The organism is Kosakonia sp. MUSA4, from assembly GCF_013085925.1.
Lineage (GTDB): Bacteria > Pseudomonadota > Gammaproteobacteria > Enterobacterales > Enterobacteriaceae > Kosakonia > Kosakonia sacchari_B.
The window spans coordinates 4,512,401-4,619,295 of sequence record NZ_CP025697.1; the positions used below are offsets into that span (position 1 = coordinate 4,512,401).

A 106,895-nucleotide genomic window follows, 5' to 3' on the forward strand; every position below is an offset into this window, starting at 1 on the left:
TTCCACGCCGCTTCTTTGGCCTGTTCCACGCCGCTTCTTTGGCCTGACCGGCTTCTTTCGCATCCCACTGCGCATAGATTTCAGACGGGATTTCAAACGGCGCGTATTTCCAGCCGAGCGCTTCGCGGGTCAGCGCGATTTCAGCATCGCCCAGCGGCGCGCCGTGGGAATCGTGGGTACCGGCTTTGTTCGGCGAACCGAAACCGATGATGGTTTTGCACATCAGCAGCGACGGTTTATCAGTAACAGCACGCGCTTCTTCCACCGCACGTTTGATGGCGTCCGCGTCGTGGCCGTCAATGCCGCGTACCACGTGCCAGCCGTAAGCTTCAAAGCGTTTCGCGGTGTCATCGGTGAACCAGCCTTCAACATGGCCGTCAATGGAGATGCCGTTGTCNTCGTAGAACGCCACCAGTTTGCCCAGTTTCAGCGTACCGGCCAGNGAGCAGACTTCATGGGAAATGCCTTCCATCATGCAGCCNTCGCCCATAAAGGCGTAGGTGAAGTGGTCAACAATGTCGTGTCCCGGACGGTTGAACTGNGCCGCAAGGGTTTTCTCNGCAATCGCCATGCCCACGGCGTTGGCAATACCCTGCCCCAGCGGNCCGGTGGTGGTTTCCACACCGGCGGTGTANCCCACTTCCGGGTGGCCCGGNGTTTTCGAGTGCAGCTGACGGAAGTTCTGCAGTTCGGACATCGGCAGGTCATAGCCGGTGAGGTGCAGCAGGCTGTAAATCAGCATCGAACCGTGGCCGTTGGACAGCACAAAGCGGTCGCGATCGGCCCAGGCCGGATTCGTCGGGTTGTGGTTCAGAAAATCACGCCACAGGACCTCGGCGATGTCCGCCATACCCATCGGGGCTCCCGGGTGACCGGATTTGGCTTTCTGTACCGCGTCCATGCTCAGCGCACGAATAGCATTGGCAAGCTCTTTACGTGAGGACATTTTGACTCCAGATCGGACTGTTAAGGGCTGTTCCCGTAACGACTTGACGACAGCGCGTTTTGGGCTACGCCGGAAAAAAGTGCCAACAATGTAACCCAAGCGGCATGCCATGTACATGGAGCATCCTTTTGCCGATTCAGAAATCTCTGGAAGCCGCTCGCATGTTGCGCAATCTACTCGCCTGGCGCTCTGACTCTTCCTTATACTGACAATCTGCAGGTTCGTCTTGAGCCGGCGTAGTTAGCAGCATATTGACTCAACCATTACGGAAAATAACAAATGAAAATTCGCCCGCTTCTCTTTGCTCTGGGAATAACAACCGTCCTTGCCGGTTGCCAGAATATGGACTCAAATGCTTTTCTCAGCTCCGGCGCGGAGGCTTTTCAGGCCTACACGCTGAGCGATGCGCAAGTAAAAGCATTAAGTGATGACGCCTGTAAACAGATGGACAGCAAAGCAACCATCGCGCCCGCCAGCAGCACCTATAGCCAGCGCCTGACGAAAATTGCTGCCGCGCTCGGCGATAACATCAACGGCCAACCGGTCAACTACAAGGTTTATGTGGCAAAAGACGTGAATGCTTTTGCCATGGCAAACGGCTGCATCCGCGTCTACAGCGCGCTGATGGATATGATGACCGACAACGAAGTCGAAGCGGTGATCGGCCACGAAATGGGCCACGTTGCGCTGGGCCATGTGAAAAAAGGGATGCAGGTGGCGCTGGGCACCAATGCGGTTCGCGCAGCCGCAGCATCGGCAGGCGGTATCGTCGGCAGCCTGTCGCAGTCGCAGCTCGGCGCGCTGGGCGAACAACTGGTAAATTCACAGTTCTCTCAGCGCCAGGAATCCGAAGCGGATGACTACTCCTACGATCTGTTGCGCAAACGCGGCATCAACCCGGCAGGGCTGGCGACCAGCTTTGAGAAACTGGCAAAAATGGAAGAGGGTCGGCAGAGTTCGATGTTTGACGATCACCCGGCATCGGCGGAGCGCGCGCAGCATATTCGCGATCGCATGGCCGCAGACGGAATTAAATAATCCCTCTGGGAGGCAATATCCGCTCAACGTATTCTGATAAAAAAACCCTTCCGCGCCTGCTGGCGGGGAAGGGTTATATTTCATCGTAGCGCGATTGCTGCGTTATTCATCTTCCAGATAGGTGTAACCGTACAGGCCCGATTCGAACTCTTCGAGGAACTGCTGTTGCAAAGCCTCATCCAGACCGGTCTGTTTCACCTGATCGCGGAACTGCGTCAGTAGCGTGTTCGGATCGAGCTGCACATACTGCAACATATCCGCCACCGTATCCCCTTCATCTGACAGTTCAACTTCCACACTGCCATCCGGGAAGACAAACACGTCAACCGCTTCGGTATCACCAAACAGGTTATGCATGTTGCCGAGGATCTCCTGGTACGCGCCCACCATAAAGAAGCCCAGCATTGGCGGGTTCTCCGGATCGTACTCCGGCATCGGCATGGTGGTCGCGATACCGTCGCCATCCACGTAATGATCAATGGCGCCGTCGGAATCACAGGTAATATCGAGCAACACCGCGCGACGTTCCGGCGCATGGTTCAGCCCTTCCAGCGGCAGCACCGGGAACAGTTGATCGATACCCCAGGCATCCGGCATCGACTGGAACAGCGAGAAGTTGACGTACATTTTGTCCGCCATACGTTCCTGCAATTCGTCAATAATCGGGCGATGCGCGCGGTTGCTCGGATCGAGCTGCTTCTGCACTTCATGGCACATATTCAGATAGAGCTGCTCGGCCCAGGCACGTTCTTGCAGGCTGAAAGTGCCAGAGGAATAGCCGACATGAATATCATGCAGATCCATCTGGCTGTCATGCAGCCATTCACGCAGAGAACGGCGAGTGCCAGGCTCGTGCATCTCCTGCCAGGTTTCCCACATGCTTAGCAGCGCACGCGGCGCATCTTCCGCTGGTGGAGTCGCTTGCGTGTACTCGTTACGTTCAACGCCAATAATGTTAGAAACCAGCACGGTGTGATGCGCCGTCACCGCGCGGCCGGATTCGGTGATCACTGTCGGATGCGGCAGACCATTTTCTTCGCAAGCATCGCCAATCGCCCAAATGATGTTGTTGGCATACTCGTTCAGACCATAGTTTACCGAGCAGTCGGACTGCGAGCGTGTACCTTCATAATCCACGCCCAGACCGCCGCCGACGTCGAAGCACTGGATATTGACGCCCAGCTTATGCAGCTCGACGTAGAAACGCGCGGATTCACGCACGCCCGTCGCGATATCGCGGATGTTGGCCATCTGCGAACCAAGGTGGAAGTGCAGCAACTGAATGCTGTCCAGACGCCCGCGCTCGCGCAGGATCTCCACCAGTTGCAACACCTGCGTTGCCGCAAGGCCAAATTTCGATTTCTCGCCGCCGGAGGATTGCCATTTGCCGGAACCTTGCGATGCCAGACGCGCGCGTACGCCGAGGCGCGGCACCACGTTCAGGCGTTCAGCTTCTTCCAGTACGATGGCGATTTCGGTCATTTTCTCAATCACCAGATAGACCTTGTGGCCCATCTTTTCGCCAATCAGCGCAAGACGAATGTATTCACGATCTTTATAACCGTTACAGACAATCACCGAACGGGTCATGCCAGCATGTGCCAGCACGGCCATCAATTCCGCTTTAGAACCGGCTTCCAGCCCCAGCGGTTCGCCGGAATGGATCAGGGATTCAATAACACGGCGATGCTGGTTCACCTTAATCGGATAAACCAGGAAGTAATCGCCGTTGTAGCCGTAGGACTCACGCGCGCGTTTGAACGCGGCATTAATCGAGCGCAGACGGTGTTGCAGGATCTGCGGGAAGCAGAACAATGCGGGCAAACGTTGCCCCTGTGCTTCACGTGCTTTTACCAGCTGTGCCAGGTCGACACGGGCTTCCGGGACGTCCGGATCCGGGCAAACGCTGATATGGCCCAGCTCATTGACGTCGTAGTAGTTATTGCCCCACCAGGCAATGTTATAAGTACGAAGCATCTTGCTGGCTTCCTGGGAGCTCATCGCAACCTCCTGCATGGAACGTAGTACACCCTGTTCGCCTGCTGACGAAGGCGAAAACGAAGACATGTCGTCAGACATAGCGAACCTCAATCTATAAAAGTGTATACCCTGCGCACATCACGCTGAGCAATTGCCGAAGCGCGAAGAGACACGGGTGTAAAATAGTTGACTACTATCGCAGTGACACATAGCGATAACAACCCATAAACAGCCTGGCTTAGCCTGATTTCAGCCCAACGCCACGCCTGTGCGACCGGTTTCTTTTTCATATTATTGTAAAACACGCATCCGAACGTCTGTATGACAGCCCGGCGAAACCACGAGAAAACCCCTGTATTAGCAGGAGAGCCCTTGTTCAGGTATCACAACGCCTTACCGGCCCTGGAGTCCTGGGAAGCGCCGAAATGGGTATAACATCGGCAGGTTTGCAGATTAGAAATGCAGGTTGCGGGGAATAAACGCACGCCAGAACGGCGCGACAGATTCTGCGGAAAACAACGGTTCATTATCTCTTATCACCTCCAACGCAAGCCATAGCGACCCGCGACAAGCCAAAGCCCTGAATCAACTGCTTAACCCGGCTGGAAGTGGCGACACGGCGTTTTGGCCGTGCGCTTTTTTTTAAGAGCCGCGCGCCGCGTTTTATACCGACAACGGGGTGAAAATGCAAAATAAAAAAGCTGTGTTTGCCGCATTGTCAGGAAAAATTTCCGTCACTATTTGTGTCAGGATGAGGCAGGGATCAAAAAAAGGCTGGAAATGGGTTCAACAAGTAACCTAAAATAGCCGTCCAGATGTTAATCCATCCAGATTGATTAACTCTCAGACTTCTTGTGCCATCATCTGCAATCTGCGCCGCCAGGCGTGAAAACATCCGGGCACAGAATTCGAGCTAACCGTATTACTCCAGGGTGAAAACTTACTATGGCAAAACACCTTTTTACGTCCGAGTCCGTTTCTGAAGGGCATCCTGACAAAATTGCTGACCAAATTTCAGACGCCGTGCTGGATGCCATCCTCGAACAGGATCCGAAAGCGCGCGTCGCATGCGAAACCTATGTCAAAACCGGTATGGTGCTGGTTGGCGGTGAAATCACTACCAGCGCATGGGTTGATATCGAAGAGATCACCCGTAACACCGTACGCGAAATCGGCTATGTGCACTCCGACATGGGCTTTGATGCCAACTCTTGCGCCGTACTGAGCGCCATTGGTAAGCAATCCCCGGACATCAACCAGGGTGTTGACCGTGCCGATCCGCTGGAACAGGGCGCAGGCGACCAGGGTCTGATGTTTGGTTACGCGACCAATGAAACTGACGTATTGATGCCAGCACCGATCACCTACGCCCACCGTCTGGTAGAGCGTCAGGCTGAAGTGCGTAAAAACGGCACCCTGCCGTGGCTGCGTCCGGACGCAAAAAGCCAGGTCACTTTCCAGTATGATGACGGCAAAATCGCCGGCATCGATGCTGTCGTTCTGTCTACGCAGCACGCTGAAGACATTGACCAGAAATCGCTGCAGGAAGCGGTTATGGAAGAGATCATCAAGCCGATCCTGCCAGCCGAGTGGCTGAACGCCTCCACCAAATTCTTTATCAACCCGACCGGCCGTTTCGTTATCGGTGGCCCAATGGGCGATTGCGGTCTGACCGGCCGTAAAATCATCGTTGATACCTACGGCGGTATGGCTCGTCACGGTGGCGGCGCGTTCTCCGGTAAAGATCCGTCGAAAGTGGACCGTTCCGCAGCTTATGCCGCCCGTTACGTGGCGAAAAACATCGTTGCTGCGGGTCTGGCCGATCGTTGTGAAATTCAGGTTTCCTACGCTATCGGTATCGCAGAACCGACGTCCATCATGGTGGAAACGTTCGGTACTGAGAAAGTGCCGACCGAACAACTGACGCTGCTGGTTCGTGAATTCTTCGACCTGCGTCCGTATGGTCTGATCCAGATGCTGGATCTGCTGCACCCGATCTACAAACAAACCGCTGCATACGGTCACTTTGGTCGTGAAACTTTCCCATGGGAAAAAACCGACAAAGCCGCTCTGCTGCGTGAAGCTGCCGGCCTGTAATAATCCGTTGACAGTTTTCCTCTAAAGGCCAGCCTCGCGCTGGCCTTTTGCATTTCCCGCCCGTTTATTTTCGCTATCTATACTGTTTACGCCTGTCTGGCATTTTTCTGAAAGCGATTACACCTCACCGCTTCGCTGATTTTTTTCAGAGTTTTCCTTTTGAAAAAGGAGCGAAGCAGAGTTGTTACATTACGTTTCGGCTTAGTCTGAAACTACACCTTTGCACTCACCTTTCAACGTAAACAATCCTATAATATTTAACACTTTTATTTACATTACCGGCCTTATCGGAATGTAACCGATTACACTCATGTGATGTAAATCACGTAATTTTGCCGGTAACTGGCCTACTTTTGTCACCGGAAAACCAATACATCAATGGAGGGCATCATGCCTGACAATAAAAAACAGGGGCATTCAAATAAGGCGATGACCTTTTTTGTTTGTTTCCTCGCTGCACTGGCAGGATTACTTTTTGGTCTGGATATTGGGGTTATTGCAGGTGCGCTGCCCTTTATCACCAAAGATTTTCAAATTAGCTCACATACACAGGAGTGGGTGGTCAGTTCAATGATGTTCGGCGCCGCCGTCGGCGCTGTCGGTAGCGGCTGGCTCTCCTGGCGCCTGGGGCGTAAAAAAAGCTTGATGATTGGCGCCGTACTGTTTGTCGTGGGTTCGCTGTGCTCTGCTGCCGCGCCGAATGTGGAAGTGTTGATTATTTCCCGTGTGCTGCTTGGCCTGGCTGTCGGGATCGCCTCCTATACCGCGCCGCTCTACCTTTCCGAGATCGCACCGGAAAAAATTCGCGGCAGCATGATCTCGATGTATCAGTTGATGATCACCATCGGTATTCTCGGCGCGTACCTCTCGGACACGGCCTTCAGCTACAGCGGCGAATGGCGCTGGATGCTGGGCGTGATCATCATTCCGGCGATTTTGCTGCTGATTGGCGTTTTTTTCCTGCCGGACAGCCCGCGTTGGTTTGCCGCCAAGCGCCGTTTCCACGATGCAGAACGGGTGCTATTACGCCTGCGTGACACCAGCGCAGAAGCGAAAAACGAGCTGGAAGAGATCCGCGAAAGCCTGCAAGTGAAACAGACCGGCTGGTCGCTGTTTAAAGAGAACAGCAATTTCCGCCGCGCGGTGTTCCTCGGCGTGCTGTTACAAATCATGCAGCAGTTCACCGGTATGAACGTCATCATGTACTACGCGCCGAAAATCTTTGAACTGGCGGGTTACAGCAACACCAACGAGCAGATGTGGGGCACCGTTATCGTTGGTCTGACCAACGTGCTGGCAACCTTTATCGCTATCGGCCTGGTAGACCGCTGGGGACGTAAACCGACGCTGGTGCTCGGCTTCCTGGTGATGGCTGTCGGAATGGGGATCCTCGGAACCATGCTGCATATCGGCATCCATTCGCCGTCAGCGCAGTACTTTGCCGTCGCCATGTTGCTGATGTTCATCGTGGGTTTTGCCATGAGCGCCGGTCCGCTGATCTGGGTGCTGTGCTCCGAAATCCAGCCGCTGAAAGGCCGCGACTTCGGTATTACCTGCTCCACCGCCACTAACTGGATTGCCAATATGATCGTCGGTGCAACCTTCCTGACGATGCTGAATTCGCTGGGCAATGCCAATACCTTCTGGGTTTACGGCGCGCTGAACCTGCTGTTCATCGTACTGACCCTGTGGCTGGTGCCGGAAACCAAACATGTTTCGCTGGAGCATATCGAGCGTAACCTGATGCGCGGCCGTCCGCTGCGCGAGATCGGTTCCCACAATTAACTCTTCAGGCTTCCTCTGCGGAGGAAGCCTCTGTTTTGCCTGTTGCACTCGCGCTTCGCCGATCCTATTCTCTGCAACTATGAAAACTCCCCGTCTTCCCATCGCCATCCAGCAAGCCGTCATGCAGAGCCTGCGGGATAAACTTGCCCTTGCGAACCAGAAACTGGGGCGCAGCTATCCCGAACCTAAAGTGGTGTATCAACAGCGAGGCACGGCTGCGGGCACCGCCTGGCTGGCGGATTACGAAATTCGTCTCAACCCCGTGCTGCTGCTGGAAAACCAGCAGGCATTTGTTGAAGAAGTGGTTCCGCATGAGCTGGCGCATCTGCTGGTGTGGAAACACTTCGGCCGCGTTGCGCCACACGGCAAAGAGTGGAAATGGATGATGGAGAGCGTGCTTGGCGTTCCTGCCCGCCGCACGCACCAGTTCAAACTGGAATCGCTACGACGCAATACTTTCCCATACCATTGTCGATGCCAGCAGCACCAGCTTACGGTACGCCGACACAACCGCGTGCTGCGCGGCGAGGCCGTTTACCGCTGTGTACGCTGTGGCGAACCGCTCATTGCCGACGCGACTAACTGAATCCATTAAGAAATTTTCTGCTCTTACTGATTGCATCAGACAACGCCTTCCGCTACGTTGCGAACTCGTTTCACAGGGAGTTCGCTATGTTTCGTCTTGTCTCACTTTTCATCACACTGATCGCCGTTCCCGCTTTCGCAGCGGATGGCATAAACAGCTTTGCCCAGGCAAAAGCGGCGGGAGCCAAAATTAACGCCGACGCACCGGGCGACTTCTACTGCGGCTGCAAAATTAACTGGCAGGGTAAAAAAGGCGTGGTTGACCTCGCTTCCTGCGGTTACACGGTGCGAAAAAATGAAAACCGCGCCAGCCGCATTGAATGGGAGCATGTGATGCCTGCGTGGCAGTTCGGCCATCTGCGCCAGTGCTGGCAGGATGGCGGCCGGAAAAACTGCGCCAAAGATCCGGTCTACCGCAAAATTGAAAGCGATATGCACAACCTGCAACCCGCCGTCGGTGAAGTGAATGGCGATCGCGGCAACTTTATGTATAGCCAGTGGAATGGCGGCGACGGCCAATACGGCCAGTGCGGTATGAAGATTGATTTCAAAGCGAAGCTCGCTGAGCCGCCAGCCCGCGCCCGCGGTGCAATTGCCCGTACCTACTTCTATATGCGCGATCAATATCAGCTCAGCCTTTCACGCCAGCAAACGCAACTGTTTACCGCGTGGGATAAGCAGTATCCGGTGACGGACTGGGAATGCACGCGCGATGCGCGCATTGCCGAGGTGCAGGGCAACCACAACCCTTACGTGCAGCGCGCTTGCATGGCGCGAAAGAGCTAACCTACACTAGCGACAACTGATTATTGACAGGTGCAGCGGCGCACTTTCTACCCATGAGCCGCTGCATCGCCTGACAGACGGAATTTCAAAATATGCGTATTCCCCGCATCCATCACCCTGAACCTCTTCAGCCGGGCCATGAAATCGCGCTGAGCGAAGATGCCGCAAACCACGTTGGCCGCGTGCTGCGTATGGGACCGGGCCAGGCTATTCAACTGTTCGACGGCTCCAATCAGGTGTTCGACGCCGAAATTGTTCGCGCGGATAAGAAAAGCGTGATGGTCAACATTTTGCGTAGCGAAGTGGACGACCGAGAATCCCCGCTGCATATCCATCTGGGCCAGGTGATGTCGCGCGGCGAAAAGATGGAATTCACTATTCAGAAGTCGATAGAGCTGGGCGTAAGCCTCATTACGCCACTTTTTTCTGAGCGCTGCGGGGTTAAACTGGACGCCGAACGCCTGAACAAAAAGCTCCAGCAGTGGCAGAAAATCGCCATTGCCGCCTGCGAACAGTGCGGTCGTAACCGTATTCCGGAAATTCGCCCGGCGATGGATCTGGAAGCGTGGTGCGCCGAAGAAGATGCCGGTCTGAAACTGAACCTGCATCCACGCGCCAGCCAGAGCATCAACACGCTTCCGCTGCCGGTTGAGCGCATTCGATTGCTGATAGGCCCGGAAGGCGGCCTCTCTGCCGATGAGATAGCCATGACCGCGCGCTATCAGTTTACGGACATTTTGTTAGGGCCACGCGTACTGCGTACAGAAACTACGGCACTTACCGCCATCACCGCGCTTCAGGTCCGCTTTGGCGACCTGGGTTGAAAGGAGAAGCAGAATGATCAAGCTTGGCATCGTGATGGATCCCATCGCGGACATTAACATCAAAAAAGACACCAGCTTCGCCATGCTGCTGGAAGCACAGCGCCGCGGCTATGAGCTGCACTATATGGAGATGGCGGATCTTTACCTGATCAATGGTGAAGCCCGCGCCCGCGCCCGCACGCTTTCCGTCGAACAGAACTACGACAAATGGTACGAATTCGGCAGCGAGCAGGATATTGCGCTGGCCGATCTGGACACCATCCTGATGCGTAAAGATCCGCCGTTCGACACCGAATATATCTATGCGACCTACATTCTTGAGCGTGCGGAAGAGAAAGGCACGCTGATCGTTAACAAGCCGCAGAGCCTGCGCGACTGTAATGAAAAACTGTTCACCGCCTGGTTCCCGGATCTGACGCCGGAAACGCTGGTTACGCGCAACAAAGCGCAGTTGAAAGCGTTCTGGCAAAAACACACTGACATCATCCTTAAACCGCTGGACGGCATGGGCGGCACGTCGATCTTCCGCGTCAAAGAGAGCGATCCGAACCTGTCGGTGATTACTGAAACGCTGACTGAACTGGGTAGCCGTTACTGCATGGCGCAAAACTATCTGCCGGCGATCAAAGACGGCGACAAGCGCGTGCTGGTGGTTGACGGTGAACCGGTGCCTTACTGCCTGGCGCGCATTCCGCAAGGCGGCGAAACCCGCGGCAACCTGGCGGCGGGCGGCCGCGGCGAACCGCGTCCGTTAAGCGAAAGCGACTGGGCGATTGCGCGCAAAGTTGCGCCAGTGTTGAAAGCCAAAGGGCTGATTTTTGTTGGCCTGGATATTATCGGCGACCGTCTGACCGAAATTAACGTGACCAGCCCGACCTGCGTGCGTGAAATTGAGGCTGAATTCCCGATCTCCATCACCGGCATGCTGATGGATGCTATCGAAAAACGTCTGGGCAAATAATCTCAGCGTACAGGGCGGGAAGGATCCCGCCCATGACAGCATTGCCAGGTGACAGCTTTGCGCTTTCCCCCCATACTAAGCTGTCGCTTTTTTGAACCAGGAAACAGAACCTCTGACAATGAATTTACAGCATCACTTTCTTATTGCCATGCCTGCCCTTCAGGATCCTCTCTTTCGGCGCTCGGTAGTCTATATCTGCGAGTACAACGACGAAGGCGCAATGGGGCTGATTATTAATAAGCCGCTGGAAAACCTGAAAGTTGACGGTGTCCTGGAAAAACTCAAAATCCAGCCAGAAGCGCGGGATCCGGCCATCCGCCTGGACAAACCGGTGCTGCTGGGCGGCCCGCTGGCGGAAGATCGTGGTTTTATCCTGCATACGCCGCCCGCCACATTCGCTTCCAGCATTCGCGTTTCGGATAACACCGTAGTTACCACCTCACGCGATGTGCTGGAAACCCTTGGAACGGCCGAACAGCCGAGCGAAGTACTGGTCGCGCTGGGGTACGCCTCGTGGGAAAAAGGGCAACTGGAACAAGAGATTATGGATAACGCCTGGCTCACCGCCCCGGCCGATCTCAACATTCTGTTCAAAACGCCGATCGCCGACCGCTGGCGCGAAGCGGCAAAACTTATCGGTATCGATATCTCCACCATGCCTGGCGTAGCGGGGCATGCCTGATGAGCGGAACCTTGCTGGCCTTTGATTTTGGCACCAAAAGTATTGGCGTCGCCATTGGGCAACGCATCACCGGCACGGCGCGTCCGCTCACCGCGCTGAAAGCGCAGGACGGCACGCCAGACTGGAAGCTTATCGAAAAACTACTGAAAGAGTGGCAGCCGGAAACGGTCATCGTCGGTTTGCCGCTCAATATGGATGGCACCGAACAGCCGCTGACGGCGCGCGCACGCAATTTCGCCAATAAAGTGCACGGCCGTTTTGGCGTAAAAGTTACGCTGCATGATGAGCGGTTAAGCACCGTAGAAGCGCGTGCCGGTTTGTTCGAACGCGGCGGTTTTCGCGCGCTCGACAAGGGCAGCGTTGATTCCGCTTCCGCGGTGATCATCCTCGAAAGCTATTTCGAGCAGCACGCCTGATCTCCGCCTCAATTCGGTTTCGTAACAATCTCACCTGAATAAAGCCGCGCGTCGACCGCGGCTTTTTGCCGATCGTTTTCACAGTTTCTGACCGCCCTTTTTGCATTTCCATTACTGTTTCTATAAAAGAAACATAACAGAGCGGTAAATCTGTCAGGCCTTTTCCGTCAGATGGCTGGCCAGCGTATGAAGCGCCTGCAAGCGGGTTTCGACCTCAACGTCTTCGATGTTCCACATCCCGGCAAAGGCCAGCGCCGCAGAGTGCGCGCCGAGGGGTTTGGCCATCGACACTTCGCCATCGTCATGATGCCAGACCACATGACCATGCTGACGCTGCAGAGCAACGTGTGGGCCAAGCTGCCGCCACTGCTCGTCGGTAAAGCGTTTTTGCAGTTCGTCATCGCTTTCCGCCGCCAGCAGCGCCATGCCGATGACGGATTGCCAGGCGGGCAGCATATGAAAACCGGCCAGCGCCTGGCTAACCTGGCTACCGGGTTCGGAGTGATAGATATAGATGACCTGATCCTCCCACAGCACGCCCATCGCCACCACGATGTCTTTCGGGGCGTAGCGTTCAAGCAAAGGAAGTGCCTGGGAGAAAAGCGCCGAGCCGCGAATCGCCTGCGCCGCCAGCGCATGAATGCCAGGCCCTGGCAGATAGCGTCGCTGAGCATCCTGCATGGTCAGGCCGATCGACGCCATGGTCATCAGCAACCGGTTGACGCGCGTGGTGTTAATGCCCATCAGACGAGCCAGCTCGCGGCAACCAATGGCGCGACCACTGGAAACCAGGTACTGCAGGCAGCGGATACCGTCAATCAGGCTTTGGTTAGGTTGTGAGGACATTCAGGATTCGCTTATCAGGTTGCTCAAAATTCGATTTTACCGTCAGTAAAGAAGGATACAAGGTTATGAAGATCTTTCCCCATAGCGAAGCGAGAACCTTTCCGACGCAGCATCTGCTCTGCGATTTGTTGGTCGCAGGCGGCGGCCTTGCCGGCCTTTGCGCCGCTCTTGCGGCTGCCCGCGACGGCTTACAAGTGGTGCTGATTCAGGACAGGCCAGTGCTTGGCGGGAATGCCTCCAGCGAAGTAAGACTGTGGGCGAATGGTGCCACGTCGCATATGGGGAACAATAACCGCTGGGCGCGCGAAGGCGGCATCATGGGCGAAATCATGGAAGAGAACCTCTGGCGCAACAAAGAGGGCAACCCGGTAATGTTCGATCTGGTCCTGCTGGATCTGGCGAAAAGCCAGCCGGGGTTAACGCTTTTACTGAATACTGCCGTTTATGAAGTGGAAAAAGAGCAGCAGCGCATTACCCAGGTCAAAGCCTTCAACCCGATCAACGAAACCTTTTACAGCGTAAATGCAGCACAGTTTTGCGACGCCACCGGCGATGGCGTGCTGGGTTTTCTGGCGGGCGCTGAATATCGCGAGGGCGCAGAAGACGCACAAGAGCTGGGCGAGAAAATGGCACCGGGGGATCATTTCGGCCATAAGCTGGGTCATTCGATCTACTTCTATACCAAGCAAACCGATGGACCGGTCAACTTTGTACCGCCCTCTTTTGCGCTGCAAGATATTACTGAAATCCCGCGCTACAAGCGGCTGACATCAACGCTGAACGGTTGCGATCTGTGGTGGCTGGAGTGGGGAGGCCGTCTGGATACCGTGCATGAAAGCGAAGAAATCAAATGGGAGCTGTGGAAAATCGTCTGGGGCGTCTGGGATCATATTAAAAACTCCGGCAACTTCCCGGAAGCCGCGAATATGACCATCGAATGGGTGGGCGCAATTCCTGGCAAGCGCGAGAGCCGCCGCTTCCTCGGCGATCATTTACTGTGCCAGCAGGATATTATCGAACAACGCGATCACTACGACGCCGTGGCCTACGGCGGCTGGTCGATCGACCTGCATCCGGCGGATGGCGTTTACAGCACACACGACGGCTGCCGCCAGTTTCACAGCAAAGGCACCTATACCATTCCATTTCGCTGCCTTTATAGCCGCTCGCTGGACAATCTGTTCCTCACCGGCAGGCTGATTTCCGCCTCCCATGTCGCGTTTGGCAGCGCCCGCGTGATGTGCACCTGCGGTCTGCTGGGCGAAGTGGTGGGACGCGCCGCAGCACTGTGTAAAACAGAGCGCCTTACCCCGCGCGAACTGGCGGAACCTGCACACATCGGCTTACTGCAACAGCAGTTACAGGCTAACGGCTGCCATATTCCACGACGCTGGCTGAACGATCCGGCGGCCGGAGCGGAAGTCAGCGCCAGCAGCGAATACCAACTGACTGAACTTCCCGCCAGTAGTCGCTGGCACGCATTAACCGGGCGGATGGCGCTACTGCTGCCGATACAGGCTGGCGCAAAATTGCCGGATATCACGCTGTTTCTGCGGGCCAAAACGCCGCAAACGCTGGCAGTATCCCTGCTCGGTAGCGCGCGAGCCGGAAATTTTACCCCGGATTATCAATACGCCGAGTCTGTATTACAGGTTTCCGGCGAAGGCTGGCACACCTTGTCATTCCGCTGGCAGAGCGAGCGCGACCAGTATCTGTTTATCGCCTTCGACGCGCAGGATGCGATCGAGATCGCCCTGACTGATACACATCTGCCCGGCATGATGACGGTATTTAACAGCCTGAATGCACGCGTAGCGAAACACACTCGCCAGGTTGTCGATGGCGATTATGGCGTTGACGAGTTCGACTTCTGGCTGCCGCGCCGTCATCCGCAACAAATTATGCCTGCCCTGCGCTTCAGCCAGCCGTTAACTGCCTGGAGCGTACAGAGTGTGCTCAACGGACGCCTGCGCCCGGAGCAGCAGATCAACGGCTGGACGCCGAATGCTAACGACCCAACACCGGAGATCGTCTGGCGTTGGGCCGCGCCGCGCCAGATCCGGCATATGACGCTGGTGCAGGACAACGACTTTGATAACGCCATGGAGTCGGTGCAAATGGGCCATCACTACGCTGTGACGCCACACTGTATTACGCACTACCGCCTGTGGGCGGACGATAAACTCCTGGCTGAAGTGCGGGATAATCACCACTCCGTCTGCCAGCACCGGTTCCCCGAACCGCTGACAGCATTGAGCGTTCGGCTGGAAATCCTCGCGACTGCGGGCGCCCTGCCTGCGGTTTATTCGCTAAACGTGCGTTAAAGCCAGCCCTGCTGAACGCGCTGCTGATGGCTTTGCGCAAAGGTCTGCATGCCCGCCTGCTGCCCGGTCTGCATCACACCGGGCAACTGGTGTGTTTTGCCTTCGCGGATCAGATTCGCGACCGCCGGAGAATTAATCAGCAGTTCAAACAGCGCGATCCGCCCTCCCCGTGTGTCTGCTTCCAGTCTCTGCGCCAGCACCGCTTGCAGGCTTCCGGCCAGTTGGCTGCGCACCGGATCTTTCTCCTGCGCCGGAAACGTATCCACCAGACGTTCCACCGCCTGCGCTGCCCCACGCGTATGCAGCGTGGCCAGCACCAGATGCCCGGTCTCTGCGGCGGTCAAAGCCAGACGGATAGTTTCGCTGTCGCGCAGCTCGCCCAGCAGGATCACATCCGGATCTTCACGCAGCGCCGCACGCAAACCGGCAGCGAATGAGCGACAGTGCTGGCCGATCTCCCGCTGCTGGATCAAGCACCGCTTGCTGGTATGGACAAATTCGATCGGATCTTCCAGCGTCAAAATATGTCCGTCATGATGTTGGTTGAGGTGATCAACCATCGCCGCCAGCGTTGTGGATTTGCCGCTGCCGGTGGCGCCGGTAACCAGAATAAGCCCGTTATCCCGCTCCAGCAGTGTGTTCAGCGCGGCGGGCGCATCCAGTTCTGCGAGTAATGGGTTGCTTTGCGCCAGCAGTCGCAGCGCCAGCGAGACGCCCTGATGATGGCTGAACGCGCCCGCACGCAAGCGCTGTCCGCGCGCGGTGGTAAGGGCGAAATCAACCTGCCCCTGTTCCCGCCATTGCTGCTGCAGCGCGCTGCTCAGATGCGCATTGATAACCCCGCTGACATCAGGCGTGGGAAAAGGCGCAGGCACCAGCCTTCCCTGCTGTCGCCAGCGCGGTGGACAATGACTGCACAGGTGTAGATCCGAGACATTATGCTTTACACTAAGCTCCACTATTTCATCTATATCCATAACGCTATCCTGGAAACATGAACGATATTGCGCACAACCTGGCACAGGTCCGGGACAAAATCTCCGCTGCCGCAACACAATGCGGCCGTGCTCCAGCAGAAGTTACTTTACTTGCAGTGAGCAAAACTAAGCCTGCGAGCGCTGTCGCAGAAGCCATCGACGCCGGACAGCGCGCGTTTGGGGAAAACTATGTTCAGGAAGGGGTCGATAAGATCCTTCACTTTCGTGAGGCGGGCGTGGAAGGCCTGCAATGGCACTTTATCGGGCCGTTGCAGTCCAACAAAAGCCGTCTGGTAGCCGAACATTTCGACTGGTGCCACACCATCGATCGTTTGCGGATCGCCAGCCGCTTAAGCGAACAGCGTCCCGCCGACCTGCCGCCGCTGAATGTGCTGATTCAAGTCAACATCAGCGACGAGCAGAGCAAATCGGGCATTGCCCTCAGCGAGCTGGATGCGCTGGCGGCACAGGTCGTTGAATTACCGGGCATTTGCCTGCGAGGTTTGATGGCGATCCCCGCACCGGAAACGGAGTACGCGCGGCAGTTTGCCGTAGCACGGCAAATGGCTGTAGCATTTGAAGCGCTCAAAACACGTTATCCAACGGTGGATACCCTGTCGCTGGGCATGACGGACGACATGACCGCCGCCATTGCGGCTGGCAGCACGATGGTGCGCATCGGGACAGCTATTTTTGGTGCGCGCGATTACACAAAAAATTAAGGAATACTGAGGAACGCCATGAAGACGTTGACTTTCCTGCTCTCGACAGTGCTTGAACTTTATACAATGGTTCTGCTGTTGCGCGTCTGGATGCAGTGGGCACGCTGCGATTTTTACAACCCGTTTTCGCAGTTTGTAGTGAAAGCGACACAGCCGATTGTCGGGCCGCTGCGCCGTGTCATTCCGCCGCTGGGGCCGCTGGATAGCGCCTCGCTGTTGATCGCTTTTATACTCAGTCTTATCAAAGCGATCGTGCTGTTTATGGTGATCACGTTCCAGCCGATCATCTGGATTTCCGCGCTGCTGATTTTACTGAAAACCATCGGTCTGATGATTTTCTGGGTACTGCTGGTCATGGCAATCATGAGTTGGGTTAGCCAGGGCCGTAGCCCGGTCGAGTACGTTTTAATACAGTTGACGGAACCGCTGCTGCGCCCAATCCGCAATCTGCTGCCAGCGATGGGCGGCATCGACTTCTCGCCGATGATTCTGGTGCTGCTGCTGTACGTCATCAATATGGGGATTGCGGAGCTGCTGCAATCCACCGGCGATATTCTTCTGCCGGGGTTGTGGATGGCACTATGAGTGCCGTTTCGACCTGTGAAGAGGGGCTGGTTTTGCGGCTGTACATTCAGCCGAAAGCCAGCCGCGACAGCATTGTTGGGTTGCATGGCGACGAACTGAAGGTCGCCATTACCGCTCCGCCTGTAGACGGCCAGGCAAATGCACACCTGGTCAAATACCTCGCAAAGCAGTTTCGCGTGGCAAAAAACCAGGTGGTGATTGAAAAAGGCGAGCTGGGCCGCCATAAGCAGATTAAAATTACCCACCCGCAACAGATCCCGACGGAAGTCGCGGCGCTAATCGATTAGGATCCACTATGCAGAAAGTTGTCCTCGCGACCGGTAATGCCGGTAAAGTGCGCGAGCTTGCCTCGCTATTGAATGATTTCGGCCTCGACGTGGTCGCACAAACTGAACTGGGCGTTGAGTCCGCAGAAGAGACCGGGCTGACGTTTATTGAGAACGCCATCCTCAAAGCCCGCCACGCGGCGCAGGTTACCGGTTTGCCCGCCATCGCTGACGATTCCGGCCTGGCGGTTGATGTATTGCAGGGCGCTCCGGGGATCTATTCGGCGCGCTATTCCGGCGTGGATGCGACCGATCAACAGAATCTGGAAAAGCTGCTCGATGCGCTGAAATCAGTCCCGGATGAACACCGTACCGCACAGTTCCACTGTGTGCTGGTTTATATGCGTCATGCGGACGATCCGACGCCGCTGGTGTGCCACGGTTGCTGGCCCGGCGTGATCGCGCAGCAGCCGGCTGGCAGCGGCGGTTTTGGTTACGATCCGATTTTCTTTGTTCCTTCCGAGGGTAAAACCGCGGCGGAACTGACCCGCGAAGAGAAAAGCGCCATTTCCCATCGCGGCCAGGCGTTAAAATTATTACTGGAAGCACTGCGTAATGGCTGATTTGCCACCTCTGAGCCTTTATATCCATATTCCCTGGTGCGTGCAGAAATGCCCGTACTGCGACTTCAACTCGCACGCGCTGAAGGGAGAAGTGCCGCACGACGATTACGTTCAGCATCTGCTGAACGATCTCGATGCTGACGCGCCCTGGGCGCAGGGACGCGAAATAAAGACCATCTTTATTGGTGGCGGCACACCGAGCCTGCTGTCCGGCCCGGCGATGCAAACGCTGCTGGATGGCGTGCGCGCCCGGCTGCCGCTGGCGGCCGATGCGGAAATCACCATGGAAGCCAATCCAGGCACCGTGGAAGCGGACCGTTTTATCGATTACCAGCGCGCGGGCGTGAACCGTATCTCCATCGGCGTGCAAAGCTTCAGTGAAACCAAGCTTCAACGGCTCGGGCGAATTCACGGCCCGGAGGAAGCAAAACGAGCAGCGAAGCTGGCAAGCGGGCTGGGGCTGCGCAGCTTTAACCTTGATTTGATGCACGGCCTGCCGGATCAGTCGCTGGAAGAGGCGCTGGACGATCTGCGCCAGGCGATCGAACTTAACCCGCCGCACCTGTCGTGGTATCAACTGACCATCGAACCCAATACGCTGTTTGGCTCGCGCCCGCCGGTGCTGCCGGATGACGATGCGCTGTGGGATATTTTCGAGCAGGGGCACCAGATCCTTACCGCGGCTGGCTATCAGCAGTATGAAACCTCAGCCTACGCGAAACCGGGTTATCAGTGTCAGCATAACCTCAACTACTGGCGCTTTGGTGATTACCTGGGGATTGGTTGCGGCGCGCACGGTAAAGTGACCTTCCCGGATGGGCGCATTCTGCGTACGGCGAAAACCCGCCATCCGCGTGGGTATATGCAGGGAAAATACCTTGATAAGCAGCACGATGTTGAAGCGCAGGATAAACCGTTCGAATTCTTTATGAATCGCTTTCGCCTGCTGGAGCCTGCGCCGCGCGCTGAATTCACCCGCTACACCGGGCTGGATGAAAGTACGATACGCTCGCAGATCGAGCAGGCGCTGGCGTTAAATTATTTGCGTGAATGCGACACATACTGGCAAATAACCGAACACGGTAAGCTGTTTCTCAATTCTCTGCTTGAGTTGTTTCTGGCTGAATAAAAACTTTGGCCCTCTGCACGGAACGCAGAGGGCTGAAAGCGCTACAGATATATTAATGGTTCCGCTGATATAACGCCTGGCGCACTAATACCACCGCGCTGGCAATAACCCCACCACACAACGCGGCTAAAATAGTAAGTAAAACCCGGCGCGGCCCATCCTTTTTGGTAGGAAGCGATGGAGAAAGCTGATATTTAAACGGCGTGAAGGTGATATCTTTAATATCCAGTTTGTCCAGTTCCGCCAGGCGATGTTCACGATAACGGAAATCCGCATTAAGCCGGGTAACATCGGCAATCGACTGTTCGATTTTAAGTTTTTCAGCAATGCCATCAGCACCCAGAGCAATCGAATAATCCGGGTCATCCTGTACGGATTGCCCATTACTGTAAACCGGACGTTTAATACCGGCAGCATTGGCCACTTCCAGCGAGTAATTTAGTCGCCTCAACTTGGTGTCATGGAGCATATTCATCCGCTCACGCTCCATCGCCAGCGACTCCCTCTCCGTATCCTTTTTTAAATCCACTTCTTCACGCAGATAATTTAATGTTTCTTTAACAACCAAAGCAGAAATATAACTGATGTAGCTATTAAGAATTTCCTTAGCCTCGCCAGCCGTCGGGGCGGTGAAGCTTAACGTCCAGGACTGGTAAGGCATGTTATCAGCGCTTTTCCCCGGCGTGTTATTGACCGCCTTGATCTTCCCGGACAGCAGTACAATGCCGCGGCGCAACTCTTCGGCATCAGGATTAGAGGCCATCAGCTTACCGACCACCAGCGGAGACGATGCCAGGAACTCTTCGCGCAGCGATTCAGAATTAAACTTTTTCAGGAACAGGTTAAATACTTCTACCTTATTAAGGGAAGGTTTAACATCGAGAACCTGCAAAGTAGAAAGCGCCTTTTGCAACTGGCTCCATTGCGGTTTTTCTGCTGGCGTGATTTCTGCCTGGCTGGTCCATTTTGGCGTTAATAACGCAGTAATAAAGAATCCGGCCAGAGAAAATATCAGAATAGTTGAGATAATTGTGCGTTTATTTTCCCATAACGTGCTAATTAGCCCGAGCAAATCAAGCTCAGTATTTTCGTATTGTTTAGGAAAATCCTCATAAATTGAGGCGTCATTCTTCGATTGAATGTGTAATGATGTCATACAGGTAAGCATCGAGTCCATGATTTGAAAGGCGATAATATCATCAATAAGAGAGTTCTTAAAGAAAATTAATTGTCGGGATTTCAATCACATTAATATGTTCCCCTGTCAACCTACCTTAATTAATATAGCCAGGAATTTTAAACGTATTCCATGCATATAATATACCACTCAGAATAGTAAGCCCGACTAATACTAATATAGCCGGGCTTTATTTGATTATTCTGAAAATAAAAAACTATAACAGCGGATCACTTTAATCCGGCGGTTAACGCTTTGCGGTTTTCTTCCAGCGAAACGACGCGCTTACAAACGTCTTTGCCAAACTGCTGGAAATCCGCTTCCTGGTTTTTCCACTCATCCTGAATGGCCGTCTGCAAACCGCCGAGGCTCCCCAGCACGCTCTGTAGTGGATTACCACCGCTCTTCAGCACGGCTTTAGCACCCATTTCGTTGATGCTGTCCTGCAAAATGCCGCCCATTGCCTGGTTCACCAGTTGCTGACCATTGGCGCGCACTTCATCAATCGCTTTGTAGTGGAATGTCAGGCCATCGTTGCGATGTTCAATAATGCGGTTCATCTGATCTTTCAGCTGCGCATCCAGCTTGGTCAGACGGTTGCGCATGCTGCTGTTCTCTCCCACCTGTTTGACGATGATCGTATCCAGCGCTGCGCGGCTTTTCTCCACGCGGCTGCGCGCGCCATCGTCAATCCATGGCAGAGCGCTGCGCAATTCGGCCTGGTAATCCTTCGCCTGCTCGCGCTGCGCAGCGGTTAGCGAAGGCTGTTTGCCATTAAACATGACATTGCCGTCCGGGGTGATCACCAGGTTACCGTTCTCACCTTTCACCTGCACGGTTTGCGGGCTGATGATTACATCGTCACGCGGCGTCACGCCACATTGATAATCAGCCTGAGCCGCAAATGCGGTAACCGTAAGAGCCGCCGCCAACAGCGTTTTGCGCATCATAAAAAACTCCTGTAGAGACAAAACGGGCCAGCTAATGCTGGCCCCTTATGCTTTATTAGTCCCACCAAACGTCGAAAAGTTCGCTGACGCGTACCTCGCTCAGTTTACGGTCTTCCAGCCACTTACGCACAATGGCCTGATGTTCTTCGGTACATTTACCGATTTCCTGCAAACAAATCAGACCGTCCCAGGCCAGATAACCACTGCCGTCAAACGCCAGCTTATTCGGCTCGATCACTTCCTGAATAAAGTCATCAACGGTTTTATCGATCTGCTCTTCGCTGGTGCCTTCCGGAAAACGCCATGCAACGGAAAAACCCAGTTCCTGGAACTCGTCGATATGCATTTTTTTACGCAAGCGACGACTGCGGTTTGTTGCCATTATTTCACCCTCTCGAACATTAAGTCCCATACGCCGTGGCCAAGACGGTGGCCACGCTGTTCAAATTTAGTCACTGGACGCGAATCCGGACGCGGCACAAAGTCATTCGTCGCCGACAGGTTTTTATAACCGTCGATAGAGGACATCACTTCAAGCATATGTTGCGCATAGGCTTCCCAGTCAGTCGCCATATGGAACACGCCGCCCAGCTTGAGCTTGCTTTTCACCAGTTCAGCAAACGGTACCTGAACGATGCGGCGTTTATTATGACGCGCTTTATGCCACGGGTCAGGGAAAAACAGCTGCACCATATTTAAAGAATTGTCAGGAATCATTTTATGCAGCACTTCGACCGCGTCATGGCACATCACGCGCAGGTTCTCAACGCCCTCTTCATGCGCAGAAGAGAGGCAAGCGCCGACGCCCGGCGAGTGCACTTCAATGCCAAGAAAGTTCTGTTCCGGACGCATTTTCGCCATCTCCACCAGCGAAGCGCCCATGCCGAAGCCAATTTCCAGCGTAACCGGCGCCGTGCGGCCAAACAGCGCAACGAGATCCAGCGGCTGTTCGCTGAACTCAACGCCCATCACCGGCCAGTAATTTTCCAGCGCGTGCTGCTGCCCCTTGGTCAGGCGGCCCTGGCGACGGACAAAGCTACGAATCCGGCGCAATGGGCGGCCGTTTTCATCAAATTCCGGTGAAATGACGTCGTTATTCATAAAGTGATCTGCTCGTGAGAGTGTTCAGGAAACGGGCATTATCCAAAGTTAATCGCATGATGCAAGCACCGGAAAGTTCCGGTTTACAGGCCAACGCCTCTGTGCTGCAATCTTTGCCCCTGACAACGCGATTCTGGTGACCATGCAAGCGTCTCAATTTTCAGCCCAGGTTCTGGACTGGTACGATAAATACGGGCGAAAAACCCTGCCCTGGCAAATTGAAAAAACGCCTTACAAAGTATGGCTGTCGGAAGTGATGTTGCAACAGACGCAGGTTGCAACCGTTATTCCTTATTTCCAGCGTTTTATGGCCCGTTTCCCGACGGTGACCGATCTGGCAAACGCTCCGCTGGATGAAGTGCTGCATCTGTGGACCGGGCTCGGTTACTACGCCCGCGCCCGCAATCTGCATAAAGCCGCGCAGCAGGTGGCGAACCTGCACGGCGGTCGTTTCCCGGAAACCTTTGATGAAGTGGCCGCGCTTCCAGGCGTTGGCCGCTCCACTGCAGGCGCGATCCTCTCGCTGTCGCTGGGTAAACATTTTCCCATCCTCGACGGTAACGTTAAACGCGTGCTGGCACGCTGCTACGCCGTTGCGGGCTGGCCGGGTAAAAAAGAGGTGGAAAAGCGGCTGTGGGATATCAGCAGTGAAGTCACACCGGCGAAAGGCGTGGAGCGCTTTAACCAGGCGATGATGGATCTTGGCGCTATCGTCTGTACCCGTTCCAGACCGAAGTGCGAATTGTGCCCGTTGCAAACCGGCTGCGAAGCAAAAGCGGCGCAGTCATGGGCACAATATCCCGGCAAAAAACCCAAACAGACGCTGCCTGAACGCACGGGCTATTTCCTGCTGATGCAGCATAAAGGCGAGGTTTATCTCAAACAGCGTCCGCCCAGCGGGCTGTGGGGCGGTCTGTTCTGTTTCCCGCAGTTCAGCGATGAAGCGGGGCTGCGCGACTGGCTGGCGCAGAGGAACATTAGCGCCGATAATCTCAGCCAGCTTGTGGCGTTCCGCCATACTTTCAGCCATTTCCATCTGGATATTGTGCCTATGTGGCTTGGCGTGTCCTCGTTCTCATCCTGCATGGATGATGGCGCGGGTCTCTGGTATAACTTGGCGCAACCGCCATCCGTCGGTCTGGCGGCTCCCGTGGAACGCCTGATACAGCAATTACGCGCCGAAGCGAAGTAGCGCGGCGCGCAAGTAGAGAGGATTTTTTATGAGCAGAACCATTTTTTGTACCTTCCTGCAACGCGAAGCAGAGGGGCAAGACTTCCAGCTCTATCCGGGCGATCTGGGTAAACGCATTTATAACGAGATCTCGAAGGAGGCCTGGAAGCAGTGGCAGCAAAAGCAAACCATGCTGATTAACGAGAAAAAGCTCAACATGATGAATACCGAGCACCGCAAGCTGCTGGAACAGGAGATGGTGAATTTCCTGTTTGAAGGTAAAGACGTGCATATCGAAGGCTATACGCCGCAAGAGAAAAAATAAGCAGCTGAACACCTGCACGGCTGGCAATGTCGCGAAACAGGGAGATATTGCCAGCGCCCGGGCGTCACAGGCGCGTTTCCCCCAACCCAACTGCATCCGGAATGATGAAAAAATTTTTAGCGCTAGTGATGATCGCGCCGTTACTGATTTCTTGTTCCAGCTCTAACAAATCGGGCGAAGCCTATAACGAAGCCTGGATTAAAGACACTAACGGTTTTGATATTTTGATGGGGCAGTTCGCCCACAACATTGAGAATCTTTGGGGATTTAACGAAGTCCTGATCGCCGGGCCGAAGGACTACGTCAAATACACCGACCAGTACCAGACGCGCAGCCACATCAACTTTGATGAAGGTACCATCACCGTCGAAACAATCTCCGGCACCGATCCGGCTGCACATCTGCGCCAGGCGATTATCAAAACCCTGCTGATGGGTGACGATCCGGGATCTATCGACCTCTATTCCGACACCGATGATATCCCGATCTCCAAAGAACCGTTCCTCTATGGCCAGGTGCTGGATAACAACGGCGAAGCGATCCGCTGGGAGTGGCGCGCGGCGCGCTTTGCGGATTACCTGCTGCAAACCCGGCTGAAAAGCCGCAGCAACGGCTTACGCGTTATCTATAGCGTGACGCTCAACCTTGTGCCGAACCATCTGGACAAACGTGCGCATAAATATATCGGCATGGTGCGCCAGGCCTCGCGGAAATACGGCGTCGATGAGTCGCTAATTCTGGCGATTATGCAGACTGAGTCGTCGTTTAACCCGTACGCGGTTAGCCGCTCTGACGCGCTGGGCCTGATGCAGGTGGTACAGCACAGCGCCGGGAAAGATGTCTTCCGCGCGCAGGGCAGATCCGGTACGCCGGATCGCAGCTATCTGTTCGATCCGCAGAGCAATATTGATACCGGCACCGCGTATCTGGCGATGCTAAATAATGTTTATCTCTCCGGTATCAGTAATCCGACATCCCGGCGTTATGCGGTGATCACCGCCTATAACGGCGGTGCGGGCAGCGTACTTCGCGTCTTTTCCAGCGATAAGATGCAGGCCGCCAATATCATCAACACCATGACTCCAGGCGATGTTTACCAAACCCTGGCCACCCGCCATCCGTCGGCGGAATCCCGTCGCTACCTCTATAAAGTCAATTCGGCGCAGAAGACCTGGCGTCGCAACTGATCCTGTGCCTCTTTCGTGCGTTTGTGCGAAAGAGGCATAAGGTATTCGTCTGCGTGATGCAAACGGTTGCGCTAAAGTGTGATATCCGTCACCATATGTAAATGCAATCAGAGGAAGTTTGCATTTTTATGTCGGGCATAACAAATTCACTGCCCAGGTGATGATAGAATCCTGACACATAACAATATTAATTGTGCCCATTCCAACATCTGTCCGTCTCCTTTGTGAGGAAATTAGCATGAATCTTAAGCTGCAGCTGAAAGTCATTATCTTTCTGCAGTTCTGCCTGTGGGGAAGCTGGCTGACGACGCTTGGCTCGTATATGTTCGTCACGCTGAAATTTGATGGTGCATCTATTGGTGCGGTGTATAGTTCGCTGGGCATTGCCTCGCTGCTGATGCCGCCGCTACTCGGTATCATTGCCGACAAATGGCTGAGCGCGAAATGGGTTTATGCTCTGTGCCACCTGGTCGGTGCGATCACTCTGTTTATTGCCGCAGGCGTTACCACGCCGGGCGCGATGTTTGCCATTATTCTGCTTAACTCGCTGGCCTATATGCCAACGCTGAGCCTGGTAAATACTATCTCTTACTTCCGCCTGAAATCCGCCGGGCACGATATTATTACCGATTTCCCGCCAATCCGTATCTGGGGCACCATTGGCTTTATCCTGGCAATGTGGGCGGTGAGCTTCTCCGGCTTCGAACTGAGCCATATGCAGCTCTATATCGGTGCCGCGCTGTCGCTGGTGCTGAGCCTGTTCTCCCTGACGCTGCCGCACATGCCGGTGGCGAAAAGCACCGAGAAACAGACCTGGGTGGAAATGCTGGGCCTGAACGCTTTCGCGCTGTTTAAAAACAAGCGCATGGCGATCTTCTTCATCTTCTCGATGATGCTGGGCGCCGAGTTGCAGATCACTAATATGTTCGGCAACACCTTCCTGCACAGCTTCGATGCCAACCCGCTGTTTGCTAATAGCTTCATCGTGACCCATGCGTCGGTGATGATGTCTATTTCGCAGATCTCCGAAACGGCCTTCATCCTCGCGATTCCGTTCTTTATGAGCCGCTACGGCATCAAGAACGTAATGATGATCAGTATCATCGCCTGGGTGCTGCGTTTTGGTCTGTTCGCCTATGGCGACCCGACACCGTTCGGCACCGTGCTATTGGTGCTGTCGATGATTGTCTACGGCTGCGCGTTCGACTTCTTCAACATCTCCGGTTCGGTGTTCGTTGAGAAAGAGGTTAACCCGGCGATCCGCGCCAGTGCGCAGGGTATGCTGCTGATGATGACCAACGGCTTCGGCTGTATCCTCGGCGGTATGGCCAGCGGCAAAGTGGTAGAGATCTACACCACCGCAGGCGTTACCGACTGGAAAACCGTATGGCTGATTTTTGCCGGTTATTCGCTGGTGCTGGCTTTTGCCTTCGTGACACTGTTTAAATACAAACATGTGCGCGAACCTGCGGCAGTCGCGCAGAAAGCGTAAGACAAAAAACCCGGCCTGAGCGCCGGGTTTTTTATGCCTTTTTCCACACCCTCAGCCTGTTCCTACCGGGTAAATCCACAGACCGGGTAATCCAGCGCCATCCGGCAATGGTTGCAGCCGCTATCCCAACCGACTTATCTGGCCCAGATACATAACACCACCCGATATTGCGTTATGGAAGTTGCGCCAACACGTACGCGACCGCCAGTAAATCGGCGCTGCCGCCGGGGCTCAAGCGTCGGGACATCAGCGCCCTGTCCATTTCAGACAACGCATCGTTATCCCAGCCCGCCGCCAGTAAAGTCGCCGCATAATCCTGCACGTAGCGTAGACCCGCAATGCCGCCGCGCGACACCAGATTGCTGTCCGGGTTTGCCGCCATCAGGCGCAATAACGCATTCTGCAACCGCCGTTCGCCCTGCTCGTGATGCCAGAACGGCAGCACCGCGCGGCGCACCGTGGCAAAACCTTGTTCAGCCTCACCACGCGCGCCGGTAAGACCATACTCCAGAAACTGTCTCTCACCTGCCGTCACGGCCTGCGGCCGGGCGGCCAGTTCACGCGCCACCAGCCCGCGGCAGATTTCACTGACCTGCCGGCACAACGTTTCAGCCTGTAGCGGCCGGCGTTGTCCCTGCAATCGTCCGGCGGCAAAACAGAGCAGACCCAGCGAAAAAATCCCGCCTTTGTGGGTATTCACCCCGCCGGTGGCAGCAAACATCGCCTGTTCGCACGCAATGCCAGCCGGTCGCAGCAGGCGCAACTGGGCTCCTGCCGCCTTGTGGGCATGTTCGCGCCCGGCCTGTTCAAAGACGGAAAACCATGGCGTGATGGCCGCAATGCTGCGTAAAAACAGCGCATGATCCATATCCTGGTGCGAGCCGTTGTTCGCCCGGTCCACCAGCCCCGGTTTCGGCGTGAGATCCAGTTCGAGGCGCAGCGCCCGGGCAGCAAGCTCCGGTACGCTGATAACCGCGGATTTAGTCGCGAGCAAACCAGCCATCAATCAGTTTCTCCACGCGGGCCACCACTTCATCCACCGGGTGGCGGCGCGAACGCGCGCAGCCGTGCGCCGGCTCATCGCACACCAGGCAACGGCGGGTGGTCAGATCCAGTGAATGCCGCCCGACCTGTCCTGCCTGCGGACACAGCACGTCAAAGTCCCACAGACGGCCCAGCGGATGCGTCTGTTCCATCTCAACGCACTGCGCCTTGATTTCCACCGCCGGATGCGCAACGCACCACAGGGCTTCTGCACCGGTCGGCAGCCACAGCACCTGTCGGTCCAGCACCTGCCAGCGGTTCTGCCACAGCAGTTGATCGCAGGCCTGTAACGCCACTCCCATGGTATTGCGATAGCGAATACTGTCTTTTACTGCGCCAGGCGTCACCAGCGTCAGTGAAATGACCGGTTGTTGATAGTGAGCGAGCCAGTCAGCCTGACGCGCTGCACGGCTGTCTTTCGCCGCCAGCAGCGCTTCAAGGCTGACGCCCGGTCGGACGGGCGTCAGTGTTGTCATGCATTTTCCTCTTTAACCTGATGGACAACGTCAATGACGGTGCCATCACGGTAGCGGATCACCCCGACAATACGGTCAGTAAAGGCGATCGGTTTAGGTTCACCGGTCAGCGAGATGGCGCGTTGATACAGTGCTTCGATATCAACAATTTTCAGCCCCGCCGCCAGCAGGCGTTCGCGGATTTCCGGACGCGCCGGGTTCACCGCAATCCCGTGGTCAGTCACCAGAACATCGATGCTTTCCCCGGGCGTCAGCAGCGTGGTCACGCGTTTCACCACCGTCGGAATACGGCTGCGCAGTAACGGCGCCACGACAATGGTCAGATTTGCCGCGGCCGCCACATCGCAGTGACCGCCGGATGCACCGCGCATCACGCCGTCTGAGCCGGTAATCACATTGACGTTAAACTCCGTGTCGATCTCCAGCGCGCTGAGGATCACCACGTCCAGTTGGTCGCAGCTGGCAGCTTTGCCGCCGGGATTGGCATAGACGTCAGTTGAGATCTCAACGTGGTTCGGATTACGGCGCAGCGATGCCGCCGCTTCGCCATCAAAACACTGCGTATCCAGCAGTTTGCCGATCAGCCCTTTCTCATGCAGATCCACCAGGCCGCCGGTGATACCGCCGAGCGCGAAACTGGCTTTCACCCCATGGCGTTCCATTTTCTCTTCCATAAAGCGGGTCGCCGCCGTCGCCGCAGCGCCAGAGCCGGTCTGCATGGAAAAGCCATCTTTGAAATAGCCGGAGTGCTCGATCACATCCGCCGCATAGCGCGCGATCATCAGTTCACGTGGGTTGCTGGTGACACGCGCCGCGCCGACGCTGATTTTTGCCGGATCGCCCACGCTCTCCACCTGCACAATCAGATCCACCTGATCCTGGCCAAGGCTGGCGGGCATATTCGGGAACGGCACCAGCGCTTCCGTCAGCAGCACCACTTTGCGCGCAAACTTCGCATCCACCATCGCATAGCCCAGCGAACCACAGCAGGATTTCCCCTGTGTGCCGTTGGCGTTGCCAAACTCATCGCTGCAGGGTACGCCAAGAAAGGCGACGTCAATCTTCAGTTCGCCATCCTGCAACAGTTTGACGCGCCCGCCGTGGGAGTGAATTTGTACCGGTTCCGCCATCAAACCGTGAGAGATGGCATCTGCCAGCTTGCCGCGCATGCCGGAGGTGTAAATGCGGGTAATCACGCCGCTCTCAATGTGTTCGATCAGCGCATCGTTGCAGGTCATCAGCGAGCTGGAAGCCAGCGTCAGATTTTTGAACCCCAGACGCGCCAGCGTGGCGACAACATGGTTAATCACCCGGTCGCCTTCGCGAAAAGCGTGGTGGAACGAGATGGTCATCCCGTCTTTCAGCCCGCTGCGGGCGATGGCGTCTTCCAGCGTGGCGCAGAGTTTGCGCGTGTGTTTGCTGTTAACGTCCGCCAGCCACGGCGTGGCGGCATGAGCGCTGTCGAAGGGTTTTAATTCACGCAGATGGGGAAAATTAACGTGAAGAAGCTCTGTCTGATTCATTGTTCTGTCCTTACCGACGCACGCCGGACGCGGCCGCACGTTCCAGCACCATCTGCGCGTGATTAATAATCGGGGCGTCGATCATTTTGCCGTTCAGCGAGACGACGCCAAGCCCGTTGCGTTCACCCTCTTCCGCCGCTTCAATAACCCGCTGCGCGTGGTCAACTTCCTGCTGCGTTGGCGCATAGGCGTTATGCAGCAGATCGATTTGCCGCGGGTTGATCAGCGATTTGCCGTTAAAGCCCATTTTGCGAATCAACTCGACTTCGCGCAGGAATCCAGCTTCGTCGTTAACGTCTGACCACACCACGTCGAAAGCGTCGATACCGGCGGCTCGCGCGGCGTGCAGCACGGCGCAGCGGGCATAAAACAGTTCGGTGCCATCGCCGCGTTCGGTCTGCATATCCATCACATAGTCAAAAGCGGCCAGCGCGATGCCGATCAGGCGCTGAGAGCTGCGGGCAATCGCGACGGCATTAATCACGCCGATCGCGGATTCGATGGCTGCCATCACGCGGGTCGATCCCACTTCACGTCCGCAGGCCAGCTCGATACGTTCGAGGTGACGTTCCAGTTCGTAGATATCTTCCGGGGTATCTGTTTTCGGTAAGCGCACCACATCCACACCGGCACGAACGACCGCTTCCAGATCCGGCAGGCCAAACGGCGTGTTCAGCGGGTTGATACGCACCACGGTTTCGATGTCCTGGTACATCGGGTGTTGCAGGGCATGCAATACCAGCAGGCGCGCGGTGTCTTTTTCACGCAGAGCGACAGCATCTTCCAGATCGAACATGATCGAATCCGGACGATAAATAAACGCGGTGGAGAGCATGGCGGCGTTAGCGCCCGGCAGAAACAGCATGCTACGACGGAGTTTTTTCACAGCAGTTTCCCCCAGTCGATCTCGGTTCCTTCCGATGCGCGCAGTACCGCACTCTGTAAACGTGCGCGGATAACGCAGTCCAGCGCGCCTTTGTCTTCAATGATGATCAAGCCCTGGTGAACCGACATTGCCCGCAGTGTGTCGTTCACCACCTTGCGGATCTGATCGCCAAACTGCTTGATAACCTCGCTGTGAACAACGACTTCCAGCTCGCCTTCGGCGGGGGCTATTTTCACCATCAGGTCGCTGGACTCCATGGTTCCGGCCAGCGCCTCCCTCACAATTTTCATATTTAGATTCCTGATTTTTAAACAGCTTCCGCGCTGTAGTGGGATTCGAGATGCGCGAAAGTGGTATCCGGTACAATTTCCCGAATACGGGAAAACTGATGTGTTTGCAGTAAACGGCGCACTTCAGACGCGGAGATGGCATTGCCAGTCGCTTTAATGCGCGGAATCTCCACCACCTCCACCGCCCCTGCCAGCAACTGATGCATGGTCTGGTTGTACTGGCGGGTGATGTCGCAAAAGGGTTCGCTACCGATAAAGCGGTGGGTGATCCCCAGCGCTGGCGCGATGTAATTGCGGAAAATCAGCAGGTCGATTTCGCTCCACGCCTGCTGTACTTTGCCGGTCTCTTTCAGGAAATAAGCCGGGAAAGTGGCGCGGGAAATAATGTACTGAGAGCCTTCGTGAACGATGACATTCGGCAGATGCGCCACGCCCGCTTTCACCATCTTCAGCCGTGCGGCAAAGGGGAAGAACGAAGCGTCTTCGCGTACCACGAACAGGTGCAGCCAGTCGCAGGCGCGTGCGGCCTGCTCCACCAGGTGGCGGTGCCCCAGCGTAAAGGGATTGGCATTCATCACAATCGCGCCGATGCGTTTGCCCGGCATGCGATCAACCTGCAACGTGCGGCAGTAACGCTGGATCCCCGACGGGGTATTCTCCATCAGCACCGCGTTGTTGCCGCTTTGCGCCACCGGCCAGAAGCCGCTGTGGCGAAAACGTTCCAGGTTGCAGGGGCGCGTGCAGAGGAACAGATGAAAATGCCCCCGCGCCAGCGCCAGATGGGAAACCTCCGCCAGCAGGCGCGCACTGAGATTCTCGCCGCGCAGCTGTTCATCCACTGCAACACACTTGATGACGTTGGCGGCCAGGCCCGCACAACCCACCAGCCGGTTTCCCGACCAGGCTTCAACGAAGGTGGTGATGTCACTGTCCATGCCTAATCCGCTGTCTGCGAGCAACGTGCGGATTGAAGCCAGCCGTTGAGTATTGCCGTTGACTTCCGCCACGCGGAAGTCGATGGAGGGTCGTGCCTGCATGGTGTTGCCTTCGTCCTTAGTGTGCCGCCGTCAGCGAATGGGCTGGCGCTGGCGCATCAATAATCACATTACTGAGGTGACCGATATTCTCGATCTCCACTTCGATGCGATCGCCCGCTTTCATAAACAGCGGCGGGTTGCGTTTTTTGCCGACGCCGCCCGGCGAGCCGGTGATGATGACATCGCCCGGCGTCAGGCTGGTGAAGGTACTGATGTACTCGATAAGCTCGGCGACCTTATGGATCATGCTGGCGGTGTTATCGTCCTGCACCATGCGGCCATTCAGCCAGGTGCGGATCGCCAGTTGATGCGGATCAGGGATCTCATCCGCCGTCGTCATCCATGGGCCGAAAGCGCCGGTTTGCCGCCAGTTTTTCCCGGCGGTAAACCAGGTGTGCTGCCAGTCGCGCGCCGAACCATCCATGTAGCAGCTGTAGCCTGCAACGTGGCTTAACGCCGCCTCACGGGAGATGTCTTCTCCGCCTTTGCCGATAATCACTGCCAGCTCGCCTTCATAGTCGAATTCACTGGAGTGACGCGGCTTCAGTACCGGCGCGTTATGGCCGGTTTGCGAATCCGCAAAGCGAACGAAGAGCGTCGGCGCCGGGTTATGCTGGTCGAATTCTTTGCGCTTTTCGGCGTAGTTCATGCCGACGCAGAGAATTTTGGCCGGGTTATCGATGACCGGCAAAAATTGCAGATCGTCGAAGCGGATATCCGGCGTTTCACCGTTCAGTTGTTGCGCTTCATTCAGCGCGTTGGCAGCGAGCAGTGATTTCAAATCACCGTAGCGATCGCCCAGACGCTGCCCCAGATTGATCACGCCATCAGCCTTGACGATGCCGTAACTCCGGATCCCCTGATGGACAAAGCTTGCGAGTTTCATATCAGTTCCTGTAACACTTGAATCAAACGAGGAAATTGCCGAGCACCAACAGCGATACCGAGACGTTGATCGCGCCGCCGATACGGGTAGCGATCTGCGCGAACGGCATCAGGCTCATGCGGTTACCCGCTGTCAGGATGGCAACATCCCCTGTACCGCCCTGGCCGCTCTGGCAGCAGGAAACGATGGCTACATCAATCGGATGCATGCCGATCTTTTTGCCCACGAAAAAGCCGGTGGCAACCAGTGCGGAAACGGTACTTACGATCACCAGCAGGTTGTCGATGGTGAACGCGTGAACCAGCTCTTCCCATGGCGTGATAGCCACACCGACGGCGAAGAGGATGGGATAGGTAACAGAGGTCTGGAAGAATTTGTAGACCACCTGAGAGCCTTCCAGCAGGCGCGGAGAGACGCCGTGCGCCAGCTTGATCAGAACGGCAACGAACAGCATACCGACCGGCGCAGGCAGGCCAATCAGCTTGTGGCCGAGCATACCGATCATATACAGCAGCACAGCCAACAGCGCGCCAGCCGCGATTGTGGTGACATCGGTTTTACCGGAGAAAGCCGGTGCAGCCGGAGCCGGTTCATCACCGTTGCTGCGGTTCGGCATTAACTGCCCTTCGCCGGTCAGGTGCGGGAAGCGTTTACCCAACTGATTCAGACAGCCAGAGATGATGATGGCTGTCAGGCCGCCGAGCATAACCATCGGCAATACGCGACCGAGCGCAACGCCCTGATCCATATGCAGCAGCGTCGCGTAACCGATGGAGAGCGGGATCGCGCCTTCACCGACACCACCCGCCATGATCGGCAGAATGATAAAGAAGAAGATCTGGAACGGCTCCATACCGAGCGCCAGGCCCACACCCATCCCCACCAGCATGCCGACGATTTCACCGCACAGCATCGGGAAGAAGATACGCAGGAAACCCTGGATCAGCGTGGTGCGGTTCATGCTCATGATGCTGCCAACGATGATGCAGCAGATGTAGAGATAAAGAATGTTGGTGGATTTGTAGAACTTGGTGGTGGATTCCACGACCACATCCGGCAGCAGGCCGTAGTAAACCATCGCCGACGGAATAAAGGTGGCGCAAATGGCCGCCGCGCCCAGTTTGCCGACGATCGGCAGACGTTTGCCGAACTCACCGCAGGCAAAACCGAAGAATGCCAGCGTGGCGACCATCACCACGATATCGCTCGGTAACTTACCGCCCAGGCAGTCAACGGCAATTAATGCACCGGCTAACAGGAATAATGGCAGCGGAATAATCCCAATTTTCCAGGTATCCATAATGTGCCACCATTTTTCTTTCAGTGGTTTCTTTTGAATCTCAAGCGATTCAGAGGTAACAGAAAATGAATCGTCAGTTGTGCTCATAATTAAGCCCCTTGGTTATTTTGTGCGTACAGAGTAAAGGGCTAAAAACGCACTTTATGTGAGGGAATGCATAATAAAATCGTTGTTTTAATGGCACCTATGGTTTTTATGGTTTCTTTTATTTTGTGTGATTCATCGCTTATTTATTACTGTGGTTTTTATGGTTTTTATATATATAAATACAACTTAATAACATTTCCAAAAAAGAATATTTAACAGGGCATTTTTAAGCACCAGACCACGCTGTGCAAGGGATCACAAGTTTCCAGTAAACTCCGCACGCATGTTAAAAAAGATGCTACATTGGCGCATGGTTGGCTGCTGTGCGTGATGTCATGAAAGTCTCTTTCCAAATCAAACTTTTTATTTCACTGGTGCTTTTCTTCTCCGGCCTCTTCGTTTTATTAGGCGTTTATTATTACAAGGACGTTGGTCGACAGCTATACCAGGAGATGAGCGCAAGAGCCAAAATACAGGCGGAAGAAATAGCGATCATTCCGAATTTACGCCAGTCGGTTGCTGATAAAGATATTCGAGCCATCGCGCAATTTATGCATAAAGTAGTGGCGCACAGCGATGCAAGCTTTATTGTTATCGGCGATGACAAAGGGCTGCATCTATTTCACTCAGTGCATTCTGATGTCGTCGGAAAAACGTTGATTGGCGGCGACAATGCCGAGGTACTACAGGGAAAAAGTACAACGACCATTCGCAAAGGAGGGCTGGGGATTTCACTACGCAGCAAAGCGCCAATATTTGATGATACCGGGCATGTGGTGGGGATTGTTTCCGTCGGCTACCTGACCAGCTATCTCGACACGATCACGCTGGGTAAAGTGATCAACATTTTTATCGCCGCAGTGCTGTTACTGGTAGCGCTGTTTGTTTTTTCCTGGTTTTTTACCCGCAGCATCAAAAAGCAGATCTTCTCACTGGAGCCGCGCGAAATTGGTCTGCTGGTGCGCCAGCAGAAAGCGATGATGGAGTCGATCTACGAAGGGGTGATCGCCATTGATAGCGAATTGCGTATTGAGGTGATTAACCAGGCGGCGCGTAAACTGCTGGGTTTAAGCCAGCCGACGCGTGCACTGCGCGAGCAAACCATCGCCGAAGTCATTGCGCCAGTGCCCTTTTTCGCCCGCGAGGTGATGCTGGAGAATGACACGCACGATGAGATTTGCCGGTTCAACCAGCTGACGGTCATTGCCAGCCGGGTGCGCATTATGCTGGAGAATAAGTTGCAGGGCTGGGTGATCACCTTCCGCGACCGCAATGAGATCGACAGCCTCAGCGCGCAACTGAGCCAGGTAAAACGCTATGTCGATAACCTGCGCATTATGCGACATGAGCAACTCAACCGCATGGCCACGCTGTCGGGGCTGCTGCACATGGAGCGTTACGACGACGCCATTCGCTATATTCAGGCGCAGTCGGAGCATGCGCAGGAGCTGCTGGACTTTATCTCATCGCACTTTAGTTCGCCGACATTGTGCGGCCTGTTGTTGGGTAAAGCGGCGCGCGCCCGCGAAAAAGGCGTCGAACTGGCGTTTGATCCGTCGTGCCGGATGGATCGCCCCTGCCGCACGCTGGGCGAGGCGGAGTTGATTTCGATCATCGGCAATCTGCTGGATAACGCCATTGAAGCGACACAGCGCGCAGAGTTGCCGCACGAGCCGGTAGAGGTGCTGATCCTGCAGCATGAACACGAGTTGATTATTGAGGTGGCGGATCGCGGCGTGGGGATCGCGCCGGAAATCCGTGAGCACATTTTTGAGCGCGGGATAACTACCAAACGCCGTGGCGATCATGGCATCGGGCTGTACCTGATCGCCAACTATGTCGCGCATGTCGGTGGTTCGATTGAGGTCTCGGCCAACGAACCGCGCGGCACCATTTTCTCTTTGTTTATTCCTGAAACGGGCAACGTACTGCGTCCCGTACCGACCCTGGAAGATCAGAATTATGCAACATGAACTGATAGACGTGCTGATAGTGGAAGATGAACACGCCCTTGCGCAGCTTCATGCGGAGCTTATCGGCAAACATCCGCGCTTGCGGCTGGTGGGGATCGCCTCGTCGCTGGCTGAAGCAAAAGCCATGCTGGACAGCATGCAACCGCAGTTGGTTCTGCTGGATAACTATCTGCCGGATGGCAAAGGCATTACGCTGATTAGCGATACGCAAATTATCCGCGCCAACTGCTCAGTCATTTTTATTACCGCTGCCAGCGATATGGATACCTGTAGCCAGGCGATCCGCAATGGCGCGTTCGACTATATCCTCAAACCGGTGTCGTGGAAGCGGTTGAGCCAGTCGCTGGAGCGCTTTGTACAGTTTGCCGATCAGCAGCGGGTGTGGAAAATCGTCGATCAGCAAAACGTCGATTCACTCTATCAATTGCAGGCCAAAAACTACCGCCAGGACAATGGCAGTAAGGGCATTGAGGAGAACACGCTGGCGCTGGTGCAAAAGCTGTTTGCCGACGAAGCCGAACGCTGCTTTTCCGTTGATGAAGTGGTCAGTGAAACGGGATTAAGTAAAACCACCACCCGTCGCTACCTTGAACACTGCGTGGAAGCGGGTTTTCTGGTGGTCGAGATGCAGTACGGAAAAATCGGCCACCCGCGCCGGATGTATCGCCGGGTGGCCGCGTAATGCTGTCCTTTACCGGACAAGGGAGCGAGGTTACTTCAGCACATAGCCGTACAGGCGTTTGATCCCGTCGGCATCGGTTTCGGAATAGACGCCCTGCAACTCCGGTGAAAAGCCCGGTAGCAGATTGACGCCCTCTTCCAGCGCCAGGAAGTAGCGCTGGACGGCCCCGCCCCACACTTCACCCGGCACCACGCACAGCACGCCCGGCGGGTAAGGCAGCGCGCCTTCAGCGGCGATGCGCCCTTCTGCCTCGCTGATACGCACCAGTTCAACGTTGCCGCGAATAAACTCGCTGTTAGCGTCCTGAGGATTCATCACCACCGCTGGCAGGCTCTCTTTGCGGAACATCGCTTTTTGCAGATCCTTCACATCAAAGCTGACATACAGATCGTGCATCTCCTGGCACAGCTCACGCAGAGTGTAATCGCGGTAGCGCACCGGATATTTGTTAAAGATGGTCGGCAGCACATCGGCGAGCGGCGTGTCATCCTCAATATGCTGTTCAAACTGGCCAAGCATCGCCACCAGTTGCGCCATCTTCTCTGCGCTCTCGGCTGGCGTCAGCAGGAACAGGATCGAGTTGAGATCGCACTTCTCCGGTACGATGCCGTTCTCGCGCAGGAAGTGCGCCAGAATAGTCGCCGGAATACCAAAATCGGCGTATTCCCCGGTTTCCGCATCGATGCCTGGCGTGGTCAGCAGCAACTTGCAGGGATCGACAAAGTACTGTTCGCGCGCATAGCCCTCAAAGCCGTGCCATTTGTCACCCGGCTCAAAGCTGAAGAAGCGGCGTTCGCGGGCAATCACCTCGGTGGGATGATCCTGCCACGGGCGACCGGCGATCTCTGGCGGCACGAAAGGTTTGATCATTTTGCAGTTGGCAATGATCGCCTTGCGCGCTTCGATCCCCAGCACCACACACTCGGCCCACAGGCGGCGTCCGCTCTCGCCCTGATGGATTTTGGCGTTCACATCCAGCGCGGCGAACAACGGATAGAAAGGGCTGGTAGAGGCATGCAGCATAAAGGCGTTGTTCAGCCGCTTATGCGGGCAGAATCGCGCCTGGCCGCGCAGATGGTTATCCTTCTTATGGATCTGCGAGGTTTGCGAGAAACCGGCCTGCTGTTTGTGCACCGACTGAGTGACAAAAATGCCCGGATCGTTTTCGTTCAGATCCAGCAGCAGCGGCGAGCAGTCCGCCATCATCGGGATAAACTGCTCGTACCCGACCCACGCCGAGTCAAACAGAATGTAATCACACAGGCTACCAATCTTGTCGATCACCTGACGGGCGTTGTAGATAGTGCCGTCGTAAGTCCCAAGCTGGATCACCGCCAGACGAAACGGGCGTGGATGATCGACCTTATGCGGTGCGACATCGCGGATCAGATCGCGCAGGTATTTCTCATCGAAACAGTGATCGTCGATGCCGCCGATAAAACCAAACGGGTTGCGTGCCGCTTCCAGATAAACCGGCGTGGCTCCGGCCTGGATCAGTGCGCCGTGGTGATTGGATTTATGGTTATTGCGATCGAACAGCACCAGATCGCCGCGGGTCAGCAGCGCGTTGGTCACCACCTTATTAGCAGCGGATGTGCCGTTGAGGACGAAATAGGTTTTGTCAGCGTTAAACACTTTCGCCGCGAATTTCTGCGCATGCTTTGCCGATCCTTCGTGGATCAACAGATCGCCCAGTTTGACGTCGGCGTTACACATGTCGGCGCGAAAAACGTTCTCGCCGAAAAATTCATAGAACTGGCGTCCTGCCGGATGCTTTTTGAAAAATTCACCGTGCTGATGACCCGGACAGGCAAAGGTACTGTTGTCCATTTCGACATACTGGCGCAGCGTATCGAAAAACGGCGGCAGTAAATTGTCTTCATAATCGACGGCTGCGGCTTCCAGCTCCAGCCACTCCTGATCTTTGCCAGCGATAACCGCCGTAATGCCTTCCGGCATATCGACCGGCTCAGCGGAGAACAAGAATACCGGCACGTTAAAACCTGTCCGTTTGAGCAGCGCCAGAATGCCGCTACGACTCTCCGCCACTGTTATGACGACTGCCGCCACATCCGTAAAGTCGGTACTCTCCAGCGTCACCACTTCGCGGTGGGTGGAAAGCAGGGATACCAGCTCGCAGCTGACGGCAATTTTCATCGATTTCATAAGCACGAATACCCGTTTCAGGGGAGTAAAAGGCCCCGGACGAAGCTGCTGCTTCGCCCAACGAACGTGTCTGACTGGAACCAGCTCCAACCGCCAGACATCAGTAAAAGCAGAACGTCTCTGATCTTACTGTTGTCCTACAGTGAGCGTGCGTTACCCTCACCGCATGGTGAGTGAAGTAGGCGATAAAATGAGACGGGTGCCCGTTTGCGCAGGCGCGCAATCTCGCTGGCTAACGGCTGAATGGTGCGTCATCAGGCGGCCCCGTAAGGTGGAAGAAAATTCGCGCAATCATGGCACCTTTCCCCCACTGGCGCAACCAACGCAGCCTCAACCGCGCATAAAAATGCTATTCTGGGCCGCATATTATTCAGTTATATGAAACACAGGAGTGATGGCGTGTTAACAGGACCTTTTATCAATGCCGCCGCCGTATTGATCGGCGGAACAATTGGCGCCTTGCTCAGCCACCGGCTGCCGGAGCGAGTGCGTAATTCAATGCCGTCGATTTTTGGCCTGGCCTCGTTAGGTATCGGCATCCTGCTGGTCATTAAGTGCGTGAACCTGCCGGTGATGGTGCTGGCGACGCTGGTGGGTACGCTTATCGGCGAGCTTTGCTATGTCGAGCGTGGGATCAGCGGCGGCGTCAACGCGCTGCGCAATCTGGTGCAAAAACGCAAAGACGGTGAAGCCAGCAGCGCGCATGAATCTTTTATTCAGAGCCTGGTGGCTATTATTATTCTGTTCTGCGCCAGCGGCACCGGGATTTTTGGCGCCATGCGTGAAGGGATGACCGGCGATCCGAGCATTTTGATCGCCAAAGCGTTTCTCGATTTCTTTACGGCAGTAATCTTCGCTACCTCACTGGGTTTTGCCGTCGCGGTGATTTCCGTGCCGATGCTGATTATTCAACTGACGCTCGCCACCTGCGCAACGCTGATCCTGCCGCTAACCACACCTGCGATGATGGGCGATTTCACCGCCGTGGGCGGTGTTTTACTGCTGGCGACCGGGCTACGTATTTGCGGCATCAAGATGTTTGCGGTGGCGAATATGCTGCCTGCACTGGTGATTGCGATGCCTATATCCGCGCTGTGGACGGCATTTTTTGCCTGAGCCAACGAGCAGTATCAACAAAGTGGTGATAGATTGTGCAGTCCGCTGCGAATTAAAGAAATTTCGTTGACGGAGCGTGGGGAATCAGGTTTAATGCGCCCCGTTGCCCGGATAGCTCAGTCGGTAGAGCAGGGGATTGAAAATCCCCGTGTCCCTGGTTCGATTCCGGGTTCGGGCACCACTCTTCAGAGCCTGTTCGTTAAGGGATGAGATCCTTAACGGGCATGACAGAGTCCCTAATCGTCATCGTGCAGGATGAGGTGAGATCGTTCTGCACCTGAGGGTTAAGGGATTAAGAATCCGGATGATGGTTGGAACATCATCCGGATTTCTCACATCCCAATAATTTCAGTTACAGTTATTTACCTTCTCATCGCTGCTCTGTCAACGATCTGTAAAGGAAAACCCGCCATTTTTTCCCATTTATATATCAAACTCTTATAAATTTGACTTAGGATTACTCCTAAGCTGCATACGCGGCTTCAAGGTTGCGCCTCAGGTTATCCATGTTTGCTTCGACATATTCCAGGGTCACTGCAACGCTGGAATGACCGAGCAGCATCTGTACATCATTCAGGCTTCTCTCTGGCCGTTTCATCAGGTCAGTGGCTATGGTATGTCTGAACCGATGCGGGCTCACATCACACTGGCACTCCCTGGAGAGCCTTCTGAAAAAAGCCCTCATCGGGAGGTGATCCATGTTTTTTGCCCGGATAATTCTTTTCTTTTTCGGTGTAAACCGGTTGATGTTGAATAACTGCTCCCCTTTTTTGGCTCCCTTCTGTACAGACATAAGATACAGATGTTCAAGCCTCGGTCTCAGCCGGGCGGTAATCGGCACACGATGCTCCCGGTGATTTTTAGAGCCTTCCGCCTGTAATTCAATGACGCCCAGCTTCAGATCCACATCACACAGCCGTATGTGCAGCAGCTGATTCTGGCGCATACCGGTGAACTTAAGTGTCTCAATGACGGTCATCCAGAACCAGGCGGGTTCAAGGGCATTTGGCCGGGGATCGTGAACACCCATCTGCTCAAGTTCAATTTTCCTTTCCATGATTAAATCAATTTTCTTCATCTGTTCACCGGAGAGTGTTTTTTTTCGTTTAATATCGGGTTTAACAATCACCCGGTTAAACGGATTCTCTCTGGCTGAAATAAGTTTATTTGTGATGGCATGATTAAATACTGCCCGCATATGAGCAACCTTGTTATTCCATGTCCGCTTGCTGGACATCTGTTCATTCAGAACATGCCGTCGCCATTTCAGAACATCCATCCGCGTTACATTTTCCGGAAGAATATCTTCACCGTAAAATTCCAGGAACGTTCTCACAACCTTTTTGTAGCTCCATTCAGTTGCACGACGAAGAACTTTATTGAAAAAATAGTCATCGAGAATTTTTTCAAACGTCATAATGTCTGCCATAATGACCTCGTAATATTAAATCAACCTCAGCAAATTATTTCTTCGCTGAAAGCCATATACTGTCCGCAGGACAGCTCCCTTTTTTAAAAATAATGTCAGCGTTAATCATGTAGCCTGACACTTTGGTAAAACGACCGCCTTTATCCGGCGTGTCGTATTGATGGTAATGGAATAACCCCTTACCACTTCGTGAATGGTGTACGTTCAGTGCCTCAAAATTTTTCTGCAGCCTGTCCTTATCTGCCCCGTCACCTCCCGCTGTTGAGTTGTAACGGTAAAAACAGACCGGTGAAACGAGGAATACAAACTGTGCCAGAACGTGCAGGATACTGTCCTTTTCATTAACGCTGAGCGTGCCGTCCTCAACGCTGTCCCGAACCCACTCCAGAAATAACTCACCGTCCTGCTTTCCCGGGGCAGTCTTCTCTTCAGAGGGAGGGGCCATTTCATCCGGGGGAAATGCAGCTGGCTTGTTGTCCGCAGGTGCATTTTCCGTTGCCTGAAGCACTTTCCCTTCTGCCATCAGGTCCAGCATTGACAGGAGGTTCTCAGTGGATACCTGCGTCTCACCATCTCCGCCGGTACTGACATCATTTTCTTCAGAATGCAGCAGTACCTCAGAAGAGAGAGCAGACTCCAGCGCCAGAGAAGGAAACGGCTGTAGTGTATCGACTGGCGAGTTCTCCCCGTCCTGACTCTCACTGTAGGTCAGGTCTCCGGTTTTAATTGGTACAGAAGGGTCCGGGGAATTATCGAGACTGGACAATGAGCCAGTATCAGCTTCATATAATTTAGGGGGGGTATGACCAGTTGCAGGCTCTGCCGGCACCAGAGGGATCTGACCGGAAGTCAGGCCGGACATAATGACCGTATCAGAGATGCCACAGCTGCGCAGCGCATCGTTCACAATACTGTTCAGTATCCCGGCTTCGGCACGGCGCCCCGACAGAAACAGCAGCAGCATATCTGACAGAGCAGGCCAGCGCTGCAGCCACAGCAGGGCGGCCTCAGGCAGGAGCCTGAACGCCACAAATACGCTGCTCATCTCACCTGATGGCTCACTGGCCGGCCTGACGCGCCATGATTCTCCGGGCACACTCAGCCCCGGATACCAGACCCGCCCGCTTTTCAGTGCCCCCTCCACCCGCATCAGCCAGGGCAGGTGATGGAACAGCCCCGCCCAGTACGCGGCACAGACCCACCCGGGCGTCTGCTCCGCCTGCTCTTCAGGCGTGGCCCCTGGTGGCAGCATCATGCCGCGAACCAGCCTCACTGCACGCGTGGCCACGTTCAGACTTTGTCCGGTAAACCCTCCCGGACCAGAGAACGGACCAGCCCAGGCCGCCGGGCACGCCTGCACCCGCGCCGCCATTTCCTCAAGCGGGCGCAACCACCAGGCTTCCGTGACCTGCTGTGACAGCGGACTGTTTTCTGTCAGCACCCGGATAAGGCGGAGGTGTTCTTCTGTCTGCAGCAGGGACCTCCCTGTCTGCACGGGACGCCAGCCATCGTCCGCAACAGCCCGGGGCGGTGTAACGCTCTGCGACAGACTCTCTTCGACCCGGCTTTCCTGCCTGCCCCGTCCTGTTAACCAGTTAAGTCCACGCACCGTTACCTCCGCCAGAATAAACCTGCTGAAAATGACGCTACGCTAAAAGCCCCCCCGATAATTTCAACCTAAAACCCTGAAACGCCCCTGACAGAAATCCTGCTTGAGAAAATATTCAGAAGTGGTTTCAGATTTTTGAGGTGCCGGGATAACAGCATGGTGCTCTCCTGCATGCCTCAGTTTCCACCGCTACCGGGAGTCTCTCCATGCAGCAAGCCTTTGTTTTCTCTGTTCTCCTTCTCTGGATTGCTCTCTCAGGGGCAATGAGCCTGAGTTTTACCGCTGGCAGCCCCCACATCAGGTTTTATCTGGTCTGGGCGCTGCTGTTCTGTCTTCCTTTCCTGCTGCGTCCGTTTGCCCGGGCAGAGCGACAGTTCAGGCCGGCGATGACGCTGATCAGCCACCGCCGCAGACGGGCATGGGTGCATCTTGCACCCTGGCAGCCCACCACAGACCTCACACCAGAGCGGGTCCATCAGTTCTGGCAGAGCGTGAACGCATCAACCCGGCAAGCACTGGAAAAACACCGCACCGTTATCATTTCCTCGCACCTTCTGACCGGCATTCGTGCCCGTCGGGTGCTGCTCTGTATCGCAGAAAGTGGAATAACCGTCCACAGCCGGACTTACTGCACTCACTTCACACCGGCAAAGAGAGCGCTGATGCAACTGGAAATCCTTTTCAGGCAGTGGCGCTGGCGCACGGACTTCCGCAGTGACTGGCCCGTACTGGTTCTGCGGCGTAAATCTTCCTGACCGGGAAAATAATTTCCACTGTCGCAGGCTGCCGCGGCGTTTCACACTGGATACATGCGTGTATTCGATCTGAACGATCGATTTTCTCCGTTATACACACGCCACTCAGCCAGGTAACGTAATCACAGCGGCTACAAAAGAGCGTGACTTAAGTCAAATCATGGCATTAGCCAGCACCAGGGAACTTATGAAACGAAAGAATATAACAACGCTCCTTTCCCGCATTGCGCTGGAGCAGGATGAGGAAATGGAGTCGCTGGTCAGTCAGTTTGCGACCGGTAAAAAAACGGCGGGCGCACCGGTAGCCATCCGTTTCCGGCCGGTCGTACGCGAGTTCATCACCCGGGTGTCGCAGAGGCTCGGTATTTCAACTGCCGAACTGGTCAATATTCTGATTGAAGGGGTGATGCTTGACACTCTCGCTCCCCGGCAGGCGGTGGTAACGCGCCTCTATGAGCGCTTCTGGCTGTTAATGGATGCGCACCGGCTGAGCATGGTCAACGTGGCTATGCTGCTGGCCGGCATGAATATGGGGCTCAGCGTGCTGGAAAGCCGCGATCGCACGCTGGATTATCTGACGGCCCCTGTTATCAGTCAGCTGGCAGAGTGGTTCGGCGTGTCCCCTGACTGGCTTGACGGTTCGGTGGAGCAGCCTGTCATGCCGGTGACGTTCACCAGCTGGCGGGATGTGGCAGACCGCATCTTCCCTGCGGTCAGAGCCGGAACAGCGCTACCTGCCATTACGCTTGTTCGCCGGGACAGCAGCACTGACAGTATCTGCGGTAAAAATGACACGGTCGTCTGTATTCGTCAGCTGAAACAGATTAACGGAATAACCCTGCGGGTCGTGGCCTGCAGTGGCATTATCCCGCATGCAGCGGCAGGGAATAACGAGACAAACGCTTTTCTGACTTTCTGCGAAATAATGAAAAGAGCGTCCCGACTGGGAGATATTGAAGCAGTATCAGCACCTGAACATATTTTTACGCAGTTTGTCCGTGGAAATGAACTGCCTGCTTCCATTCTTTCAATCCTCAGCACTTATCTCTCCGAACAAAAAGAGAGAGGAGTTAAATCTCTCTGGAGTGGCAATGAAATAAAAAGCATTGCTGACAGCGAAAGTCACCTTTCGCCTGAATGGAAGATTTATGCGGGGGAGATAATTAAAAACAGAACATGAACAACTGGTACGTCATACATTTTTAAATAAACCGTCACAGGGCCTCACCCTTATTTATTGATGCGTCAGCATCAGGGATTCGTTTTACCCAAAAAATACAACTGATGAAAGGAAATAAATGATGAAAGTATCAATGATTACACGCAGCATCGTACTGGCACTGGTCACCACGGCTATTCCTTCTGTCCATGCCGCGTCCACCTGGACAGAGGCGCGCAATGACGCAATGGGCGGAACCGGCGTGGCCTCATCCGGCTACGCGGCAGCGGCGCTGGTTAACCCCGCCCTGATGACGCGCCATGATGCCAGCGATGAGATCGGCATTATCCTCCCGAGTATCGGCGCGCAGGTCAGCGATCCGGATAATCTGCAGGACGGATTTGACCGCGTTAAAGACAGCTGGGATCGCCTGAGTGACTCTGCCGGCAGCGGAAACAGCGCAGCGCAGGCAGCAGAGTTGAAGAAAGCCCTGCAGGGCGTTTCGGGGAACAGCGGCCGGGCCAGCGCAGGTGTGTCGGCAGTTATTGCCATTCCGAATGACACACTGCCCTTTGCTCTGGTGGTTAAAGGCTGGGGGCAGGCAAAAGCCCGCGCGGTTGTCACTGACCACGATCTGGCCTGGCTCGATGCCGCACAGTCCGGCATTTTTTCGCCCTCCCGTGACGACCTCAGCCAACTGACCTCCCGTGCCGAAGGCGTGGCGGCGCTGGTCAGTGAATACGGACTCGCAATGGCCCATCAGTTCACGCTGGCCGGCGTGCCGGTATCGGCAGGGGTTACGCCCAAACTCCAGCGCGTGGATACCTGGAACTACAACGTATCTATCAATAACTACAGCACCTCTGACTTTCACAGTGGTGAGTGGAAACGCTCCGAAACTGGCGGCAACGTGGATATCGGCTTCGCCGCACAGCTGACGCCGGAATGGACGCTGGGGCTGACCGGGCAGAACCTGGTCTCCCGGAATGTGGAGACCCGCGAGATCAACGGTCTGAAAGACACCTTCCAGATCCGTCCGCAGGCCACAGCAGGTACATCCTGGAGTAACGGCTTCATCACTCTGGCGACTGATATTGATCTGACCCCTGCCAGCGGCTTTGCCTCCGATGAAAAAGCGCAGTACGCCGGTGTGGGTGCCGAACTCAACGCATGGGACTGGGCACAGCTGCGCGCGGGATATCGGGCAGACATACGCAACAGCGACAACAACGTGTTTACCGCAGGCATCGGCATTTCACCCTTCAACGTCGTCCATTTCGATCTGACCGGCATGGCCGGCACCGACCGCAGTTACGGCGCAGCAGCACAGCTCACCTTCACTTTCTGATAATCACGGGCTGTCTGTGCAGCCCTCAATTTTAAGGGTAATACCATGAAAAAAATGCTCTCCTTTACGACAATTCTGTTAACGCTGACAGGCTGCAGCGGCAATAACCTCTCAGGCTATCTCAGCCCCGGCAGTCTGAATTCGCTGATCAACCCAGCAAGTCAGCAGCCTGTAACTGACAACGCAGAGCCGGCACCACGTAATTCTGTGGTCTGGACGTCCGGAGCTATTTCAGTTCCTGTGGATACTGCCGCCATGCGCCTTAAACAGCATTACGGGTTTGTTTCGGACGACGATGTCTCCGCCGCGCGCAACAGCGGTCAGGGAAACGCAGGTTGGTCAGCATCAGCAATTTCAGAGGGAACCAGTTGGGAGGCTCAGCCGGGCAGTTACTATCGCATGAGCCGTAACTGGGCAGGTAATGACCGCCTGACACTTGAAATTCGTGGGAATAATAAACAGAGCGGTATCACGGCGACCTATATTTCCTCCAACCCAGAGCACCTTAAGAAAGCGTGGACATCACGCCTGTGGGAACAAATCCCGGATGTTGCTAGCGGTAATCTGCAATAATGTTCACAATCAGGGGGCTAATGGTCAGAGGGATAGATTCTTGTGTCCACTTGCATATCTTCCAACCCGCTGCGCCTTATAGGTGCTTGGACGGCCAGCATGTGTGAGCAAATCTTAATCGTTACCCAAAAGGCGAGTAAAATCGTGTATTGATGATGAAACGGGAAAGTGTCACATTAATTTTGTTAATGGAATGTATGTAAAACTTCCAGATAAACAATCAAGGATGTCCTTCCCACGTTGGCGTACCCTTCAATGTCATTGCCTCTATAATAATTATCTTATTGAAAAATAAAGATTTAAATAAATCTTGCATTTACAATATCTATACAAAGATTGTCTTTTCTGCGTATATGAATATGATGTTTGTTATCAAGGGATTGTGAGGTGGTTTAAAGCAAATTCACTTAGCAATCAGAGCGAGATGACGACGTTCCCGCAACCAGATTTTACATGTATAAGTGAAGGAAAGATGAAGAAAGTTAGTGCTATTGACCTTTTCTGCGGCGTGGGTGGATTAACTCATGGGCTAATCCGTTCAGGTATTAAGGTTCATGCAGGCATTGATTTAGACCCTGATTGCAAATGGGCATACGAGACCAACAACTCTTCGTCATACATTCACGCTGACATTAGCACAGTGTCTGGTAAAGATCTTTTAAGACTTTGGGAAAGAGATGCTATTAAACTTTTGGCAGGTTGCGCCCCCTGCCAACCTTTTTCATCCTATCAAAAGGGAAGAAAAAGTGTTGATAACAATAAATGGAAGCTACTTAATGAGTTTAGCCGATTAATCACTGAGACACAACCAGAACTGATAACTATGGAGAATGTTCCGCAACTCCAGGGCCATTCAGTATTTTTGAATTTTAAAAATACATTAAAGAAAAATGGTTATTTTATTTGGTCTAATGTTGTCAATTGTTTAGATTATGGTATTCCACAAAAAAGACAAAGGTTAGTTCTATTAGCATCAAAGTTGGGCGAAATTAAATTAGACGAGCCAACTCATGCTAACTCATATTTATCTGTGCGTGATGCTATTGGGCACCTTGCCCCTCTACGCGCAGGAGAGAGAGACGGAAATGATTATCTACACGCATGTGCTAATCTATCACCACTGAATCTAGAGAGAATCAAACAATCTAAACCAGGTGGCACATGGAAGGACTGGGATCCCGAAATAGTTGCAAATTGCCACAAGAAAGATTCCGGAAAAACCTACCAAAGTGTGTATGGAAGAATGAGCTGGAATGAACCTGCTCCAACAATGACTACTCTATGTTTTGGTTATGGAAATGGTAGATTTGGACATCCTACTCAAAATAGAGCCATATCATTGCGTGAAGCGGCTATTTTTCAGAGTTTCCCTGAACATTATGAATTTATTCCGGAAAATGGAAAGATACACTTTAGTAAACTAGGACGAATGATAGGGAATGCCGTTCCTGTAAGATTAGGTGAAGTGGTAGGTCAGAGTTTTTTGATGCATGTGAAGGATAAAATTGACGGGAGTGGAAATGGAAAAAGAAATAATTCGTCTTGAGGAAAACGAAAGCCCCCATAAATATACAATGCAAGTAGGGCTGAGCGTTCTAGGACATCTTGGTATAAATCTCTATAGCAATGTTGCAGCTGTTCTTACTGAGGCGGTTGCAAATTCTTGGGATGCTGATGCAACCAAAGTTGAGATATCCTTAGACGAAAACGAAATAACAATAAGTGATAATGGTTTTGGTATGTCTGTTGATGACATGAACCAGCGTTATCTATATGTCGGTTGGCGGAAGCGAAATCAGCCCGATTTAAGGTTAACTCCAGCGGGTAGAAAACCGATGGGAAGAAAAGGAATTGGTAAGCTTTCATTATTTTCCATCGCTAATACTGTTGAAGTTAGATCTATTAAAGATGGTCAACCTCATGGGTTAGTAATGCAAGCTGATAAAATTCAACAGGAAATCGACAGGGGAGGAACGAATTATTATCCTAGCCCGTTAGACCCCGAAGGATTAACTATAATCTCAGGGACGCAGATAATACTTCGTGACCTTAAGAAAAAAAGACTTTCTTTGACCGCAAGCGCTTTACGTAAAAAGATCGCACGTCGCTTTTCAGTTATTGGCGGTGATCAATTTAAAGTTCTTATTGATGGTGTGGAAATAACTGTCAAAGATAGAGATGACCTCTCAAACTTGCAATTTTTTTGGGACATGGAATCAGGAATTGATTACAAAAAAGTATGTCCAGAATTAAAGAATAGTACTCAGTTGTCAACTAATTTAGAAAAGGCTCCAAATCCTGCGTGGGTTGTAAAAGGTTGGATAGGAAGTGTTAAGAGTTCAGGACAGTTAAAATCCCCTGAAGGAAATCTAAATAATATCATAGTGTTATCAAGGGGGCGTTTATTTCAAGAGAACATACTTGAAGATATCAATGATGGCGGCCTTTATACGAAATATCTTACCGGACAACTTGAAGCTGATTTCCTTGATAGTGATGAAGAAGAAGATATCGCAACTAGCGATCGTCAAAGGGTCGTGGAAGACGACGAGCGTTATCAGTATTTATTGGCATTTCTAAAACAGACGATGAGAAAAATTGCCGGGCAGTGGTCCGCATGGCGTGAGGATACAGGCGTGGAAGATGCAACCGATGCGAATCCAATTTTATCAAATTGGCTTGATTCTTTAACTAGTGGCTCTCAACCACACGCTAAAAAATTACTTGCCCGAATTGAGTCATTACCTTTAGAGGATGAAAAGAAAAAAAGAGAACTATTCAAACATGCTATTTATGCTTTCGAAAGGTTGCGAATCCAAGAGATGAGTAATGAACTTGCCGATGATATGGTTCTAGATGCTTCCAGATTGCTACCTCTACTAGCAAAACAAGACGACCTTGAAGCAACATTGTATTATGAAATAGCTAAAAGTCGCGTTGATGTTATCAAGCAATTTGAAAACCTTGTTGATAAAAACGAAAAAGAAAAGGTTTTGCAAAAATATTTATTTACTCACCTATGGTTATTAGACCCTTCTTGGGAACGGGCTTCAGGTACTGAAAGGATGGAGTCAATAGTTCAAAAAGAATGGGATAATATTGATGCTGGGCTATCTGCAGAAGAAAAAAAAGGTCGTCTTGACATTAAGTATAGAAACGCAGCAGGTGTGCACTTAATCATTGAATTAAAAAGGGCAAGCGTAAAAACAACAGCTCATGCACTTGCTGGACAAGGCGGGAAGTATAAGCAAGCTGTTGAAAAATGCGCCAGGATTGCCGAGCCAGGAAAAGAACCACATGTTCAGGTCATATTTGTTCTTGGAGAAGAAGTCAGCGATATGGATCGTGGTCATAAATGGGTAGAGTCAATGATGGATGGGGTAAATGGCCGGATTGTATATTTTGAGACTTTAATAAATGGGGCGCTCAGTTCTTATAATGACTATTTAATTAAGCAAGAAAAAATAACTAAAATTGTTGAGTTGGTTAGTAAATTGTAATTCATTAATGGGGGCGTCATATTTATGTGTAACTTTTCATCCCTCTTTGAATAGAATGAGATATGTTTTTAAACGCGTAAAAGCAGACCTGTATCAGGTCTGCTTTACAACGTAAAATTGTTGTGTAATTGACCTTATATTCTACGATAAGACACGGTGTTACAGCCTCCTTGACCACCCTGCCCAGTAATGGGTTGGCGTTCTGAGTACCCGGCGGTGCTCGTCGCTCAGAGCGTTTCCGATTACTACTTCGCCAGCAACCCCACACAGTGACAGCTGTATGTACGCCATCCCTGCTGCCAGCGGATCGATGTCAGTTGCAGACACCCACAAATATCGATGAGGAGAATAGCCTGCTTCACGCAAAACTGAGGCAAAGGCCAGCGCCATACAGCCGGCGCCACAAGCTGGTTCGGAAAGCGTGATAAACGGCTTGTCTCTGAAATTTTCTTCGACTTTGCCAAGCTGCATTCTGGCCATCATCACACCGACGTTCCAGGGTGTAAAAAACTGACCACGGTATTTATCGCCCATCTCAAGCTGCATAAAGACCCGGCCAAGAAAATCACCCGGTTCCTCCTCAAGCCCGTTTACCACATGGGCCAGCAGATGCGCCAAGTTCTCCACGTCGGGCTTTTCATACCGGGACACGATGCGCAGATACTTCTGCTCGCGCTTTTCGCAGAACTGAAGGCGATTTTCCAGTGCGATGACGCTGCAACTGATGAAATCTTCAAACACCTGGTGCCGGCGGTGGTAACGTGCCGTCTGGCTGAAAAGTGAAAGAAAGGCCTTTTCGTGGTTTATGACTTGTTTCATGCGTGCTTCCTCTGGCGAAGAGAACACGCTCCCGGAGGGAAACGGTGTTCCCTTCAGGGTGAAAAAACGGCCACAGCTTTCGCTGCGGCCGGTCAGTGAAGCCGGTAAACCGGCTTTGGATCATTGTTATGCGCGAATACTGCCGTAGTGCACTGCGGTTGCAGCGGGTACAGCAGCCGTTTCCGGCGTCACCAGGTACATACGGGCCCCGTCGCCGGATGCTGACTGCAGCAGTTCTTCTGTCGGGTACGGGCCGCTGTCAACGTGGTCGCCCCGGTCAAAGCAGTTGTAGCCCGACGTGCCTGCGTCAGGTGAAATCCAGTAGTGCCGGATTTCACAGTCGAACAGCTGCGACATCTCGCCCATGACCTCACCTGACGGCGGATACCAGGGAGACGCAAAGCTCAGCGTAAGTGAACCCACCTCATCACGGCTCCAGCTGGCCTGATGGCCTGCCGGGAACTCAATGCCAAAGAGCTGCATGTAAAGTTCGGATGACGTGTTCAGCCCGGAGAACAGACCACTTTGACCATTGAGCTCCGTGGCCAGACGTGACGGCATCACCATCAGCATGTCGCAGGTACAGGTCGTCTCCGGCATTATGCTGAACCACTCCCAGCGCTCCTGCGGGTCAAACTGACCACCGGCACCGGCAGCGCCAAACCAGTCGGCATAGTGCACGGCCATCAGATGCGCCATTATCTGCCGCGACTGAAAGGGAATGGCTTCCCATTTCAGCGCATCGATGCCGGACTGCAGCCAGATTTTTTCCATGCGGGAGACTGTTTTGGTATCAAGCCACGCATCCTGCTCCAGCAGTTCGATAAAGTGCTGGAACGCCTGGTTGGGCGAGGTCTGTGCACCTGTACCAGATGCAGTCAGCATCGGATACGGTGCGTACTCCACCGCCCGGACGGGCTTCAGTATGCCGGCACAGCCGGCAAGAAACAGCTTTATCGCCTGCCGGATGGCGTGCCGGTAAAGCGGTTTTTCCGTGCCGGCAATCCAGGGCTGCATCACATCGAGGCAGACGGATTTACCGGTGATTTCCAGACGGTTATGGCACCATGAAAACATTGTGAAACTCCTCTTGTCGGTTGAAACAAAAAGAGGGCATCTCCCTGAGGAAGATGCCCTCAGGGGGATGATGGCGGCCGGAGCCGCCAGGTCAGGTTATGCCGCCTGTTCCGTATTCCGGTTCAGGGGCTCAAGTAAATATTCCGAGGCTTCCCGGGCGAAACGGCAGGCACGGAAAATCGCTCTTTTGTCTTCACGAAGGACTCTCAGCCAGCCGGCCAGATAGCTTTCGTGTTGCACGTCGCCGGTGATACCGAGCTCTGCGCAGAGAAAAGCACTGCCGGTTTCCGCTATCAGCTCCTCGAAAGCGTACACCGGATCACCGAACTGCCGTGATGACGAGGTAATACCTTCCCGGTTCAGGCGGCTGCCGTGGCCGGTGGCATGAACCAGTTCGTGCAGCAGCGTGGACCAGTAGTCCGCCTCCGTCCGGAACTGTGATACCGTCGGCATCACGATGCGATCGGCACCGGTCCGGTAAAACGCGCGGTCCTGCCGGCGATGGTCGCAGACGACGCCAGTGGCGCTGAGTATCTGCTGTACCTGCTGCAACTGCGTCGCGCTGAGTATGGTCGGCTGTGCAGCCGGAACAGCATCAGCGGCTTCCCCTCTGACAGATTCAGCCAGCCCTTCACACTGGGCAACGTTGAACAGCTGCAGATGCTTCAGTACGGCCAGCTGCTCCATGACCGGTTCACCGTCCCGGAACAGCAGGTTATCACTGCTGTCACGGGCCTGTTTCTCGAACGGTTTGTAAATGATGGCCAGCGCGCTGGTCTCATTCTTCCTGACGTAACCTCCGGCGGCTTTCGCCTGCCGGAAGGTCAGCCAGCGGTCGGACGTATACCCGTGTTCTTCTGCGGCCATCCACAGCAGCGGTACGTTAATGCCACTGTAAGCGCGGCCGGTGACGGCATTGACCGGCAGGCTGCTGCCGTGCACGTTCTGAGCTGCACGCCACGGAGGCCGCCAGGGCGGCACGCCGTTTTCGAGCGCAAGAATGATTTTATCGGTGACCTGCTGATACAGGTCGGAAGTATGCACTGCCGCCGCTCTACGCCGGCCGGTGGTTGTCTTCATGGGATGCTGCCTCTGTGTGCGGGACGCATCCCACCCGGTGGCGGACGATGCGCCACCGGTGAGTGGAAAAAATCAGTAATAACGTAAGGACCCGTCGGACATCACCGAACGGATACGGTCACGTACGCTCTCGACCGCCCGGTCAAACCTCTCCCGGTCGGCGGGTTTTGCCCGTTTTGAGTCCAGACGTATCACCTGGTCCAGAACATGCAATGCCTGTGAACGCCAGCTGAGGCGTTCAACATCACCCACACAGGCATGGAAGTGACGTAACGACTGCTCATAAAGCCACTGTATCCGGTAACGATATTCGCCCACCGGCACATACACCTTCTGGGGTGGTCTCGTTTCCTTGTGAAGCGTCAGCGCGTTATTCAGATTACTGATAACAGGCTTCATGAGCAGGTCATGATGGTCATTCAGCACGGCATCAAACATGCTCTGCGCCATAAAGGTCTGAAAGGAAAACTCATGTTCGGGTATGAGAGTGTCGACCAGTGTGAACCAGTCTGCATCTTTTGACGGATTGCAGCCTGCAGCCCAGGCTTTCAGCCACTCCCCCGGACGTCTGTCATCCGGTACACGAAGATAAATCCCCAGTTTCTTTTCAAGTATCAGCGGGCGCTGCATACCCAGATTCTGTGTAAACAGCGGACGAAGTTCATCAGAAGTAAAGCGGATCATATTTCCTCCGAGGAAAAAAAAGGAGGAAGCCTCCCCGGGAGGGAAGGCCCCTCCGGGAAGTGTTAATCAGTAAACGATGATTCAGTCGAAACGGTAACGCAGCCCGGCCATCTGCTGCGCCATCTGCCAACCCGCCCGTAAAGCCTTACGTGCGGAGGCAAACTGACCGGCACTGGCCAGTTGCTGATACTGCCAGTCATGCGAACTGTAGCCCGTTCTGCGTGAAATGATGGCGGTAAATCCCCCTTCAAACTGAACGACCTCGGCGCGGAAACTGCTGTGACCGCTGCGGTTGGTGAACCATTCGGCCTGCTGCTGCCGCATTGCCTCTGAAATGCGGCTGAGGACACGCGTGGTACGGGTGATAAATAACAGTATTATACTGCTCATGGTTTTCTCCTTAGTTAATGCGGAGAAAACCGTCACCGCAGATGCAGGGAGGTTTATCCCCGCATGGGTTGGTACATCAGTGATAAGCTGGCTTTAATCAGAAAGCAGCTTCGCTGTTTTCCATCATAATAAGCCACTCTTCGTCCTCAACCGCCCGGTCGTAAAAGTACGTCCAGACGGCTTCATTAAGTTTCCGCCCCCTCTCACAGAGACGGTCAAACATCTCCTGCCATGAAGGCGGAACCTCGCCGCGCACCGACAGCTCTGCGAGCTGCGCTGCCACATCGCCCAGTTTCCAGTCTGTGTTCCGGAAACTGTCATCGTCCGATTCGTCAACAAGTCCAAGACGCTGAAGGGCATCGATCATCATGAGATTACCTTCCGCTCTGGCCAGCTCAATGCGATGAGAAGTCCGCTCGTTTGCTAAAATGTGGAACAGTTCTTCTTTGGTATATGAGTCTTTCATGGTGGATTCCTTTGAGAATGACGGAACCCATCCCCCGGCGGGAACTGAGTTCCCCTGAGGGTGAAAAGCAAATTTCGTATCAGTCTTACGCAAACAGGTTGAAGTCGAACTGAAAGACGACCTTCAGTCCATCCAGCGTTCTTCGTTAATCAGGCTCTCTTCATCTGTGACTGCGCGCCCGAAAAAATACGTCCAGGCAGCTTCATCAATCTCTCTGGCCATATTGCAGAGGCCTTCAAAGAAAGAGTGCCAGGCTTCAGGGATAAGATTGCGTACAGACAACGTAGCAAGACCTTGTGCAACAGCAGCCATATCCCAGACGTAAAACGGAAACCCGTCTTCATCTGTCCCGGTATTAAGGTCAAGGCGGCGAAGCGCTGCGATACCCAGCAGCTCACCTTCTGCCTTTGCCAGCGTGATTTTGTGAGCGATCTGCTCGCTGGCATGGTGAGATTCGTAATAATCAGACAATGAGTGTGATGAATGCATGATCGGGTTCCTGTGAAGGAAACCCGCCCCGGAGGGAGCAAGTCCCCGTCGGGTGAGGTGAATGCCTGACTCAGTCAGACGTAATCAAAGGTTGATGAGCAGGGTACGAACGTACCTGCCTGGGACTTCCGCGCTTCCAGGAAACCGTTATGGCATCCTTCCTGCCACCGGGTGGCATCAAGCTCCAGTCCGGTTCTGGTTAAATACGTGAGTAATACACGGGGCCAGCGTTTCCTCATACCGTGATACTGACGGTCTCCGAAGAAATAAGCGGCATCGTAAACGCTGCACTCAGTGAACATCTTTGCTTCCGCTTCATCTTCAAGCAGAATAAAGGCTCTGGCACGCTTCAGCTGATCAGCAATAAGGCACAACGCCTCTGCGTCAACTCTGAACCAGTAAAACCACTCTGACAGTTGCGAGCGGGGTGCACATGAACGCAGTGTGCGTTCAGCAACGATGGAAAAATAATGAATTAAACCGAGTAAACGCATGGTTGCCTCTCCGGGATGCAGGGAAACAACCACCCGATACGGGAAGCGTTGTCCCGTGGGATGAAAATTCAGAAGATGAGTTGAATGGACCTTAACCTGATATCAGGTCCCTGTTTGCAAAGGTTAACAGGTTTGAACCGCCCGAAAGCGCCATCTCTCAGGTTGTGATGGCATTGGCATGTGATTACCCTAAGGCGTCCCTCTCAAATCACCGGAACATTGGCAGTTGTCACAGGGACAACGGTTAGCAAATTTATCGTACTTCAGGTTTTTACTTTCTTCAAGAGTATTGCTTAAGGAACCACCACAGAAAGTCGCATTCATGATTTTCATGGCACCAGAACGCATAGTCGGACAAAACATATCGCGCGTTTGTGACGCCTGTTGCCCGGGCCTGATTACACCAGTCATCGCTGGTGATCGTACTGAACAGATGAAAAAGGTCATCAAGATATTTAATCCTTTAATCAGGAATAAGTCCTAACTCCTCAGCCTCAGACATCCGTTCGGTCATGAGAAAGACATAACGCTGAATATAATATTCAGTGTCCCTCAAATAGTTCTCAGGGTAAGGCAAACCATATTCCATGAAAATGGAATCCAGTAATAATTTACTCCTGACTGACTGTAACTCACCTTCGATACCTGAAATGAGCTTAATGAAATGAAAGGCTGAAATGTCGCTTGCGGAAACAACCAGGTATTTTATGTCATGCGGTTTTAAAGTGTAGATCATTATTCACTATCCTGATGGTTACGGTAATATACCTGTCTGATATAACGGCCACGACCATCCCCATGACCAAGATCCATCGAGATCATTGCCATGACTTCATTTTCATTGAATCCCTGTTTTTTATGAAAAGATGAAAGCTCGCGGGCGAAATTATATCGCATACTGTGCGGCGCTTTTTCACCTGTCAGTCCGACTTTACGGACAAAATACCGATAACGATTAATTGCCTGATGAATTCCTGGTTTATCAATAAAGCGTCCATTACGCTCCCTGGCTTCCTTTTCAGCGTAAATTATTGCGCGACGTGCTTCATCGCGATCAATAATTGTGGTATCTCTGGGGCGTCCTCCTTTGGTTCCAAATACAACACGTATCGATTTATCACCATTTTCAATCGCTCGTTTCCATGTGGATATTGATTTACAGGCCTCAACAGCTTCTTTGGTTCTTAACCCGAAAACGAAGGCAAGCCTCATCGTTGCAGCTACGCCGCGATCCTGTTTTTCAATTTCATTAAATGCTTTCGAAAACTCTTCGCGTGTCAAAGCTGTTTTAGTGCCATCCCGGTTAACCCCCGAAATACCGAGCGCTTTATTACTCAGTCTTTCATTATCCGGGTCAGCAAGCCGGTGTTTCCCTGCTGCACTGAAAATTCCCCGGAATACAGACATTTCATTCTGGAGTGTACGATGGCTGATGTTTTGCGTTTTACGATATGCAATATAACTTTCGACGTAACGAACCTTCAGCGCGTCAACGCTGCGAAGTTTGATACCGGTGTCTTTAAGGTGATTAAGAAAGTAGCGGGCAACCCTCTGACGATCAGCGATGGTCGCATATCCTCCGGCCCCTTTCCTGGCAAGAGAAATAAAGTCCTTTCTGAATCCTTCGATCTTTGAACGCGTGCTTTTCTGCTTCATCGGGTCTCCATATCACTTTTCCCGGGTCTTTCTGACGCGAGCAACCCGCAGGCAGCTCCCGGCAGAAAGGCCCTCAACCATGACCAGTGCGTTGGTCAGACGTCCATGCGTGTCGGTTAATTTGCCCTCCTGGCCATCAGGTACTGTGTAGCATGGCGAGGCTGAGTTGAGTTGTTGCAGGAGCCCGTTAAGCACTCTGTGCGACGGTTGTTATGCTCCCCGTTCACCCGGTTCCGGTGAACGCCTCAGTACCTGGACGATTTCCTCCTGATTTCATGTAGTTAAGACTTAAAAAAGTCATTGGTTACGATTTGCGTTTTGCGGCCGTCCGTGAAAACGGACGCAAAACAGAGACGTATTACAAAGATGCGATTTGGTGATTCCCGTGAAAACACCTTTCAAATCGCCTGTGAAGGCACGTATTACGTGGTTTTGACGTATGCCGCTTTGCGGCGTCACTTGGTACTCGTTTCACTCGAACGCAAGTGACGCCGCGCTCCTCTGCTCTCAATGCAGTCGTGGAAGATGCCCAAATGTTCCAAATGGTCATACCCACGCCGCAAAGTTTGCAACGGATGCAGTCGTCAAAAATCGAGACGAAACGAAGAAAACAGACAGATGAGTCTGCAGGAAGGCTGTCAGAGACAGCTTGTTTGTGAAGGAATATCCTTTATCGCTGTAAACGCGATCCCCATTTTCAAAGGCTGACGGGTTTACCGCCCGAAGGCTCCGTCTCTCAGGTCATGACGGTTTTGGCATGCAATCACCCGAAGGCGTCCCTCTCAGATTGCGGGGGACATTGGCATGTTGCTTTACGCAACGGTACAACGGTGCAGATAGTAGATCGGGTCGGGATCACTTTTCAAGAGTGATCATCAAGACCGGGAAGCTCATCGTAGTTTCAGATGTGAAAAATGACTCAGCATGTTACAGTGAGAATATAAGGGTTTAATATCTGCGCAGTGGAATTTTAGCGAAGGGCGTATTATCAATGTGTTACATACTTAATAAAATCAGTCCGCACTCCGTGCATTGAACCTTAAAGATTATCAGATCTTAGCCCTAAACGTTTTGGAAAAATATTGAATGCCTATTTCAGACCCTGTTAAATCACTTTCTCCTTTTCGCTTACTTGGAAAAAGACTGGCTCACCTGGAAGATGAATACGGAAATGTTATCGTTATTGAAAATTGCACCCATTTAATTTTAACCTTTGATGAAATTTATGAACAAAGCAAAATGATGAAGGTGTCGCCATCCATGCCAGTTCATCATTACATCAGGGCGATGTTAATGTCGCTCTCTTTTACCCCTGTTGAAAAGGCGCTTGTTTTAGGACTCGGAGGTGGCTGCCTGGTTCGTGCTATTAACGCCAGTAATAATAAAATCGTACAGGACGTAGTGGAACTTCGTGAGACGGTGATGCGCATTGCAGAAAAATATTTTTCATTACCTGATGGCTCGAGAACGCATTACCATATTCAGGATGCGAATGATTTCATGACCCGAAAAAGTGCAGGAAAATATAATATTATATTTTCTGACCTTTATTCAGAAGATGCTATGAACCCACTTCAATCAAAACGGAGTTTTTTAGTTTCCTGTGCAGACCGTCTTGACGACAACGGATGGCTGGTCATAAATTACCACATCCCTCCTGACGTTCACTCGCTTTTTTCATATACATTACATTCGCTTTTTAAAACTGTTCTTTATTGTACTGTATCCAGTGGTAACGTCATTATTTATGCCAGCAAAAAAGATATTCAAATCCCTCTTTCAAAGTACCAGGAGTGGGGTAATACTGTCGGTAAGATGTTCGGCTGTGACGTCAGTACATTATCCCGAAGGTTATCATTCTGGCCAAAACCATTTTAATATATTATCAACATGAATTCTTACAACGTGGAATACGATTAGACATTATATGAGTGCTGTTTTGGATTCATATTTTAGAGTTCCGTTTGGGAAGCGTAAAGTATTGTACTTTGGGGTTGTTTTTGTACTGACTGACATCAACAGGTCGTAAATGGCGATACTTACCATCTGTCATTTTCTTATTGTTTCGCGAGATATAGTCTCGTGTCAGATTAATGTGCTCCCAGCCCAGAGGGGACAAGTGTGATAGAAATTACTCATTGAAATATAGTCCTTTATTTTTTAGGAGGTTAATAGCATTTTCTATATATACGGTATTCCATAATGTGACCGATGCAGTGAGCAGCGTAAGTCCACTGGCACGGTAAATCTGGTTTTCCAGACCACGATCCCTTATTTCTCCCAGACGATGCATGAAGATTGCTCTGACAAGGGGCATTCCGGGCTTTCCTTTGTTCAGGCCGTCCTGAACCCTGAGACGCAGCCCAGGATCGCGGAACCAGTCCAGCATAAACAGTATTCGGTCAATGTGGCTAATTTCCCTCAGTGCTTTAGCCAACCCATTGTGCTTCGGGTAGCTTTTCAGCATCAGAGAAGTGGTAACCGTTCCCTGTTTGATTGAGGTTGTCAACGCCAAGATTGTTGACCTTACCGTCTTACATCACAATTCACCGGATCGGGCCGGTAGGAATACCGTGTATATGGATAGAGCAGTCAATGCCCTGAAACTTAAAGGACTAAAGATCAATGTACAACTGCTGTCGCATTTGCCAACGCCAGGTTGGGAGCACATTAATCTGACAGGTGATTATATCTGAAAAAGCAACCAAATACAGCTTTCTGGTAAGTTCCGTCGACTGAGACCAGCTAAAGTCGGAAGATCAAAAAAAAGCCTTAACGTAGGGTTTTAAGGGCCTATGGAACCAAAACGTACTATAATTTTTAACATCCAAACTGCTCCCTCTATTCAACTCAGTGACAGACTTAGAGCGAAAGTTTAGTGAAAGTAGTAAAAATGGCATCCGTATTGCGTTCTTATGCTGTCACTATGCATATGGAGATGCCAATAAGATGTTGATAATATGAACATTCCAGGATAGAAATGTTCACATGCGAGTTTTAGGATTGATTTCGTGAAAGGACCCAGCAGAGAACTAAAAAGCGAATACCTTTCATCCTTATACGTTAAATAAAGTGGATATTCTGTAGCCAAAGAAAGAAGGTATAAGAAATTTTTAGTGGTACGTTTAACAAATATATGTTTAGTAATTAGGGGTAATGTAAAAATGTGTAATATAAATAATGAAATAATTTATGAGATTAGCGAAGATTCAGCCGCTGAATATACAATGCCAATTGAAGAAGGGCTCAATGATTTCAACGATTTAATCACAGGGATTAGTGATCGTAAGCCACTGAATATATTAATAAAATCCAATAAAACAGGTAAGGTCATTGGAGGTATGCAAGGGCGAACCTCACTTGGATTACTTTTTGTTGATCTTTTTTATCTTCCTCCCGAACTTCGTAGAAATGGTATTGGCACAGAAATCCTCCGAAGGTTTGAAGATGAAGGGAGAAAAAGAGGATGCTCAGCTGCTTTTTTGTATACAATAAGTTTCCAAGCGCCTGACTTCTACAAAAAGCACGGATGGGTGGAGTTTGGTCGTATTGAATGCATCCCAACAGGGACAAGTAGAATATTTATGAAAAAAACGCTGTGATAGTTATCCAGAAGTAGTTGAATTAAAATTGAAAAAAATAAATTGCTTTTTTAAGAGTACTACTGTTAAGGGGGGGCAAACTCAATAACAACCCGGTTGATTAAGTAAAATAAATATAGTTTTTTACCCAGCACTAAAATGCAAGGAGGCAGATTCTTTTAGTGTCGGAACGAGAATCCTTACTGACATTACCAGAGGGTGAGGTAACGCTGACCCGAAAGACGTATTTCAGTGAGAAGGATCTGGCACTTATTAATGCTCACCGTAAACCTGCCAACCGGTTTGGTTTCTCCGACCTTCTCGGTTACCTGAAAACTGGAAACACTGGACTATTAGAGAAAGGTATGAATTGTAAAACAACACTGAAAACAGATAGCACAATAGCCTGAAGACCTAAGGGGAAAAACGGGAGCGACTGATTATAAGCACTTGTATTTTTTAAAAAATGAAAGATTGAACTCACATCCTGAATATGACAATTTATTTATAGCAAAGAGTGCAAAGAACGGACAGAAAATATCGCATAAATATTAATGACAAACCATTACAATGAAAGGATAATTGTTTATGTTCAAGTCATCTCTGTTATCAAAAGATGAGATCGTAAAAAAATCATTGAGTGATATGGAAGAACATTTAAATGTCAGAGAATGGGACATCCGCCAGAAACTGGCGTTGACTTGCAGGATATTATTCATGATGGGTCATGACTCGGGTCTCGCGGGTCAGATAACAGCACGAGGGGCCGAACCCGGCACCTGGTACACCCAGCAACTGGGGTTAGGTTTTAATGAAATCAAGGCAAGTAATCTATTACTGGTTAATGACGATTTAGAGGTCATTGAAGGAGATGGGATGCCAAATCCTGCAAACAGATTCCATTCATGGCTATACAATAAGCGGAAAGATATTAATTGCATTATACATACACATCCCTTTAACTCGTCAACACTTTCAATGCTGGGTGTACCCCTAATCATATCACATATGGATGTATGTCCACTTTATGACGACTGCGCTTTTCTTGAGAAATGGCCAGGCATCCCGGTTGGAAATGAAGAGGGCAAGATAATATCTGAAACCCTGGGGTCGAAGAAAACAATTCTTTTGGCTCATCATGGCCAACTGTCAACGGGTGAAAATATTGAAGAAGCATGTAACCTCGCAATACTGTTTGAGCGGGCAGCTAAAATGCAACTAAAAGCCATGTCAGCAGGAATAATAAAAGAGCTGGATGAATGCCTGGCCAGCGAAGCAAGAAAATGGATAGCCAGACCTGTCAGACACAAGGCAGCTTTTGCATACTACTGCCGAAGATTTATGGAAGAACACGCTGACTGCATTAATTAAAGGGATCAAACCGCATTCTGAACCGGATGCGGTCTTCAATAACTTCAGCTATGTGAAGTGCCTTCAAATCATCTCCGTGACGACATACTATCTGGAAAGAAAGGGGCATACCGTTTGAATTTATCCCCATTGGAATCGAAATAGCACATAAATCAAGGAAATTGACAAATCTTGTGAAATCATTAGGAGGGGAGTATTTGCTATCCTCTGCTATCAACCATGCTGAGGAAGGAGTCGTTGGGATGACTAATGCATCAATCTGACTGAACCAGGAAAAAACACGATCCCGTAGGAACATGCAATACTTTATTGCTGATTTGTATTCTTCCTCATTGATATTTTTTCCCCGTGATAGTTTTTTTATAATATTTGGTCCGAGCCCACTACCGTCTTTGCAAAGATGAGAGTAGTTTCTCCAAGCTTCAAATGAAGTAATTGTACTGTTTACTCTCATGCACTCATTAAGAGAAGTGAAAAAGGAAATAGTTTTGATGTCTAAGGTGTCGGATTTTATTTTTTCTAAGGTCTTCTGAAATATTACTGCGTACTCAGTATCGATAGATGGCATATCTTCGTCTGGCAGTGATGCAAGCTTAAATGAAAGACGTTCCGGGAAATCGCATGCGTGAGAAACTAACTGTCTGTAAACCATACCGATGTCAGCAGCAGTTTTGCCAATAAGACCGACTGTGTCCATGGTCTGGCTGAGTGGCAGGACTCCCTTCACGGAGAGCCTCCGAGAAGAGGGCCTTAACCCGCTTACCCCACACCATCCGGCAGGTATGCGAATAGATCCTCCGGTATCTGTAGCAAGAGAAAGAGGAGTTAATGTAGAGGCAACAGCTACAGCTGAACCACTGCTAGACCCGCCGGGCGCGTAATGCCTGTGGGAAAGCCAGGGGTTAACTGCGGTCAGTCCAGATTCACTCACTCCAGATGCTCCCATGCCGAGTTCAACAGCGCTGTTTTTACCGATGGGAATCATTCCTAGATTTTTTAAAGATTGAATAACTGGCGCCGTGATAGTTTTTTTTTCATGAAAACATCGTGTACCACCTCCTGTAACCATACCTGAATAATCGAAGAAGTCTTTAAAGGAAAAAGGTATGCCATGGAGAGGCCCAAGACATCTTCCAGATAGAATATCTTTTTCAGCAAGTAAAGCCTGCTTGAGTGCTTCACTTCTGAATATTTCAACATAGCAATTAAGTGAAGGATTCAGGCAATCTATACGAGTCAGGTAGAGACGCATTAAATCAACAGGTGAAAGGTCTCCTCTCTGAAGATGAAAGGAGATCCTGGCTAATGAAAAATCAATTACTTCATTCATTACCTTTCTGCACCGTCAGAAGAGGTGGAGTTATATGTGTCCATATCATTATTAACTCCAAAGATGTTAATTAATACAATGGAGAAGGTCACCAGTATGATTGTCAGTACTGCATACTTTAGATTTGACACAAATATAGATTCAGAGCTCACCATCTTTGCAAACACAGCAACGGCTAAAGCAGATCCCATTTGTCCAGTTGCCCTTGATATACCAGATGCCAAACCAGTATATTTTCTTGGTACACTTTGCATAAACAAAGATGTTGACATAGGAGACCCTAGCCCTCCCCCGAAACCTATGAGAATCATGGGTAGAATAAGAAGGTAATAACTGTGTGAATATTGTGTAGCTAACAGTCCCGCAAAGCCAAACAATCTCAGCAACGCTCCAAAAATCATCATGCTGCTTGTCTTATACCGGTTAGATAAAACACCGGAAATTTTATTTCCGCCAATAACACTTAATGAAAGAGGGAGCATGAGCAGACCGGTTTCCATGGCACTAAAATGAAGGACATCCTGAAACCAAAAAGTTAAAATGAACAGAGATCCAAAAAAAGAGAAAGCTCCTGCAAAAAATATCCATGAGATAGAACGGAAATTAGAATTCCTGAACAAGGCCAAAGGCATTATAGGATTTTTAGTTTTCCTTTCAATTAAAACAAAAAAATAAACAAGTAATAAAACTATAAGAAATGATAATGTAGAATATCTATCAAGATGATTTTCCTTTGAAACTCTCATAACGCATGACAACGTAATCAGAAAAATGAAGAAAAGTAATAACTGCCCCTTCACATCAAATGAGGTTGATTTTTCCCCTTCGTCCATTAGAGAGACAGGGCAGGCCAAGAAAATACCTAATAAACACAAAGGTATGTTGATCAGAAATATAGACCTCCATGACAAATACTCTGTCATCCAACCTCCAACTATCGGACCAAACACGAGTGCCACTCCCCCCCAACTCGCCCAACTGGCGATGGCCTGGGTACGCTCACTTTTATCTTTAAAAGTATGAGTTATAAGCGACAATGAGCCTGGTACTAAAACAGCTGCGGTAATGCCCTGTAAAATCCGTCCAGAAAGGAGACTTACAGAACCCGAAGATGCACCACAAATTAATGAAGCTAGTGCAAAAAAGGACAGTCCAGATATATAAATGACTTTTGAACCATACCGGTCACATAATGCCCCCCCGGAAAGTAAAAGACTGGCAAATAATAAAAGATAGGCATTAACCACCCATTGCAGTGAAAAAACATCCAACATAAGTTCAGACTTAATTGTTGGAAGTGCAACATTGACTACAGATGAATCCAAAATCACAAGTACGTAGCTGACATTTGCAGCAAGCAACACTTTTCTTTTTACATCCTGACTTTCTGACATAATAAAACCTTATTGATGTTGAATTATATATTTTCAGCTATATCTGTTCTGTAATGCATTCCTTCGAACTTAACTTGCTTGGCAATATTATATAGCTTCTCCCTGGCATCACGAAAATCTGATCCGGTTGTACTTATGGCTATAACACGTCCACCATTACTTATTAGTTGACCATTTTCTGATACGACCGAAGAATGAAATATATGCGACTCACCAGAAACCTTCGGTAATGATATTGATTCACCAGATTTTTCAACAAAAGGATATCCCTCACTTGAAATCTGTAAAGCGACAGAAACTTTCTTACTCCAGGATAGTTTCACATTTTCAAGTTTTTTATTGAGAGCGGAAACAAAAAGATCATTTAAAGATGAGTCAAGACGTTCAAGGATTGTAAATACTTCAGGATTCCCCAACCTGCAATTAACTTCAAGGAGATATGGGTTTCCATAGGCATCAATAATAACCCCAAAATAAAGGAAGCCTAAATAACTAACTCCATCTTTTTTTAGCGAATCAATAAATGGGTCGATAATATTCTGCCTAATAATCGAATGTTGATCATCTGTGAGAACAGGAGAGTATGCACCCATTCCACCGGTATTAGGACCTAGATTACCGTTCAGAAGTTTTTTATAGTCACGACTTTCTGCCAGAGGAACATAATTTTCCCCATCATAAATAATTGTATACGAAACTTCTTCACCCATGATGAACTCTTCAATTAACACTTGTGACTCTTCGTTTACAATAACAAGATTAATTGCTTGATCAAATTCATCCTGGTCAGAAACAATAATAACTCCAGTCCCCCCATGAACGATGCCATCAGCTTTGAGAACGAACGGGAAAGATAAAGAGTTAGCAAAAGCGATAATCTCATCTTTATCCTTACAAATCATGCTTTTAGGTGTGGGGATTTCATGACGATTCATAAAAGATTTAGAATAAACTTTTGACCATTCCAGTTTGGAAGCGTCTTTGGTCGGTGCAATAATAGGTAACCCTAAATCATTAAAATGGTCAGCTACACCAGATGCTAAGGTTTGAGTTGGTGTTATCAATGTATAAGCAACATCCAGTTCGGACGCAGCCCTAGCTAGACCAATAATGTCGCTGGATTTAACTGGGATATTTTCCATTCGTAAATCCATTTCTGTGGCGGGGTTACCTGGAGCGAGATATACCTTATCTACACTATCAGATTGAAGCAATTTCCATGCTAAAGCCTGAGCGCCTGCACCGGATCCTGAAACGAGCACTTTCATAAATACTCCTTTGTTGTAAATTTTTGCGTTCTACTCACATCCAAACGACGTTATGCTCCAGCCACTTAATGAAGGTCGTAATATGCTCCTGAAGCTGTTTATCATCTTTACCAGTTATAACTGCACTTACCACATCATCTGTGTAGGTGGTTGCTTGGTTGTACTTTCCTCCTGATGTGCCAGATATACACATTGTAGATACCCAATCAAATGGGACACTTACTGGCAACATTAAAAGTGTCGACGTTCGCACAGGCATACGTATAGATGCAGCGTATACGTCCGGAGAGGAGTTATACTGTAATTTTTTAATATTGCCAGCACAGGCTTTAATCCAACTTTCATGTATATTGATACCCCATGTCTTTTCGATCAACTCACCTGTGAGTGAACCTGCTGTGCGAGATGCTATTTCACAGAGAATCAATTTATCTTGAGATGTGTGAAAAATTTCCGCATGGAATCCCAGTACCGATGTAGCAGGCAAAGCTGAAATAGTTTTTTTAGTCAGTTCAACTAATCTTTTTGCAAGTGGAGTGGTGGCTTCTATCGTTCTGCTGCCGAAGATGCCAGCAATCTTAAAGTCTAGGGCATTGTTGATGTAAGCGCATGGAGCAAAAAAGGCGTCCCCATTCTCTGTGATCACACCATTCACGTGATACATTTCACCATCAATAAATTTTTCAATCATCCATCCTTCAACGGTTTTATGCTGGAAAAAAGTTGCTAATTCAGATAGTTCTTTTGCCACCAGAATGTCTTTAGAACTGCATCCGTCAACCGGTTTTATCACTACGGGGAAAGGGTATTTTTTACAGAAAAGAAGGATGTCGGTCCAGTTATTAAGTCTTTTAAATGGTGCGACTTCAATATCAGCCTTTTCGAGATATTCCTTCATTAAGACTTTATCCCTATAAGCCATTGCACTTTTCACGCTCTGACCCTTTATGCCCAAATATTCTCTTAACTGTGCTGCGCGGACAAGATCAAACTCTGAATGGGGGAGAATATGAGTGAAAACAGTATGTTTAGCTAACTCAGTGGCGATAGACAACACTTCTTCACCGCTGTCAAAATTATCTAATTGACGGACAAATCTGTAATCATGCTGCAAAGGAAACTGAGGAACTGAAGTCAGAAGCCATAGTTCCTGCCCTGCATCCTTCAACCATTTCGCATAATTTATCTTTATGCTACGACCCAAACACAATATCGACATAAATCCCTCGGCATTAACTCACATTAAGTCAAATACAGAAAACCCTTTAATAGTTGTCCCTCGATCATCTAAAATACATTCATACATTCCCTGACTTGCACAAATAGACTGTATCTTCATGAATTCTGACCAGCGGGTGCTACCGTGTTCTATCGCTACCGGTGTATTTCCTTCAACATAGATAGGAAGCAAGTATGCTTTAGCTAATCCATTGACATCAAATGATGTAACTGTAACGCCAGAATATCGAGAAGAATCCTGTAAAAGAAATCCTGTGCTGTGGTTTGAGACTCTGTAATTCGGTTGGTCGAAAACTGCATTACCAAGACCATAACAGATTAATAATTTATCTTTTAACCTGAAACCTCTCATTTGATGGTGATGATGACCGACTACTAACTGTATTCCTAAACTCTGCATACGAATTGACATTTCTTTTTCAAATTGAGTAATTGAAAACTCCTGCTGATGATCACCCCAGTGAATCATTGCGACAATGATGTCATTTTCTAACTGTGCGTTTCTTACGGCAGCTGCAAAATAATTCCAGTCATCTTCATTAATTTCGGTATGAATTAGCGGTAATGCTCCTGGCACTACAGCTCCATTGTATGGAGAAGAATAATAATCTCTGGATCGAATTGCTGCTACTCCTCCTTGCCATTCATTAGAATCAGTTCCTGCGCGATACACGCCTGTAATACCGAAAATAGCAATTTTTAATCCTTTACATTCTACATAAACAGGTTCCCACGCTTCCTTATGAGTAAAACCTGCACCTATTTTCTTTACACCCACAGACTCAAAAAAATCGATCGTGTCAGATAAACCAGAAGTTCCTGAGTCTAGAGCATGATTATTTGCAAGTGAAAGCACACTAAACTTCTCTACTCCATAGACATTTTTCCCTGAAGATAAAGTAGCCCCTCTTCGCCCTCCTATCGGTTGAGGGTTGTCGGTCAGTACACCCTCATAGTTTCCGATGATTAGATCCATTTCATCCATAAAAGTTGATAAACAACCAAACACTTCTTTCGGTTTAGACCGATTTATCAATATGTCACCAAATGAAGCAATCAACACATCTGACATTTATCTCACCACTCAATATATTTATGCTTCAAGGGATTTACTCATGTAAATCCTTGAATTACCCTCTGGAAGACAATCAATTACACCGAATTTTTCATAACCAAATCTTGAGTAGAACCCTGGTGACTGCAGTGACATGGTAAAAAGTACCGCCTTAGTACAACCGCGTTCAATGGCTAATTTCTCAGCTCGTGTGAGTAATTCAGCACCTATACCCTGCCCCCTGAGAACCTCAGGAACATAAAGTAAATTAATAAAAAGAACGCCTAGTGAAGTTCTGCCCGCCAGACCGCCGACAAGCAATCCTTTATTATCTATCAAAGACATCTCTATGTTCTTGTCATCGGACACACCGGTTATGCTATTATTATAACTTGCAATTATTTTACTTAATTCATCACGGAAATTGATGATCGCGTCAGGATTTTCTTTAAAAACCCAACCGGTCGGAAGTTTATATTCAATCATGTTAACCCTAAAGTCCGGACCATGAAAACCCGGCTTTCCCTTATCGATATTCAATTGCTGTTTTCCATGAATAATTGTTCATAGTCCCTTCCACGTGCGGTTAATGAGGGAACAACAGGTCTACCGTCAGTAATTTCTAACCATAACCGCAGAAGATGGCGTTGATGCGTTTCATCGTCTGTAAACTCTGTTCTTGAATGTAGGGTTGTATAATTATTAAGAAATAATATTTCTCCAGGTTCTAGCATAAACTCGAACATGAATTCCTTTCTATTACACATTTCATAAAATAGGCGTAACCCGTCATCGAGATTATTGGGCAAGGGTTCTCCAATAGTTCTTGCTGCAGAACGCATATAAGCACCCAAGCACATTGAGCTCACTTTACCTGAAGTTCGGGAAAAAACAGGAACTTTATAATCTGTATACGGCTTACTACTGTTCTGTCTTTCAGCTGTTGCGTAATAGTATCCATCAAACAAAGCATCTAACAGTTCAGGATGTTTCTTTGAAAAATGATTGTAGATGTTAAGTCCACTTACAATCTGGTTTACTCCACCGGATGCGCTGCTGCTCAGACACATGAGTCCAACAATTTCGAACGCATCAGAATGAAACCCTAATTCACGGTTAGACATGTATCCCCTATTGGTAGGGTTATTTTTTTCGTTCCTTACGTGGCCAATTCTTGAACCCTGGAGATTTTGAACAACTGGCCGGCCCATACCAATCCCGATTCCCCAGAAAAGATTAGTCAGTTCACTATCAGATAACTCATGTCGGGGAAGTCCACGAACAATCACAGCCCCTTTACCATTCTGCAATCGTTCATGAATGTTATTTGTAAGCGAACTCAACTCTCTGCAGCGGAAGTCGGACCTCTTTAATTCTTCAGTTTTACGTCCTTCCAGACCTTTTAGTAAATCTACTAAAATCTCGATCTCCTGCTCATTAATGTCCAGAGCAATGTCATCTTTACTCTTCACAACCGATGCATCCCACACCGCATTGTCATCTAAAATAGGATCGTATCTCATTTGACTTTAACCTCTCGGGATGCACAGCATTCACACAGCGGATGTTGAGGCTTTTCTGTTACGTTGGTTTCTAACGTCGTAAAAGAAATCGAAACAAGTTTCCCGCTCGATATCATAGGCCAGCCTACTAATTTACGTATGATGTCAGCCGACATCATTCCACCTATGATCATTGCTGAATGGCTGAACGCGGATGTTGCTGGAATGAGATCGTGTTCTTCCCGCCAGAGACGCATAGCATAGTGGTCGGGATTGTTTTTCTCTGACCATTTTTCGTCGCACCGGAAACATCCACTTTTACCCGGATACTTTGTCCAGAACATCCCCATTCCTGCTGAAACACTATTGAAAACTCCGGGTATGCCTGTTTTGAAGCAAGCATCACTAATCCAGCGGTCTGCTGCTATGACAGGACGGTCAATCGCAGCGACAACTATATCGGGTTTGAACTTCTGAATCAGTTCAACTATATCAGGTACTCCTGTAATGCGCTGAACGACGGTGTTGACACTAGTCTCGGGGTTGACATCTTTTAGGCGGGCCTTCAACCCATCAACTTTTTGGAGACCAACATCACTGACGGTGTAAAGCTGTCTATTGAGATTGCTTAATTCAATGTCATCAAAATCAACAAGGGTTATTTGACCACATCCCGCCATCGCTAATGCAGTCGCAGTGCAGCTACCCAGTCCTCCGCATCCAAGAAGCAGCACATGACCTCTAAACAACTTCTGCTGGTACTCTTCTGGTGACATTTGTGCAGCTCCAAGTGCTGCAAATCCATTTAGATTTCTTGAATAACGTTCTTTTTGATCATTGGTTAAGGATTTGTAATCAAAGAATTCCCTGTCTTGGATGAAATTTTGAGATTTTAAATATTCCAAAAATAGATTTAACTCACTCTCGGTAACCAGGTATTCCTCATCATTAACTGAATTAAGAATTTCTTTTAATTCATATTCACCATTCAAGAAACTCAGAGCCCTTAGTTTCCATTTCGTTGGGTCTTCTATGATTTCACTTTTTTCCCCCTGACGGGTTCCCTGATGGATTGCAATACGTCCATCGTGTATAGGAACAGCTATCACTGTAGGCTGAAGACGGGGATAAATAAGTTGATTCATTTGATGTTCTCCTTAACGATAGCCACGGGAAGAAGAATTCCTCTTCTGCCAACATTCATGACGGGGTCAAAACTCGCTCTTGCCTGAAACCCTGCGAATTTACCACCAAATACATAGGTATCAATTCCTGACCACATCGGGTCTGTAACACCAATATCAGGATGAACGGCATTAACAAGACGCCCACGAATGTACTCCTGAACAATCCACGTTTCACCGTCATTAAGAGCTTTTTTTAATGTCATCTCCCATTCCTGAGACGCAGCGAAAGGACCAATTAAAAGTCCTTCACCTCTGGTTGCATTTGAAGGTTTAAGCACAAGTCGCTGCTTATTCTTAACAGCCCACTCAATAAGTTTGACCTTATCGCCATCCAGCGACGTGGTGGTTGCATCCTTTACCACTCGAGTCCATGGAATATGCTTAATGCAGAATTCCTTATCAAGTTCATCTAAAAAAAATGTCATTTCACGGTCGCTCAGAATCGCCAAGATAGCTTTATCTGCGAGCGGCCATTGGCAAATAAGTGGATTTATAAAGGTCACTTCACCGTTATATGCAGCAGTGAGGTATTCTTCAACTTCCGGTTGATCAACCAGATCTCTCAAATCCAGCTTATTATAAGCTAAATCAATCACTTCTCCATTCGGGTTGACGAGATGACTATCACGTCGCTTCAGTAAAGATGCATCGATAATTTCAGTTTTAACACCAAGCCTGTTTAAACCATCAGCCATCCAAGTAACTTCATTCTTGAAACGTCCCTTGTAGGTGACTATCGCTCCACGTTCAGCCGGTTTTCCAGTCCTTTCCTGATGGGTTGTCAGAAGCTCTTTAAGAAAAAGATCGGGGTCATCAACAAAAGGCTGGAATTCAACATTTACGGTATGATCTTTCAGCAGTGGATTTTCGACAGAAGACCAGATCTTACCAGCCAAACCATTTTGTATAACTCCACCAGGGCAATCCGTATTTGTTTCAATAATCTGATAAACACCTTCTTTGCTGAATAACCCATCCAGTCTGAATATTCTTGTTAAGGGGACATGATTAGGCAGGCTAAAGATGAAATGCTCACTTTTTTTATATGCAGGAAAATACTCTCTGATTTCTTTCGATTCAATCCAGGCCTTGGCAAACTTATCAAAGATAGTAGTAAAACGTTCACCAACCCCCTCTAATTCTTCCGCCATTTTTCCTGACATAATTAAGGGCCTGATAGATACCGGGTAACTTTTCCCTTCAAAGTTCAACCCATTTTTTTCTAACTTACTGCTCAGTTCTCGCTGAGCATCAATTAACAATCTTTCTTCTGATTTTGACAATGATGACAATTGGCTTTCAATTAAATTGTTGTCTTGTACAAAATTGTTATCATTATAAACTACACTCACATCGTTCATAACACACCTCTTATTTTCCAGTAAGAATATTTTGAAATGCTTTCTCCAATAATCTTAATCCTTCAATTAAGGTCTCTTCAAGAATAGTAAGGGGCGGCAATATTTTTACCGTATTATTATTAGATCCACATGACTCTATAACCAGTCCAAGCAGGCTTGATTCTTTGATAATCTTTGAGACTTCATCAGGACTTTTGCACTCAATACCCCAAATCATTCCTTTACCTCTAACTTCAACAATTTCATCTGAAAAGTTTTCAGCTATGCACATTAGTTTGTTTTCAATTAACTTACTTTTTTTCCTTAAAGATTCCAGAAAATCTACATCAGTCCAGTAGTCTAGAGCTTTTGTTGCGCCTATAAACGCCAGATTGTTTCCTCTGAATGTCCCGTTATGTTCTGCAGGTAACCATTTATCTAACTCAGGCTTGAGTAGTACCAAAGACATTGGCAAACCATATCCCGATATCGATTTTGCTAGGCAAATAATATCCGGTTCGATCCCCGCATTTTCAAAACTGAAAAACGTCCCAGTTCGACCACAACCCATTTGCACATCATCAATGATTAATAGTACTCCGTTTTTTTTACAGAATTTCTCAATCTTGTTTAACCATTGTTTGCTTGCAACATTCACTCCACCCTCTCCCTGAATAGTTTCGAGAATGATTGCCGCAGGCAAATTCAATCCTGAACCAGAAGAAAGCAGCATCTTCTCCAAGATGTTGTATGAATCTTCTTCTTCACCAAGAAACTTATCGTATGGCAATCGGATGATGTTGTTGAGCGATACTCCTGCTGCAGTTCTCTTAAAATCACGCGCAGTAGCAGCTAGGGCACCCAACGACATCCCATGGAATGCATTCGTAAACGCTACCACTTCTGTTCGACCTGTAACCTTCCTCGCTAATTTTAGAGCTGCTTCAACGGCATTTGTTCCGGTCGGCCCCGTAAACTGGAACTTATATTCATAATTGCGAGGGGTTAGGACTACTTCGTTAAATTTATCGATAAATTTCCTTTTTGCGCTTGTATATAAATCTAACGAGAGAGTAATACCATCTCTCTCAATATAATCAAGGATCTCTTTTTTTATGGATTGGTTGTTATGCCCATAATTGAGCGATCCAGCACCGGATAAAAAATCTATCCATGCTTCACCTTGATTGTTATATAATTTATCATTTTTTGCGACATCAAAGATTGTTGAATGTGTACGGCAGTAACTTCTGACATTGGACTCATGCAACTCAAAAATTTTATAACTATCAGTTTCTTCGGAAGACTCTTTTTGTATTCTCTCGTATATAGCATCAAACATTTTGCATCTGAGAAGTATCGTATTGCATCCAACTCTTTTAACTTGTTCAATCAATTTTTCATCATTATTGGTCAACTTATTCAGAATATTAAGCATGGTAATTGCGTGATCTTCGTCTTCCTCGATATGTAACCTGAAAAATTCAAGCCCCTCTTCCTCCACTTCCAAACTCGTGAGTGCGCTAAGAACAGGTTCATAAATCATTGGAACGATTGCTTCTGCACCTAAACAGAGTGCAGCTAAGCCATTAAGAGCGCCATCGTTGCGACAATATTGCATAACTGTCGACGCGAAGTTCTTGGTTTCCTCAAGTGCAGGGTAGGTATTTGGTTGCCCGCCAACAGCCCGTAGTGAACGCTGAAATAACTCTGCATGAGTAACTTTTCCATCTCCGTCTATACCGAGCTCTTCTAGAAGATTTTCCATTAAATGTTGAGAGTCTTCTAAATTGTCAATCTTGCTTATCAGAGCACACAGGAACCTCGTAAAATTCCTGGAGTAGTGATGATGCTGCACTAGGTAGTATCGAATCCCGCTCATACTTACCGTATTTTGCTTCATCGCATTCATCAAGGGATGGTTGATAAGTTTATGCAACGTCTCATGGTCAAGCCATTCATCCCAGATTCCACCTTCGGTAATTTGCCCTACCATTTTTTGATTTGATATCACATCATTGACTGAACTCACTTGTGTTCTCCATTCAAGTTACAGAAACAGTTAATTCGTGCTCTCTGGAATCACGAAAATTTATTGAGATCTGAACCGCATTTTTACAAGTTAGTCATTGCTAATTTATTTCCATTCAGAAAGTCCATCATCACTCCTCACTTTGTATTTTTGCCCAGAAAAACATAGTGTTATACTCAAAGCTGACAAATACTTTCTTTTCCTGACGTTAAAGTAACCTTAATGTTACGGCAAGTATTTTTTTGTTATTTTTTTGTTTCATGCCCTTATCTTGTTGAATTTAATGAATAATTAAAGCTAAACCTCCAATCCTTCCACCATAAAAACATGAGAATTAATTATTGGTTACAATTCATGCCATAATGATTACTATCGTTTATGTTAATAATTTAGTAATCCTTCACTTGGAAGAAGTGTCATTTTAAAAAGTAATACCTTTTCTCAAACTGTATTATTATCCACTACCACTTGGAGTAGATATGCCGATTTCTGATAACTTAGTAATAACAAGTACAATTGCCATTAGTAATGTTATCCTTCCAATACTCCTCGTATTAGACACTGATAGAAACATTGATTATAAAAGATTTAAAATTACACATTTACCTAAAGAAACTGGAAGCGTTAACCTGATGATTTATAGAAGGCTAGTGATAAAAAATGTCTCCACCACATCCAGAATAATTGCTAACTTTCTAAAGAAATGGTGCAATGAAAACTCGTCAAACCTAATCTATATTTCTTCAGGTTCAGTTTCACACAAAATAACTGACCTAAGCTTCAATCATTTACTTGATTTTTTAAATACCAATCGCGAAGTTTTTCTACATAACCCCTAACCCTTTTATTTTTGCAGATGATTTGCATCTTAAAAACTAGCGAAAAATATTTTTTTAATTGCACTATTATGCGCTTGTAATATCACCACAAGAAATAACAGCAATTGTTCAACAAAGCTTTTAATCTAAAATGAGTGTTTCAATGGTTGCCCGCCAACATGGTGTGGCGGCCAGCCAGTTGTTCCTCTGGCGCAAACAGTATCAGGAAGACAACCTTACGGCCGTTGCCTCTGGTGAACTGGTTGTTCCTGCTTCTGAACTTGCTGCCGCCATGAAGCAAATTAAAGAACTCCAGCGCCTGCTCGGCAATAAAACGATGGAGAACGAACTCCTTTAAGAAGCCGTCGAATATGGGCGTGCAAAAAATGTATGGTACACCCCTGTTTTGCAAGTCCGCCTTTGACCGAATCAATTGCGGAAATGTATCCGACCTCTCACGAGTCAGCCGCTTTTGACGGCAAGGCCATGATGGGATATGCACGCTCAGTTTCTATCAAAGGGGTCGGCTCAGGAAGCCGCTTTTTTGTCCCAGATTTACTGAACGTCGTTGCGCTGTTCTGTCATCAGGTAAACCCTGCAAACTTTTGTAGGTTGATGTTATCAAAATATATAAACTATACTTGTGGTAAATAAAGTGTCGATTTATGAGTTAACACTGCCCAGACCAATCGTGCAAGTTTGTTCGCCAGTGCCACGATCACCTTATTTCAGTGGGTACCTCTGGCCTCCATTTTATCTATCCATGCGCCCAATCGATCTTTCGTGCGATTAAGGTTTAAAACGCATGTCCTAGCACCATGGATAAGTAATTTCCGAAGATAGGGGTTTCCGCGTTTGCTGATACCCAGCAGCCGCTGTTTACCACCAGTAGAATGTTCTCGAGGGACCAACCCCAACCAGGCCGCAATATCGCGACCAGACTTAAACTGGTTGCCATTTCCGGCACAAGCAGTGATTGCTGTTGTGGTTAATTTATCAATACCGGGTACGGATGTTGGCCTCGTTTCCGTATCGTCTGCACTGGCATGATGCTCAATTCTTTTACGTAACAGCAGTAAACGTTCTTCGATAGCTTTATATTCGATCCAAAGCTCATTAAGAACAGTAGGCATTGCAGGCGTAAGCTCATTGTTTTCATCTGTCAGTTTATCCGGCACATCGCGGACAAAATAAGTCGCACCAGTACCACTGGTAATACCGTACTCAAGTAAAAACGCCCTGGAATGATTGAAACAGAAGTTTTATGTGAAACCAGACCTTGCCGAACCCGGTGCAGAGCCTGTAAATCAAGCTCCGAGAGGCCTTTCGGAAGAAATTAAAAAACGGGTTGAATCGCTGGCAGCGCTGACCCCGATAAAACATAAGTTGTCTGGTGTCGAAAAATGCTACAAAATTAATCTGCGTTATGGATGGTTTCTGGCTTGCCTATCAGGTGCTGAAAAGTGACGATGGCGGAGTTGATGTGGTTATCACCGTCATCACGGTAGGCCGTCGGGAAGACGTTTACAAGGCGCTAAAGTCAAAATTAGTGAAGGACTAACCAGCTAACCCACGTAAAAGGAGCTTTTACCATGAGTAAAAGTGGTTTCGATGCTGACGACCTGAGCGTCACCTTGGCCCGGTTCGCCGGTAAACGTCGTGACATCGTTTATGACGAAGCAAAGCTGAAACGTAAAGCGCCAGAACCTGTTGTGTTCTCCAGTGCTACGCAGGATTGCGGCTCTGTTGTCCTTACAGGAATGGCAACTATCCTGACTGAAACCCCTCAGCAAATAAAACGTAACGATGAATGGGCAGAGTTAAAAAGAAAGGAAGACGAAGATAGGTACAATTCATTCTATTACTATAAATAATAAAAACTGCATGACTATTCATAGTTCATGCAGTTTGGAATCATCATTTAGGGTTACTTTAACCCACCTTTAATCCCCCCTTGTATTTTATCCGTAACAAGTCCTTGCGCGTCTCGGCCCGCTTTAGCTCCAGCATCTTGAGGTGGAGATCCTGCCTTTTCCAACCCTGTCTGGACTATGGTTCCTAAATTTATCCCAAGCCAACTTAGCATCCCAACCCAGAACGTTGGGAATACCAAGTACATCATTCCCAGTACCAGATTCATGATCCAGCCGTCATTGGTTGAACTGATGAAACTCGCGAACGGCACAGAACTGCTGGTAAGCCCCTGCTGTGCCATATTGTCGTAGAGGATGGTGATCAGACGGTCATCGAGCCAGCCGGCAAGCTCCCACCAGAAGGTGATAAACTGCAGCGCAAACAGCGCAAATGAGATGGTCACTACCGTTTTGGGCTCGTAGGCACTGAACATCATCAGCACAGGGATCACCGTGATAATCATCATCTGCAGCAGCGCCTGAATCATAGGGAGTGCCTGCTTCAGAGCATCAAAACCCGGCAGTGCCTCTGCCTGTTTAAGACCAAGCCCTATAGTGGATGTCAGCCGAGTAACATTCCCTACCAAACCCGTAACGTTATCAGAACTGCCTGTGGCATATGTCGTTCCGTCACCTGACAGTCCTGCATTTCGGGGGCTGACAAGCCAGCGCAGGGCGACTTCTTCCCACTGCGTCCCCGGAAATGACCGCTGCATCTCTTTACGTGTGTTGTCACCAAAGCTGGTCAGCACGCGTTTACGCAGCCCGGATGAACCATCTGACCACCACGTTTTACAGGTTGGATAACCTCCCTGACCGGTATCAGGGTAGCCACTGTCACGCGTGCTGTCATACGGCCACTGGCTTCGGGGTGTAGTGGCGGTGTAGTAGTCATAATAACCGGACGTGTTGAGAAAATAGTCACTTCCAATCCAGCCCACGGAGTTGATGGTGGCATCGCTGAGCTGACTGTTACTGTTCTTGAGACGAAAGTACGCCCGTGAGTAGCACTGGCTGGCAAAATCCTGCACCTCCTGCAACAGCACCGGGTCACGCAGCTTCGTATTCTGCACGTCAAACCGCATCTGCCGCAGTTGCGTTCCGCAGGGAATGGACGCAATCATCGCCTGCGTGGTGCCCTTCGACATCATATGCAGCAGATACCACCAGATGGGTACTTCTGCCGTCCGGCCGTCAAAATCGTTCACCAGTCCGCTGTAACCGGAGTTCTGCGGCGTGGGGACACTGATACCGCACTCTTTTGCCCGGGAACTGTCGAATTTAATGGTGCTGATATCAACCGGCAGCAGTGGAATGCAGCAGAACAGCATCACCACGAACGACACGTATATGGCATGCTCGATACGGGGCAGTGCCAGGAGGCCTTTGTTGCCTTCATCCGCACCTTCCTCCCGGACCTTCAGCCAGACGCCCATGACCTTAAAGACCAGTGGCAGGGCAAAAAGCCCGGTGTTGCCGAGGATGCTCCACATTGAGTTGTTCAGCACCCAGCCGAACAGGACCAGAAAATATTCAAGAAAACTGTTTGCGGTCATCGACTTTTCCTCACGCCACGCCAGCCCAGGCCACACATTCAGTGGCCAGAATAAAGAGCACACAGAGCAGTTCTGTGCGTGGCAGACGGGCACGGACCTCCGGCCAGTGCTTCAGCATCTGCGGCCGGACCTTCATCAGCCAGGCCGCCGCAATGCCGGCATACATCACCAGCCGCCAGGCAAACAGCCCCCGGCGGTTGTCATGCAGCCAGCGGCGGGTCAGGTGACCATCCGGGTCGTACGCCATAAAAACAGAGGCCAGCGCGAACATGACCACGGTGACCAGCAGCAATGAGAGGATCACAAGCAACATGCGACCGGTGCGGCCGCGGAGGAAATTACGTTTCATATCACTCTGCTCCGGAGGATTGCGTCTGGTTCATCTGGCTGAAGCCCTGGTCCTGGTTGCCCACTTTCTGCTGCAGCTGGTTATCCTGATTACGGGCGCCCTGACGCGCCAGCGTAGTCAACAGGCTGTTGTTGCTGATGGACTTGCGCAGCTCCATCTCGTTACGCAGGGCATTCAGTTCGCGATCAAGCGCATCGATACGGCGGTCACCTTCTGCGATGGCCTCAGTCTGTTCGGCAGCATTGGGTTCAGATTCACCGGTGGTGAGCAGGCGGCGCATCGTGAGCGCGGTCTCCACGGTGTCGGCCATCGCCAGCTCACCGGCCAGACGCTGTACCAGCGCGGCTTTGTCCGGGTCATCTCGCAGCGACTGTATGACGCCACGCGTCACCACCAGACTGCCGGTTTTAAGCGCCGCCAGATTATCCGCGGTCGGCTGGAGCTGGCCACCGACCAGCTTATCCAGCTGCTCCAGATTGGTTTTGGTGGCGTCTTCCAGTACGGGGGAGAAGCCGGTGCCGGCAACGGCGCTGCCCGGCTGATTATCCGTGCCGCCGCTGGTGCATTCGCTGGTTTCACGGCAGGTACGGATGGAGCGGTCGCCCAGCACTTTTACCACGGCCGCGGCCGCATCGTCGGACGACGGCCAGCGCTGGCAGGCGGTGCCGGTACAGCCGGATGAACTCACGCTGCTGCTGCTTGTCGCGGGCAGGCTGTTCATCATGTTGTAGCCGGCCTTCGCCAGGTCCCGGGTGGGCTGGATGGCCTCCTGTCCCTTACCCCCGCGCTTCTGCCCCCCTATCCAGGTCACGCCTTCTTCACCGGTGGCTTTCTGCAGCTGCTGGTCACTGGAGACAGCATCGCCGCCGCTGGAAGCCACGATATCTTTATACTCTTCGGATACGGCCGCCTGCTGCCACTTGCTGCCCAGGGTGTAATCGGCGAGTTTTTTTGACATGTTCTGGCAGTTCAGCAACGCTTTATCGTAACTGAGGCCTGCCTGAAGCACCCCGTTGGTCAGCATTTCATACAGCCCCGGATTGGCACGCTGGATGGCCATCGCCGGCATGCTCATCACTGCGCCGGTCGCGCTCTGAATCACGTTGCCCATCAGGTCCTTAAACCCGCTGGTGATACCGTTAAGCTGATTGCCCACGGTGGTTTTCAGGTCGAAATTGCCGCACATGAGGTCGCTGCTCCAGCCACCGTTCAGCCCGAGGCGCGACATGTTGCTGCGGCTCGGCGGCGGTGAAATCACCGAGCCGCCCCCGATCGAGTAAAAAAGCCCGTCATTAATGGCGCCACTCACCGAGGCGCCGTCTGACGAGAGCGACGTATCCACCGCGAGTGCCGGCAGGGAGAGAACGGAGAGAAGCGCGAACGCCGCCAAGGGGCGGCGCAGTCGCCGCAGATGCTGCTGTTTCATCAGGAAAGTCCTCAGGAGAAGTCGGTGCTGTACAGGAAGGTCTGGCCGCGACGCTTACAGCAGCTGTAGGGCTGCCACAGTGCCCAGGCATAGTTGCCGTCCTCAGCAATCTGACCGCCGGTATCCGGGAATACCGCGCAGCTCTGCGTCAGCTGCGGAGACAGTCGCTGCCACTTGTGATTTTTTGTACCGGTGTTTTCCTGTACCGGGTCGGGCGGCCAGTACCCGGGGGAACGCTGGCCGGTCAGCGGGTTATAGACATGCAGTTGCCCCGGACGGGTGATAATGTCGGCCACGCGCTGCACCACGATGGCCGCCGATTTGTAGCTGTCGGTCTGGGTGACAAAACCGCTGCGGGGGTAGACGTTGCCCCACATATCGCCGGAAGTGGTGCTGCCGATTTCACGCTGCCCGGGTATCAGCGCCTCCGGGTAGAGTGATTCCGGCACGCCGGTGCGCCAGACCAGCGCATCGAGGCTGCTGGTAAAGTACGGCGCGAAAGGCGTGGCGGCACTGTCGCACGAATACCCCGGCACCATGCCGCCGATGAGTCTGGTGGCCGGATGGCCATACGCATCGCCATAGTAAAAGTGCAGATTCTGCTTGCGTTCGCCGGGAGCTTTCATCTCCTGGCGGCCACCGCCGGTGGCCACACCTGCAGCACCGCCGAGCAGCGCACTTTCCGTGCCGTCGGCCAGGCTGCTGACGGCCGACATCTCCGTCCAGGGATTGGCGCCCGGGCTGAGGTAGGCCGAAACCACGGCCTCCGGGATAAAATGGGTGACCTTCACGGAGGTTTTCACCGAGCAGCCGAACGGGGTGCATAAAAGCCAGTAACAGATGCCACTGATGCGCCAGCTGATACAGTCCGGGCTGGCGGCGCTGGAAAGCAGGCCTGCAGTATTGACGCTGGCCATCGTGCCCGTGCAGGCCAGTAACGTGGCGAGCGCCAGCCGGCGCGGACGGGAGAGTGCCATGTTCACTGTGCAGTCTCCTTCCATGCGCTCAGACGCTGCGTGGCCACACCGGTGTCGGTGGTGCCATAGACCACCCATTTATCGTCAAACACCACGGCGGGGTATTTCTCAAGACCGAGAGACCAGGCGTGCGTAAGGCCGGCATACGTTGCAGCAAGGTCCTTCTGACGCTGCTGAAAACCGGGTGAGCTGATAACTGCGCGCGCCTGTTGCTCAGCCTGTACCGGGTCAGCCGGCAGCGGGCCGAACAGCTCAGCCTGCAGCCGGTCAGGCGCATCCAGCAGAATGACGGTCACGTCAGGACCGGGATTGCCTGTGACCGGATGGCCGCTGTCGGTGTAAATGACGGTGCCGGCACGAACGCCGGCGGTAAGGAATAATGCTGCGAGGCAGCAGACGGGTAATTTCATGGAGAACACTCCCTGAGTGAGTAACCCGCTCAGGGTGCGTTCAATGGCAATGCCGGTCAGTAATTAACTATGAGCCCGGTGCTGATAATTTATTAACCGGGCTGGCTGGTTGACAGAACGCAGAATCTGCACCCTCCGGCCGGTTGACAAAACCGGAATTCTGCACCGTCAGGAGGGCTCGCCGGCGGCGCTGTCGCTACGCCATTCCAGATAATCCATCTCATTGATAAATCCGGCCGCAGCTGCATTACGTCTGATGCTCCATCGCGTCTCGCCTTCCTGCATCAGCGGTTGCCACGATGCCGGTATCTCTCGGTCTTCTTCCTCTGCACCGAGGAAAAAGGCCTCAGGCGTGGTATCTTCACAGCGGTTAACCGGGCGCGACGAACCTTTCTCCCAGGTTCGTCGCGCCCAGGCATCGAGCTCCTCTTCTTCTGAACGCGTGTCGAAATACAGGTAGCAGACTATCGCATCGGTCAGCAGCTCACTGGTCGCACCGGGCAGGAGCGTCAGATAACGCGCCCGCTGTTCACATACCATTTCTTCATGTTCCTGTAACATGTCTTCATACTCTTCACCGTCTGCCCCCGGCTCCCTGTTGCGCAGTTCATTTTCCCGTTCCTGCTGATGAAGAAGCCATGCAGCCTGTTTTTTCAGAGCCTGCTCAATTCCTTCCGCCACCACGCTGTTCCAGTCAGTCTCCGCCGGTGCTGCAGTGCCCGCACCGTTCAGCTGCCGGTTGAGAAAACTGAGCCGGGCAGCATCCTCCGGCTCAGGTTGTGCACTGATGGCGGCCTCAGCGCCTTCATTACTGATGACGCCCGGGAGTCCTTTTTTCTCCCGGCCGGTGCTTGCGCGCTCGGCCAGCCACCGCTCCCGCCAGGCCGTACCGGTGGCACGTTTTCCCTCCGCCTCCAGACTGGTGGTGTACTTCATCAGCCAGACGTGCATATAGCGCTGACGGTCGGGGGCACACAGGGTACTGATATCATGAAAGCGCTGGTAGAAGGCTTCATCGTGGCCACAGTCCAGGCTGTCGCCCTGGTGTGCCACCTCGTGCTCCGTCAGGCTGAACAGCTGGCTGGCGGTGCACAGCGCATCAGACTTCAGCCTGCGAACAATATCAATGTTGTAAGCGATATAGGTTTCACCGTCTGTCCAGGCATCCGCCGACGTGGACTCACCCAGCAGGATCTGGAAGCGAATGCCACCGTACGCACGCGACTGATAACCCGCCTCGCCGCCCGAGCAGACAACAGCGTATTCGGCCAGGCACCAGCGCAGCGCCGTCCAGGCCCGGCGTGTTTCCTTATCAAGATTTTTCTCACTGACCATCTGTGTTCGGTCAATAAAGTTTGCACTCAGGGCTTCAAAGTCGATCAGAGCCAGCTCCTCTCTCCAGCCACCACCCCACAGCCGCTGACCGGAGAGCTGCTCCCGGTACGCGACCAGGTTGGACCTTATGCGGCTCAGGCACTCCATGAATTCTTCCGGTTCATGACAACCAAAGCGGGTGAGCGTGACCGGATGCACCACAGGTGCGATACCAGCGCGGGCAATGATTTCTCCCCGCGGGACATGGCGGGCATACCGTGCGAGGGTAAAGCAGTTTTTATCCACAGCAGAAGGATAATGGCAACATTTACGGATGAAATGCTCAAGCGTGACGTGCTGTTTTCCCGGCAGCAGGGTTATCACTTCTTCGCCGTTGAAAAGACTCTGCATATCCCCCTCACCCGACAGCAGCGCCCGGGCCGTTTTCTCCCGTCGGGCTTCCGTTTTACGGTGCTTACCCTGATTGTCAGAAAAGGATGCGGCAAGCTCACCAAACCGGGCGGCAATCGATTTCCAGACAGGGCAGGTCTTGCGCAGAATTTCGGTGCGTGAGACGTTCAGTGCGATCGGCTTTTTACTGACGATAAGGCCGCCTACGCCCCAGATGTGACCCGGGTCGTGGCGCACCAGGACTCCCTGATTGTAAACCGACACAGCGCCGTCTTCCCGGAGACGATACCAGGCCTCATCGTCCTCTGCATCCCACGTTTCCAGCGCCGGATTACGGGTAATGATGGTGCCGTTGAGGTGCACCGTGACGGGCGTATAACGCACCAGATCACGGATTTCCTGGAGACACGACATCCGCTCCTGGCTGCTGAGCGGGTCATACCATTCACCGCTGATGAAGCATCCCTGTTCCGAATCAGTGATCTCTTCCAGATCATAGTGATACCCCATTTCGCGCGTATCGACGGACATCTGCCAGCATTGAGAGCGCCACAGCGTCCGGGCATGTGCCATAATCTGACCACGGCCCAGCCGGAAACGGCCGTAAGTGGCATCTCCCTCCTGGTGCGGAGTGCCGAACCGGCCAAAGTAGCGCTTAACATCGTCGTATGACGCAAAACCGCGGCCATCATCCCGGCAGCAGAAGCCTTCCGGGGTAATATTGATGATCACCGTGCCAGCATCGGCATCGACGCTGTTCATGATGAGCTCAATGACGGCCTTGCCGATGGAGCCGGCCTGGCTGTAGATGATGTGGTGGATAATCTGCGGATCAAGTTCAAAGGGATAGCGCATCAGAAGACTCCGGATTGTGGGTACCAGGGGAATTTTCCTGATGTGCGTGAAGGCTTAAATAAAGAACTGTGATTACGTCTGTGGAAGAATAACCGGCAATGTTCAGGCAGCCGTAATGCCGGTGGAGAAATATGGAACTGAAAGACAGTATTGCTGAATTACTGGAGGGCCGGGGGCAGTGGAGACGCGCCGCCCGCCGGTGGCTGGCCGTGATGGATCAGGCAACTGATGATACCGAGCGGGAAGCCATTGCACGCCGTCGGGAGCGTTGCATTGACATGGCCGCGAGCGTACCGCCGGACGGGCGACGGAGTGAAACACGGCGGTTGTATAAAATTCAGAGTCGCTACAACGAGGGGTATTGAGGCTAATACGTTTCGTTATGGCACCAGAGAGAAAACACGGCGCACGTTATCTGGGGTTAATACTGACTCTTCAACATATTCTGGATGGTTACGTAAAACAGACAGCTGTTTTATCAGGATCTGCTCAGGAATTTCATGCTCACTGATAATCCTAGCTGTATTTAACATAATCTTCCCGTGCGTCATCTGGAGTGAAACAAAGCGATTCCACTCTAGGCCGTTGGAACAGGTCAGATCAAAAAGGATTTCACCGTTATCATCACTGCCTAGCACACAGGAAAGTTTTGTCTCAATTTCGCGAATTGACGACAAAGGGTTCTCATAACCAGTCGCCATAACGACAGCCTTCAACGATTCTGAAATGTTAATTCCAGTAATTTCAAACACTATACAAATCCTTAATAATCCCCCACGCCTGTGTGGATTTGGTCATCAGATGTGCGATATCCGAAATCATACGACTTGTATCAACAGCGGTTTCCATGTGAAACAGGCTATGGCGTTCTCTGTTAAAGAAAGTATAGGCATCATTGATGATCTGATCGTGACCCGCTACTGCAATACTACCCACATACTGTGATTTCAGAATGAACCTTGTCTGAACTTTATCAAAGTAAGGCCCAAAACCGTCTTGTGTTACCGGCATGCCAAACCGATACATAACTGATTTTAAAACACCTTCTATTGCACGCAGTTCCGGGTAAAACAACATGCAGTAATCAGGCAAATCAGGACTGGCGAGTTTAACACAGAGCCCTGAAACGAGCAATTTTTCAACACTTTTGTCCATTTTGGGATAAGCATTGCCCATAACACACTCAAGGTGCGATCGTGCAACTTCTTTCTGAACGATAGATGCGTTGCCATCATCCTGACGGATGAGGACTTTTTCCAGGCCCTTTAAGTCGAGCAATTCCGATAGATTGAACGTAAATACTCTGTAGCAGGATAATGGTCGCCCCTGGAGCTGGAGTCTCCCGTGTCTACAGTGGAGACTCACGGTCAATTCATCCTGGAATTGTGGGGAGTGAATCTTCCATACGATGGTATGTACGTTACGAGCATACTCATTGAATTCAATATGCGGTTGTTCCGCCGATAGTTGAAGCACAGATAAAACGCTTTGTTCAACAAAACCTTCTAACACCATATTTACATTTTCGAATTCAGCAGGATTGATCGTCTCGTACAGATGATCGGCAAGTTCTTTTCCAAGGTTTTGATTGGCTCCAGTCAGATACTGAACTGTAGACGTACCGCCCATATTATAAAAAATGTTAACAGTTGCCAGAGACTCTCCCTGTTTCGCAAATACCACCCTCAGACCTGGTCTGGCACCGGGCATAGCCCCAACAGAGTGAACGGAGTAGGATTTCTGAGCAATGAATTCTCTTGAAGTACTTTCAATAGTTGCCCTGTCCAGATTTAAATCAGTGTATGTCCTGACAGTCATGAGCCAAATCTCACCAAAGGTTTTCGGCAAACTCTACGACATTCGATATCCGTAGTCTAATCAGAGTGATTGAATGGTCCTGTTTATGTCCCCAAACTGAATATCATTTGCGGGCTCTTTGCCGCCCGCACCCGCAGCCTGCGTGTTTGTCAGACAGCAAAAGACGCTGTCCGACAAACACGCAGGTCCTGTTTAACTGCAGATTTCCCCGCCGGTGACTCTGTCAATCTCTTTCAGCACCCACAGCAGGTCGGTGGCATCGGATACACAGATATTCCAGCGCAGGCTATTTCTGAATTCAGCCTCACCTGGCCACAGGGTGTTACCCGTCACGGTAATCAGAATATCCAGTTTTTTTTCATTCACATCAGTCAGGTGCACGGCCACGCAACTGCGACGGCCAATCCGATGCGGGTATACAGAAAACAGTACCGGCTTCTCAAGGCGTTTCATAATTTCGCGATGCAGTATCTCCAGCGATACACTGTCAGACTGGCCGATGGATGCTGTACCCTGCGGTGGTACGGTAAAAATGACAGAAGCAATCAGTGCCTTGTCCGGTACGACCACTGGCGGCGCCATAGTCAGTTTTTTCATGGATTCTCCTGTCAGATACTCAGTCCGCGATTTTCATCAAGCCGGCGCGCAACATGAAACGCAGCCTCAAGTTCACTGCACTGTAATTCATCCATAAGCAGCCGTCGTTCAGCTTTTTCCTCTTTTTCTGTCATACCTAAGGCGAGATACAGACTCGGAGGAACGGCGCGAAACAGGGCCTGAACCTTACGCGACAGAATCACACCCTCTGTATATTTTTTAGGGAGTTTGGTGGCAGACATCAGCATCGTCTTCTGCTCATCCGTCAGCGTTTTGAAGCGCGCAATCTGTTCCACTTCGTCAGGAGGCATTACCAGACAAATCCACCACTCCGCCATATTGAGCATTTTTTTGGCCGTATCCGGGAAGTCAGCGAGGTTCTGAGTGAACAGCCAGAGCCAGGCACCGAGCTTACGCCACATCTTCACTATTTTAGTCGCGTAAGGACCCAGCAGAGGGTTCGCGGTCACAATATGTGCCTCATCAATCGGCACGATAATATCCCGATCGCTGTACTGCTCCCGCTCGGCGATATTATTAATGGTATTAAGCAGCGAAATCACAGCCACCGCCATCTGTGCCTCATAGCCTTCACGGGCCAGTGTGCCGAGGTCAACAATGGTCACGTCAGCCTCCGGCCACGGCGTACCAGGCCGGTTAAAGAGATCCCCCTCAAATCCTTCAGTAAACATCCGCAATGCTTCCGACATCTCCTCCGCACGGGCCCGGCGGGCGGGAGTGCGTTTTTCACGACCATCCTCACCCAGACTGATATCCCGCGCAATATTCTGCAGCGCAAACATCAGGTCTTCCGGCAGCATCTGTCGATCAGCCTCAAAAGCGGTACGGGCGGCGATCATGATGGCCTCGCGTATCATCCCTCGATCGGCGCGTGTCATCCTCTGCTCCTCAGCCGATTCGCCACCTGTTATCATCAGGCGAGCAGCAATCTCCATCTCACCCAGCACGTCACGCTCTTCATCTTTATCCTCATCGTCATCAATATCGGGAAGCGCATCTTCACTGATGATGAGTTCATCCGGTTTTGCCTGCATCAGCAGATGCGAATCGCCAAACGGCGCCAGCGAGATGGCCTTACCGGGTTTGATGCTGAGTCGATGCACGGACAGCCCGAGCGAGCTGCAGTAATCGCCGAACAGCCCGAAGCTGTTACCGGCTTCAAGCAGAAAAATACGTGGCCGGTAGATGGCCATCATCTGTGCCAGCTCACAGAGTGCTGTGGCTGATTTACCGGCGCCGGTGGGGCCAAACAGCAGTTTGTGTGCGTTCTGCGTACGGTCATTTTTATTCAGGGGATCGACGGACAGCGGGCCACCGCCGCGGTTAAAGAACGTAAAGCCCGGATTGCCGGTGCCGGTATCACGCCCGTACACCGGTGCCAGGCAGGCAAAATGCTGCACAAACATCAGCCGCGTGTACCACTGATGTCTGTCCTGCGCCGGGTTAAAGCACATCGGCAGGGCGCGCATATAGGTACTGAGTGGCCCGATATCATGCTCAGGGTTGACCGGCTCAAGACCGCAGTTGAGCAGCTTGCTGCTGAGATCGAGATAGCGTCTGTCCAGTGAAGGCAGATCACGAGCTTTAATCAACAGGGTAATGGCAGCACGGTACAGTTTATGCTTGTTACCGAGGTAGGTTCGCGCCGTTGCCGCATCCTCCCGGGCACGCAGCGAATCCACGTTCTCGCCCATTGAGTCGCGGCTCAGACGGGCAAAATTTTCCTCCAGCTTATCCTGAGGATGGATAACCAGCGTCAGGGTGAGTACGGTGCCCTCCGGCAACAGGTCCATGATGGCATTGATATTATCGCCGCGTTTCACCTCACCGGTCAGGTGTCCGGTTGAGGGTGCGTTACGCAGGCGGGCCACCGGCACGGCCTTATGTGCCACATCATCAAACCACCATACGCCTTTTTCAGCATCGCTCCGGGGCCGTGTAAACCAAAGGCTCTCACTGAAATCATTCAGTAACGGCAGTTCGCCCGGGGCATCATCCGTATGTCTGGCACAGCGATAGAGAGTGGCCTTATCCACCCACTCTGGTTCCGGGTTGAACCAGCGCAGCAGCCAGTTGTGGATCTGTTCGCCGTTCTGCCGCTGGTTCTGTATACCAGCTCCGCTCATCGCGGCCGTAAGGCGATCGCACACCTGCTTCAGCAGCACTTCAGGTGCCATCGGGTCACGATACGGTGATTCAACCCAGCGGTATATGACCATCCGCGTACGTCGTATCTGACCGCGCCACGGCGCACCGGTGACGGCATCATCAAGAAACAGCCCTTTTTCAGTCGCCACATTCTCAAGGTGACGAGCCTGCTCCTTAAGCCAGGCTTCCGTAAAGGTGGTTCCCTGCGCCCGTGGTTTTACATATCCGCGGATTTTATCCATATACGCGGTCAGGTCTGACTCGTCCTGACAGTAGAACTGCACCACCCACTGATGGGCGTCGAGCTCCGGCAGGCTGTCCTGCAGGGCGTTTTCCACCACATCGCGGACTTCATCGAGCCGTGAATCCGGACGCCCCTCGGTGCCCACCGGAATAATTTCGTAAACGGCCCCGACAGAGACGCCGTCATCGAGCAGAATGCACTGATGTTCCGGAAGATACTCTCCCCACGGGATATGATCGATAATGGACGGGGCCGTATCATACAGCTTCGCTTCATCACCTCGGGTCAGTCGACCCTCGCGTGTGAGCGGCTCATGGCCGTTAACGGAAAACGGCCCGTCACCGTACTGGTGCGTTGCCTTCGCTTCGGCCCTGCGACGGAAAAGAGAAAAAGCCATCACAAATCCTCCGTGCGCTCACCGGGCAACGCATACTGCACCTGGCTGTAGAATGGGAAAACCGTGCTGTAGCCCGGCACCGGCGTATTGCCATCGGCCAGATGCGGGAACACGTACATCACCATATCGGGATTGGGCAGGCGCGGAAACGTCTGCTGGATTTCGTTCTCCTGGGTGCGACTGTAGCTGTCCCGCGTCTGCTGTGAAATAACCCGTTCGCTATCAGTGACCGGGCGGCGCAGGGTGGTCCGGCTCTCGCCGGTTGCATGGGTTGCGGAGGCGCCATCGTTCCACAGCTCCAGCATGGTGCTGTCGCCGGGCGGCAGCATCTCATCTTTTGACGTGCTGCAACCGGTCAGCAGCAGAACCAAAGCGGTGACTGAAAACAGGACAGAAAGGCTGTTACCGCTGCGCATCAGACACCTCCTCCCCTTCAGGATCAGTAATATATGCTGACAGACGCAGAATGCGCCCGTCAGGTAACGGAAAAAGCATATCGTTGTTTTCTCGGGCAAGTTTTTGCCCGACGGAGTACATGGCCCAGTCCGTCACATCGTGAGGCTGGCCCTCCCATTTCCCGTTGTCTTTTCTGACAAAGCCGGCATACAGCCGCCCACCGAGAGGGGCATACCCCACCCGGTATTCAAGATTAGTGTTTTGCATCGGAATCTCCGTCAGTCCATACCCGTGCCGCTGCCGGCAAGGCTGAAGTCGTATTTAACTTTGCGGCCTTTTTCTTCGTAATCGATGGCCAGCTGGCGCGTGATGTGCAGTGCCACGGTCTGACCCGGTGGCACATAGATGGCATCAAACGTCTGGCCGTAGCGGGCCTTCACCCAGTCGATCGTTTCCCGCATGCCACCGGAGAGCGCTTTACCCAGCACGGCCTGACCGGCATCACCGGTCAGCGTAGAGGTCACGCCTCCATAACCATTGGTCTGGGTGGTACTCTGGTTCTGGGCAAAGGCATCCCCTGCGGCACCTGCGGCGGCCAGTCCGGCGATAGTAGGCAGGTACGTCGAGGCATTGCTTTTGCGCGTCCCGGAGATGCAGGGAATACCGTTATCATCTGAAAGCCAGCCGATACTGCTGTTATTGCCGTTCGCGTTACCGCTGTTCTGGTTGCCGCCACTGTTCTGGCCATCCGGTGACGGGAGTGTCCTCACCGTGCCGTCGGTAAAGACAAAGGTGATACTGGTGATGGACCCGCGCACGCAGGACAGCGTCCAGTCCCCCGTCGCCGTACCGGAAACAATGGCTCCCTGCACGTCGGGCAGCTCGATGCCGTTTGCCGTCAGGTTGTCTTTGCCAATCATCACCTTGAAGGGATAGGGGTCTGTCACTTTGCCATCAATGGGGATACGCCCCAGCAGCGCGGTCATGGCGCGGCTCCCGACAAGCGTTGAATTTTCGGGAAGCGTATACACCGGGTCAGTCGCTTTCTGAGCATCGGTAAGCTGAGTCTGCACCGCCGCTGTCGCTTTCCCTGCGGCCTGCCTGCCTGCATCTCCGGCATCACCAAATGACGTGGCAAAGGAGAAGCCGGTGGCGTTACTCTTATTACTGTCGGTCACCGGCCGGCCGCTGGCGTCCACGGCAATACCGTCTTTTGGCTCAACCCACTGCAGGCCATCCGGGGAGGGCGATGCGCCGGGGGGGCCGGTGTTCAGTCCGTTGTCGTAGCCCAGCCCGACAGGAATATCACTGCCGGCACTGCTGCTTTTTCCTGATTCCGTTCCGGCACCGCCGTTCTGTAGCTGATCCATCAGCCGCTTAACCTGCGCGCTGAGGTCGGTGACCTGAGCGCTCAGTTGCTGACGCTTCTGCGCCTCCTCAGAGCGGGCATTGCTTACAGCCTGATTAATCTGCGTGTCCACATTGCTGTTGGTTGTTTTCAGGGCTTTATTTTCGTCACTGAGCTTTTTGTTATCATCCGCGAGCGCATCGAGACGGTCCTGCACTTTGCGGAAATTTCCCACCACCGTGCGCAGTGTGTCCTGTGGGGTGTCTCCTTCAATACCCAGCGCTTTGAGGTCTTCCGGGGACAGGTCCTTAAGCGCAACATTGTTGGCATTATGAGGCGCAGCCGACTGATTTCCGCCCCCTGAGCAGGATTTCACGCCCACCACCACCGCACTGGCCAGTACCACCGGAACGGCGACTTTCACGAGAAGATTTGAGGAGGGTGCCTTCATTTTTTCGCTCTCCGTTTACGTCCGTCAGCGGGCTGCAGCGAGGGTGGCTCTGCAATGAAGGCCCCTTCCGGGCGACCGGCCGTCACCAGATAGAGAACGGTTGTATCCTCGGGTGTGCCCGCGCGCCCCAGCCAGCGATGCTGAAACGTTGCCGTTACGAACTGGCCTTCCAGCACTCGGGGATCAAGAATGACCTTGCCTGCAGAACGGTTACGGACCTGCAGCGCGACGACGCTACTGCCCTGCAGACTCCAGGCCGCCATCGGCGTGACGGTGACCGGTTCAGCAGGCAACAGTGTGGTGATGACGGAAGGCAGCTTCAGTGACACCGGGCTGATACCCGGCACCGGTTCAACCGTACGCAGCGGACCGTACATATTCTGAGCCGCATAGCGGGTCAGGACCACCGGCAGCGGTGCATTCAGTTTCGCGGGCTTACGGTCCGGCTTTGTGGTTTCCGTATCAGCCTGTTGAGCATTGCGGCCGGTACTGTCTCCGTCGCTGCTGACGGACTGTTTATCGCTGGCGGTTGCAGTGGCCACTTCGCCGTCATAGACAATTTTGACCGGTTCACGCGTGGTTTTACCCGGTGCGGCTGATACATCCAACAGGATAAGTTCCCCGTTTTCTTTGTTCTGCAACTCAAGCCGCGTCACCGGAAAGGCTTCGCTGGCATCGAGATACACCGCGCCGCCGGTGCTCTGAATACGCAGCTTAGAGTTGAGCGACGGGGGAAATCCTACCCTTACATTTTTATTCACAAAAACGATACGCTCCTGCCCCACGGTCAGGGGCACCTGCAGCGGGATGCGCTCCCACTTCATCAGCTCAACGGCTTTCGCTGCACCAGACATCGCAAGCCCGGCGAGCAGAATAAGAACGCATTTTTTCACCTGGCTCTTCATCATTTTTTCTCCGGGTCAGGCAGCGAAATGGCCTCCAGCCGCTGCGGCGTGGACGCATAACAGTCGAGCGCCAGCCCGAAAGGGTTCCGCTCGGGGTCACCTTCCCAGCGCACCACTTTCATGGGATAGCGGACCAGCGCGCGCTTGACCGGTTCGGTGTGGTAATACTCGTCCGCCACGAGATCGAGCTGCGCAATCCAGTGGTCCTGATCGAGGATGGTGACGCTCCGACTGCTGTAACCCCGTCGCGGGATCTCGTACACCACGCGCACGCGGTCCCGCAGCTCATCGCTGTTTTTACGCATCTCCGCATCTTTGTTCAGAAAGTCCTGGCAGGACGGTGTCAGGTAAGGACTCATCTGCGCAATTTTCGCCGGGTAGTCCACCTCGCCATTTTTGGGCCAGGAATTAAGCTGCTGAAAGATGTAGAAGGCAAAGCTGTAAACAGTGGAAGGCGGCACTTCCCACCATTTACGCGTGCTACCGGAGCGCAAATCCGGTGGGTTATGAATGGTGAGTTCGGATGGCGCGCGCATCCAGCCGATACCGGTCACCAGCATGCCGGCAAAGAGCAGTACGCAGGCAATACGCAGGGAAAAAATGTGGTTGTCTCGTGCGGTCATACCGTTACGAAAGCGACTCATGACTGCCCCCCGCGTTTCATCGCTGTGGTGCGTCTCATCTCCCATGCCCGACTTTCGAGGATCATGGTTCGGGACAGGCGGGCACGACAGCGAATTTCTTCCAGTCGCTGCCAGATATAATTCTCCGGTTTACCGCGCTTATATCCCGCTATCCAGCCGCCACCGAAGAAGATGACGAATAACGGCATCAGCAGCATGCAGGTGGGAAAGGCCAGCCAGCCGATAAAGGGCACCAGTGCCAGCGGCACCGCCAGCGGTATACCGGCAATAACGCCGATGATGGCCGCCAGCAGGAATTCACCCGAGGTGAATCCTTTCCACACTACGGGGGGGTTATTCAGTCTGTCAGGCAGGAAGTCGATGACGGCCATACTCGCTCCTTAAAGGATGTCAGAGGCTTTGGTCGCCAGATAAATAACAATAAGGATAAGAATGATGCCGACCACGCCGTAAAGCAGAAATTCTGTCCATGAGCCTTTGCCCTTGCGGATATCATGGAAAGACGTGATGACAGCATGTGCAACGGCAAGAAAGGCGCCCACGCAGATAATCAAGCCGAGTGCGAGACCACCCATTTTGGCGTAACCCATCATGGTGTTGTACGTCCCGCCACCGCCGCCGGTAGTGGGTTGTTCAACACTGGGGAGATCGGCCAGCGCATTACCGGTAATCAACAGCCCGCTCAGCATCAGATGTTTTGCCCGGGTGAATGTGGCGCGATAAAGCCTGAGTAACATGGATTTCATTTGATTGTCCTTTCAGTGGAAAAACAGAAACAGCATTGCCAGGTAAAGCACCACCAGGCGAACGGCAAGCTCGGTAAACTGACGAAACGAGACGGATTTTGTGGGAAGACCGCGGTAGGCCTGTACCAGTGCCCAGGCGCTGAACAGGAGAATGACAACCGCAAGCGTGCCAAGGATCAGGATGTTCAGCTGTGAAGGTGTCAGACTGCTGCCGGTGCCAGCGCTCCAGCCATTCAGCTGTGAGCCATTCATCGCCATGACGGCTCCTCAGCACGGTACTGACCTGTTACAGAAGACTGACGCGAAGCGGGCTGCGCCCGGGAGGGTTCAAGATAGGTCGAGATACCCTGTTTCATGGTACTGATATCGCGCGTGGCCTGCTGATAGTCGAAATAAAATCGGGCGTCCTGGTTCTGATCCGCTACCACACGCGCACGATCAAGCCCGGCCTGCACCTGGTCCAGCTGACGCATGACCAGCGCCAGCTCGTCTTTCTCCGAGGCCTGACACTGCAGTACGGGTAGCGTTGCGATCAGCAGTGCTATTAAGGATTTGGTGTGACGCATTCTGCGGCTCTCCGGTTAACTGGTCGCAGGGAGAGTGACGCAAAGCGGCGGGGCTTACAGCAGGAAAATCTTTATGTGTCAGCGAAAATTAATGCCGGAATCCTCTGAATCCGGTATCGCCTGTGACGTCGAAAAAACCGCGACCTGTCCGAAATAACAGCAATACTGGTACACTTCTTTCAGGATAATTAAAGGGAGTGTGGCTGTATGGACAATGAATACGGACTGAGGGTGGCCATGTCGCCGGTGCAGATGGCGGCGGTATTGTCGGACCGGAGCATCAGCGAAGGGGAAACCCTCAGTAATCGCCTGTTCGGTGGACTGGGGCTGGCTGGCGGTGTGGTTGAAATGTTTGGCGCCGGTGCCCTGTGCGTTGTGCCTGAGCCCACGATGATCACAAAAGCAGGATGTGTTTTTGTCGGTACTCACAGCCTCGATACCATACAGGCTTCTGTCCGGCAGATATGGACAGGCCGTCAGACCAATACAGACACCTATAACTCTGCGGTCGCGCTCGCTGAATCACTTTGGGCCGACAAAGATACTGCGATGAAGGTCGGTATGACTGTCGATCTGGCGATACCGATGGGTTTTGCGCTTGCAGCCGGTGCGGTACGTGTTGCTGCGATCCGCGGGGGGCGTATACGCCTTGCAGAGCACGAATCCCTGTCCGGCCGGACTCCGGGCGGACACACGCTGGAACGGCACATTGGTAAAACGCCGGAGGAACTGATGGCACGGCTCGCCGCAAATCCGGATTTGCGCGCAACGAGCAGTTTCAGATCAACCAGGGAGGCTGAACAGTTGATCTCAAAAGTTTTAAGAGACAATAAGCATCAGATTGAAATGTGGGTAAAACACGCTCCCCCAGGACTGCCGGCAAGAATGCGCCTTAACCGTGCTTTTGCTCAGCAGACAGGCATAATTATCAAACGCGGATCACAGGAGGTTAAACCATGCTATGGAGTTCGGGTAATACTTGATTTTCAGACATGGCATGGAAAACCTTATTTTATTCTCACCGCATTCCCGGATATCTGAAGATGGACAGAATTAACATCAGCGAACTTGATGATCTGGTCAAAATCTACTTCGGTCAGGACCACGATCTCATTATCAAGGGCACAGAAATTGAACCCAAGATTGATGCTTACATTGCTGCATCCCACAAGGGACAAAAGCATGCTTTACTGGCCGACATTGACCTCTTTATTGCAGAATCCGACGATGTAGAAAAAGACTTTGATGAACGCTATGAATACGACTTTGGCCCGGAACTCTGGGGCACCACCGCGAGTGAATTCTTATCTCTTGTCAGAGATAAAGTCAGCCTCGCACTATCTGATGAAGGCGATTAGGTTCAAAGATCTAATCAAAGCGAATACACTGTGTTTCTGAGTCTTTATCCAAAAAAAAGCCCGCACCAGCTGCGGGCTTCCGGGCATTGTCCCGAAAACGGTACTACGGGCCATTTCGCTAGATATATTTTTTAAACGAGCCGGTAACCACGGCCAGCACACCACCTACCAGCAATGCAGATGGCAGTAACAGCAGGTTTGGCCACACTGCAGTGGGCCATGCCAGATAGAGCATGCAGGGGCCATACAGTGCGGGTTTGATAAAACGTTTGGCGTGGTGATAGACAAAGCTCGATTCATAGCCAGCCCCGTAGCGCCGCAGGTCACGCCTGACCAGCCCGTCCACCACACCCATAATCACGACCAGGGCAAACAGCGGAAGGCTGAGAAACAGGATCATCACCCGAATGAAGAAAATCAATGTGACCCAGACCGTGGCCTGAAGGTACACATCCAGCCAGCTCACCAGTGAAGCACCCAGCCCGTTCAGCGCCGGAATAAGCCCGCTGCCTTTTTCATTCAGGGATTTAAATGACTGTAGCCAGCCGCTGAATCCGCTGTCCACGAACAGCCACTGCCAGGCAACATGTACCCAGCGGCTGACTGTCTCAACCGGTGCGGCCATCAGCAGGCTGCGGGTATACCCCTCTGACAGCCACCGGCTTTCTGCCACCATAACCTGGTAGCTGTGGGCGGCTCCCTCATCCGGCCATAACAGCGCGATACAGGCATACTCAATCAACAGACTGACCAGAAGTGATCCCAGCAATATGCCGATAAGGCTTACCGGAAAATCCCAGAGCAGCAGACCAACCGGACCGGACTGTCGCTGTCTTGCCGGTGCACTACGCTGCCCGTTTTCACTGCCCTGCTGTGACATCCGGTCCTCCCGCATACGCCATGTCACCACCGGTCCACCAGGTTTCACCGGTGTGGTAATTCTTCTCCATGCTGTCGGCCAGATGTTTCAGGCTGGCTGGCATATGCGGATCGTTATTATCCGCCGGCAGCGGCATGCGGATTTTCCACAGTCGTCCCCCTTCCAGCAGCGCAAAGGCCTGACCTTTCGGCAGGTTGATGATGTCGGCGGGGCTTATCATCGGGACTTTAACCAGACTCACCTGGTCGTTGACGTTACTGTTAAAATCCGTGCCCTCGCCGGGCCGGGAGACATCCGTGACGCCGGATGTCAGCGTTTTCTGATAGACGTCCACCTCCGGGAGCTGATCGGTGAGCAGCATGGCGGTGTTCTTTTCGCGCACGCGCAGCATCACCAGGGTATTGAAGTTGCCCACCACCTGATTCGCTTTGGCCGTACTGCCGATGCGTGCCTCAATATCGGAAAGTGTCTGGGTGTACGCAGTCACCTGAAAACCGGCACCGCCTCCTTTGTTGATAAGGGGGATGAATTCATCCCCCATCAGTTCGTTAAATTCATCGCAGTGCAGGTTGATGGCCACCTTTGCAGATTTACCTTCATCCTCGTCACCAAGACCGAACTTGTAGATATGTCCACCCTCTGACACGAGGTCGGCGAACATGCTGTTACCGACTGCTGCTGCCACCACCGGGTCGGACAGCGCATCGAGGCCGACATACACCACGCCGCGTGACTTGATGATGTTGTGCCAGTCCAGAATCGGGCGCGGATCGTCCAGGTCTGTATAGTCGGGGGCAAGAAGCGCGGCCGTTTTACCCGTGGTGAGTTTCTCCAGGAGGGGAAGCAGTGACGCGACGATTTTATCGAAATATGTGCGGTCGTACTGGACAGCGCTGCGCAGGCCATCCAGCACCGGGTCCCAGAGCTTTTTCCCTTCCGGGCTGCCGAGCACCTGCTCTGACACCCAGATTTTCACGCCGTTGGGCCGCCCCTGAAGATGACGCGGCAGGTCTTTATCGCTGATCCCGCTCTGCATCATGGCCTCTGCCGTATTCATCAGCTGCGGGGCCTTTTCGCTCAGCAGGTTATCCACGTAGGTCTCATACAGTTCACCGATGTTGGTCACATACCGCAGAATGAGGCCGTAGTCGGGGCGCTGACCGAGAGCGACCAGCGCGCGCGTGATGATATTGACGAACCGCCAGGCAAATTCACGGAAGGCTGCTGAATTGCCCTCCCCGGAGAGCTGGCCAGCCACTCGGGAGGCCACCTCAGAAATACGGCTGAATCGTCCGACGGCGTTGTAGCGGGCACTGATATCTGGCCAGCCGAGGTGAAATACCCAGAAGTTATCCTGACGCCCCGCGCGGTGTGACTCCGCGTACATCCGGCGGAGCAAATCCGCATCGCCTTTAGGATCAAACACGATGACCACCTCATGATCGCCTGAAGCGTTTTTACGACGGATATCCTGAGTGATAAGCAGCTCTGCCAGGCGCGTCTTGCCCACGCGGGTGGTGCCGATAACCAGCATATGCCCGACGCGTTCACCGAGATCATAAGTGACCGTAGTTTCATCAGGCTCGACACCGTGATATACCGGGCTACCGCCGACCGGGGGTAAAGGGCGAAAAGGGTTGAGCGCAGTATCCGTGCGGGTCAGCCGGCACAGCCAGGGGAGGCTGTACTCCATCTTTTTTTCCATTTCGCGCGCCATGCGGTACAGCACCGAGGGCTGCACATAGATTTCGCACTCCGGGCGACGCGCCTCCCTCAGCCGCTGGGTATGGCGTGCCGACCACTGGAACCCCCTGCCCAGAAACAGATGGCGCCGGCTGACCGGTATCTGCTCACTGGTCAGCACGTAACGGGGGAGACGGCGGATATTACGGCGGTGACGCAGGATTTTCATGCCCTGACGGGTGCGCTTCAGGGCCAGCACGCCAAAACCGGCAGCCGTCACCCAGCTTACGGAAGGTGCGAGTGCCACCGCCCAGGGGGCGGTCAGGCAGATACAGGTCGCACTGGCCGCAACCGTCGCGGAATACAGTTCCACGGCCGGGCGTAGCAGGGACTCCATAACATAGCGATCGCTCATGCACGCCCCCGGCAGGTCAGCCGGCTGAAAAAACCGGGACGTTTCGCTGCGGTACGCTTATCCCGCCATGCCATCAGAGACACAAGCAGTTGCCATCCCTCATCCGGGCATGAAAATTCACGCGGTACAGCCAGTGCGCTGATTTCCAGATTGTCAGCGTGTTCCCTGCACCAGGCCCCCACACTGAAATACAGCGACGTTGAATAGATATCGGTTTTCCAGCCTGCAGTATCCTCCCGACCGCGATGGACGCGGTTGACATTCAGGTCCATGTGAAAACCCTGTGCCGCATGCTGTCTCAGTTCTTCACGGAGCGCCAGATACAAGGTCAGCAGGGGTTCATTGAATTCATAATGGTTCAGATGCACACCGTGCAGATACGCCATTTCGCGCTCATGAAACAGAAACCGGGCCAGACCGCTGCGGTGATTGCCGTCAGCGCCGACATACCAGTCAATGCCGTCATAGCTGTTGTAATACATGGAAGGCTTTTTACGTTCCGTTTCCAGGTAGTAACCCGGATTACGCTCCAGCATCGGAATATTCCGGTCCATGCGCTTACCACGGTGCAGAAACTCCTGCCACGTCAGCCCCTGATAGTCAGGATGGTCGGTGCCTTTTATGCAGAACACATTGATACTGCCTTGGTCGGTCCAGTAATGCCGGCGCAGAAAACCACTGTGCAGACGTAACTTATGGTCATCCCATTTGCCGATAATATCCCCCGACCAGTGCGGCGGGTTAGCATCCGTTCTCGCCAGAAAATCGCCCATCGCTTACCTCCCTTTTCCCTGAGCCGCGTCATCCGGCCAGAAATCGGGGAGGACAGTAAAGCGGCGGATCAGGTAAACCAGCTCAAACAGCGCACCGGCAACGCACAACGGGGTATACGCCCCGGGGAGCAGGTGCATCACCCGTAATATGCCCTGAGCCAGCACATCCGGGGTAAATGACGGGCTGATAAAGACCGCAACCGGCACGGTGGTCAGCACCGCGAACACCAGGCAGCAGAAGATAATGAGAGGAAGCAGAATAAATATCCTGATCAATAACTGTGCGATAGCACAAAAAGCCATCCATGCCGTTTTTGCCCTGTGAGAAGTGAGCTGGTCATAAATGAATTCGGTAAGGGAATACTGTATTTTGCGCATGGTAACGTTCCTTTTTTAATCGCGGATGATCGGGGATGGTGTCGGTTCTTTCCGGCCGCGTTGTCTGATGACCGGGCTGTGTGGCGGTTTGTTGAGTGTGTCCATCCATCGCCGGTCACCGGCCAGCAGCCAGAGCAGGCGCTGCCCGCTGATCAGGATGATGCCGTCATAGCGGCGAAAGGCCTCCCGGCTGACCTCGCCGGTACGGCCGGTGTGAACGAACAGCCCGGGATACCCCTCGCGCTCTGTCAGCAGTCCAAATGCCGAAACGTGCGCCGCGCTGATGGTAGCACTGTACCGTTTGGCCTGAATCAGCCAGCAACGGCCATTGATCCAGACTTTCCCGTCTGCGCCACCATCACCGCTGTATCGGGCATTACGCTGTATACGCAGGCCCTGTCGGGAGAGCGCCGTCAGCAGCATCTCCTCGAACACATACGGGTTCATCTTACGCAGCCAGACTGTCCGGGCTGCCTCGTCACGCAGCTGTGGCAGTCGAAGCAGCGCCCGGGCAGCCTGTTTCTGATAACGGCGATGCCGACGCTGGCTGACCGTGCGCGGTCTTAATACCATGAGTGTTAGCGCCACAGTCCCCGCCAGTGTCAGGGCAAACAGCCCCCGGTGCTGGCTCAGCAGCTCAGCGATAAGGGAGACCGGCATCACTGCGATATTCCTGTTGCGGTGATAAGTAAAGGGTAATGGGTCAGCGCCAGGCGGCGGGCCAGATCGCCGCCGCTGACAGGCACCATCGGCATACCCTGCGCCAGCTGACGCAGGGCATTTAATCCCTGCTCATCCCTGACGCTGATGACCATGCCGGTTGCCTGCATGCGGCTGAGGACTGTAGCGTGCTGCGTCAGCCACTGACGGGAAAATGCATCATCCCCCACGACAAACACCGGGGGCATACCGGGCAGGTTCAGGGGGCGGGCGGCGACAGTACCCGGTGACATTTCCGGTGTGCTGACCGGCAGCATATCGGATATGGACAGGGACAGCGGCGGCGGGGGGGGCAGTGCAGCAGTGTTGGCCGGCACCTTACCCGGATCGGCGTTTACAGCATCAAAGATCGGAGCGGCGGGTTCGCCTCCGAGATCACCGACCACGATCAGCGCGGCACCTGCACTGAAGGCAACGGTCAGCAGGACGGCAAAAATGCTGACGGTGAGGGTCTGACGGAAAAGTGTTTTCATTGCGGTTCAATCCAGGTAAGGGTGGCAAGTGTGACGGGCTGTTCGCTGCGTAACGGCGTATCTGCGGTCGCTATCTGACTGAGTTTGCGACGCACGATGGCCATGTAGGTCGCGGCGTGACGCCCCCCCGCCGGGTGGTGATAGCAGCCGGCCGCCTGCAGCCAACTGCCGGGCCGGGCGTCATAACATGCCCGCAGGATACGGGCAGCCGCGCGGAGGTTGGTGTACGGGTCAAACGCATCGCGGAACGTCGGGAAAAAGTGCCCGTTCCAGCCCAGGTTCACCTGCGCCACACCCACATCAATGTTCTTCAGCGGCCAGCGCTGCATAAACCCGAGCAGCGCTGAGAAGGCCTCCTCCCGCGTCTCATAGTGGTATCCCTTGCCCGCCACGTTAATCGTCCACGGCCACGGTTTCGCTCCCCAGGCGGTTTTACGCGTGCTTTCGGCCATTGCCAGCGAATACAGCGACTCGGCAGGCACCCGCTCAGCTGCGGCGATCTGCCTGTAGGCATCAGGAATGACCTGTAAATCAGCTGCCCGGGCGACTCCGGCCGCCAGCAGGAGTGCTGAGGCCATCATCAGAAAGCGGCAAGCTGCCATCCGTTTTCCCCCTGCTGCAGAATGACCGGCATCTGGCCCTGTCCGTAACGCAGCCAGAGTCCTCCGTCCTGGTTGAGCGTTATCTGGCGGCTACGGACTTTTTCCACCGGAATGTTGTGACGGATGGCCCAGGTCCTCACGGCTTCATCGCTGTTACCGCCGACCAGATAAATATCAACCGGCCGGTTATCTGCCAGCACGGCAGCAAGACGAGCATCACACCGGGAGCAGTTCTCCTTAACAAACAGGGCGAGACGCCCCTGTGTGTCATGTGCGAGGCCCGCCGCATTGCTGCCCAGATTGACGGCAAGGGTCTCCGGATACAGGCGCAACCAGGCGGCATTGATTTCCCGCTGAAAGGCCAGTTCTTTCTCGCTGCGCTGGTATTCATGCCTGACCCAGAGCTCTGCCAGACGACGACGTTCCGCACTGTTATCGGTCTCTACGCCCAGTGCTGTCAGCGGATCGAGCCCAGGTGACATGATGCCGCGCTCGCCTTTCATCAGTGTCTGATAACGGCTCCAGTCGCTGTCTGACAGTCCCCACTGCTGGGCCTGCTGCTGCGGGTTCATTACACCGGTCGCCGACTCCTGAAGTGATGACATGCTGCTCTGCGCTGACGGCGTCTGAACCGTGGCTGCGCCGGTCATCAGCGGAGCCAGACACAGCACTGCCAGTAATGTTCTTTTCATCACAGATTCATCTCCGATTATTCGGTCTGCAGCCGTTGTTCGCTGCCGTTCACGACAAAGAGAGCCGCATGGCTGCCCTCCGTTGACCTCAGCGTCCATCCGAGCATGGTGTCCCCCGGTGAGAGCAGTCGCATGGCTGATATCTGCGAGGCACCACGGGGAATGACGACGGCGAAGGTCTGACCACCCCGGCGTTCAATGCCGGTCAGTACAAACGGTGCAACCTGAGTCACCACTCGCCTGACTGACCGGTTAATCTTTTTTGCAGTGCCCGCCGTTCGGGTTTTAGCGGCCTCTGGTGCGGTTCGGGGCTTTTCAGGCTCTGTGGTTTTCTGCGCAAGCTGTCGGTTGATCTCACCCAACGCAACAGAAGACTGCTGAACGTCGTGTTCAAGTGAACTCACGCGTGTCTGCAACTGAGCAACCGCCTGGTTGCCGCTGTTGCCGGCTTCCTGAAGTTGCCTGACGGTTGCCTTCAGGGCAGTCTGCTCATTACCGGCCGACTGCAGGGCTGCGGGGAGTGATGCGAGCGTGGAAACCTGCTGTTCCAGCGTTTTGAGGCGTTCTTCCATCGCTGACACATTTGAGGTGAGCTGGCCTATCTGACCGCTGCGAAATGCGGCATCAAGCGTGTTGACGCGGATGGTCAGATCCGACATAGAACGGCCCATGACAATCAGCGCGCTCAGGGAACCGACCAGACTCAGGGTGAGAAGGACGATACCGCCGTTACGAAGAAACTTACGCGCGTTTAAGGGAAACCGCTTTCGGGGTAAACCTGCAGCGTCGGGCAGAACTTCCCGGGCACTTTCCTGAGGGTCAGGCGTTTCCGGAAGGAGCTCGTCGGGCGAGGCATGACTGAGTGACATACTGAGATTCCTTATGGCTGCACAGCAGAACGGCCATAAGGTGCAAAAACAGGCGGAGAATGACGATGATTAACTCATCAACCGTTTATGAAGATTTCCGGGTTCTGCTTCCGGGGAACGATCATTGCGTACGTGATGGAGGTGATTATTAGCATTATTTCAGTTGGTTACGGCCCCTCTTTGTTCTGAACAGTAAAGAAACGCGACCGTTTTCCCGGCCGCGGAATAAAACTCTGGATATGCATTTTTATTATCGGACTAGTATTGATCTGTACAAAATTATCCCTTTCTTCAGGTTCTGCTGAACATATCCGCCACCTCATCTCCCTTCAAAAAGGGATTAATAAGTATACGGTGAGGGTCACGTACACTTATCTCACCGGGAGGTGGAAGTCTTTTACCTGCTCGCGCCGCTAGCGCCTGAATGCGTAAAAGATCTGATGCAGCATTTTTCAGTGCCTCACAGCGATCTGAGGCTGTAATAATCGGATGTTCCAGGTCAGTAAAACGTACAGAGATCATCCCACCTGATTCCATAATCTCCGCCGGATAGGGGACGAACAATGCAGCCAGCTTCTGTGCCTGCCGACGGCGTGCATCAAGTTTACTGACCAGTTGGGTTGCCCGCAGATGTGTGTAGCGTTTCAGCATATTCATACTCTTATGTCCTGAAATCGCCGCCACCTCCATGACATTAAGCGTGCCCAGCTCAAACAACCTGCTGACCGCCTCATGACGCAGATCATGAAAATGGAGATCTTCAATTTCCAGCTCAGCCAGCAGCACCCGCCAGGCGCTTTTGAATCCATTCGAGGTGTAGTCAAAAACAGGCCCTGACACCGGCCCCGCAAACTCTTTAAGCACCTGCCTGGCTTTCCATGAAAGAGGCACATCCCGGGCTGTGCCATTTTTAGTCAGAGGCAGGTGGGCAATTCCCAGATGCAGGTCCACAAATTCCCAGCGCAGGGACAGAATTTCACCCTGTCGCATGGCCGTTTCCAGTGCCAGATGAAAAATAGCGAGAAGCTGCGGATTTTTCTGGCGGAGCGCGCGCGCAATACGGCGTTCTTCAGTAGAGGTCAGACGCCGCGTACGACCGGGAGACGCGGAGGGTTTACGGACGTGCTCGACGGGGTTGTGTGAACAGGTTCCCCACTCAATACGGGCGAGGTTATAAAGGGACGAAAGGAGTGCCAGTTCAAGCCTGACTGTATTGGAGCTGACAGTGCGCCCGGTGCGATCGCTGACGGTGTTAAGTCGTAAATCCCGATAATCAGCGATATCCACGGAGGTAATTTCGTCCATGTACTTCAACGCCAGCGCAGATCGTTTTATCACGTTGATGCGGTAAAACTCCTGAAGATGCCCACGCTTATGGACAGAGACAGCACTGAAGTATTTGTCCAGCGCCTTTGCCAGCGGCATTTTTTTTATCCGGTTCCTGACTGCCATCGTACTCCCCTGAAAAATCAGGAAAGATATCACATTAGCGCCTGACATCACTGTCAATCCGGTGCGTGGAAAGGCGGCGGTATTGGTAATGTTTCATTCTCTCAAACAGTCAGACAAGGACAGACTATTAACATTGGAAATTATGCTTTTTGTGCCCTGTCACAAGCATCTTACGACTACAATAACTGGCGTTCTTGCCAGGTGAGCCGTAATGGCGATGGTACATGGCAATTAACAGGAGCAAACGTCGGCAATGGTGAAGCCACCTGCCGGGCTGTATGCTTCTGAAAAAACTGTCAATCCGGTGNGTGGACGGGTGCCGGTAAAATCAATAATTCGTCCTGTAAATGGGTCTCAGCTCCAAATGCCAATGATGATATTGGTGGTTATAAAACAGCCTCATGTCCGACTGGATGGATTGTTCAATCTGTACGTTGGTTTCAGATTCCATCCTATGTTGACGATGAGCACGTTGATGCGTATTGCTGCCCTTTTAGCTAACTGTCAATCCGGTGTGTGGGCAAAAAGCAAAGTCAGTACAATTATCAGACAAAACTCAGGTTATGAAAGCACCTCTGTTAGTTGTGCAAATAATGAGTATTTGACCGGAGGAGGAGCGCAATGTGACCCCGGAAGTTCAGAAAGGTTGAAGTGGTCAAATCCAAATGGAAATGGATGGGCCGCTGCTTGCCCCCGTGAGAGCCTAACCGTGTTTGCAATATGTGCCACAAATTAAAGTTCAATCTCACTGTCAATCCGGTGTGTGGCGGGGAAATGTCAGCAACGGTAGTTATAGCTATGTAGGTACCTTTGATTCGCAGTACAACGGATACAATTCAGGAACAACAACGATGACTGTTTATGCCCAGGGCGGTAACTCTATTGTTTCACGCTCAGTAAAAGATGGGGCGTGCGTAAATACATGGAATTTATCAGGAATCGTTAATGGGGTAACAGTGTCTTACGGTAATGATAACAACCCTGAATGGTCAAAATCTGGCTCAATCACTTTTGAAGTTCCTG

The 106,895-nt window shown here is 52.0% G+C and carries 107 protein-coding genes, 1 tRNA gene and 4 pseudogenes; 40 read left to right on the forward strand and 72 right to left on the reverse strand.

All coding sequences use genetic code 11. The features are described from left to right. A pseudogene (locus tag C0557_RS21290) lies at positions 1 to 1,063 on the reverse strand (hypothetical protein); the annotation flags it as partial. Positions 1,064 to 1,225: 162 nt separating this feature from the next. Here C0557_RS21290 and C0557_RS21295 point away from each other — a divergent pair. Further along, positions 1,226 to 1,984 (forward strand): M48 family metallopeptidase, encoded by a 759-nt coding sequence (locus tag C0557_RS21295; RefSeq protein ID WP_074772825.1) that lies wholly within the window; start codon positions 1,226 to 1,228, stop codon positions 1,982 to 1,984. A 102-nt stretch (positions 1,985 to 2,086) separates the two neighbouring features. On the opposite strand, the gene speA is transcribed toward C0557_RS21295, so the two are convergent. From speA to C0557_RS27590, 3 genes are all read right to left on the reverse strand, one after another. Further along, positions 2,087 to 4,063 (reverse strand): biosynthetic arginine decarboxylase, encoded by a 1,977-nt coding sequence (speA, locus tag C0557_RS21300; RefSeq protein ID WP_208660814.1) that lies wholly within the window; start codon positions 4,061 to 4,063, stop codon positions 2,087 to 2,089. An 8-nt stretch (positions 4,064 to 4,071) separates the two neighbouring features. Continuing rightward, positions 4,072 to 4,254 (reverse strand): acid stress response protein YqgB, encoded by a 183-nt coding sequence (gene yqgB / locus C0557_RS27585; RefSeq protein ID WP_208660816.1) that lies wholly within the window; start codon positions 4,252 to 4,254, stop codon positions 4,072 to 4,074. Positions 4,255 to 4,347: 93 nt separating this feature from the next. Continuing rightward, positions 4,348 to 4,491 carry a hypothetical protein gene (locus tag C0557_RS27590; protein WP_269467832.1) on the reverse strand — a complete coding sequence of 48 codons (144 nt, stop codon included), beginning with the start codon at positions 4,489 to 4,491 and terminating at the stop codon, positions 4,348 to 4,350. Positions 4,492 to 4,909: 418 nt separating this feature from the next. Here C0557_RS27590 and metK point away from each other — a divergent pair, with 418 nt between their 5' ends. From metK to ruvX, 8 genes are all read left to right on the forward strand, one after another. Further along, positions 4,910 to 6,061: a methionine adenosyltransferase gene (gene metK, locus C0557_RS21315; RefSeq protein WP_074772820.1), complete on the forward strand. Its 1,152-nt coding sequence runs from the start codon at positions 4,910 to 4,912 to the stop codon at positions 6,059 to 6,061. A gap of 390 nt (positions 6,062 to 6,451) precedes the next feature. After that, complete coding sequence (locus tag C0557_RS21320; protein ID WP_074772817.1) at positions 6,452 to 7,846, forward strand: sugar porter family MFS transporter; 1,395 nt, start codon at positions 6,452 to 6,454, stop codon at positions 7,844 to 7,846. A 79-nt stretch (positions 7,847 to 7,925) separates the two neighbouring features. After that, positions 7,926 to 8,432 (forward strand): SprT family zinc-dependent metalloprotease, encoded by a 507-nt coding sequence (locus C0557_RS21325; RefSeq protein ID WP_208660818.1) that lies wholly within the window; start codon positions 7,926 to 7,928, stop codon positions 8,430 to 8,432. Positions 8,433 to 8,518: 86 nt separating this feature from the next. Continuing rightward, positions 8,519 to 9,217 carry a deoxyribonuclease I gene (endA, locus tag C0557_RS21330; protein WP_208660820.1) on the forward strand — a complete coding sequence of 233 codons (699 nt, stop codon included), beginning with the start codon at positions 8,519 to 8,521 and terminating at the stop codon, positions 9,215 to 9,217. A 92-nt stretch (positions 9,218 to 9,309) separates the two neighbouring features. Next, a complete protein-coding gene (gene rsmE, locus C0557_RS21335) occupies positions 9,310 to 10,041 on the forward strand; it encodes a 16S rRNA (uracil(1498)-N(3))-methyltransferase (protein WP_035889573.1) in 732 nt (243 codons plus the stop codon). A gap of 13 nt (positions 10,042 to 10,054) precedes the next feature. After that, a complete protein-coding gene (gene gshB, locus C0557_RS21340; protein ID WP_208660822.1) occupies positions 10,055 to 11,002 on the forward strand; it encodes a glutathione synthase in 948 nt (315 codons plus the stop codon). Between the two features lie 118 nt (positions 11,003 to 11,120). Then, on the forward strand, positions 11,121 to 11,684 hold the full coding sequence (locus tag C0557_RS21345) for a YqgE/AlgH family protein (protein WP_007370209.1): 564 nt from the start codon (positions 11,121 to 11,123) through the stop codon (positions 11,682 to 11,684). Then, a complete protein-coding gene (gene ruvX / locus C0557_RS21350) occupies positions 11,684 to 12,100 on the forward strand; it encodes a Holliday junction resolvase RuvX (protein WP_007370208.1) in 417 nt (138 codons plus the stop codon). The genes C0557_RS21345 and ruvX overlap by 1 nt, the downstream gene beginning before the upstream one ends. Before the next feature lie 153 nt (positions 12,101 to 12,253). Here the strand turns inward: ruvX and C0557_RS21355 are convergent, their stop codons facing one another. Then, the gene (locus tag C0557_RS21355; protein ID WP_208660824.1) at positions 12,254 to 12,946 is read right to left on the reverse strand and encodes an IclR family transcriptional regulator; all 693 of its coding nucleotides are present in this window, start codon (positions 12,944 to 12,946) and stop codon (positions 12,254 to 12,256) included. A 65-nt stretch (positions 12,947 to 13,011) separates the two neighbouring features. Between C0557_RS21355 and C0557_RS21360 the strand changes: the two genes are divergently transcribed. Beyond that, positions 13,012 to 15,270, forward strand: coding sequence for an FAD-dependent oxidoreductase (locus tag C0557_RS21360; RefSeq protein ID WP_208660826.1), 2,259 nt, complete (start codon positions 13,012 to 13,014; stop codon positions 15,268 to 15,270). Here the strand turns inward: C0557_RS21360 and C0557_RS21365 are convergent. Next, entirely contained in the window at positions 15,267 to 16,247 is a 981-nt protein-coding gene (locus C0557_RS21365; protein ID WP_208660828.1) for a type IV pilus twitching motility protein PilT, read from the reverse strand. The two genes, C0557_RS21360 and C0557_RS21365, sit on opposite strands and share 4 nt — an antisense overlap. Positions 16,248 to 16,264: 17 nt before the next feature. Here C0557_RS21365 and C0557_RS21370 point away from each other — a divergent pair, with 17 nt between their 5' ends. From C0557_RS21370 to hemW, 5 genes are read left to right on the forward strand one after another with little or no spacing between them, the layout of a single operon-like run. Next, entirely contained in the window at positions 16,265 to 16,969 is a 705-nt protein-coding gene (locus C0557_RS21370) for a YggS family pyridoxal phosphate-dependent enzyme (RefSeq protein WP_208660829.1), read from the forward strand. 18 nt (positions 16,970 to 16,987) lie between these two features. Further along, positions 16,988 to 17,554, forward strand: a complete 567-nt coding sequence (locus C0557_RS21375; RefSeq protein WP_208660832.1) for a YggT family protein — start codon at positions 16,988 to 16,990, stop codon at positions 17,552 to 17,554. After that, positions 17,551 to 17,841: a DUF167 family protein YggU gene (gene yggU, locus C0557_RS21380; RefSeq protein WP_074772791.1), complete on the forward strand. Its 291-nt coding sequence runs from the start codon at positions 17,551 to 17,553 to the stop codon at positions 17,839 to 17,841. Before C0557_RS21375 ends, yggU begins: the two co-directional genes overlap by 4 nt. An 8-nt stretch (positions 17,842 to 17,849) precedes the next feature. Then, a complete protein-coding gene (locus tag C0557_RS21385) occupies positions 17,850 to 18,443 on the forward strand; it encodes an XTP/dITP diphosphatase (protein WP_208660834.1) in 594 nt (197 codons plus the stop codon). Further along, entirely contained in the window at positions 18,436 to 19,572 is a 1,137-nt protein-coding gene (gene hemW / locus C0557_RS21390) for a radical SAM family heme chaperone HemW (protein WP_208660836.1), read from the forward strand. The genes C0557_RS21385 and hemW overlap by 8 nt, the downstream gene beginning before the upstream one ends. 52 nt (positions 19,573 to 19,624) lie before the next feature. Here hemW and wzz(fepE) read toward each other — a convergent pair whose 3' ends face one another. The 4 genes from wzz(fepE) to trmB all read right to left on the reverse strand — a co-directional run bounded on the left by wzz(fepE) (position 19,625) and on the right by trmB (position 22,800). After that, complete coding sequence (gene wzz(fepE) / locus C0557_RS21395) at positions 19,625 to 20,728, reverse strand: LPS O-antigen length regulator Wzz(fepE) (protein ID WP_208660838.1); 1,104 nt, start codon at positions 20,726 to 20,728, stop codon at positions 19,625 to 19,627. A gap of 251 nt (positions 20,729 to 20,979) precedes the next feature. Beyond that, entirely contained in the window at positions 20,980 to 21,699 is a 720-nt protein-coding gene (locus tag C0557_RS21400; RefSeq protein ID WP_043956607.1) for a DUF2884 domain-containing protein, read from the reverse strand. A gap of 55 nt (positions 21,700 to 21,754) precedes the next feature. Beyond that, complete coding sequence (locus C0557_RS21405; protein ID WP_043956605.1) at positions 21,755 to 22,081, reverse strand: YggL family protein; 327 nt, start codon at positions 22,079 to 22,081, stop codon at positions 21,755 to 21,757. Next, a complete protein-coding gene (trmB, locus tag C0557_RS21410; protein WP_007370196.1) occupies positions 22,081 to 22,800 on the reverse strand; it encodes a tRNA (guanosine(46)-N7)-methyltransferase TrmB in 720 nt (239 codons plus the stop codon). The genes C0557_RS21405 and trmB overlap by 1 nt, the downstream gene beginning before the upstream one ends. A 142-nt stretch (positions 22,801 to 22,942) precedes the next feature. Here trmB and mutY point away from each other — a divergent pair, with 142 nt between their 5' ends. The 4 genes from mutY (at position 22,943) to C0557_RS21430 (ending at position 26,975) form a co-directional block, all read left to right on the forward strand. Further along, entirely contained in the window at positions 22,943 to 23,992 is a 1,050-nt protein-coding gene (gene mutY / locus C0557_RS21415; protein ID WP_208660840.1) for an A/G-specific adenine glycosylase, read from the forward strand. A gap of 28 nt (positions 23,993 to 24,020) precedes the next feature. Continuing rightward, a complete protein-coding gene (locus C0557_RS21420; RefSeq protein WP_007370193.1) occupies positions 24,021 to 24,296 on the forward strand; it encodes an oxidative damage protection protein in 276 nt (91 codons plus the stop codon). Between the two features lie 104 nt (positions 24,297 to 24,400). After that, a complete protein-coding gene (gene mltC, locus C0557_RS21425) occupies positions 24,401 to 25,483 on the forward strand; it encodes a membrane-bound lytic murein transglycosylase MltC (RefSeq protein ID WP_074774074.1) in 1,083 nt (360 codons plus the stop codon). Between the two features lie 238 nt (positions 25,484 to 25,721). Then, complete coding sequence (locus C0557_RS21430; RefSeq protein ID WP_074772780.1) at positions 25,722 to 26,975, forward strand: nucleoside permease; 1,254 nt, start codon at positions 25,722 to 25,724, stop codon at positions 26,973 to 26,975. Positions 26,976 to 27,147: 172 nt separating this feature from the next. On the opposite strand, the gene citG is transcribed toward C0557_RS21430, so the two are convergent. The 8 genes from citG to C0557_RS21470 are packed head-to-tail and all read right to left on the reverse strand — an operon-like array spanning position 27,148 to position 34,504. Next, on the reverse strand, positions 27,148 to 27,978 hold the full coding sequence (gene citG / locus C0557_RS21435; RefSeq protein ID WP_208660842.1) for a triphosphoribosyl-dephospho-CoA synthase CitG: 831 nt from the start codon (positions 27,976 to 27,978) through the stop codon (positions 27,148 to 27,150). After that, positions 27,956 to 28,495: a citrate lyase holo-[acyl-carrier protein] synthase gene (citX, locus tag C0557_RS21440; RefSeq protein ID WP_064563740.1), complete on the reverse strand. Its 540-nt coding sequence runs from the start codon at positions 28,493 to 28,495 to the stop codon at positions 27,956 to 27,958. The genes citG and citX overlap by 23 nt, the downstream gene beginning before the upstream one ends. Further along, on the reverse strand, positions 28,492 to 30,018 hold the full coding sequence (gene citF, locus C0557_RS21445) for a citrate lyase subunit alpha (protein ID WP_208660844.1): 1,527 nt from the start codon (positions 30,016 to 30,018) through the stop codon (positions 28,492 to 28,494). Before citF ends, citX begins: the two co-directional genes overlap by 4 nt. A gap of 10 nt (positions 30,019 to 30,028) precedes the next feature. Beyond that, on the reverse strand, positions 30,029 to 30,904 hold the full coding sequence (citE, locus tag C0557_RS21450; protein ID WP_208660846.1) for a citrate (pro-3S)-lyase subunit beta: 876 nt from the start codon (positions 30,902 to 30,904) through the stop codon (positions 30,029 to 30,031). After that, a complete protein-coding gene (gene citD / locus C0557_RS21455; RefSeq protein ID WP_074772768.1) occupies positions 30,901 to 31,194 on the reverse strand; it encodes a citrate lyase acyl carrier protein in 294 nt (97 codons plus the stop codon). Before citD ends, citE begins: the two co-directional genes overlap by 4 nt. 17 nt (positions 31,195 to 31,211) lie before the next feature. Continuing rightward, positions 31,212 to 32,231 carry a [citrate (pro-3S)-lyase] ligase gene (gene citC, locus C0557_RS21460; protein ID WP_208660848.1) on the reverse strand — a complete coding sequence of 340 codons (1,020 nt, stop codon included), beginning with the start codon at positions 32,229 to 32,231 and terminating at the stop codon, positions 31,212 to 31,214. Positions 32,232 to 32,247: 16 nt separating this feature from the next. Beyond that, a complete protein-coding gene (locus tag C0557_RS21465; RefSeq protein ID WP_043956596.1) occupies positions 32,248 to 33,117 on the reverse strand; it encodes a fumarylacetoacetate hydrolase family protein in 870 nt (289 codons plus the stop codon). 22 nt (positions 33,118 to 33,139) lie between these two features. Next, positions 33,140 to 34,504 carry a 2-hydroxycarboxylate transporter family protein gene (locus C0557_RS21470; protein ID WP_208660850.1) on the reverse strand — a complete coding sequence of 455 codons (1,365 nt, stop codon included), beginning with the start codon at positions 34,502 to 34,504 and terminating at the stop codon, positions 33,140 to 33,142. Positions 34,505 to 34,839: 335 nt separating this feature from the next. Between C0557_RS21470 and C0557_RS21475 the strand changes: the two genes are divergently transcribed. Together C0557_RS21475 and C0557_RS21480 are read left to right on the forward strand one after the other, a co-directional pair. Further along, positions 34,840 to 36,477, forward strand: coding sequence for a sensor histidine kinase (locus C0557_RS21475; RefSeq protein ID WP_208663078.1), 1,638 nt, complete (start codon positions 34,840 to 34,842; stop codon positions 36,475 to 36,477). Next, complete coding sequence (locus C0557_RS21480) at positions 36,467 to 37,159, forward strand: response regulator (RefSeq protein ID WP_208660852.1); 693 nt, start codon at positions 36,467 to 36,469, stop codon at positions 37,157 to 37,159. The genes C0557_RS21475 and C0557_RS21480 overlap by 11 nt, the downstream gene beginning before the upstream one ends. A gap of 30 nt (positions 37,160 to 37,189) precedes the next feature. Here C0557_RS21480 and C0557_RS21485 read toward each other — a convergent pair whose 3' ends face one another. Further along, positions 37,190 to 39,325 (reverse strand): ornithine decarboxylase, encoded by a 2,136-nt coding sequence (locus C0557_RS21485; protein ID WP_208660854.1) that lies wholly within the window; start codon positions 39,323 to 39,325, stop codon positions 37,190 to 37,192. 399 nt (positions 39,326 to 39,724) lie between these two features. Here C0557_RS21485 and C0557_RS21490 point away from each other — a divergent pair, with 399 nt between their 5' ends. After that, positions 39,725 to 40,441 (forward strand): DUF554 domain-containing protein, encoded by a 717-nt coding sequence (locus tag C0557_RS21490; RefSeq protein ID WP_043956591.1) that lies wholly within the window; start codon positions 39,725 to 39,727, stop codon positions 40,439 to 40,441. A 105-nt stretch (positions 40,442 to 40,546) separates the two neighbouring features. Beyond that, positions 40,547 to 40,622 (forward strand) — tRNA-Phe (locus C0557_RS21495). A 282-nt stretch (positions 40,623 to 40,904) separates the two neighbouring features. On the opposite strand, the gene C0557_RS21500 is transcribed toward C0557_RS21495, so the two are convergent. Both C0557_RS21500 and C0557_RS21505 read right to left on the reverse strand, forming a co-directional pair. Continuing rightward, the gene (locus C0557_RS21500) at positions 40,905 to 41,870 is read right to left on the reverse strand and encodes a site-specific integrase (RefSeq protein WP_208660856.1); all 966 of its coding nucleotides are present in this window, start codon (positions 41,868 to 41,870) and stop codon (positions 40,905 to 40,907) included. A gap of 34 nt (positions 41,871 to 41,904) precedes the next feature. After that, a complete protein-coding gene (locus C0557_RS21505; protein WP_253073755.1) occupies positions 41,905 to 43,479 on the reverse strand; it encodes a TraI domain-containing protein in 1,575 nt (524 codons plus the stop codon). Between the two features lie 206 nt (positions 43,480 to 43,685). Between C0557_RS21505 and C0557_RS21510 the strand changes: the two genes are divergently transcribed. The 6 genes from C0557_RS21510 to C0557_RS21535 all read left to right on the forward strand — a co-directional run bounded on the left by C0557_RS21510 (position 43,686) and on the right by C0557_RS21535 (position 50,814). After that, entirely contained in the window at positions 43,686 to 44,234 is a 549-nt protein-coding gene (locus tag C0557_RS21510; RefSeq protein ID WP_208660858.1) for a hypothetical protein, read from the forward strand. A gap of 160 nt (positions 44,235 to 44,394) precedes the next feature. Beyond that, positions 44,395 to 45,414: a conjugal transfer protein TraE gene (locus C0557_RS21515; protein WP_253073756.1), complete on the forward strand. Its 1,020-nt coding sequence runs from the start codon at positions 44,395 to 44,397 to the stop codon at positions 45,412 to 45,414. A gap of 118 nt (positions 45,415 to 45,532) precedes the next feature. Then, positions 45,533 to 46,741 carry a conjugal transfer protein TraF gene (locus C0557_RS21520; protein WP_208660860.1) on the forward strand — a complete coding sequence of 403 codons (1,209 nt, stop codon included), beginning with the start codon at positions 45,533 to 45,535 and terminating at the stop codon, positions 46,739 to 46,741. A gap of 45 nt (positions 46,742 to 46,786) precedes the next feature. Next, a complete protein-coding gene (locus C0557_RS21525; protein WP_208660862.1) occupies positions 46,787 to 47,314 on the forward strand; it encodes a membrane lipoprotein lipid attachment site-containing protein in 528 nt (175 codons plus the stop codon). 472 nt (positions 47,315 to 47,786) lie between these two features. Beyond that, entirely contained in the window at positions 47,787 to 48,860 is a 1,074-nt protein-coding gene (locus C0557_RS21530; RefSeq protein ID WP_208660864.1) for a DNA cytosine methyltransferase, read from the forward strand. Then, positions 48,835 to 50,814 carry an ATP-binding protein gene (locus C0557_RS21535; protein WP_208660884.1) on the forward strand — a complete coding sequence of 660 codons (1,980 nt, stop codon included), beginning with the start codon at positions 48,835 to 48,837 and terminating at the stop codon, positions 50,812 to 50,814. The genes C0557_RS21530 and C0557_RS21535 overlap by 26 nt, the downstream gene beginning before the upstream one ends. 159 nt (positions 50,815 to 50,973) lie before the next feature. Here the strand turns inward: C0557_RS21535 and C0557_RS21540 are convergent, their stop codons facing one another. From C0557_RS21540 to C0557_RS21585, 10 genes are all read right to left on the reverse strand, one after another. Then, positions 50,974 to 51,633 carry an SAM-dependent DNA methyltransferase gene (locus C0557_RS21540; RefSeq protein WP_208660892.1) on the reverse strand — a complete coding sequence of 220 codons (660 nt, stop codon included), beginning with the start codon at positions 51,631 to 51,633 and terminating at the stop codon, positions 50,974 to 50,976. A 126-nt stretch (positions 51,634 to 51,759) separates the two neighbouring features. Beyond that, the gene (locus tag C0557_RS21545) at positions 51,760 to 52,710 is read right to left on the reverse strand and encodes a DUF1281 domain-containing protein (protein WP_208660894.1); all 951 of its coding nucleotides are present in this window, start codon (positions 52,708 to 52,710) and stop codon (positions 51,760 to 51,762) included. Positions 52,711 to 52,806: 96 nt separating this feature from the next. After that, positions 52,807 to 53,790, reverse strand: coding sequence for an ArdC family protein (locus C0557_RS21550; protein WP_208660896.1), 984 nt, complete (start codon positions 53,788 to 53,790; stop codon positions 52,807 to 52,809). A gap of 72 nt (positions 53,791 to 53,862) precedes the next feature. Next, positions 53,863 to 54,474 (reverse strand): hypothetical protein, encoded by a 612-nt coding sequence (locus tag C0557_RS21555; RefSeq protein ID WP_208660899.1) that lies wholly within the window; start codon positions 54,472 to 54,474, stop codon positions 53,863 to 53,865. Positions 54,475 to 54,555: 81 nt separating this feature from the next. After that, a complete protein-coding gene (locus C0557_RS21560) occupies positions 54,556 to 54,864 on the reverse strand; it encodes a hypothetical protein (protein ID WP_208660901.1) in 309 nt (102 codons plus the stop codon). A 97-nt stretch (positions 54,865 to 54,961) separates the two neighbouring features. Next, positions 54,962 to 55,330 (reverse strand): hypothetical protein, encoded by a 369-nt coding sequence (locus C0557_RS21565; protein WP_208660908.1) that lies wholly within the window; start codon positions 55,328 to 55,330, stop codon positions 54,962 to 54,964. Positions 55,331 to 55,453: 123 nt separating this feature from the next. Continuing rightward, positions 55,454 to 55,819: a hypothetical protein gene (locus tag C0557_RS21570; RefSeq protein ID WP_208660910.1), complete on the reverse strand. Its 366-nt coding sequence runs from the start codon at positions 55,817 to 55,819 to the stop codon at positions 55,454 to 55,456. A gap of 74 nt (positions 55,820 to 55,893) precedes the next feature. Then, positions 55,894 to 56,313 (reverse strand): hypothetical protein, encoded by a 420-nt coding sequence (locus C0557_RS21575; protein ID WP_208660913.1) that lies wholly within the window; start codon positions 56,311 to 56,313, stop codon positions 55,894 to 55,896. Between the two features lie 463 nt (positions 56,314 to 56,776). Then, positions 56,777 to 57,049, reverse strand: coding sequence for a hypothetical protein (locus C0557_RS21580; RefSeq protein ID WP_208660921.1), 273 nt, complete (start codon positions 57,047 to 57,049; stop codon positions 56,777 to 56,779). Beyond that, a complete protein-coding gene (locus C0557_RS21585) occupies positions 57,049 to 57,969 on the reverse strand; it encodes an integrase domain-containing protein (RefSeq protein WP_208660924.1) in 921 nt (306 codons plus the stop codon). Before C0557_RS21585 ends, C0557_RS21580 begins: the two co-directional genes overlap by 1 nt. A gap of 1,086 nt (positions 57,970 to 59,055) precedes the next feature. Here C0557_RS21585 and C0557_RS21590 point away from each other — a divergent pair. After that, positions 59,056 to 59,847: a spermidine synthase gene (locus C0557_RS21590; RefSeq protein WP_208660926.1), complete on the forward strand. Its 792-nt coding sequence runs from the start codon at positions 59,056 to 59,058 to the stop codon at positions 59,845 to 59,847. Positions 59,848 to 59,914: 67 nt separating this feature from the next. Here C0557_RS21590 and C0557_RS21595 read toward each other — a convergent pair. Then, positions 59,915 to 60,487, reverse strand: a pseudogene (locus C0557_RS21595) (Tn3 family transposase); the annotation flags it as partial. Positions 60,488 to 60,536: 49 nt separating this feature from the next. On the opposite strand from C0557_RS21595, the pseudogene C0557_RS21600 reads away from it, so the two are divergent. From C0557_RS21600 to C0557_RS21615, 4 genes and pseudogenes are all read left to right on the forward strand, one after another. Beyond that, positions 60,537 to 60,758: pseudogene (locus tag C0557_RS21600) on the forward strand (Tn3 family transposase); the annotation flags it as partial. Positions 60,759 to 61,133: 375 nt separating this feature from the next. Next, the gene (locus C0557_RS21605; protein WP_208663084.1) at positions 61,134 to 61,571 is read left to right on the forward strand and encodes a GNAT family N-acetyltransferase; all 438 of its coding nucleotides are present in this window, start codon (positions 61,134 to 61,136) and stop codon (positions 61,569 to 61,571) included. Positions 61,572 to 61,723: 152 nt separating this feature from the next. Continuing rightward, on the forward strand, positions 61,724 to 61,960 hold the full coding sequence (locus tag C0557_RS21610) for a DUF4158 domain-containing protein (protein WP_371813272.1): 237 nt from the start codon (positions 61,724 to 61,726) through the stop codon (positions 61,958 to 61,960). 178 nt (positions 61,961 to 62,138) lie between these two features. Further along, entirely contained in the window at positions 62,139 to 62,921 is a 783-nt protein-coding gene (locus tag C0557_RS21615; protein ID WP_208660928.1) for an aldolase, read from the forward strand. Here C0557_RS21615 and C0557_RS21620 read toward each other — a convergent pair. Genes C0557_RS21620 through ectB form a run of 10 tightly spaced genes read right to left on the reverse strand, consistent with a single transcriptional unit; the run spans position 62,914 to position 75,267 of the window. After that, positions 62,914 to 64,251, reverse strand: coding sequence for an amidase (locus tag C0557_RS21620; RefSeq protein ID WP_208660930.1), 1,338 nt, complete (start codon positions 64,249 to 64,251; stop codon positions 62,914 to 62,916). The genes C0557_RS21615 and C0557_RS21620 overlap by 8 nt on opposite strands. After that, positions 64,251 to 65,645, reverse strand: a complete 1,395-nt coding sequence (locus C0557_RS21625; protein WP_208660932.1) for an MFS transporter — start codon at positions 65,643 to 65,645, stop codon at positions 64,251 to 64,253. Before C0557_RS21625 ends, C0557_RS21620 begins: the two co-directional genes overlap by 1 nt. A 23-nt stretch (positions 65,646 to 65,668) precedes the next feature. Further along, complete coding sequence (purD, locus tag C0557_RS21630; RefSeq protein ID WP_208660934.1) at positions 65,669 to 66,913, reverse strand: phosphoribosylamine--glycine ligase; 1,245 nt, start codon at positions 66,911 to 66,913, stop codon at positions 65,669 to 65,671. A gap of 34 nt (positions 66,914 to 66,947) precedes the next feature. Then, positions 66,948 to 68,132, reverse strand: a complete 1,185-nt coding sequence (locus tag C0557_RS21635) for an acetyl-CoA carboxylase biotin carboxylase subunit family protein (RefSeq protein WP_208660936.1) — start codon at positions 68,130 to 68,132, stop codon at positions 66,948 to 66,950. Between the two features lie 18 nt (positions 68,133 to 68,150). Then, complete coding sequence (locus C0557_RS21640) at positions 68,151 to 69,224, reverse strand: CapA family protein (protein ID WP_208660938.1); 1,074 nt, start codon at positions 69,222 to 69,224, stop codon at positions 68,151 to 68,153. Between the two features lie 21 nt (positions 69,225 to 69,245). Further along, a complete protein-coding gene (locus C0557_RS21645) occupies positions 69,246 to 69,746 on the reverse strand; it encodes an N-acetyltransferase (RefSeq protein ID WP_208660940.1) in 501 nt (166 codons plus the stop codon). Further along, a complete protein-coding gene (locus C0557_RS21650; protein WP_208660942.1) occupies positions 69,743 to 70,729 on the reverse strand; it encodes a TauD/TfdA family dioxygenase in 987 nt (328 codons plus the stop codon). Before C0557_RS21650 ends, C0557_RS21645 begins: the two co-directional genes overlap by 4 nt. Continuing rightward, entirely contained in the window at positions 70,726 to 71,853 is a 1,128-nt protein-coding gene (locus C0557_RS21655) for a ThiF family adenylyltransferase (RefSeq protein ID WP_208660944.1), read from the reverse strand. Before C0557_RS21655 ends, C0557_RS21650 begins: the two co-directional genes overlap by 4 nt. After that, positions 71,850 to 73,256 carry a hypothetical protein gene (locus C0557_RS21660; protein WP_208660946.1) on the reverse strand — a complete coding sequence of 469 codons (1,407 nt, stop codon included), beginning with the start codon at positions 73,254 to 73,256 and terminating at the stop codon, positions 71,850 to 71,852. The genes C0557_RS21655 and C0557_RS21660 overlap by 4 nt, the downstream gene beginning before the upstream one ends. A 10-nt stretch (positions 73,257 to 73,266) precedes the next feature. Next, positions 73,267 to 75,267 (reverse strand): diaminobutyrate--2-oxoglutarate transaminase, encoded by a 2,001-nt coding sequence (gene ectB, locus C0557_RS21665; RefSeq protein WP_217273273.1) that lies wholly within the window; start codon positions 75,265 to 75,267, stop codon positions 73,267 to 73,269. A 918-nt stretch (positions 75,268 to 76,185) separates the two neighbouring features. Here ectB and C0557_RS21675 point away from each other — a divergent pair. Continuing rightward, positions 76,186 to 76,440, forward strand: a pseudogene (locus C0557_RS21675) (transposase); the annotation flags it as partial. Positions 76,441 to 76,813: 373 nt separating this feature from the next. Here the strand turns inward: C0557_RS21675 and C0557_RS21680 are convergent. Continuing rightward, entirely contained in the window at positions 76,814 to 77,263 is a 450-nt protein-coding gene (locus tag C0557_RS21680) for a transposase (RefSeq protein WP_208660948.1), read from the reverse strand. 70 nt (positions 77,264 to 77,333) lie between these two features. Here C0557_RS21680 and C0557_RS21685 point away from each other — a divergent pair, with 70 nt between their 5' ends. Then, positions 77,334 to 77,552: a hypothetical protein gene (locus C0557_RS21685; protein ID WP_208660950.1), complete on the forward strand. Its 219-nt coding sequence runs from the start codon at positions 77,334 to 77,336 to the stop codon at positions 77,550 to 77,552. A 125-nt stretch (positions 77,553 to 77,677) separates the two neighbouring features. Beyond that, positions 77,678 to 77,959: a hypothetical protein gene (locus tag C0557_RS21690; RefSeq protein ID WP_208660952.1), complete on the forward strand. Its 282-nt coding sequence runs from the start codon at positions 77,678 to 77,680 to the stop codon at positions 77,957 to 77,959. 53 nt (positions 77,960 to 78,012) lie between these two features. Here C0557_RS21690 and C0557_RS21695 read toward each other — a convergent pair whose 3' ends face one another. The 6 genes from C0557_RS21695 to C0557_RS21720 all read right to left on the reverse strand — a co-directional run bounded on the left by C0557_RS21695 (position 78,013) and on the right by C0557_RS21720 (position 85,296). Continuing rightward, entirely contained in the window at positions 78,013 to 79,554 is a 1,542-nt protein-coding gene (locus C0557_RS21695) for a conjugal transfer protein TraG N-terminal domain-containing protein (RefSeq protein WP_208660954.1), read from the reverse strand. Between the two features lie 10 nt (positions 79,555 to 79,564). Beyond that, positions 79,565 to 79,903 carry a hypothetical protein gene (locus tag C0557_RS21700; protein ID WP_208660956.1) on the reverse strand — a complete coding sequence of 113 codons (339 nt, stop codon included), beginning with the start codon at positions 79,901 to 79,903 and terminating at the stop codon, positions 79,565 to 79,567. Between the two features lies 1 nt (position 79,904). After that, the gene (locus C0557_RS21705; protein WP_208660958.1) at positions 79,905 to 81,329 is read right to left on the reverse strand and encodes an integrating conjugative element protein; all 1,425 of its coding nucleotides are present in this window, start codon (positions 81,327 to 81,329) and stop codon (positions 79,905 to 79,907) included. 11 nt (positions 81,330 to 81,340) lie between these two features. Continuing rightward, positions 81,341 to 82,312, reverse strand: a complete 972-nt coding sequence (locus tag C0557_RS21710) for a TIGR03756 family integrating conjugative element protein (RefSeq protein ID WP_208660961.1) — start codon at positions 82,310 to 82,312, stop codon at positions 81,341 to 81,343. Next, the gene (locus C0557_RS21715; RefSeq protein ID WP_208660964.1) at positions 82,309 to 82,716 is read right to left on the reverse strand and encodes a TIGR03757 family integrating conjugative element protein; all 408 of its coding nucleotides are present in this window, start codon (positions 82,714 to 82,716) and stop codon (positions 82,309 to 82,311) included. The genes C0557_RS21710 and C0557_RS21715 overlap by 4 nt, the downstream gene beginning before the upstream one ends. 168 nt (positions 82,717 to 82,884) lie before the next feature. After that, the gene (locus C0557_RS21720; RefSeq protein ID WP_208660973.1) at positions 82,885 to 85,296 is read right to left on the reverse strand and encodes an ATP-binding protein; all 2,412 of its coding nucleotides are present in this window, start codon (positions 85,294 to 85,296) and stop codon (positions 82,885 to 82,887) included. A 131-nt stretch (positions 85,297 to 85,427) separates the two neighbouring features. Between C0557_RS21720 and C0557_RS21725 the strand changes: the two genes are divergently transcribed. After that, entirely contained in the window at positions 85,428 to 85,661 is a 234-nt protein-coding gene (locus C0557_RS21725) for a PerC family transcriptional regulator (RefSeq protein WP_208660975.1), read from the forward strand. Between the two features lie 15 nt (positions 85,662 to 85,676). Here the strand turns inward: C0557_RS21725 and C0557_RS21730 are convergent, their stop codons facing one another. From C0557_RS21730 to C0557_RS21790, 13 genes are all read right to left on the reverse strand, one after another. Continuing rightward, positions 85,677 to 86,048, reverse strand: coding sequence for a type II toxin-antitoxin system RnlB family antitoxin (locus C0557_RS21730; RefSeq protein WP_059010602.1), 372 nt, complete (start codon positions 86,046 to 86,048; stop codon positions 85,677 to 85,679). After that, on the reverse strand, positions 86,041 to 87,114 hold the full coding sequence (locus C0557_RS21735) for a type II toxin-antitoxin system RnlA family toxin (protein ID WP_208660977.1): 1,074 nt from the start codon (positions 87,112 to 87,114) through the stop codon (positions 86,041 to 86,043). The genes C0557_RS21730 and C0557_RS21735 overlap by 8 nt, the downstream gene beginning before the upstream one ends. Before the next feature lie 192 nt (positions 87,115 to 87,306). Further along, entirely contained in the window at positions 87,307 to 87,711 is a 405-nt protein-coding gene (locus C0557_RS21740) for a hypothetical protein (protein ID WP_208660979.1), read from the reverse strand. Between the two features lie 11 nt (positions 87,712 to 87,722). Further along, a complete protein-coding gene (locus C0557_RS21745; protein WP_208660981.1) occupies positions 87,723 to 90,521 on the reverse strand; it encodes a conjugative transfer ATPase in 2,799 nt (932 codons plus the stop codon). After that, entirely contained in the window at positions 90,521 to 90,937 is a 417-nt protein-coding gene (locus C0557_RS21750) for a TIGR03751 family conjugal transfer lipoprotein (RefSeq protein WP_193405121.1), read from the reverse strand. Before C0557_RS21750 ends, C0557_RS21745 begins: the two co-directional genes overlap by 1 nt. Further along, on the reverse strand, positions 90,924 to 91,184 hold the full coding sequence (locus C0557_RS21755) for a hypothetical protein (protein ID WP_208660983.1): 261 nt from the start codon (positions 91,182 to 91,184) through the stop codon (positions 90,924 to 90,926). Before C0557_RS21755 ends, C0557_RS21750 begins: the two co-directional genes overlap by 14 nt. Positions 91,185 to 91,195: 11 nt before the next feature. Continuing rightward, positions 91,196 to 92,716, reverse strand: a complete 1,521-nt coding sequence (locus C0557_RS21760; RefSeq protein ID WP_208660985.1) for a TIGR03752 family integrating conjugative element protein — start codon at positions 92,714 to 92,716, stop codon at positions 91,196 to 91,198. Then, a complete protein-coding gene (locus C0557_RS21765; protein WP_208663088.1) occupies positions 92,713 to 93,621 on the reverse strand; it encodes a TIGR03749 family integrating conjugative element protein in 909 nt (302 codons plus the stop codon). The genes C0557_RS21760 and C0557_RS21765 overlap by 4 nt, the downstream gene beginning before the upstream one ends. After that, the gene (locus C0557_RS21770; protein WP_208660987.1) at positions 93,621 to 94,265 is read right to left on the reverse strand and encodes a PFL_4703 family integrating conjugative element protein; all 645 of its coding nucleotides are present in this window, start codon (positions 94,263 to 94,265) and stop codon (positions 93,621 to 93,623) included. Before C0557_RS21770 ends, C0557_RS21765 begins: the two co-directional genes overlap by 1 nt. Continuing rightward, positions 94,262 to 94,636: a TIGR03750 family conjugal transfer protein gene (locus C0557_RS21775; protein WP_059012686.1), complete on the reverse strand. Its 375-nt coding sequence runs from the start codon at positions 94,634 to 94,636 to the stop codon at positions 94,262 to 94,264. The genes C0557_RS21770 and C0557_RS21775 overlap by 4 nt, the downstream gene beginning before the upstream one ends. A gap of 9 nt (positions 94,637 to 94,645) precedes the next feature. Then, positions 94,646 to 95,011: a TIGR03745 family integrating conjugative element membrane protein gene (locus C0557_RS21780; RefSeq protein ID WP_208660989.1), complete on the reverse strand. Its 366-nt coding sequence runs from the start codon at positions 95,009 to 95,011 to the stop codon at positions 94,646 to 94,648. Positions 95,012 to 95,023: 12 nt separating this feature from the next. Continuing rightward, entirely contained in the window at positions 95,024 to 95,269 is a 246-nt protein-coding gene (locus tag C0557_RS21785; RefSeq protein ID WP_059012690.1) for a TIGR03758 family integrating conjugative element protein, read from the reverse strand. After that, positions 95,260 to 95,577: an RAQPRD family integrative conjugative element protein gene (locus C0557_RS21790; protein WP_208660991.1), complete on the reverse strand. Its 318-nt coding sequence runs from the start codon at positions 95,575 to 95,577 to the stop codon at positions 95,260 to 95,262. The genes C0557_RS21785 and C0557_RS21790 overlap by 10 nt, the downstream gene beginning before the upstream one ends. A 207-nt stretch (positions 95,578 to 95,784) precedes the next feature. Here C0557_RS21790 and C0557_RS21795 point away from each other — a divergent pair, with 207 nt between their 5' ends. Both C0557_RS21795 and C0557_RS21800 read left to right on the forward strand, forming a co-directional pair. Next, complete coding sequence (locus C0557_RS21795; protein WP_208660996.1) at positions 95,785 to 96,618, forward strand: RNase A-like domain-containing protein; 834 nt, start codon at positions 95,785 to 95,787, stop codon at positions 96,616 to 96,618. A 2-nt stretch (positions 96,619 to 96,620) separates the two neighbouring features. After that, positions 96,621 to 96,935 carry a contact-dependent growth inhibition system immunity protein gene (locus tag C0557_RS21800; protein ID WP_208660998.1) on the forward strand — a complete coding sequence of 105 codons (315 nt, stop codon included), beginning with the start codon at positions 96,621 to 96,623 and terminating at the stop codon, positions 96,933 to 96,935. Positions 96,936 to 97,053: 118 nt separating this feature from the next. Here C0557_RS21800 and C0557_RS21805 read toward each other — a convergent pair whose 3' ends face one another. The 10 genes from C0557_RS21805 to C0557_RS21850 form a co-directional block, all read right to left on the reverse strand. After that, positions 97,054 to 97,815 carry a TIGR03747 family integrating conjugative element membrane protein gene (locus tag C0557_RS21805; protein ID WP_208661000.1) on the reverse strand — a complete coding sequence of 254 codons (762 nt, stop codon included), beginning with the start codon at positions 97,813 to 97,815 and terminating at the stop codon, positions 97,054 to 97,056. Then, entirely contained in the window at positions 97,796 to 99,913 is a 2,118-nt protein-coding gene (traD, locus tag C0557_RS21810) for a type IV conjugative transfer system coupling protein TraD (protein WP_208661002.1), read from the reverse strand. The genes C0557_RS21805 and traD overlap by 20 nt, the downstream gene beginning before the upstream one ends. After that, positions 99,910 to 100,686, reverse strand: a complete 777-nt coding sequence (locus C0557_RS21815; protein ID WP_208661004.1) for a hypothetical protein — start codon at positions 100,684 to 100,686, stop codon at positions 99,910 to 99,912. Before C0557_RS21815 ends, traD begins: the two co-directional genes overlap by 4 nt. A 3-nt stretch (positions 100,687 to 100,689) precedes the next feature. Further along, positions 100,690 to 101,064, reverse strand: a complete 375-nt coding sequence (locus C0557_RS21820; protein ID WP_208661006.1) for a hypothetical protein — start codon at positions 101,062 to 101,064, stop codon at positions 100,690 to 100,692. Between the two features lie 15 nt (positions 101,065 to 101,079). Beyond that, complete coding sequence (locus tag C0557_RS21825; RefSeq protein WP_208663090.1) at positions 101,080 to 101,724, reverse strand: restriction endonuclease; 645 nt, start codon at positions 101,722 to 101,724, stop codon at positions 101,080 to 101,082. Further along, a complete protein-coding gene (locus C0557_RS21830; RefSeq protein WP_208661008.1) occupies positions 101,724 to 102,257 on the reverse strand; it encodes an integrating conjugative element protein in 534 nt (177 codons plus the stop codon). Before C0557_RS21830 ends, C0557_RS21825 begins: the two co-directional genes overlap by 1 nt. Further along, positions 102,254 to 102,859, reverse strand: a complete 606-nt coding sequence (locus tag C0557_RS21835) for a transglycosylase SLT domain-containing protein (protein WP_208661010.1) — start codon at positions 102,857 to 102,859, stop codon at positions 102,254 to 102,256. Before C0557_RS21835 ends, C0557_RS21830 begins: the two co-directional genes overlap by 4 nt. Further along, positions 102,838 to 103,551, reverse strand: a complete 714-nt coding sequence (locus tag C0557_RS21840) for a TIGR03759 family integrating conjugative element protein (RefSeq protein WP_208661012.1) — start codon at positions 103,549 to 103,551, stop codon at positions 102,838 to 102,840. Before C0557_RS21840 ends, C0557_RS21835 begins: the two co-directional genes overlap by 22 nt. Positions 103,552 to 103,568: 17 nt before the next feature. After that, complete coding sequence (locus tag C0557_RS21845) at positions 103,569 to 104,420, reverse strand: plasmid transfer protein (RefSeq protein WP_208661014.1); 852 nt, start codon at positions 104,418 to 104,420, stop codon at positions 103,569 to 103,571. Positions 104,421 to 104,711: 291 nt separating this feature from the next. After that, positions 104,712 to 105,872, reverse strand: a complete 1,161-nt coding sequence (locus C0557_RS21850) for a site-specific integrase (protein WP_208661022.1) — start codon at positions 105,870 to 105,872, stop codon at positions 104,712 to 104,714. Between the last annotated feature and the right edge of the window lie 1,023 nt (positions 105,873 to 106,895).

What these genes read in the sequence shown, in the direction of transcription:
- C0557_RS21650 (WP_208660942.1), bottom strand. Translation starts at nt 70,729, where the DNA reads ATGAGATACGATCCTATTTTAGATGACAATGCGGTGTGGGATGCATCG.
- C0557_RS21540 (WP_208660892.1), bottom strand. Translation starts at nt 51,633, where the DNA reads ATGAAACAAGTCATAAACCACGAAAAGGCCTTTCTTTCACTTTTCAGC.
- C0557_RS21575 (WP_208660913.1), bottom strand. Translation starts at nt 56,313, where the DNA reads ATGCGTTTACTCGGTTTAATTCATTATTTTTCCATCGTTGCTGAACGC.
- C0557_RS21770 (WP_208660987.1), bottom strand. Translation starts at nt 94,265, where the DNA reads ATGAGTCGCTTTCGTAACGGTATGACCGCACGAGACAACCACATTTTT.
- C0557_RS21585 (WP_208660924.1), bottom strand. Translation starts at nt 57,969, where the DNA reads ATGAAGCAGAAAAGCACGCGTTCAAAGATCGAAGGATTCAGAAAGGAC.
- C0557_RS21385 (WP_208660834.1), top strand. Translation starts at nt 17,850, where the DNA reads ATGCAGAAAGTTGTCCTCGCGACCGGTAATGCCGGTAAAGTGCGCGAG.
- traD (WP_208661002.1), bottom strand. Translation starts at nt 99,913, where the DNA reads ATGAGCGATCGCTATGTTATGGAGTCCCTGCTACGCCCGGCCGTGGAA.
- C0557_RS21605 (WP_208663084.1), top strand. Translation starts at nt 61,134, where the DNA reads ATGTGTAATATAAATAATGAAATAATTTATGAGATTAGCGAAGATTCA.
- C0557_RS21360 (WP_208660826.1), top strand. Translation starts at nt 13,012, where the DNA reads ATGAAGATCTTTCCCCATAGCGAAGCGAGAACCTTTCCGACGCAGCAT.
- citC (WP_208660848.1), bottom strand. Translation starts at nt 32,231, where the DNA reads ATGCAGGCACGACCCTCCATCGACTTCCGCGTGGCGGAAGTCAACGGC.
- C0557_RS21420 (WP_007370193.1), top strand. Translation starts at nt 24,021, where the DNA reads ATGAGCAGAACCATTTTTTGTACCTTCCTGCAACGCGAAGCAGAGGGG.
- C0557_RS21840 (WP_208661012.1), bottom strand. Translation starts at nt 103,551, where the DNA reads ATGAAAAGAACATTACTGGCAGTGCTGTGTCTGGCTCCGCTGATGACC.
- speA (WP_208660814.1), bottom strand. Translation starts at nt 4,063, where the DNA reads ATGTCTGACGACATGTCTTCGTTTTCGCCTTCGTCAGCAGGCGAACAG.
- C0557_RS21825 (WP_208663090.1), bottom strand. Translation starts at nt 101,724, where the DNA reads ATGCCGGTCTCCCTTATCGCTGAGCTGCTGAGCCAGCACCGGGGGCTG.
- C0557_RS21485 (WP_208660854.1), bottom strand. Translation starts at nt 39,325, where the DNA reads ATGAAATCGATGAAAATTGCCGTCAGCTGCGAGCTGGTATCCCTGCTT.
- C0557_RS21835 (WP_208661010.1), bottom strand. Translation starts at nt 102,859, where the DNA reads ATGGCAGCTTGCCGCTTTCTGATGATGGCCTCAGCACTCCTGCTGGCG.
- C0557_RS21805 (WP_208661000.1), bottom strand. Translation starts at nt 97,815, where the DNA reads ATGTCACAGCAGGGCAGTGAAAACGGGCAGCGTAGTGCACCGGCAAGA.
- C0557_RS21580 (WP_208660921.1), bottom strand. Translation starts at nt 57,049, where the DNA reads ATGATCTACACTTTAAAACCGCATGACATAAAATACCTGGTTGTTTCC.
- C0557_RS21365 (WP_208660828.1), bottom strand. Translation starts at nt 16,247, where the DNA reads ATGGATATAGATGAAATAGTGGAGCTTAGTGTAAAGCATAATGTCTCG.
- C0557_RS21815 (WP_208661004.1), bottom strand. Translation starts at nt 100,686, where the DNA reads ATGGGCGATTTTCTGGCGAGAACGGATGCTAACCCGCCGCACTGGTCG.
- citD (WP_074772768.1), bottom strand. Translation starts at nt 31,194, where the DNA reads ATGAAAATTGTGAGGGAGGCGCTGGCCGGAACCATGGAGTCCAGCGAC.
- C0557_RS21570 (WP_208660910.1), bottom strand. Translation starts at nt 55,819, where the DNA reads ATGCATTCATCACACTCATTGTCTGATTATTACGAATCTCACCATGCC.
- C0557_RS21850 (WP_208661022.1), bottom strand. Translation starts at nt 105,872, where the DNA reads ATGGCAGTCAGGAACCGGATAAAAAAAATGCCGCTGGCAAAGGCGCTG.
- C0557_RS21345 (WP_007370209.1), top strand. Translation starts at nt 11,121, where the DNA reads ATGAATTTACAGCATCACTTTCTTATTGCCATGCCTGCCCTTCAGGAT.
- C0557_RS21765 (WP_208663088.1), bottom strand. Translation starts at nt 93,621, where the DNA reads ATGAAGAGCCAGGTGAAAAAATGCGTTCTTATTCTGCTCGCCGGGCTT.
- C0557_RS21465 (WP_043956596.1), bottom strand. Translation starts at nt 33,117, where the DNA reads ATGAAACTCGCAAGCTTTGTCCATCAGGGGATCCGGAGTTACGGCATC.
- C0557_RS21480 (WP_208660852.1), top strand. Translation starts at nt 36,467, where the DNA reads ATGCAACATGAACTGATAGACGTGCTGATAGTGGAAGATGAACACGCC.
- C0557_RS21795 (WP_208660996.1), top strand. Translation starts at nt 95,785, where the DNA reads ATGGACAATGAATACGGACTGAGGGTGGCCATGTCGCCGGTGCAGATG.
- ruvX (WP_007370208.1), top strand. Translation starts at nt 11,684, where the DNA reads ATGAGCGGAACCTTGCTGGCCTTTGATTTTGGCACCAAAAGTATTGGC.
- C0557_RS21590 (WP_208660926.1), top strand. Translation starts at nt 59,056, where the DNA reads ATGCCTATTTCAGACCCTGTTAAATCACTTTCTCCTTTTCGCTTACTT.
- C0557_RS21615 (WP_208660928.1), top strand. Translation starts at nt 62,139, where the DNA reads ATGTTCAAGTCATCTCTGTTATCAAAAGATGAGATCGTAAAAAAATCA.
- C0557_RS21790 (WP_208660991.1), bottom strand. Translation starts at nt 95,577, where the DNA reads ATGCGTCACACCAAATCCTTAATAGCACTGCTGATCGCAACGCTACCC.
- C0557_RS21475 (WP_208663078.1), top strand. Translation starts at nt 34,840, where the DNA reads ATGAAAGTCTCTTTCCAAATCAAACTTTTTATTTCACTGGTGCTTTTC.
- citF (WP_208660844.1), bottom strand. Translation starts at nt 30,018, where the DNA reads ATGAATCAGACAGAGCTTCTTCACGTTAATTTTCCCCATCTGCGTGAA.
- hemW (WP_208660836.1), top strand. Translation starts at nt 18,436, where the DNA reads ATGGCTGATTTGCCACCTCTGAGCCTTTATATCCATATTCCCTGGTGC.
- C0557_RS21295 (WP_074772825.1), top strand. Translation starts at nt 1,226, where the DNA reads ATGAAAATTCGCCCGCTTCTCTTTGCTCTGGGAATAACAACCGTCCTT.
- mutY (WP_208660840.1), top strand. Translation starts at nt 22,943, where the DNA reads ATGCAAGCGTCTCAATTTTCAGCCCAGGTTCTGGACTGGTACGATAAA.
- yggU (WP_074772791.1), top strand. Translation starts at nt 17,551, where the DNA reads ATGAGTGCCGTTTCGACCTGTGAAGAGGGGCTGGTTTTGCGGCTGTAC.
- C0557_RS21320 (WP_074772817.1), top strand. Translation starts at nt 6,452, where the DNA reads ATGCCTGACAATAAAAAACAGGGGCATTCAAATAAGGCGATGACCTTT.
- C0557_RS21620 (WP_208660930.1), bottom strand. Translation starts at nt 64,251, where the DNA reads ATGAATGAAGTAATTGATTTTTCATTAGCCAGGATCTCCTTTCATCTT.
- C0557_RS21625 (WP_208660932.1), bottom strand. Translation starts at nt 65,645, where the DNA reads ATGTCAGAAAGTCAGGATGTAAAAAGAAAAGTGTTGCTTGCTGCAAAT.
- C0557_RS21355 (WP_208660824.1), bottom strand. Translation starts at nt 12,946, where the DNA reads ATGTCCTCACAACCTAACCAAAGCCTGATTGACGGTATCCGCTGCCTG.
- C0557_RS21690 (WP_208660952.1), top strand. Translation starts at nt 77,678, where the DNA reads ATGAGTAAAAGTGGTTTCGATGCTGACGACCTGAGCGTCACCTTGGCC.
- C0557_RS21325 (WP_208660818.1), top strand. Translation starts at nt 7,926, where the DNA reads ATGAAAACTCCCCGTCTTCCCATCGCCATCCAGCAAGCCGTCATGCAG.
- C0557_RS21520 (WP_208660860.1), top strand. Translation starts at nt 45,533, where the DNA reads ATGATGAAAGTATCAATGATTACACGCAGCATCGTACTGGCACTGGTC.
- C0557_RS21375 (WP_208660832.1), top strand. Translation starts at nt 16,988, where the DNA reads ATGAAGACGTTGACTTTCCTGCTCTCGACAGTGCTTGAACTTTATACA.
- C0557_RS21845 (WP_208661014.1), bottom strand. Translation starts at nt 104,420, where the DNA reads ATGTCACTCAGTCATGCCTCGCCCGACGAGCTCCTTCCGGAAACGCCT.
- yqgB (WP_208660816.1), bottom strand. Translation starts at nt 4,254, where the DNA reads ATGAAAAAGAAACCGGTCGCACAGGCGTGGCGTTGGGCTGAAATCAGG.
- C0557_RS21715 (WP_208660964.1), bottom strand. Translation starts at nt 82,716, where the DNA reads ATGAAATTACCCGTCTGCTGCCTCGCAGCATTATTCCTTACCGCCGGC.
- C0557_RS21550 (WP_208660896.1), bottom strand. Translation starts at nt 53,790, where the DNA reads ATGAAGACAACCACCGGCCGGCGTAGAGCGGCGGCAGTGCATACTTCC.
- C0557_RS21755 (WP_208660983.1), bottom strand. Translation starts at nt 91,184, where the DNA reads ATGCAAAACACTAATCTTGAATACCGGGTGGGGTATGCCCCTCTCGGT.
- C0557_RS21565 (WP_208660908.1), bottom strand. Translation starts at nt 55,330, where the DNA reads ATGAAAGACTCATATACCAAAGAAGAACTGTTCCACATTTTAGCAAAC.
- C0557_RS21720 (WP_208660973.1), bottom strand. Translation starts at nt 85,296, where the DNA reads ATGCGCTATCCCTTTGAACTTGATCCGCAGATTATCCACCACATCATC.
- C0557_RS21750 (WP_193405121.1), bottom strand. Translation starts at nt 90,937, where the DNA reads ATGCGCAGCGGTAACAGCCTTTCTGTCCTGTTTTCAGTCACCGCTTTG.
- C0557_RS21470 (WP_208660850.1), bottom strand. Translation starts at nt 34,504, where the DNA reads ATGAGCACAACTGACGATTCATTTTCTGTTACCTCTGAATCGCTTGAG.
- C0557_RS21545 (WP_208660894.1), bottom strand. Translation starts at nt 52,710, where the DNA reads ATGTTTTCATGGTGCCATAACCGTCTGGAAATCACCGGTAAATCCGTC.
- C0557_RS21405 (WP_043956605.1), bottom strand. Translation starts at nt 22,081, where the DNA reads ATGGCAACAAACCGCAGTCGTCGCTTGCGTAAAAAAATGCATATCGAC.
- C0557_RS21745 (WP_208660981.1), bottom strand. Translation starts at nt 90,521, where the DNA reads ATGGCTTTTTCTCTTTTCCGTCGCAGGGCCGAAGCGAAGGCAACGCAC.
- C0557_RS21695 (WP_208660954.1), bottom strand. Translation starts at nt 79,554, where the DNA reads ATGACCGCAAACAGTTTTCTTGAATATTTTCTGGTCCTGTTCGGCTGG.
- C0557_RS21515 (WP_253073756.1), top strand. Translation starts at nt 44,395, where the DNA reads ATGGCATTAGCCAGCACCAGGGAACTTATGAAACGAAAGAATATAACA.
- citX (WP_064563740.1), bottom strand. Translation starts at nt 28,495, where the DNA reads ATGACAACACTGACGCCCGTCCGACCGGGCGTCAGCCTTGAAGCGCTG.
- C0557_RS21560 (WP_208660901.1), bottom strand. Translation starts at nt 54,864, where the DNA reads ATGAGCAGTATAATACTGTTATTTATCACCCGTACCACGCGTGTCCTC.
- C0557_RS21800 (WP_208660998.1), top strand. Translation starts at nt 96,621, where the DNA reads ATGGACAGAATTAACATCAGCGAACTTGATGATCTGGTCAAAATCTAC.
- C0557_RS27590 (WP_269467832.1), bottom strand. Translation starts at nt 4,491, where the DNA reads ATGAACCGTTGTTTTCCGCAGAATCTGTCGCGCCGTTCTGGCGTGCGT.
- metK (WP_074772820.1), top strand. Translation starts at nt 4,910, where the DNA reads ATGGCAAAACACCTTTTTACGTCCGAGTCCGTTTCTGAAGGGCATCCT.
- citG (WP_208660842.1), bottom strand. Translation starts at nt 27,978, where the DNA reads ATGGCTGGTTTGCTCGCGACTAAATCCGCGGTTATCAGCGTACCGGAG.
- C0557_RS21400 (WP_043956607.1), bottom strand. Translation starts at nt 21,699, where the DNA reads ATGATGCGCAAAACGCTGTTGGCGGCGGCTCTTACGGTTACCGCATTT.
- mltC (WP_074774074.1), top strand. Translation starts at nt 24,401, where the DNA reads ATGAAAAAATTTTTAGCGCTAGTGATGATCGCGCCGTTACTGATTTCT.
- C0557_RS21725 (WP_208660975.1), top strand. Translation starts at nt 85,428, where the DNA reads ATGGAACTGAAAGACAGTATTGCTGAATTACTGGAGGGCCGGGGGCAG.
- C0557_RS21785 (WP_059012690.1), bottom strand. Translation starts at nt 95,269, where the DNA reads ATGGCGATGAATGGCTCACAGCTGAATGGCTGGAGCGCTGGCACCGGC.
- C0557_RS21535 (WP_208660884.1), top strand. Translation starts at nt 48,835, where the DNA reads ATGGAAAAAGAAATAATTCGTCTTGAGGAAAACGAAAGCCCCCATAAA.
- C0557_RS21775 (WP_059012686.1), bottom strand. Translation starts at nt 94,636, where the DNA reads ATGGCCGTCATCGACTTCCTGCCTGACAGACTGAATAACCCCCCCGTA.
- C0557_RS21500 (WP_208660856.1), bottom strand. Translation starts at nt 41,870, where the DNA reads ATGGCAGACATTATGACGTTTGAAAAAATTCTCGATGACTATTTTTTC.
- C0557_RS21740 (WP_208660979.1), bottom strand. Translation starts at nt 87,711, where the DNA reads ATGAAAAAACTGACTATGGCGCCGCCAGTGGTCGTACCGGACAAGGCA.
- C0557_RS21700 (WP_208660956.1), bottom strand. Translation starts at nt 79,903, where the DNA reads ATGAAACGTAATTTCCTCCGCGGCCGCACCGGTCGCATGTTGCTTGTG.
- C0557_RS21555 (WP_208660899.1), bottom strand. Translation starts at nt 54,474, where the DNA reads ATGATCCGCTTTACTTCTGATGAACTTCGTCCGCTGTTTACACAGAAT.
- C0557_RS21760 (WP_208660985.1), bottom strand. Translation starts at nt 92,716, where the DNA reads ATGAAGGCACCCTCCTCAAATCTTCTCGTGAAAGTCGCCGTTCCGGTG.
- C0557_RS21660 (WP_208660946.1), bottom strand. Translation starts at nt 73,256, where the DNA reads ATGAACGATGTGAGTGTAGTTTATAATGATAACAATTTTGTACAAGAC.
- rsmE (WP_035889573.1), top strand. Translation starts at nt 9,310, where the DNA reads ATGCGTATTCCCCGCATCCATCACCCTGAACCTCTTCAGCCGGGCCAT.
- C0557_RS21820 (WP_208661006.1), bottom strand. Translation starts at nt 101,064, where the DNA reads ATGCGCAAAATACAGTATTCCCTTACCGAATTCATTTATGACCAGCTC.
- endA (WP_208660820.1), top strand. Translation starts at nt 8,519, where the DNA reads ATGTTTCGTCTTGTCTCACTTTTCATCACACTGATCGCCGTTCCCGCT.
- purD (WP_208660934.1), bottom strand. Translation starts at nt 66,913, where the DNA reads ATGAAAGTGCTCGTTTCAGGATCCGGTGCAGGCGCTCAGGCTTTAGCA.
- C0557_RS21655 (WP_208660944.1), bottom strand. Translation starts at nt 71,853, where the DNA reads ATGAATCAACTTATTTATCCCCGTCTTCAGCCTACAGTGATAGCTGTT.
- C0557_RS21830 (WP_208661008.1), bottom strand. Translation starts at nt 102,257, where the DNA reads ATGAAAACACTTTTCCGTCAGACCCTCACCGTCAGCATTTTTGCCGTC.
- C0557_RS21525 (WP_208660862.1), top strand. Translation starts at nt 46,787, where the DNA reads ATGAAAAAAATGCTCTCCTTTACGACAATTCTGTTAACGCTGACAGGC.
- C0557_RS21635 (WP_208660936.1), bottom strand. Translation starts at nt 68,132, where the DNA reads ATGTCGATATTGTGTTTGGGTCGTAGCATAAAGATAAATTATGCGAAA.
- C0557_RS21780 (WP_208660989.1), bottom strand. Translation starts at nt 95,011, where the DNA reads ATGAAATCCATGTTACTCAGGCTTTATCGCGCCACATTCACCCGGGCA.
- C0557_RS21370 (WP_208660829.1), top strand. Translation starts at nt 16,265, where the DNA reads ATGAACGATATTGCGCACAACCTGGCACAGGTCCGGGACAAAATCTCC.
- C0557_RS21640 (WP_208660938.1), bottom strand. Translation starts at nt 69,224, where the DNA reads ATGTCAGATGTGTTGATTGCTTCATTTGGTGACATATTGATAAATCGG.
- C0557_RS21430 (WP_074772780.1), top strand. Translation starts at nt 25,722, where the DNA reads ATGAATCTTAAGCTGCAGCTGAAAGTCATTATCTTTCTGCAGTTCTGC.
- C0557_RS21735 (WP_208660977.1), bottom strand. Translation starts at nt 87,114, where the DNA reads ATGACTGTCAGGACATACACTGATTTAAATCTGGACAGGGCAACTATT.
- gshB (WP_208660822.1), top strand. Translation starts at nt 10,055, where the DNA reads ATGATCAAGCTTGGCATCGTGATGGATCCCATCGCGGACATTAACATC.
- C0557_RS21530 (WP_208660864.1), top strand. Translation starts at nt 47,787, where the DNA reads ATGAAGAAAGTTAGTGCTATTGACCTTTTCTGCGGCGTGGGTGGATTA.
- C0557_RS21705 (WP_208660958.1), bottom strand. Translation starts at nt 81,329, where the DNA reads ATGAAACAGCAGCATCTGCGGCGACTGCGCCGCCCCTTGGCGGCGTTC.
- trmB (WP_007370196.1), bottom strand. Translation starts at nt 22,800, where the DNA reads ATGAATAACGACGTCATTTCACCGGAATTTGATGAAAACGGCCGCCCA.
- C0557_RS21510 (WP_208660858.1), top strand. Translation starts at nt 43,686, where the DNA reads ATGCAGCAAGCCTTTGTTTTCTCTGTTCTCCTTCTCTGGATTGCTCTC.